Source organism: Bradyrhizobium sp. HKCCYLR20261, assembly GCF_051168435.1.
GTDB lineage: Bacteria > Pseudomonadota > Alphaproteobacteria > Rhizobiales > Xanthobacteraceae > Bradyrhizobium.
Map to the genome: position 1 here is coordinate 1 of NZ_JBNPUZ010000003.1, position 115,343 is coordinate 115,343.

The following is a 115,343-nucleotide window of genomic DNA, read 5'->3' on the forward strand; positions in this document are numbered from 1 at the left end:
TGGCAAAAGTGTCGGTGATGTCCCCGAACAGGTGTCGGCTATCTCCCCGGGCTAAACACTTGTCCCGGCCATCCACGTCGCTCGGCATGCTGAGAACGACGTGGATGCCCGGGACAAGCCCGGGCATGACGAAATTACTAACTGGCAGGATTGCTCTCGTCGACCGAGCCCCGGATCACGCTACCCATGGCCGGTCGTCATTCCGGGGCGGCTCGCAGAGCCGAACCCGGAATCTCGAGCTTGGCTTACGTTCTTTGCAGACCATCTCGGGATTCCGGGTTCGACGCTGACGCGTCGCTCCGGAATGACGGCGGTCGATAGCGCGGAGCCGTGGAGCTACTGCTGCTGCGAGGTCTTGCTCAGATCGCGGTTGTCGACATAGCGGATCGCGATCGGACGGCCGGCGAGCGCGCCGCCGAGGCCTGTCGTGAACTTCAGCGGCAGGCAGGAGTCCAGGGAGGCATTGATCGCCTTCAGATAGGTCTCGCGGGTGCCGGACGACGCGCCCGATGTCGCGAAGGTCATGCGCGGCGGCGCGATCATGTCGCCGGTTCGCTTGAAGCTGAACCGCACCGTCATCTGCATGCCGGCGCGGGCCTCGTTCTCTGCCGGCGGCGTCCAGCAGGAGCGCAGCGCCGCGAACAGATCGGCGATGGTGTCGAGATCGTGATCGGGCCTCTCGTACTTGGCCGCCTGGTCCTTCGCCGGACGGCTCTCGATCGTCAGCTGCAGGTTCTGGCCATAAGGGTAGTTCATCTCGGGAATGCATGGCCATGGGCCATAGACGCTGCAGAATGACGGCGTGCACGGCTGCTCGTCGAGCACGCTGCAGGGCGTGTGCGCGAACGGCACCGGATTAATCTGGCGCCGGCGCGCGTCGGCGGTGACCGGCGCAGCCAGCAGCAGCAGGAGAAGGATGACGGCACGCAGCATGAGTGACTCGATAGCGACGATGGAGAGCTGGGTCTCGCCTCGGGGATAAGCAAGCTCAATCCCGTTCACATCCGTGCGTTCCCGCATCGCGGACGGCTCTCGACCGTGCCTGCGGAACTCGGCTAGAACACGGCAGGACCCGACAGCAGACGGATGCAACGATGAGCCGCGCCAGCGAGACCGTGATCAACGTCATCAACCCCAACATGACGGCGACGATGACCGACCTGATCGCGAAGGCCGCGCAGGCCAGCGCCAGCCCGGGCACACGGATCGTTGGCCGCACCGCCCGGTTCGGCGCCGCCTCGATCGAGGGGCACTACGATGAGGCGATCGCGGCCGTCGGCATGCTCAAGGAGATCGAAGCCGGTGACGCCGAAGGCGCCCACGCGCATGTGATCGCCTGCTTCGGCGATCCCGGCCTGCTGGCCGCGCGCGAAATCTCGGCCGTGCCGGTGCTGGGCATTGCCGAGGCCGCGATGCATGCGGCGAGCTTCGTCGCGACGCATTTCAGCGTCGTCACCACACTGTCGCGCACCAAGGTGATCGCCGAGCATCTCGTGCGCAACTACGGCATGGAGCATCACTGCCGCAAGGTGCGCGCGGTCGACGTCGCCGTGCTCGATCTCGACAAGCCGGAGTCCAACGTGCGCAGCACCCTGCTCGGCGAATGCCGGGCGGCGCTGCGCGAGGACGGCATCGGCGCCATCGTGCTCGGCTGCGCCGGCATGGCCGATCTCGCCCATGATCTCTCGACCGAGCTCGGCATCCCCGTGATCGACGGCGTCGCCGCCGCGGTGCGCTTCGCCGAGGCGCTGGTCGGGCTGGGCTTGAAGACGTCGAAGCATGGCGATCTCGCGTTTCCGCTGCCGAAGGCGCGCACGACGATTTGAGATGACGCAGCCCGGATGAGCGCAAGCGACATCCGGGTTCATCGCAGACGTCGGAAGAGAACCCGGATGTCGCTGCGCTCATCCGGGCTAGAGCGCTTCATCCTGCCCACCCGGGGAGTTCCGAAACGCCGGCCGAGGCTCCACATTGGTTTCAACCATGGAGCCTTCGATGTCCGACCTCTCTGCCCTCTCCGCGCTGTCGTCAGCACTTTCTGCAACCGTCGCCGCTGCCGCGCCGTCGCTCGTGTCCGTTCATTCGCACCGCTCGCGTGCCTCCGGCTTTGTCTGGAAGTCCGGGTTGGTCGTCACCGCCGACGAGGCGCTCGCGGACGAAGGCGAGATTTCGCTGACCTTTTCCGACGGCACCGCGCGCGCCGCAACCATCGCCGGCCGCGATCATACCACCGACATCGCCCTGCTCCGCTTCGACGGCAAGGACGCGCCTGCCGCGCCGCTCGCCATCGATGTCCCGCCACTCGGCGCGCTCGCCGTCATCGTCGCCGCCGACCAGGGCACGCCGGTCGCGGCGCTCGCGCTGGTGTCGAAATCAGGCGGGCCCTGGCGCAGCCTGCGCGGCGGCGACATCGACGCGCGGATCGAGCTGGACACACGGCTGCGGCACAGCTCCGAAGGCGGGCTCGTGCTCGACGCGACTGGGCGCGCGATCGGCATGGCCGTGCGCGGACCGCGCCGCACGCTCGTCATTCCCGCCGCCACGATCACGCGCGTCGCAAGCAAGCTCGAGAGCCATGGCCGCATCGCGCGCGGCTATCTCGGCGCGGGGCTGCAGCCGGTCCGGCTCGATGACGGCCTCGGCGCGATGGTGATGAGCATCGACAAACATGGCCCCGCCGCTGCCGCCGGCCTGCGCCAGGGCGACGTCATCACCGCGCTCAACAAGGAGCCGTTCCGAGGCATGCGCGCCTTGATGCGCGAGCTCGGTCCGGACAGCGTCGGCGCCGTGGTCGAGATCGCGGCGCTGCGCGGCGGCGAGCCGTTGCAGCTGGCCCTGACCATCGGCGAGCGCCCCGCGTGAGCGCGGACGACAACGCGCCGATCACGATCGCCATCGCGATCGATGATGCCGAACTGGCCGACCGGCTGGCGGCGCTGCTCGGCGGCGTCGCCGGCCTGCGGCTCGTGGCGGCGGGCGAGAGTGCCGATGTCGCGGTCGTCGCGCCTCCCAGCGATACGCGTGACAACGGCGAGCGTCGCAGCGAAGCGAGCGACGCCTTCCAGCTCACCGCGCGCGAGCGCGACGTGCTGGCGCTGATGGCGGAAGGATGCTCCAACAAGGAGATCGCGCGCAGCCTCGGCATCTCCGTGCACACGGCAAAATTCCACGTCGGCTCGCTGCTCGACAAGCTCGACGCCACCGGCCGGACCGATGCGGTGGCGCATGCCGCGCGGCGCGGGATCATCGAGCTCTGAGATTGCCGGAGCGCGCCGCGTTTCGCGATTGGACAACGAACTACCTGCGCAGGCCGCCCATGACGCGCGGCAGCAAAGACGCGGCCAGCATGCGATATCCCTCGGGCGTCAGATGCACGCCGTCGACCTGGTGCGGCAGGCCGCGGAACATGCCGTTCTCGACCATCACCACCTTGATCCGGCGCTGCGAGGCCTTGGCCATGATGGCGCCGATGTTGCCCGCGCGCTGATCGCCTGCGCCTTTGCGAGCATCGTTGCCGCCGGGCTGCAGCACGAGGACGCGGGTTGAACCGTCGACCGCGCTGTCGAAACGGGAGAGCATGCCGGCGGTGGTGTCCCCATTGATGCCGGCGTTGGCGACGCTCGCCTGCACGCCCTTGGCGCGCAGCATGGCCTCGAGCTGCGCCGGAAAATCCTCGCCGCGATTGACGCCCTTGCCATAGCTGTTGCTGGCGCCGAGCGCGACGACCTCGGCGGCCTCCGTCGCTGCCGCAAAACAGCTCACGACAGCGAACAGCGTGGCGATCTGTCGGCGGACTGACATCGCTCGCCCTCCCCTTTGCTGACGACCACGCCGAGCGTAACCCAGGGATGATTTACCGAGAAGCGCGAAGCGGCAAGACCTGAGGAAATCCGCGCCGGAGCTTGCGTTCCGCAACGCGAAAGCCAGGCGGGGCCTGCACCGCGCCTGGCTCCAACGCCAGCAATATCGGCCGGACGTCCGAGCGCGTCCGGACCGGCGCTCAGAACGCGATCTTGATTCCGCCGTTCACGCCATAGTCGTTGCGGTCGGACCTGGCGAACGTGCTGATCACGCCGAGATTGATGCTGATCTTGTCGGTGATCGCCGCAGCCAGGCCGGCCGCGGCCTTCCCGTAGGTCGCCTTGCGTCCATCGATCGGCGTCAGGACCGGCAACAAGGGCGTCGTCACCTGGGTCGTGATCAGCGTCCGTGCGGAACCGATGAAATCGTGCTCAACGGTCAGGTTCAGATAGGGATTGTAGAACGCTCCGGCGGTCGTGAACGGCGCGCGAAACTGGACGCCCGCACTGCCGGTGAGGCTCTCCAGGCTCTGGCGGTTGACCACGTTGGTGAGCAGGATGTCGCCAGTCTCCGTATAGCCCGCGATCTGCGCATTGGTGTAGGACAGGCCGCCGATCGGCCCCATCCGCAAGGCGCCGAGATCCCAGAGATAGCCGCCGCGGGCGGCGACCGCGAACGTATCCGCATGGGTCGAGCCGCGGATCGTATCGATGACGCCCTGACGATCGGTGGCGATCGCCTGGCGGCCATAGGCGAGCAACGCATCGGCAAACCAGTTGGCGCGGCTATAGGCCGCGTAGCCGCCGATCTGATAGGCATCGATCTTCTGATGGGCGTTCTGCACGGACAGGTTCACGTTCGGCTGGGCGTAGCTGAACAGCCCGCCCACCATCAGGTCCGGCGACAATTGATAGTCGAGCCCGATCCGTCCGCCGAGTGATTGATAGGTGTAGCTCGACAGGAACTGCTGGGAGTCGCGGCTGCCTCCGGCATAGGCGACGTCGCCGTAGACGGACCAGGGGTTCTGCACGCCGGCTGAGGCCGCGCGGATCGCCTTGACCGGCATGTCCGCCGCCATCGCGTTCATGGCATTGGCGGTGCCGGCGACGTTGCGATAGGCGTCGATATGGCCGAACACCGAGCCGGCAAAGCCGTTGGCGATCGACATCGCCACGTCGCCCTGCGGCGCCACCGTCAACGGCGCATCGATCTGGTTGGTCTGATAGCGCCCGATCAGGGCGAAGCCTGCAGTCGTGAAATGCAGGCCGTCATAGGACAGAAACTGGTTCTGCGCCGCGACGCTGCCACCGACGCAGGACGGAACGGCCGTGCAGGCCTGGGTGACGTTGGTGAACCCATAGAGGGCGGGGTTTGCGACGACGTTCCGCGTCAGGGTGGCAAGATCGAAGAAGAAGATGCGAACGCCGGAGCGCGCCAGCGGCGCCAGGTTGGCCTGCTCCATCTGCGTCAACGTGGATTGGAAGTAGTGGATGTTTTGATTGCCGGGGGCGATCGGCAGATAGGACAGATCACCCACTGACATGATCGCGAGGTTGCGTGCGCCGACCTGAACCAGTTTCTGAACGCCCGACATGATGTTGGCCGTGGTCTGCGCAGCGGCCGCGTTCATCTGGGGTTGCGTGATCGCCGGGTTGAACAGGATCGGCACACCGTCATTGCCGCCTGCCGTGATGATGCTGACGAGGTCTTGCGGGCCGAAACGCCCGCCCGCCGCAACAAACGTGCTGATTTCCGTGCCGGTGCCCGGCAGCACCGGAACGGGCGGCCCCAACAGGTTTCCAACATTGGTGTCGCCGCTCATCGCGCCACCGGTCGCGTAGTTGGCGACTGCCGAAGTGGGAAGCCCGTAGTGAAGCTGGAGCGCGTCGGCCATCGACAGTCCCGCGCTGTAGCGGCCGCTCGGCGGGACCGCCGACCCGGCCCGCAGCGCATTTCCCCAGTCGGCGTAGCTGTCGCCGAACACCGTCAGTCGTGTGAACTGGCCCGTGACTGTCGGGCCGAACAGCCCTTGAACAGATGGATTTTGCTGGATGTAGGCATAGGCATCCGGGGTCGGAACGACGGCGATCGGCGTATAGGTCTGAGCTGATGAGCCGGTCGAACTGCCGATCATCCCCACAGCCGCAACCGCCGCAGCCATGGCCCAGCGGCTGCGCGATGATGCGCGCCCCGCTCTGCTCCGGCCCTGGCGATCGATGTGCTTGCTGCTGGCGGTCTTGGACCCGCGTCGCCCCACGACATTGCGCATTTGACTCTCCCCTGATGAGCGCCGTCGCGTTGATCGCGTTGTGGACATGCTTCCGAAGGGGTGAGCCCCCCGGCCTTGCTCAGGGGTATCGTCATCCCGACGTCAGCGCGTCATATGGTCGCTCTTGTGCACATAATGTTCATTGGATGATCTGTTCACGTCAAGAACAATTACACATTCAGTTTGAATCGACTGCGCGTTGAGGCAGTGTGTGGCCTCGATGCATCAGACATGAGGGGTCACTTGGCGGATCGGACTCAACTCGCCGTGGGGGGCGCACTCGCGCGTTCGAAACGGCGTTCTCTCGGCCCTGAGGCTGGCAGGGACCGGCCCGAGATCAGCGTGGTCGGCCTGACGGGGCTTGCGGGTTATCTGATCCGGCAGGCGCAGCTGTGGGTCTTCGAGGATTTCAACGCCACGCTCGCGCCGCTCGACATGCGTCCCGCCCAATACTCGATCCTGGTGATCGTCCGCGACAATCCCGGGCTGTCGCAAATGGCGCTGTCGGAGGTGTTGGGCATCAGCCGCTCCGGAATCATCCCGCCGCTCGACGAACTCCAGTCGCGGGGCCTGCTCGAGCGCCTGCCGACGTCGGACCGGCGGACCAATGCCTTGCATCTCACCGCAGCCGGCACCGCGCTGCTGGCGCGGGCCGACCGCCTGGTCCAGGAGCATGAGCAGCGGCTGATCGACAAGGTCGGTGCCGACGGACACCGGCAGCTGCTGCAGGTGCTCGAGGTCTTCGGCCGCAACCGTTAGTCCCGACGACGAGGACGCGAGCTCAGGCCTTCTTCTTCACGTCCTTGACGTTGGAGAACACGATGCCCTCGGCGCGCTCCTTGGTGTAGCCGAGATAGAACTCGTTCTTGGCCAGGAACACCGGATCGCCGTCGACGTCGTCGGCAACGCCGGAATTGTTGGAGGCGATGAAGGCTTCCAGCTTCTTCTTGTCGTCGCAGGAGATCCAGCGCGCCAGCGAGAACTCGGAGATCTCGAACTCGACCGGCAGCGAGTACTCCGCATCGAGCCGCGCCTTCAGCACGTCGAGCTGCAGCGGGCCGACGACACCGACCAGCGCGGGCGCACCGTCGCGCGGGCGGAACACCTGCACGACGCCCTCCTCCGACATCTGCTGCAGGGCTTCCTTGAGCTTCTTCGCCTTCATCGCATCGGTGAGGCGAACGCGGCGCACGATTTCCGGCGCGAAGCTCGGCACGCCGACGAAGGTCAGATCCTCGCCTTCGGTCAGCGTGTCGCCGATGCGCAAAGAGCCGTGATTGGGAATGCCGACGACGTCGCCGGCGAAGGCTTCGTCCGCGACTGAGCGGTCCTGGGCGAAGAAGAATTGCGGGCTCGACAGCGGCATGGTCTTGCCGGTGCGCACCAGCTTCGCCTTCATGCCGCGGTTCAGCTTGCCCGAGCAGAGACGCGCGAAGGCGATGCGGTCGCGGTGGTTCGGATCCATGTTCGCCTGGATCTTGAACACGAAGGCGCTCATGCGCGGCTCGGCCGCGTCGACCTTGCGCAAATTGGACTCCTGCGCGCGCGGCGACGGCGCGTAGCGGCCGAGACCTTCCAGGAGATCGCCGACGCCGAAATTGCGCAGCGCACTGCCGAAATAGACCGGCGTCAGATGGCCCTCGCGGAACGCATCGAGCTCGAACGGCTTGCAGGCTTCCTTGACCAGTTCGAGCTCGTCGGTGATCTGGCCCATGTCGAGATTGGCGTTGAGCTTGCCGAGCTCCGAGATTTCGATCTGCTGTGCCGCGCCGGTCTTGGCGCCACCGCCTTCGAGCAGGCGCACGCCGCCATCCCTGACGTCGTAGGTGCCGATGAAGTCGCGGCCGCGCCCCACAGGCCAGGTCATCGGCGTGGTGTCGAGCGCCAGCGTCTTCTCGATCTCATCCAGAAGGTCGAACGTATCCCGGCTCTCGCGATCCATCTTGTTGATGAAGGTGATGATCGGGATGTCGCGCAGGCGGCAGACCTCGAACAGCTTTCGCGTGCGGGCCTCGATGCCCTTGGCGGCGTCGATGACCATCACGGCGGAGTCGACCGCGGTCAGCGTGCGATAGGTGTCCTCGGAGAAGTCTTCGTGGCCCGGCGTGTCCAGGAGGTTATAGACCAGTCCCTCGAACTCGAAGGTCATCACCGAGGTGACGACCGAAATGCCGCGGTCGCGCTCGATCTTCATCCAGTCGGAGCGGGTGTTGCGCCGCTCACCCTTGGCCTTGACCTGGCCGGCGAGATTGATAGCGCCGCCGAACAGCAGCAGTTTTTCGGTCAAGGTGGTCTTGCCGGCGTCCGGATGCGAGATGATGGCGAAGGTGCGCCGGCGCGCCACCTCGTCGGAGAGCGGCGAACGGGACGGCTGTTCGGTGGTGACGGCGGTATCGGACATGGGGCGGCGGACGTCGGTTCGGGGCCAGAGAGCGGCGATGTCGTGGGAAAAGCGCGGGCTCACGGCCGCCGCGCGCCCTCCATATAGGCGTTTTGCACCGCAACTCCAACCGGGGAGTTAAACAGCTGCCCGCCGGGCACGCCCGGACTGGCTCCCCGCCCGCGGCCGTCCTTCGAGACGCGCGCAAAACGGCGCGCTCCTCAGGACGAGGTCCGAATGTGCAGCGAAATACCTAGACTCGGCAAAATCCCAACCCTCATGGTGAGGAGCGCCGCCTTTGCGGCGCGTCTCGAACCATGAGGCCCCGAACGCCTCCAGACGGCTGTCCCGCCGGATCAGTGCCGCAGCACCGAGACCAGCCAGAATGTCAGCGCGGAGACGATCGCCGAGGCCGGAATCGTGAAGATCCAGGCGTAGACGATGGATCCGGCCACGTTCCAGCGCACGGCAGAGGCCCGGCGGGCGGCGCCGACGCCGACGATGGCGCCGGTGATGGTGTGGGTGGTCGAGACGGGCACGCCGAGGAAGGTCGCCAGGAACAGCGTGATGGCGCCGCCGGTCTCGGCGCAGAAGCCCTGCATCGGGTTCAGCTTGGTGATGCGCAGGCCCATGGTGCGGACGATGCGCCAGCCGCCCATCAGGGTGCCCAAGGCCATCGCCGCCTGGCACGACAGCACGACCCAGAACGGCACCGTGAAGTGCTCGCCGAGATGGCCCTGCGAGTACAGCAGCACGGCGATGATGCCCATCGTCTTCTGCGCGTCGTTGCCGCCGTGCCCGAGCGAATACAGCGACGCCGAGGCGAATTGCAGGATGCGGAAGGCGCGGTCGACTGCGAACGGCGTCGAGCGCACCGAGGCCCAGGACACGATCGCGACCAGGATCATCGCCAGGATCAGCCCGACCAGCGGCGACAGCACGATCGCCAGAATCGTCTTCGACAAGCCGCTCCACACCGCAGCCGAGAGTCCCGCCTTGGCGATCCCCGCCCCGACCAGGCCGCCGATCAGTGCGTGCGAGCTCGACGAGGGAATGCCGGCCGCCCAGGTCACGAGGTTCCAGACGATCGCGCCGACGAGGGCGGCGAAGATCACTTGCGCATCGACGATGGCGGGATCGATGATCCCGGTGCCGATGGTCTGGGCGACGTGCAGGCCGAACACGCCGAAGGCGATGAAATTGAAGAACGCCGCCCAGAACACCGCGTATTGCGGCCGCAGCACGCGGGTCGAGACGATGGTCGCGATCGAATTGGCGGCATCGTGCAGGCCGTTCAGGAAGTCGAAGGCAAGCGCGACGGCGATGAGGCCGACCAGGATGGGAAGGCCGAGATGAGCGTCCACGGCGCGTCCCTACCCTAGACCTGTTCGATCATGATCGAATTGATCTCGTTGGCGACGTCGTCGAAGCGATCGGCGACCTTCTCCAGATGATCGTAGATCTCGGCGCCGACGATGAAGTCCATGGTGTTGGCGTTGCGGTGCTTGAGAAACAGTTCCTTCAGCCCGATGTCATGGAGATCGTCGACGCGGCCCTCGAGCTTGGTCATCTCCTCGGTGATCGCGGTGATCATCGGCACGTTCTGGCCGATGGCCTGCAACAGCGGCAGCGCGCGGCCGATCAGATTGGCGCAATCCACCAGCAGCGTGCCCATCTCGCGCATCGTCGGCTCGAACTCCTTGACCTCGAACAGCACCACCGCCTTGGCGGTCTGCTGCATCTGGTCGATGGCGTCGTCCATCGAGGTGATCAGGTTCTTGATGTCGCCCCGGTCGAATGGGGTGATGAAGGTGCGGCGGACGGCAGTCAGCACCTCCCGGGTGATGTTGTCGGCCTCGTTCTCGAACTGGCTGACGCGCTGGCAGTGTGTCAGCACATCGTCGCCGCCCTTGAGCATGTCCTGCAGCGCATGCGCGCCCTGGATCACCACCTTGTTGTGGCGGGCGAACAAATCGAAAAACCGCTCCTCCTTGGGGAGGACGGCGCGAAACCAGTTCAGCATGGGACGAGATCCATCCATTCCGAAACGGGCCAGGGCTGGCCTGTCACGGAAGTGTCATACTCCGGATCACGCCGCAGCAGAAGCGGTGGACGGATGATCCACCACTTTCTGCCCCGCACATAATCTTATTTCAGATCAATGGCTTACAGGGATCGCTTGAACAAATGGGCGATTTCCCCGACCACGCCGCGGCGGAAGGTGAGCACGCAGGCGACGAAGATGACGCCCTGGATGACGGTGACCCACTGCCCGAACCCGGCCAGATATTGCTGCATGGCGATGATCACGAAGGCTCCCACGACGGGGCCAAACACCGTTCCGAGGCCGCCGACGAGCGTCATCAGCACGATCTCGCCGGACATCGACCAGTGCACGTCGGTCAGCGAGGCGTTCTGGGCGACGAACACCTTCAGCGAGCCGGCGAAGCCCGCGATGGTCCCGGACAGGATGAAGGCCAAGAGCTTGTACTGGTCGGTTTTATAGCCGAGCGAGATCGCGCGCTGCTCGTTCTCGCGGATCGACTTCAGCACCTCGCCGAACGGCGAGTTGATGGTGCGGAAGATCAGGAGGAAGCCGGCGAGGAAGCCGACCAGCACGACGTAGTACAGCGTGACAGGCTTCGACAGGTCGATAAAGCCGAACAGCTTGCCCTGCGGAATGCCCTGGATGCCGTCCTCGCCATGGGTGAACGGCGTCTGCAGATAGACGAAGTAGAGCAGCTGCGACAGCGCCAAAGTGATCATCGAGAAGTAGATGCCCTGGCGGCGGATCGAGATGTAGCCGGTGACCAGCGACAGCACGAAGGCGCCGGCGACGCCGGTGAGGATGCCGAGCTCCGGCGGGAAACCCCAGACCTTCAGCGCATGCGCGCTGCAATAGCCCGCGGTGCCCAGGAACATCGCGTGGCCGAACGACAGCAGGCCGCCATAGCCGATCAGCAGGTTGAAGGCGCAGGCCAAGAGCGCGAAGCACAGCGCCTGCATCACGAAGAACGGATACAGCCCGGTGAACGGCACGATGGCGAGCAGCGCCGCCATGATGACGAACACGATCATCTCGTCGCGCATCGCGCGCGGGGTGATCGGCAGGGTCTCGTCGGTGATCGATGTCATGTCAGGCCGCCCGTCCGGTCAGACCCGTCGGCTTCACCAGCAGCACCAGGACCATCAGAACGAAGACCACGGTGTTGGAAGCCTCGGGATAAAAATACTTGGTCAGTCCCTCGATCACGCCGAGCGCGAAGCCGGTGATGATCGAGCCCATGATCGAGCCCATGCCGCCGATCACGACCACCGCGAACACGACGATGATCAGGTCGGCGCCCATCAGCGGCCGCACCTGGTTGATCGGCGCCGACAGCACGCCGGCGAGCGCCGCGAGGCCGACGCCGAGGCCGTAGGTCAGCGTGATCATGCGCGGCACATTGATGCCGAAGGCCCGCACCAGCGTGGGATTTTCAGTGGCGGCGCGCAGATAGGCGCCGAGCCGTGTGCGCTCGATCAGGAACCAGGTCGCCAGACACACCACCAGCGAGAAGATGACCACCCAGCCGCGATAGATCGGCAGGAACATGAAGCCGAGATTCATGCCGCCACGCAGCTGATCCGGGATCGCGTAAGGCAGGCCCGAGGAGCCGAAATAGTTCTGGAACAGGCCCTGCACAATCAGCGCGATGCCGAAGGTGAGCAGCAGGCCATAGAGATGGTCGAGCCCGGCGAGCCACTGCAGCAGCGTGCGCTCCAGGACCATGCCGAAGATGCCGACGATGATCGGCGCCAGCAGCAGCGCCCACCAATAGCCGATGCCGCCGAGGTTCAGCAGGAAATAGGCGCAGAACGCGCCCATCATGTAGAGCGCGCCGTGGGCGAAATTGATGATGTTGAGCATGCCGAAGATGACGGCAAGCCCAAGACTGAGCAGCGCGTAGAACGAGCCGTTGATCAGTCCGACCAGGAGCTGTGCGTAGAGAGCCTGCATCGTCTTGTTCTATTTTTCTCGGCGTTTCCCAAGGGTCAAACGACAGTCCCGGCGGCGAACCGCCGGGACCGCAGCGGCTTACTTCTTCAACAGCGCGCACGCGCTCTTGTCGAGCGGCGTGAAGGCCTGGTCGCCCGGCACCGAACCGACCATCTTGTAGAGATCCCACGGGCCCTTCGAGTCCGACGGCTTCTTGACCTCGAACAGATAGGCGGTGTGGATGGTGCGGCCGTTGGGCTGGATCTCGCCCTTGCCGAACAGCGCATCCTCGGTCGGGATCGACTTCATCTTGTCGACGATCTTGACGCCGTCATGCGGATTCTCGCCCAGTGCCTCCAGCGCCTTGAAGTAATGCAAGAGGCCTGCATAGACGCCCGCCTGCACCATGGTCGGCGGCGCGCCGTTCTTCATCCGCTTGGAGAAGCGCGCCGAGAACGCACGGGTCTGGTCGTTCATGTCCCAGTAGAAGGTCTCGGTGAAGTTCAGGCCCTGCGCGATGTCGAGCCCGATCGACTTCACGTCGGTCAGGAACAGCAGCAGCGCAGCGAGCTTCTGGCCGCCCTTGGTGAGGCCGAACTCGGCCGCCTGCTTGATCGAGTTGGTGGTGTCGCCGCCGGCATTGGCCAGCCCGATCACCTTAGCGCCCGACGACTGCGCCTGCAGCAGGAAGGACGAGAAGTCGGAGGTGTTGAGCGGATGCTTGACGGTCCCGACCACCTTGCCGCCATTCGCGGTCACCACCGCCGTGGTGTCGCGCTCCAGCGCCGCGCCGAAGGCGTAGTCCGCGGTCAGGAAGTACCAGGTGGTGCCGCCGGCCTTGACCAGCGCCTGACCGGTGGTGTGGGCCAGCATGTAGGTGTCGTAGGTCCAGTGCACGGTGTTCGGCGAGCACTGCGCATTGGTGAGGTCGGAGGTCGCCGCGCCCGAATTGATGTAGACGCCGTTCTTCTCCTTGACGACGTTGTTCACCGCCAGCGCCACGCCCGAATTGGGCACGTCGACGATGATGTCGACCTTGTCGACGTCGAACCACTGCCGCGCGATCGAGGTGCCGATGTCGGGCTTGTTCTGGTGATCGCCGGAGATCACGTCGATCTTCCAGCCCTTCCCTGTGAGGCCGGAATCCTCGATCGCCATCTGCGTCGCGAGCGTCGAGCCGGGGCCGCCGAGGTCGGAATAGAGACCGGACTGATCGGACAGCGCGCCGATCTTCACGACCTTGTCGCCGGCCGAGGCAAGGCTGCCGCTGACCAGAGTGAGCGCCGTTCCCAGCAGCAATGACGCGATGAATTTGTTCTTCATTTCCAACTTTCCAAATTCCAAGAAACAGTCCCGGCGCCGGTCAGACGCCGAGATAAGTATGCAGCTTGTCCATGTTGGCGGACAGATCGGCATTGGCGAAGCCGTCGATGACCTTGCCGTGCTCGACGACGTAGTAGCGGTCGGCCACCGTCGAGGCGAAACGGAAGTTCTGCTCGACGAGAAGGATCGTAAACCCCTCCTTCTTCAGCCGCGCGATGGTGTGGCCGATCTGCTGGATGATGACCGGCGCAAGACCCTCGGTCGGCTCGTCCAGCATCAGGAAGCTCGCGCCGGTGCGCAGGATGCGCGCGATCGCCAGCATCTGCTGTTCACCGCCGGAGAGCTTGGTGCCCTGGCTCTTCAGCCGCTCCTTCAGGTTCGGAAACAGCTCGAAGATCTGGTCAAGCGTCAGCCCACCCGGCCGGACCACCGGCGGCAGCAGCAAATTCTCGCGCACGTCGAGGCTGGCGAAGATGCCGCGCTCTTCCGGGCACAGCGCGATGCCGAGCCGCGCGATCCTGTCCGAGGTCATGCGGATCAGCTGCTGACCGTTGAAGGCGACCGAGCCGGTGCGCTTGCCGATGATCCCCATGATCGACTTCAGGGTCGTGGTCTTGCCGGCGCCGTTGCGCCCGAGCAAGGTGACGACCTCGCCGGCATTCACGTTGAAGTTCATGCCGTGGAGAATGTGGGACTCGCCGTACCAGCTCTCGAGATTCTTGACGTCGAGAATGGTGCTGGTGGCAGCCGCCTGCCCTGTTTTCGTCGCCGTCATCACCTCAGGCATGTCCGGCTCCCAGATAGGCTTCCTTGACGCGCTCATCCTTGGAGAGCTCGGAATAAGGTCCCTCGGTCAGCACCTGCCCGCGCGTCAGCACGGTGATGGTGTCGGAGAGATTGGCGACGACGCTCAGATTATGCTCCACCATGAGGATCGTGTACTTGGCCGAGATGCGCTTGATCAGGGCTGCGATCTTGTCGATGTCCTCGTGGCCCATGCCGGCCATCGGTTCGTCCAGCAGCATCATCTCCGGATCGAGCGCGAGTGTGGTCGCGATCTCCAGCGCGCGCTTGCGTCCATAGGGCATTTCGACGGCCGGAATATTGGCGAATTCGCTGAGGCCCACATCGTTGAGCAGCTCCAGCGCGCGGCCGTTGAAGCGGTTCAGCACGCTCTTGGAGCGCCAGAAGTCGAACGACGAACCATGCTGGCGCTGCAGGGCGACGCGGACGTTCTCCAGCGCGGTCAGATGCGGAAACACCGCCGAGATCTGGAACGAGCGGACCAGCCCGAGACGCGCCACATCGGCCGGCGCCACAGCCGTAATATCCTGCCCCTTATAGAGAATCTTGCCGGCCGAAGGCCGCAGAAACTTGGTCAGGAGATTGAAGCACGTCGTCTTGCCGGCCCCGTTGGGACCGATCAGCGCGTGAATGGTGCCCCGGCGGATCTTGAGCGAAACATCGCGAACGGCAAAAAACCCCGCGAATTCTTTCGTCAATCCGTGGGTTTCGAGAATGAACTCGTCAGCCAAACAGATTCCCCCCGAGCCGGCGCGGATGGCGCCCGGCCCTCGCTTCTTCCTGTACGGCGGCTCTACCGGAGGGCTTGAACGATTCCGCGCCGCCCTCCGCGACCGCTTCGGGCCGGAATATGCCGTCAATCGAGGGAGTTAAGCAAGGCGGAAAGCTGGGCAACGCGGTCGCGGGGCGCCTTCTGAACCTCGCGTTGATTCTGCTGTGTCCTACCCGCGGACATAGAGTAACGGACCACCGTCGTTCTGTCACATCCGCTCGCGTCCCCGAAACTCGCGAGCGCGAAGGTGGTGGCAGCCAGCTATTATTTGGCGGCCTTCACGTCCTTCGCGTAGAGGTCCGGCTTGAAGCCGACCACGCGCTTGGTTCCGAGATCGAGCACCGGGCGCTTGATCATCGACGGCTGCGCCAGCATCAGCGCGATCGCCTTGCTCTCGGTCAGCCCCTCCTTCTCCGCATCCGGCAGTTTCTTGAACGTCGTCCCGGCGCGATTGAGCAAAACCTCCCAGCCCACTTCGTCGCTCCACGCCTTCAACGTCGCCTTGTCGATTCCGGCGGTCTTGTAGTCGTGGAAGTCGTAAGCCACGCCGTGCTCGTCGAGCCAGGCGCGCGCCTTCTTCATCGTGTCGCAGTTCTTGATTCCGTAGATCGTGATGCTCATGCCACTCGTCCTCAACCCTTCGTGTGCGATGCCGAAGAATGTCTCATGTTGCGACAATCGGCCCCGCATTTTGCAGTGCGATTCACCCGCTTTTGATGCGCGAACGCCGTTCGTTCCACAGTCGGAATTCACTCCGAGCTTTGCCATGAAAGTGTCGGCTGAGCATTACATTTTCTTCGCATCCCCGGCGTATCTGGCGCGCGAACAGGAGACCGCGAATGGGCAAGATCATGGTGCGTTGTCCGCAGACCGGCCGCAGCATCGAGACGGGAATGGAAATGGATGCCGCGCGTTTTCGGCGCATGCCCGTGTTCTTCTCGCGCGCCTATTGCCCGCACTGCCGGACCTATCATGAATGGTTCGCCGCCCATGCCTGGGTCGAGGAGACCAGGGACCGCGAGGACATTGCGCTGGCGTGATCGGAACACGGCCGATCGCGTGCCACTGCCTCAAGACAGCAGCGCGGCAATATCGTCCTCGGTCAGCGCCTTGCCGATATTGCCTTCGTTGTCGAACAGCCGATCGGCGATCGCCTGCTTGCGCTGCTTCAGCTCGCCGATCTTCTCCTCGATCGTCCCGGCGGTGACCAATCGATAGACGAAGACCTTCTTGTCCTGGCCGATGCGGTGGGCGCGGTCGATCGCCTGGGCCTCGACGGCGGGATTCCACCAGGGATCGTAGATGATCACCGTGTCCGCGGCCGTCAGGTTCAGCCCGACGCCGCCGGCCTTCAGGCTGATCAGGAAGACCGGGCTCTTCCCTTTCTGGAACCCTTCGATCGCGCGCTTGCGATCACGCGTATCGCCCGTGAGAAGTTCGTAGCCGATCTCCAGCTCCTTGAAGCGCTGCTCGATCAGCGCCAGCATCGAGGTGAATTGCGAGAAGATGATGATCTTGCGTCCCTCGCTCAGCAACTCCTCGACCATCTCCATGAGGCGGTCGAGCTTCGCCGAGGGCCGCTCGGTCTTGTCGTCGAGCTTCAGCAGCCGCGGATCGCAGCAGACCTGGCGCAGCCGCAGCAGCGCCTCCAGCACGATGATGTGGCTACGGGCGAGCCCGCGCTCGTCGAGCGCCTTGCGCACCTTCTTGGCCATCGCCGCACGGATCGAATCATAGAGGTCGCGCTGCTTGCCCTCGATCGCCACCGTTTCCACGATGTCGACCTTGGCGGGTAGCTCGGAGGCCACCTCCTCCTTGGTCCGTCGCAACAGGAACGGCTTGACCCGGCGCGTCAGCGCCGCGGCCCGCACCTGGTCGCCCTCTTTCTCGATCGGCGAACGCCAGTTGCGGGTGAACGCGGTCTTGTCGCCGAGATAGCCGGGGTTGACGAAGCTCATGATCGACCAGAGTTCGCCGAGATGGTTCTCCATCGGTGTGCCCGTGAGGCAGAAGCGATGACTGGCCTTGATCGCGCTGAGCCAGCGCGTCGTCGCGGCGTTCGGGTTCTTGATCGTCTGCGCCTCGTCGAGAATGGCCATGTGCCAGTCGCGGCCGAGGATCAGCTCATGGTCACGCGCGATCAGCGGATAGGTCGTGAGCACCACGTCGTGCTGCGGGATCTGATCGACCAGCTCCTTGCGCGCGGCGCCGTGGAACACCAGGACCTTCAGATCAGGCACGAACTTGGCGGCCTCGTTGAACCAGTTCGTCATCAGGCTGGTCGGGGCGACGATGAGCACCGGCGCCGTGATCGCGCCGCGCGCCTTCTCCAGCGCGAGCAGCGCCAGCACCTGCACCGTCTTGCCGAGGCCCATGTCGTCGGCGAGCACGCCGCCGAGATTGGCCTGCCGCAAGAGATCGAGCCAGGCGACGCCGTGCTGCTGATACGGCCGCAGCTTGGCCTTGAAGCCAGCAGGCAGCTCGATGTCGTCAGGCTGACGCTGCCGCAGCAGATCGGCCAGCCGCCGCAGATCGTCAGGTCCCTTGAACGCCTCCGCGTCATGCGCCAGCAGCGGCACCAATTGCGCACGCGAGAGCCGGAGCTTGCCGGAGGCATCGAAGCTGCCGCCACTCAGCCCCATCGTCTGCAGCGCCAGCAGGACCGGCAGGAAACGACCGGCCGCGAGCGCCAGGTGCCGGCCGTCGGGCAGCGGCACATACATGTGCTTCGCGGTGGAGTCGGCCTCCGCCAGCGCGTCGACGATCCCAGGCTCCGCGAGCAGCCGCGCCAGCAGCTCGGCGAGATCATGCGGCTTGCCGTCGATGTCGATCTTGAAGCCGAACTCGAACCAGTCGATCCCGCTGCCTTCGATTTCCATGTCGACGATGCCGGAAGAGTCGGCCATCCGGAACGGGAAGGTGTCATCGATGCGGATCTCGAAGCCCTCCGCCCGCAACGGGTCGAGGTCGAGATGCATGAACTGCAGCCAGCGGCCCTCGTCGGCGAAAGTGAGATCACCGCCGAATCCGCCGAAGCTGTAGGTCTGGACTTTCCTGAGCGGAACGAGCCCGAGGTCGCTCAGCCGCTTCGACGTCTTGCGCTCGTCCGCCTTGGCGCGCGTCACGAGGTGCACGCGGCCGTCGTGAAAAAGCTCGATCTCGCTGCCGCCCTGGTCGGCCTCGATCTCGATCGGACCATAGCGGAAGACCTGGCGGACCACGCCGAGCGGAAGCCCGCTGGTGTGGACGCCCTGGAAGCCATAGCCCGGATAAGGTCCGCGTCGCAGGTGCAGGATCGGCACCGGCTTGGCCTCGACCCGGACGACCTCGGTCGGTGGCGACGGCAGCAGGGCGGGAGCAAGCGCGGGCAACCGCTCGCTGAGATGCCGCGAGACCTCGCCGATCACCGCCTTCGGCAGCGTCGGCGCACTCAGCAGGTGCTGCGCCATTTGCGGATCAATCCCGGGATCGACCTCGCCAACGATTCCGGTCTTTTCCTCGGCGTACACGGGTGGGTTGGCATGTAGCGCCGTCACGCCTTCGACGACGAGCCTTGCACCGACGCCTCGCAGGCCGACCGGCTGCCATTCAATCCGGCCATTGCGCTTGTCGCCCCAGCGCAGCAGCGGGCCGGCATGATCGCGCCAATAGGCCCGCCCCGTGTCGACGATCCGCTTCAACAGCGCGGGAGAGCCGATTCGGAAGGCCCACTGTCCGTCGAGAAAGACGTGGGGTCCAAGCCGCGTCGCGATATCGAGATCGCTGTCGCGGTAGTACGCCGCCGCATAATCGGCGCCTGCTGGCATCCTCTCGACCTTCGAGAACGCTCCGGAGAAGCTGTTGTCCTTGCCGACCCGGACCGACCACAGCCGGACGACTGGATAGGCTGGGCCTCCGGACTCGGAATGCGGCTGCACACCATAGATCAGCCTCTGCTTGACCGCGGGAGGATAGGCTTCCCCACGGCTGACCGCGCCAATCCTGTTCAGCCAGGTCGTAATCTCCGGCGGCAGCACCACCCGGCTCGCCTTCTCCGGCTTCGCGCGTGTCTTCAGGTCGTCGTCGTCATCCTCCGGCGGCTCGGTCGCTTCGAGCAGCACTGCCGCGACATGCTTGCAGTTGAATTGCATCGGGCACGTACACGTCCCGATGACGCCCACGCGCCCGTGCTTGTCCGGCTTCAGCTTGATCTCGACCTCATACGGCCAGGATTGCGAGCCCTTCACCGACGCGGCCAGTTCGAGGCCGTCGTCGCTGATCTCGAAATCGAAAACGCCGCCACTGCGCTGTAGGAGCTCCGCCTTCTGAAAGGCGGCATGGCTGAAGAGCGAACGGATGGCCCCGGGCTTTTTGAAGGGAAGCGGCATGATGATGAACCTGACGCATGCCAACGTGGCTGCGCAGCACCCATGTAGCACGATCAGCGCCGAAAGATGGGCGTGGACCTGCGGCCTGGGGATATCTCCGAGGAACGGCGCGCCTGTTGGCCCCAACCGCGCAACGCGAGGTCAGCTCTGCGCGGAAGGGCGCCGCACGCCACCGGCGTTCGCAGCCGGCATGAGCGGCTGCCCGATCCAGCCGCGGTTGAGCAGGCGCGTGAAGGACGGACAAGGCTCGCCGCGGAGGCGCGCCATGGCCTCCTGATAGGGACCGACGGTGCGCAATCTCGGCGGCAACGCCGCGTAGAGCCGCGGCAGCCAGATCCGCGCCCGCGCGGCGCTGCGATGCTCACGCGCACCATATGGCAGCTCGAACGCCAGCCGCAGCCGCTCCGGCAGCATCTCGGCCGTCAGCGCCGTGAACCAGCGCGGCGGCCCGATCCAGGTCGCCTCGCCCGAGAAGATGCGCTGGGCGATGTCGCGCGCGGCCGAGCTCACGGTCAGCGTCTCCGACTCCATCATCTCAGCCGTATAGGTCTTGAAGGACGCCCAGTCCGGCGGCAGCACTTCGCGGGGAATCCCGAACAGGCCGGCGAAGCGCATCGCCTCGCACCAATATTGCTCGCGCTCGTCCTCGCTCAGCGGCGGACACAGCAGGCCGTAGGACATCATCGCCGTCTCGACCAACGTCGCATGCACCCAGCGCAGCGCCTCGACATCGTTGGCGCGAAAGCGCGAGCCGGCCGCGAACGGCCCGGCCGTTTCCGTCATCACGCCATCGACAGCCGCATGCCGCCGGTACAGCCGCCGCGCCACGGCGGCCGCCTGGTCGCGCGTGCCGAACACCATCGTGTAGACGATGCTGAAGGTGCGGTGGAAGCGGCCGAGCGGATCGGCGAACACCTTCGACTGCTCGGCGATGCCGGCCGAGACCCAGGGATGGGCGAGCTGCAGCAGCAGTGCGCGGCCGGCGCCGAGAAACAGCGCGGCCTCGCGATGCACCCGCCACATCACGCTGTCGGGACCGAGCACGCCGTCGCCCGGGTCCGCAGGCGCCGACAACACCTCATCCAGGCAACGCTCGAAATCGGCCTCGCTGACGATCACGGCCGCTTCGGGATCTCCAGCCCGCGCTGCACGGCCGGCCGCGCCAGGCCGCGCTCCAGCCAGGCCGGCACGTGCTTCAGTTCGTCGAAGGCAGTGATTTCGCGCGCGCCGTAGAAGCCGATCAGGTTGCGCACCCAGCCGAGCGTGGCGATGTCGGCGATGGTGTAGTCGCCGTCCATGATCCACTCGCGCCCGTCGAGCCTGGCTTCGAGCACGCCGAGCAGCCGCTTGCTCTCGGCGACGTAGCGCTGCAGCGGCCGCTTGTCCTCGTACTCGCGGCCGGCGAATTTGTGGAAGAAGCCGAGCTGGCCGAACATCGGCCCGACACCGCCCATCTGGAAGTGCAGCCACTGGATGGTCTGCCAGCGCCGCGCCGGATCGGCCGGCAAAAACTTGCCGGTCTTCTCGGCGAGATACTGCAGGATCGCGCCGGACTCGAACAGGCCGAGCGGCTGGCCGCCGGGACCTGCGGGATCGATGATCGCCGGGATCTTGCCGTTCGGATTGAGCGAGAGGAATTCCGCCGTCTTCTGGTCGTCCTTGCCGAAATCGATCGTATGCGGCTCATAGGGCAAGCCGGTCTCCTCCAGCATGATCGAAACCTTCACGCCGTTCGGCGTCGGCAGCGAATACAGCTGGATGCGATCGGGATGCTGCGCCGGCCAGCGCTTGGTGATCGGGAAGCTGGAAAGGTCGGACATGATGGCTTGGCTCGCCTGTTGCGTTGAAGGCTCAATCTAAGCCCATGCGCTCGCGCCGCAAGGCATGGGCTGGGAACCGGTGCGGGAGCATGGTCTTATCGTGCAATAGACGTGCAGAGATGGCGCATGGCGAGTCCGACCTATGACCTGATCATGCAGGCGATGATGAAGCGCCGGCAGGTGCTGTGCCTCTATCGCGGCCACGCCCGTGCGGTCTGTCCGATCATCCTCGGCCACACCGCGGGCCGCGAGCGCGTGCTCGCCTTCCAGTTCGCGGGCGGCGCGAGCAGCGGCCTGCCACGGGGCGGTCAATGGAAGTGCTTCGATGTTGCCGGGATGAGCGAGGTCGAGCTGCGCGAGGGCCGCTGGCATTCGGGACGCAGCCACAGCCAGCCGCAATATTGCGTCGCCGAGGTCGATCTCGACGTCAACCCGGACAGTCCGTACGATCCGAAGCGCAAGCCCAGGCAGTGACGTCTACTGCGGCTCGCGCAGACGCACACGCAGCAGCGCCGGCAGCTTCGCCGTCGCCTCGTGCTGCGCCAGCTTCGCCGCGACGCGGCGCATCAGCTCCGACGCGCCCTGCTTGGCAAAAAGCTTGAGGCCGCGATAGCTGAAGTCCACCACTACCTCATGATGACGCATGCCCTTGCCGCCTTTGACCAGGCCAAGGTCGCGCACCAGGCAATAATGCCCGTCGCTCATGCGTGCCAATCGGGTGTTCTCGAACATGTCATGAAGCAATGCACCGAGTCGCGAATCCGTCAAGATTGACAGGAACGACTCATGAACCCACCACCGCATCGACAGGCCGGCGCGGCGAGAATGGCAGCGTGGGGCCGTAGCCGAAACGCAGCACGAGGTCCGGCCGCCGCGTCGTCCCGATCAGTCGCGCCAGCTCGGGCCGCAACGCCGCAACCTCCACCGGCTGGTTGATGAAGGCGAGCTTGAGCCCGACGCGCGTCGCTTCGAGCGCAAAGCGCTGGCACGCCTGCCCCGTCCTGATCCAGTGCGACGGATCGGCCTGCTCGGCGGCGAACACCGCAATGCCTGACGAGGACGCGATCTGTCGCGCATATTTGTCGTTCTCGGCCGCGGCATCGAACAGCAGATCAAAGGCAAGGCTGCCCAGCGTCGTCGGCAAGGACGGATTGCCGCTCGCTGCAGCAAACAACCCGTCGCCGCTCGCCATCGCACTGCGCGGATTGAACCGGATCCACTCCTTCAGCTCGCGCATGAACGCGGCGTCACGCATCTGCGCGCTGTTGCCGGCGATCACGAGGTCGCGGATGGCGGCGATATCAGCCGGCGCCGTGACGATGGCGAGATCGACGCCGGCCACCGCCGAGGCGACCTGCAGCGACGACAGATCGCGCGGCGGCACCTCGCGTCCGTCATAGTCGGCGCGCGTCGACTGCCTGCGGACGATGGCGGCCAGCAGCGGATCGACGTCATCGCGCCGGCCGCCGGTGAAGACGTAGCGCACCAGCGGACCATCGATGATCACCTCGCCCGGACGGCCGCTGGCGGCGGCCGCGATCGCAAGGTTGGTCGCCGCGCAGCCGAGGCTGACATACAGATGATGATCGTCGGGATCGACCACCGCCGTGCGTCGCGACAGATCGGGCGCGATCGTGATCGCCTCGGCCGAAACGGCGAAGCGCCACGGCTGGGTGTTGTGGCCGTTGGCCGCCAAGGTCGCGTAGCGGATCACGTCGGCGATCTCGCCCGACAACGGCGCACGCAGCCGCGCGCTGTAGCTCTCGTACGCGGACATCGCCCCGGTGGCCGAGCGCCAGGCGCCCGCGCCGAGCGCAGCCGCTGTCAGCGCGCTGCTCGCTCCTAACAGGATCTGCCGTCGGTTCATCACCACATGCCCGCCGAATTCATGACAACAATGATAGGCGCGCAACGCCGTCCTGTCTTGTTTCAAATCAACTTCGCCAGAAGTGAGCGAGAAAGTCCGCAACGCACTGTTGACAGCAACAACAAACGAGCGTATGTCCCGCGGCCTCGCGAGCGATTGCGTCCGCGACTAACAATGAGAACGACGATGTCCTTCGGTGACGAACACATGATTTGCACGTCCAGCGGCTTTGGGCCGTCGGATGACGCACGCCATGCTCGGAGGAGCGATCTTGCCTGACGCAAGATCCATTGTCCTGTTCACACGGACCCTCCCGAGCCAGCCGCTCCGGAGGGTTTTTTGTTGCCCTCGCGAGCCGGCTGCACGGCGAACTCACAATTGTCCCGGCCACCAGCCGGAACGGGAGACCCGGATCCCGGGGCTCGCGCCGGTCACGCGCGTGCCCAAGAGCGCGGGGCCTGTCGGAGGGAACGAGGCGTGACGCCGGACACCGATGACAGAGCGAGCTCCAAGGAGCTCGCAGCACGCGGCGCCAATGAGCGCCGCAGACAAGCTATTTGACTTCCCGGCCGTTCGCGGCCGGGAGCTGCTGGTGGTGAAGATCGCGGATCCTTCGCGCCAATGCGGCGATGAGCCGCCTTCGATCGATCGTACCGTGGAATCCGTCAAGCGAGATGGGTGAGTCGCGGGCTACGGTGAGGCTGATGCCGAGCCTGCGTTTCGATCGTCGTATCGCCGTGATCGCCCGTTCCCCAGCAGGCCAACAACACCGTCCGGCGACCGCCGGGCGGCCAGGCGGTGGTGAGGATGTCTGTTACTTCGTTGAAACCGAGCGCCCCCTTGGGGCAGCAACAGCATCACCCGTTCCCCGCCGACCAGTTTCACGAGCCGTGGTGAAGACGACTGTTACTTCGCTTGCCACGCCAGGTGTCGCGGGTTCGAGTCCCGCCCGGCGCAAATGCCGGTAGCTCAGGGGTAGAGCACTGTCCGGTCCACGCGAGTGGACCGGGTACAGTCGTCGCCCGTTCCCGGCTCGGGATCCATGTCACCGATCGTCGTCGAAAGGCGGCCATCTCAGAGACGGCGCAGATATCCTCTGCGGCCCGTTCTCCACGTGCCGTGGTGAAGAGTGCTGATACTTCGATTGCTAATCGAGAGGTCGTGGGTTCGACTCCCACCCGGCGTTCCATGCGCCGGTAGCTCAGCGGCAGAGCACTAGCCGCTCCACGCGAGTGGAGCGGACGTCAGCATTCGCCCGTTCCCGGCGCGTGGTTCCTATCGCATGCGATCTCAACCGACATCATGCGCACTGGCCGGTACTCCGGCGACTCCATCCATCATCAACCCAAGCCAAGAGGAGGCCATCATGGTCAGGCTCAACAAGTCCCTGCGCGCCTTCACCCATGAGGGTGCGCCGTCCCGGCAGCTCGCGCCCGTCCAGGCGCTGCAGCGCACGCTGATGAGCTGCCTGTTGTGGGAGGACCAGTTCTACGAGGACGGGGTCGCGATCGCCGATCGGATCACGTCGCTCGTAGCGCAGGTCGAGCCGCGCGAGGTCGCCCGGCTTGCGGTCCGCGCGCGCGAGGAGATGAAGCTGCGGCATGCGCCGCTGCTCGTCGCCCGCGAGATGGCGCGGCTGCCCCAGCACCGTGCGCTGGTCGCCGAGACGCTTGCGCGCATCATCCAGCGGCCGGACGAGATGACCGAGCTACTCGCGATCTACTGGGCAGACTCCCTCGGGCCGCAGCAGCAGCGCAAGCGGCAGCCGGTGTCGGCGCAGGTCAAGAAGGGGCTGGCGAAGGCGTTCGCGAAGTTCGACGCCTATCAGCTCGCGAAGTATGACCGCGACGGCCCGGTGCGGCTGCGCGACGTCCTGTTCCTGGTTCACGCCAGGCCCAAGGACGAGGCTCAGGAGGCGGTGTGGAAGCAGCTCGTCGATGGCGAGCTGCCCTCGCCCGACACCTGGGAGGTCGCGCTTTCGGCTGGCGCGGACAAGCGGGAGAGCTTCGAGCGGCTGCTCGCCGAGAAGCGCCTCGGCGCGCTGGCGCTGCTGCGCAACCTGCGTCTGATGCGTCAGGCCGGGGTGTCACGCGACGCCATCGCTGCCGCGATCGAGACGATGCGGACGGACCGTGTCCTGCCGTATCGGTTCATCACGGCGGCCCGGCACGCGCCTGATGTCGAGCCCGAGCTCGAGCAGGCGATGCTGCGCGCGATCAAGGGCTACGCGCGGCTGCGAGGCCGCACGCGGCTCCTGATCGACGTCTCCGGATCGATGTTCGCAAAACTGTCCGCGCAGTCGGAGATGACGCGCGCGGAGGCGGCGTGCGGGCTCGCGATCCTGGCCCGCGAGGTCTGCGACGAGGTGGAGATCTTCACGTTCAGCGACAAGGTCGTGAAGGTGCCGCCGCGGCGTGGCTTCGCGCTGCGCGATGCGATCCTCGGATCGCAGCCGCATTCCGGGACCTATCTCGGACGTGCGGTCGGCGAGGTCGACCGCAAGGGCGACCGCCTGATCGTCTTCACGGACGAGCAGAGCCACGATGCGGTGCCGCAGCCGAAGGCGCGCGGGACCATGGTCAACGTGGCGTCGTACCAGCACGGGGTCGGATACGGATCCTGGACGCGGGTCGACGGCTTCTCCGAGGCCGTGATCGCCTGGATCGCGGCGCAGGAGGAAAGCTCTCGCGGGAGCACGCTGCACTGACAACAACCGGCCCGGACGCGTCAAACACGCGCCCGGGCCTTTTTGCGTTCGGCATCCGCACGTGGCGCGGAGCTCATCGTATGAGCAGACCATCTCGTTGCAGTCGGGAGTCCCATGTGCCAGATTTCGTCCTTGGGGACGAAGGCATCGCCGGTCATGGAGAAACCGACACTCCGCCGGCGGCTTTTAAATGTGACGGGATCATGGGGTCGTTCATCACCAACCTGCATGTTCGCGACGCCGAGCCTGCGGCCGTCATTGACGCGCTCAGGTCGCTTGCAGTCGTCCCTGCCTATGTCCGTCGGGCGGAAGGGGATCGTTGGACCAGCATCTACCCCGAAGCCGCGTTTCAAGACGACGTCGGACTTTCCGAGATCGCCCATGCGCTCTCGACGGCTTTGCAGCGGCCGGTGATCGGCTTCATCGTGCATGACAGCGATATTCTGCTGTACGTCCTGGTCGATCATGGAAAGCTGCTCGACAGCTACAATTCGGCGCCGGGCTTTTTCACCGGAGAGAGTTTGGCGCCGACCGGAGGACAGGCCGAGGTCGTTGCGGCCTATTGCGAGGCGGATGATGCACATGATCGCCTGTCGCGCCTGCTGCATCCCGGGACATTGTCCCGGAATGACGCGCAACCCTCAGAGAACGACGTCCTCGAAGCGCAGCGCAAGAAAGTGATACAGTCCTATCCGAAAATGGCTGCCCAGGATCCAAATACGCCACCGCTCGAGCAGCTCCTGGCACAAATCGAGAGGCGCTTCGCAGCGCGGCCGGTCACTCAGGCGACCGAGCCATCCTCGGCCCCTCCCTTCCTTCTTGAAGAAGACAGGTTGACCGCCCTGGCCGAGTTGCTCGGCATTCCAGGCGGACCCGTCCTCGACAGCTTTCGCTATCTCGCCGACGGTGAAGGCGCGCCGGGGAGGCTGACGCTGATCGAGTCCGACGGCGAGAAGGACGTCGCCATTCCCTGACGGCGCGACACTGGCCATGTCGTCGAACCCGCCGCAGACGTGCGCGGCAGGCTGACCGAGTCCGCACCTGTCGCGTCCCCATCAACCGAGCGCGGCGCGGGCCTTCATGAGCGCGAAGCCCAGCAAATTGAGGCCGAGCCAGGTCAAGGGGTCGCGCGCCCGCGGGTCGTCGGCGGCCAGGCCGATGCCCCAGATGCGGTCGACCGGGCTCGCCTCGACCAGCACCGCCTCGGCGGTGGACCGCAGCCATTGGCCGAGCGGCGGGTTCTGGCCGAACTTCGCCACATTGCCGCGTACCGCGATGTCGAAGCGATGCGCGGTCCAGCGGGCGTCGTCGAACCCACGCACCTCTCGGCCGAGCTTCTTCGCCTGCGACGGGCCCGGCAGCGTCGCGCGTCGCGTCGTCGCCGAACAGCTCGGCCTTCTGCGCCATCATGTAGTGCTCTGCCGTCGGATAAGTCACGCCATCGAGCGAGAACGGCGCAGGCCACCACTGGCTCAGCACGTGCTTGCCGACACCACCGCTATCCTTTGCCGTGTGTCCCCAGAACAGCAGCAGCTCCGGGGTGCGGCCGGCCGCATATTCTCGCTTCAGCGCCTCAATGTCGTCGATCGGCATGTCGCAGTCCTCGAGGATGTGCGGATATGCCAGATTTTTGCCGATCGACCAACATGCTGCGGCCAATGCATGCCGAGAGGTCCGCGCTGCCGACGGGATCACTTCGCGCTGACGCTCCGCGCTCCCGCCTCCCTCATGATGCCCTCCACGTCTGCCGAGCCGGCAGCGCGGCCGCCGACCGACACCTCGATCTCGCCTTCGAGCTCCGGCGCCCCCTGCTTGTCGACGCCGGGATGGCCGCTCTCGACGTCGGCGCCGGCGGCCTTCGAGCCGGCGCTGTTGGCTTCGCCTGCGGCGCGCACCGACACGTCGGTGCGGGCGATGCCGTGGTCCTGCACCAGATGCTCGACGGCGAGCTCGGCGGCGCGGCGGGTGGCGAAATGGCCGATGATCGTGCGTTCCATGAAAAATCTCCTGGCGTGTCGCCGATCGTTGTCGGCTCATCTGCCGGTTCGAACGCATGGGCGGCGGATGCTGTTCCAGCACCGCCCCCGCGGCATCACGCCGTGTAGGACGACAGCCGCGCGTCGAGCGAGAGTTCGTGGGCGAGATGATCGATGATCGCGCGCACCTTGAGCGGCACGAACCGCCGCGAGGCATAGACCGCGTGCATCGGCAGGGGCCGCGGCGCGAAGTCCTGCAGCAGCACCTTGACGTCGCCACTCTCGATCTCCTGGGAGAAGGCGAAGGTCGGGATCACGGCGATGCCGAGCCCGCCGAGCACGCCGTCGCGCACGGCCTCCGAATTGTCGGCGCGATAGCGTCCGCTCACCTCGACGGCGACCGGTCCGTCAGCGCCCTCGAAAAGCCAGCGGTTTCCGGTGGCGAGCCTTGTGTAGACGATGCATTGGTGCTCGGCGAGATCGGCCGGCACCTTGGGCGCACGGTGGGCCTTGAGATAGGCCGGCGACGCCACGGTCACGCGCTGCACCGTGCCGATGCGCCGTGCGATCAGCCCGGGATCGGTGATCTCGCCGACGCGGATGGCGGCGTCGATGCCCTGCTCCACCAGGTCGGCAAAGCCGTCGCTCATGATCAGATCGATCGACACGTCCGGATAGCGCTTCAGGAACGCCGGCAGCCGCGGCACTACATGCAGCCGGCCGAACACGACCGGCGCGGCCAGCCGCAACAGCCCGGACGGCTTCTGCCGCCGGCGCCCAACCGCGCCCTCGGCCTCCGACACCGCCTCCAGCGCGCGCAGCGCGTGCTCGTAGAACACCCGGCCGTCGTCGGTCAGCGTGAGCGCCCGCGTCGTGCGGGTGAACAGCCGCGTCCGCAGGTGATCCTCCAGCGCGCCGATCTGGCGGCTGATGGTCGGCTGCGTCGTGTTCAGCTCGGTGGCGACGGCGGTGAAGCTGCCGGCCTCCACCACCCGCACGAAGGTCCGCATCGGTGCGAGAAGATCCATGTCACCAATCCATACGAAAAACGTATGAATGATATCCGAACGTCGCCAATTATCCAAGGCGATGGAATGGACGATGGTTCCCCCATCAGCAACGGCCGGCCCATCGCTGGCCATCGCACCGGAGAGAGCCATGACCCCGTCCTACTTCACTCGCTTCGCCCATCTGCGCCTGAGCCGCGACGCGGAGGGCGTGCTGCTGGTCGAGATGCACAGCGACGGCGGACCGATCCGCTTCGACGCGCGCGACCACACCGAATTCACCGACGCGTTCTATGAGATCGGCCGCGACCGCGACAACAAGATCGTCATCCTGACGGGTATCGGCGACTACATGGCCGAGATCGACTTCGGAAGCTTCGGCAATGTCGGCGACGCCAATGTCTGGTCGCGCGTTCACGACGAGGGCACGCAGATCCTGGAGAACATTGCCAATATCCGCGTGCCGCTGATCGCCGCGATCGAGGGCCGCGCCCACATCCACACCGAATACGCGCTGTTCGCCGACGTCATCATTGCCGGCCGCAGCGCCACCTTCAACGATCTGCCGCATTTCGCCGGCGGCATCGTGCCGGGCGACGGCATCTTCACCACCTGGTCGTATCGCGCCGGCGCCGGCCGCGCGCAGGCGTTCCTGCTCAACCCGCAGCCGCTGTCGGCGCAGGAGGCACTGAGCTGGGGCGTCGTCAACCTCATCACCGATGACGGCAAGACCGTCGCCTTCGCCCGCGAGCTCGCCGCGCTCTATCTGCGCCAGCCTGAAGTGACCCGCCGCAACAGCCGCATCCATTTCGTCCAGCCGCTCAAGGAGCGCATCGTCCGCGAAGTCGGCTACGGCCTCGCCCTCGAAGGCGCCAGCGCCAACGCCCTGGTGCAGCAGATGACGGCCGGGCAACGCTGAGAAAGTCGGAGAACTCCCAGCCCCTGCGTAGTTAGTCCGCTCGATGTGAGCCAATCCCTTGCCCCAGCGACGCTGCGCCCCCTCTCCCCGTCCTTCACGGGGAGAGGGTCGGGGTGAGGGGCAGCCGCACGGGAAATCTCCGCGGCGAGACCTGTACCCCCTCACCCGGATCGCATCTGGCGATGCGATCCGACCTCTCCCCGCAAGCGGGGAGAGGTGCAGACCGAGCAAGCCGCTCGCCGAATTCTCTCCAAAGGATCACCACCATGTCCCTGCAAACCGAACTCGACGCCTTCAAATCCGCCTGGACCTCGCGTGTCGGCGACGACATCGCCCGACTCGTCGAATCCGACAACGCCACGCTCGAAGACCTCGCGGCGCGTGCCCTCAAGCAGGGCGCGACGTTCCCTGCCCCCGCGCTGCCCAACCACAAAGGCGGGATCACCGACCTCGCGGCCCTGATGGCCGACAGCGCCCTCATCGTGACATTCTATCGCGGCGGCTGGTGCCCGTATTGCAATCTCGAACTCCGCGCCTATCAGGCTCGGCTCGCGGAGATCACCGCGCGCGGCGCACGGCTGGTCGCGGTCTCGCCGGAAACGCCCGACAACACGCTGACCACCGCGGAGAAGAACGCGCTCGCCTTCGACGTCCTGTCCGACACCGAGGGCCGGCTCGCCGACGCGCTCGGCATCCGCTACGAACTGTCAGCGCCGATCAAGGCGCTGTACCAGAAATTCGGCCACGACCTGCCCGTGCACAATGGCGACGGCCGCTGGTCGCTGCCGATGCCCGCGACCTACGTCATCGCCAAGGGCGGCCGCATCCTGCGTGCCCATGTCAGCCCGGATTATCGCACCCGGCTCGAGCCCGATGCGGCGCTCGCCGCGCTCGCCATGCCCGCTGCCGTTTGAACAAGGAGTTGATCCCATGACCTTGGACGGCAAGATCGCCCTCATCACCGGCGCCGGCAGCGGCATCGGCCGCGCCACCGCGCTCGCCCTCGCCGCCCGCGGCGTTCACCTCGTGCTGTTCTGCCGCACCGCGGCCAAGCTCGCGGAGACCGCCACGCTCGCGGCGAGCCACGGCGTCAGAATCGAGACGCTCACCGGCGACGTCGCCGACGAGACGGCCTGTGCTGCGGCGCTCGCCCTGGCGCGCGACCGCTTCGGCCGGCTCGACATCCTCGTCAACAATGCCGGCAACGTCCGCGCCGGGCGCCTCGAAGCAACCGAGATCGCCGATATCCGCGCCATGATCGAGGTCGACCTGCTCGCCCCGATCCTGTGGACCCGCGCGGCGCTGCCGCTGCTGCGCGCCAGCGGCGACGGCGCAATCGTCAACGTGTCCTCCGGCATCGCCCTGGTCGGCGCGCCGTTCTACGCGACCTATGCGGCGGCAAAAGCCGGCCTCGCACGGTTCGGCGAAGCCCTGCATCGCGAGCTGCTCGACGAAGGCGTGCGCGTGCTGACGGTCTATCCCGGCGCCACCGAAACCCCGATGATGGCGAGCAACAAGGCCGGTCCCGAGCTCGGCTTCGCGCGCGAGACACCCGAGATGGTCGCCGACGCGCTGGTCGACGGCCTCTTCTCCGGCGCCCGCGAGGTGATCCGCGCCAACGAGACCCGCCGCGCCATGATCACCCTCAACCGCGACCATCCCGAGGAGATCGACGCGCGCTTCCGCACCATGAAGCCGCGGCTCGAAGCGGCCGTCGCCGACCATCACGCGCCGTGAGCGGCCGTGCGTCTGCGCTTCACTCGCCCTCGATCGGCTGAGGCAGATCGAGGGCGGAGCGGAGACGGCCCTGACCACGCCGATACAGGGTCGCATAGCTCGCAGCCGCCAGCAGGTCCGGGAACGGTTCGAAGCCGTCGACGACCTTGTTGAAGGGAATCTTGCCGCATCCCGGCACGTCGCATTTCGGCTTGCCCTTGGGGCAGGTGTTATAGTTACAGAGGCGTCCGAGATACCGATCCGTCGCGGGTTCGATCAGGAAGACCTCGACCTGATGATTGGCCGTGCTCGGCCCTCGGCCGCGGCCAGCGCGTCGGTCACGATATCCGCGGCCCGCCGGAAGTCGTGCTGCTGACGCAGCAGATACTGGTCCTGTCTCTCGATTTCGGCGCGGCTGACCATGTGTTTCGTCAATCGAGGCTGGCACCAAAGACAGGGACTGCTGAGTCCCGCTCACTTGCCGTCGTCGAGATGCACCAGCACCGCGGCGTTGGCGATGATGATGGCGTCGCCGCCGGCTTCGGCCGGGATCTCGAGGCCGCCCTTGACCGCCGTCACCGTCACGGTGCCGTAAGGCAATTCCTTCGCGACAGCCGCCGTATCGACCGCCTCCGGGTTCGGCACGCCGATGGTGACGTCCACCAGCATGTCCTGCGGCGTCTTGCCGACCATGCGGAAGAAGCCGAGGCTGGAATGGCGGATCGCATCCGATACCGCGCGCCTGGCGGCTTTGGTGGCGTCGCGGCCATGGACGTCGACGCCCATGCCCATTTCGGTGATACAGCGGATACGCGCCATGGCGGAGTTCCCTCGGGTTGCGTTGTTCGGCGCGCGACCTTAGCCATGTGCGCAGCCGGCGCAACCCGGCAGACCAGAGACGACCCTGCAGCAAATTGGTCATCGGATGCGGGCATATATCGTGCATGATAAGCGGCATGGTGCGTTGCATGACATCCAGGAGGCCCTGACATGATCTCCCGTTCTGTTTTCCGGGCCCGGCCATGCAATGAATCGCTCCGGCCGTCCGGGTCACTCCAGCCCAATTTGTGAGGAGAGCCGCCATGGGTTTTTCACACACGCTAGGCGGCACGACCTACCGCTTCGACGATTTGAGAACGCTGCTCGCGAAGGCGACGCCGTTGCGCTCGGGCGATGTGCTCGCCGGGCTCGCCGCGCAGGATGCAGCGGAGCGCGTTGCCGCGCGGATGGCGCTTGCCGATCTGCCGCTGCGGCACTTCCTCACCGAGGCCGTCATTCCCTATGAGAGCGACGAGATCACGCGGCTGATCGTCGACCAGCACGACGGCAGCACATTCGCTCCGGTCGCAAGCCTCACTGTCGGCGGCTTGCGCGAATGGCTACTGTCGGATGCCACCGACGCGACGATGCTCTCCGCCGTCTCGCCGGGCTTGACTCCCGAAATGGTCGCGGCCGTCAGCAAGATCATGCGGCTGCAGGATCTCGTCACGGTCGCGGCGAAATGCAATGTGGTCACGCGCTTCCGCTGCACCATCGGCCTGCCCGGGACGATGGCGACGCGGCTGCAGCCCAATCATCCGCTCGACGATCCCAAGGGCGTCGCAGCCTCGATTCTCGACGGGCTGATGTATGGCGTCGGCGACGCCACCATCGGCATCAATCCCGCGAGCGACGACGTCGAGACCATGATGCGGCTGCTCGACATGATCGAGACGCTGCGGCTGGCCGCGAACGCGCCGATCCAGTCTTGCGTGCTCGCCCACGTGACGACCGCGTTGAAGGCGATCGAGCGCCGCGCGCCGGTCGACCTCGTGTTCCAGTCGCTCGCCGGCACCGAGGAGGCCAATCGCGGCTTCGGCATCACGCTCTCGCTGCTCGACGAGGCCTACGCCGCTGCGCAGAGCCTGCAGCGCTGCCCTGACGGCGGCAACGTGATGTATTTCGAGACCGGACAGGGCAGCGAGTTGTCATCATCGGGACATTGCGGCGTCGATCAGCAGACGCTGGAGGCGCGCTGCTACGCCGTGGCGCGGCGCTACCGGCCGCTGCTGGTCAACACCGTCGTCGGCTTCATCGGCCCGGAATATCTCTACGACGGCAAGCAGATCATGCGTGCCGGCCTGGAGGATCATTTCTGCGGCAAGCTGCTCGGACTGCCGATGGGCTGCGACGTCTGCTACACCAACCATGCCGAGGCCGACCAGGACGACATGGATGCCCTGCTCACACTGCTCGGCGTCGCCGGCTGCACCTACATCATGGGCGTTCCCGGCGCCGACGACATCATGCTGAACTATCAGAGCACGTCGTTCCATGATGCGCTCTATGTCCGCAAGGTGCTCGGCAAGCGCGCGGCGCCGGAGTTCGAGGCCTGGCTCGCGGCGACTGGTATCAGCGATCCCAAAGGTGAGCTGCGCTTCGAGCCGGCGCGGCTGATGCCCGCACTGCCGCTGCTGGAGGCCGAGTGATGAGCGGCTCGGATGACATCAAGGCGCCTGCGACGTCCTCTCCCGACGACTGGACCTCGCTGTCGCGCTACACCGAGGCGCGCATCGCGCTCGGACGATGCGGTCCGGGCGTGCCGACCTCGGCGCATCTTGCCTTCCAGGCCGCGCATGCCGAAGCCCGCGATGCCGTCCTGAAGCCGTTCGAGGCCGAGAGCTTCGCGGCCGAGTTGAGCGCCCATGGCTGGCCGGCGCTCGCCGTCCACAGCCGTGCCACCGACCGCAGCGTCTACCTGCAACGCCCCGACGCCGGCCGCCTGCTGTCGCCGGAGTCCGAGGCGCTGCTGTCGGAGGCGCGCGCGCCGGCCGACATCGTCGTGGTGGTCGCGGATGGATTGAGCAGCCGCGCGGTGCAGGTCAATGCAAAGCCCGTGCTCGACGCCTTGATGCCCCTGCTCGCCGCCACCGGCCGCAGCCTGTCGCCGGTGATCGTCGCGTCGCAAGGCCGCGTCGCGCTCGCTGACCACATCGGCGAAATGTTCGGCGCGTCCGCCTCGCTCATCCTGATCGGCGAGCGCCCCGGCCTTACCACCGCCGACTCGCTCGGCCTCTATCTGACCTGGATGCCGCGCCGCGGCCGCGTCGATTCCGAGCGCAACTGCATCTCCAACGTCCGCCAGGGCGGGCTCGCGCCGGCCGACGCCGCGCGCCAGGCCGCGGACCTGATCGCACGCATGTTCCAGCACCGCACGGCAGGCGTCGGCCTCGCCCGCGTGCCGCAATTGCCCGCGCCGGATTGAGCCGGACATTGACGCAACAGCTCGCATCTGAGCTGCGAGTGACGGACATGCGCGCCACACTCTCGCTGTCGTCCCGGGCAAGGCCGACAACGCGAAGCGTTGGCGGACGCTGACCCGGGACCCATACGCCGCGGCGGACGTGGCTTGGCGAGATGGCGTGGCCATCGTGCCTCACACATCTCCCTGGGAGTATGGGTCCCGGATCGGCGCGCGCTCAGCACAACGCTTGCGCGTTGCCTGAGCGCGCTTGTCCGGGACGACAGCGGGGGGGGGGTTGGCCGATGAAGGCGCAGCTCATCAGGCACGTCATCGCCCATGGCACACACGCGCGCCACACTCTCCCCGTCGTCCCGGGCAGGGCCAACAACGCGAAGCGTTGGCGGACGCTGACCCGGGACCCATACGCCGCGGCGGATGTGGCTTGGCGAGATGGAGCGGCCCGCGCTTCGGCAAATTATATTTATATTGCCATTTTTCCGAATTCATGATTATGTGTCGCCGTCCCGCCCCATGAGAGGGGCGCATCGCGATCGTCACGACACGCGGGGTGGGATGCGGTGGCCGCGGCCATGTCGCAGCGTGCTTTCAGTGCGCCGACGAACGGCTGGCTGCGGACGTGAAGACGCGTGGTCCTGGCGCCCCGATGCTGGCGTCAAGTCGCGGGCGATGATCCCGCTGACGACGGTGGCTAACAAGCCGGACACCGGGGAGATCGCGTAGTAAACGTGAAAACCATCGCGCGGGGAATGCCGGGTGATCTCGGCTGAACCTGTGGTGACTGCCGCCTGCTTTTTGTGTTGCAGGCGGGCCATGGGTGCGGCCAGCGCCCGGCATTCCCTGCGCCCTCTCTATCGAAAGGGCGGAACGAACTGGAGCCACTCGGGCGCATCGCGTCGCGGGAGCGCTTGACGATGTCTGGTTCGGACGATCGCTCTTGAATGCGCTGTTTGATTTCGTGAACGTCCCCATCAGGCTTGGCACTCGTCGAGCTGTGAGTTGTGGGGCAACAGCTGGGCCTCGCCCTTCGAGACGGCCGCCGAGGGCGGCCTCCTCAGGGTGAGGAGAGGAAGTCGTCCGCTCATCGTCAACGTGCAATTGGGCCTGCGGAGCTGAACCCGGACCGTGCACACGCTCTTGGCTTGTTCATGGCCCGGTGTGCGGCATCGCCCTCGACGCTCGCCCCTCATGGTGAGGAGCGCCGCGCCGAGAGCGCGAATGCGAGGTTAGATCGTGGTCCGCGGCGCGTCTCGAACCATGAGGCCCCGCACTCGGCGACTCGGCCATTGCCCCGCTATCGCGTCGCCGGCACGAAGTGATCGCGCGCGCTGACCGAGGTGCCCGTCGCCGGATCGGTGATCCTGATCTCGATGTCGACCGGTGCCGCCGGGAGATCGGCGCCCTTGGCCTCGATCGACATGCGGATCTCCCGGGTCTGATCCTGGCCGACATCGATCACCATCCGCCCATCGGCCGCCCGCGTCTCGCCGGCGACCGTGACCTTGGCGTTTGGCAGGCCGACCACGTCCAGCACGAAGTCGCGCGCGCCGCGCTTATTGAGCAGGCGCACCGTGTAGTCGTTGCGCACCCCGCCATCCGACAGCTGCACGAACAGCGGATTGCGCTCGTGCAGCACGTTGATGCCCATCGTGCCGCGCGTCGCCAGCGTATACAGCATGATGCCGCCGACGATCGCGATGAAACTCGCATAGATGATCGTGCGCGGCCGGATGATGCGATAGATCTCCGGCTTGCCTTCCTTGCGCCTGGCCACGTTGATGTCGGTGTCGTAGCCGATCAGCCCAGTCGGACGGCCGATCTGGGTCATCACGCTGTCGCAGGCGTCGATGCACAGGCTGCACTGGATGCAGCCGAGCTGGATGCCGTTGCGGATGTCGACGCCGGTCGGGCAGACATTGACGCATTGATGGCAGTCGACGCAGTCGCCGGCCGGCGCGCCCTGCAGCCGCGCCGCCTCCGCCTTCTTCACCGACATGCGCGGCTCGCCGCGGTCGCCCTTGTAGGTGACGTTGAGCGCCCATTCGTCGGTCAGCGCTGCCTGGATGCGCGGCCACGGGCACATGTAGATGCAGGTCTGCTCGCGGGCATGGCCGGCAAACAAATAGGTGGTCGCCGTCAGGATGCCGATCCACAGATAGGCCGTGAACGGCGCCTGGAACGTCGCGAGATCCTTCACCAGCGTCGGCGCGTCGTCGAAATACAGCACCCAGGCGCCGCCGGTCCACCAGCCGATCATGATCCACAGGAAGTGCTTGGTCACGACCTTGCGGATGTGGCTGAAGGTCCAGCCTTTCTTGTCGCGCATCATGCGCTCGCGGCGGTCGCCCTCGACCCAGCGCTCGACGGCATAGAACAGGTCGGTCCACACCGTCTGCGGGCACAGATAGCCGCACCACAGCCGTCCGGCAACCGCGTTCATCAGGAACAGCGTCACTGCAGCGAGGATCAGGAGGCCCGTGAAGTAGTAGACCTCCTGCGGCCACAGCTCGATGAAGAAGAAGTAGAAGCGGCGGTGCGGGAAGTCGACCAGCACCGCCTGGTTGGGCATGCCGGGCCCGCGATCCCAGCGGACGAACGGCAGCAGATAATAGATGCCGAGCGTGATGCAGAGGATCGTCCATTTGATCCGCCGGAAGCGGCCGTGCACGGCGGCCGGATAGACCTTGTCGCGCGCCTTGTAGAGCGGCCCGACAATATAGGTTTCGTCCGAGTCAGCCATGAGATCCTCGCTTCATCGTCATCTCGCCCCACCGCACCCCGGCTCAGGAGAACGCGTTGCCGCTGCGCAAACCCAGCTTCTTGAACACGATCGCCGCCGGGCAGAAGCCGGTGAACGACGCCTGGATCATGTTGAGGCCGGCGAAGGCCGTCAGCAGGAACCAGTACGGACTGACAGTCCAGCCGAGCGTGAGGCTGAGCAGGACGACGAACCCTGCGAAGGTGAGAACTGCTTTGTCGATATTCATGACATGGTCCCTCATGGTTGCATTTGAGCGTAATCAAGCCGGTCCCGCGGACTCATGGCCGCAGGCCGGACAAAGTCCAGGCAACGATTCGTTGCGAGTCCATCGCACCCGAGATCCGTGCCAGCTCCCGGCCCTTGTGCAGCAGCAGCAGGGTCGGAATTCCGGAGATGCCGAACTTCGCCGAGACCTCCGGCGCCTCGTCGGAGTTCAGCTTCAGAAGCTGCACGCGCGGCTCGAGCTCCTGGGCTGCGCGCGCGAACATCGGCGCCATCGCCCGACACGGCCCGCACCAGGGTGCCCAGACATCGACCAGCAAAGGCAGATCGCTGTTCGCCAAGTGCCGCGTGAACGCGGCCTGGTCGACCTCGATCGGATGACCGGAAAACAGCGGCGCGTGGCACTTGCCGCATTTGCCCTGGTGCGGCGCGCGGGCCACCGGCAAGCGGTTGATCTGCCCGCACTGGCCGCACACCAGTTGAAAGCTCTCGCTCATGTGCCCGTCCTCGTCTCCCGGCAGGATGGCCGCCGCCCTTGACTATATATATGTATATTCGTATCTACGCAATTATGAATTTTGAAATTGACATCATGGAAGTGGCCGCTGATCAGGCCAGCGATCTCCTGAAGGCGTTGTCGAACCGCCACCGGCTCCTGATCATCTGCCAGCTGGTCGACGGTGAGCGCTCGGTCGGCGGGTTGGCTGCGTTTCTCGGCCTGCGCGACTCGACCGTCTCGCAGCATCTCGCGCTGCTGCGCAAGGACGGCTTGGTCATCGCCCGGCGCGACGGACAGACGATCTACTATTCGATCAGCAGCGAGCCGGCCCGCGAGGTTCTGAAGACGCTCTATGAAGTCTATTGCGCGACGCCGCCGCCGAAACCCGGAGCGAGACTATGACCATCCACCGCCCAGGAGTTGAGCAGCATCAAGTGGGAACCCGCAGTGCGGTGAGATGTCTGGACCGCCCGATTGGCTCGGCCGCCCATTTGATTCAAATGAAAACAGGAGGAAGCCAATGCGCAGATTATCGCTCCTGAGCTTGTTGGCCGTGATGAGCTGGCAGTTGCTCCCAGCCAAGGCCGAAACGCTCACGGTGGCTCCGCGCCAGGTGGCCGCCGAGAAGGCGGTGTTCGCGACCGTGGAAAGCGTCAGCGTCGTCCCGGCGCGCGGCCGCATCGGCGGCACGGTTGCGCAGCTCTCCGTGCGCGAGGGCGATCCCGTCAAGCGCGGCCAGCCGATCGCCCTGATCGGCGACGAGAAACTTGCGCTTCAGCTCAAGTCGCTCGACGCGCAGATCGAAGCGCTACAGGCGCAGGCCAACCAGGCGCAGATCGACTTCACCCGCACCGAGGGCCTCGTCGAGCGCGGCACCCTGCCCCGGGTCAAGCTCGACGAGACCCGCACCGCGCTGAACGTCGCCGAGAACGGGCTGCGGGCCAAGACCGCCGAGCGCGCCGTGGTCAACCAGCAGATGAGCGAAGGCCAGGTGCTGGCGCCCGATGACGGCCGCGTGCTGAAGAGGCTCGTCGTCGTCGGATCCGTGGTGCTGCCTGGCGACCCCGTGGTCACGGTGGCGCAACAGAACTTCAAGCTGCGGCTGCGCGTGCCCGAGCGCCATGCGCTGTTTCTGAAGACCGGCGACAAAATCCGCATCGACGGCGCCGAGTTTGGTGATAGCGGCGACAAATGGGGCATGATCGACCTCGTCTATCCGCAGATCGAGGAGGGCCGTGTCGTTGCGGACGCGACCGTCGCCGGGCTCGGCCAGTACTTCGTCGGCGACCGGCTGCGGGTGTGGATCTCGGGCGGCCAGCGTGACGCCTATGTCATCCCCATCAGCTACATCACCACCCGCTTCGGCATCGACTACGTGCAGCTTCAGCAAGGATCGCAAACGATCAGCGTTCCCGTGCAGCGCGGCCGCGCACTGCCGAGCGCCGATGTTCCCGACGGGCTTGAAATCCTGTCCGGCCTGCGGGCCGGCGACCAGTTGGTGCAGCCGTGAAACTCGGATTCTCAGGCAAGCTGACCCAGGCGACCATCGCCTCGCCGCTGACGCCGCTGTTCCTGCTTGCCTCGCTCGTGGTCGGCCTCATCGCGGTCGTCGTGATCCCGCGCGAGGAGGAGCCGCAGATCAGCGTTCCCATGGTCGACATCCGCGTCAATGCCGACGGCCTGCGCGCCCCCGATGGCGTCGAGCTGGTGACCAAGCCGCTGGAGACGATCGTCAAGGCCATCGACGGCGTCGAGCACGTCTACAGCCAGACTGAGGATGACCGCGTCATGGTCACCGCGCGGTTCCTGGTCGGCACCAAGTTCGAGGACGCGATCCTGCGCGTCCACGAGAAGATCCGCGCCAACCTCGACCGCATCCCGGTCGGTATTCCCGAGCCGCTGATCGTCGGGCGTGGGATCAACGACGTCGCCGTCTCCGTACTGACCTTGTCGCCCAAGCCGGAGGCCGCGGAGCGTTGGTCCGACAAGGACCTCTATGAGCTGGCCGACAAGCTGCGCGCCGAGCTGACCAAGGTCGACAATATCGGCCTGACCTACATCTCCGGCGGTGGCGCCCAGCAGATCCGCGTCGAACCTGATCCGGAGAAGCTGTCGCTGTTCGGCGTCACCTTGCAGCAGCTCGTCGCCAAGGTGAAGGACGCCAACCGCTCCTTTCTCGCCGGCGACGTCCGCGATGGCGGCATCGTGCGCAACGTCACCGCCGGGCAGACGCTGACGGGAATTCCCGATATCGGCCTCCTGCTGATCTCGACGCGCGACGGCCGCCCGGTCTATGTGCGCGATGTCGCCACCGTCGTCATCGGCCCCAATCTCGCCGAGCATCGCGTCTGGGACGACGTGCGCAACGACAAGGGCGACTGGCACCGCGTGCCCGCCGTGAGCCTCGCGCTCGCCAAGCGCGCCGGCGCCAACGCCGTCGTCGTGTCGCACGACATCGCGCAGCGTCTCGAAGGACTGAAGACGACGCTCATCCCCAGCGACGTGGCGGTCACGGTCACCCGCGACTATGGCGAAACCGCCAACGAGAAGGCCAACGAGCTGCTGTTTCATCTCGGCCTCGCCACCCTCTCGATCGTCGTGCTGATCGCCATCGCAATCGGTTGGCGCGAGGCGCTGGTGACCTTCGTCGTCATCCCGACCACGATCCTGCTGACGATGTTCGCCGCCAACCTGATGGGCTACACCATCAACCGCGTCAGCCTGTTCGCGCTGATCTTTTCGATCGGCATCCTGGTCGATGACGCCATCGTCGTGGTCGAGAACATTGCCCGCCACTGGGGCATGCGCGACGGGAGACCCCGGCTGCAGGCGACCATTGAAGCGGTGGCGGAGGTCGGCAACCCGACCATCGTCGCCACCCTGACCGTGGTCGCCGCCCTGCTCCCGATGCTGTTCGTGTCGGGCCTGATGGGCCCCTACATGGCGCCGATCCCGGCCAACGCGTCGGCCGCGATGCTGTTCTCGTTTGTCGTCGCGATGGTCGTGGCGCCCTGGCTGATGCTGCGGCTGGCGCCGAAGCAGACCGCCGCTCCGATCGGCGCGCACGATGCCCATGGCGAGGGCCGGCTCGGCCGGATCTATCGCAGCGTTGCGCGGCCGATCGTGGCGAGCAAGCGCTCCGCTTGGATCTTCCTGCTCCTCGTCGGCATCGCCACCTTGCTGTCGATGACGCTGTTCGCGACCAAATCGGTGACCGTCAAGCTGCTGCCGTTCGACAACAAGTCGGAGATCGCGGTGATGGTCGACCTGCCGGAAGGCGCGAGCCTTGAGGATACCGAGCGGACGCTGTTCGCGGCGGCCGACATCGCGCATCAGCTGCCGGAGATCGCCAATCTGCAGAGCTATGCCGGCACCGCGGCACCGTTCAACTTCAACGGCCTCGTCCGGCACTATTACCTGCGCGAGCGCCCTGAGCTCGGCGAGCTCCAGGTCAATCTCGCCGCCCGCGGCGACCGCAAGCGCTCCAGCCATGACATCGCGCTCGACCTGCGGCAGCGCCTGAGGAATGTCTCGGTTCCCTCAGGCACCAGCATCAAGGTCGTCGAGGTGCCGCCGGGACCGCCGGTGCTGGCGACCTTGCTCGCCGAGATCTATGGTCCCGATGCTGCAACAAGGCGCGCGGTCACCACCGAGCTGAAGAAGGTGTTCGCCGACGTTCCCTTCATCGTCGATATCGACGACTCGATCGGGCAGCGCCGCCCCCGGCTGCGGCTGTCGATCGATCAGGACAGTCTGGAATTCTTCGGCGTCGAGCAGCGCGACGTCTATGACACGATCCAGACGCTGTTCGGCGGCGTCTCCGTCGGCTACTCGCATCGCGGCGAGGATCGCAATCCGATCGAGATCGCGGTCAAGCTGCCGAAGCGCGCCAAGAGCTGGAGCGAGGCGCTGGCCTCGACGCCGGTGCCGGCCAACACCGTGCCCGGCAGCAAGACCGTGGTCGAGCTCGGCCAGGTCGTCAAGGCGACGGTGGAAGAGGGATCGCCGGTGATCTTCCGCCGCGACGGCCGCTTCGCCGACATGGTGATGGCCGAGCTCGCCGGCCGCTTCGAGGCCCCGCGCTACGGCATGCTCGCGGTCGCCGACCGCATCGACGCGCATGACTGGGGCAAGCTGCCGAAGCCTTCGATCGGCTTCCACGGCCAGCCGAAGGACGAGTCACGTCCGACCCTGCTGTGGGACGGCGAGTGGGAGATCACCTACGTGACCTTCCGCGACATGGGCGCGGCGTTCGGTGCTGCCATTCTCGGCATCTACGTGCTGGTGGTGGCACAGTTCAGGAGCTTCAAGCTTCCGCTCGTCATCCTGACGCCGATCCCGCTGACCTTGATCGGCATCCTGCTCGGCCACTGGCTGCTCGGCGCACCGTTCACGGCCACGTCGATGATCGGCTTCATCGCGCTTGCCGGCATCATCGTGCGCAACTCCATCCTGCTGGTCGACTTCATCCGGCACAGCGGCGGCGAGGGCAAGACGCTGCGCGACGTGGTGCTGGAGGCCGGCGCCGTGCGCTTCAAGCCGATCCTGCTGACCGCGCTCGCAGCGATGATCGGCGCGGCGACCATCCTGCTCGACCCGATCTTCCAGGGGCTGGCGATCTCGCTGCTGTTCGGCCTGGCCTCCTCCACCCTGCTCACCGTGCTCGTCATCCCCGCGATCTACATCGCGCTACGCGAGCCTGGCAAACCCACCACGAAGATGTCTTAGGAGACGATCATGGACAAGAACTTCCCCGACCTCTGCAAGAGCATTTCCGGCAATCTGCGGACGCTGCGCAAGGACATCCCCGATGTGATGCAGGGTTTTTCCGCGCTGGCGCGGGCGGCCGGCGCTGACGGCGCGCTCGACAAGAAGACCAAGGAACTGATTGCGCTGGCGATCGGCGTCGCCGTCCGCTGCGACGGCTGCATCGGCTTCCATGCCGAGGCCCTGGTCCGCCTCGGCGCGACCAAGCAGGAGGTCGAGGAGACGCTCGGCATGGCGATCTACATGGGCGGCGGCCCGTCGCTGATGTACGCCGCCGACGCGATCGCGGCGTTCGAGCAGTTCCAGCAGCAGGCGGCCGCCGCTTGAGCCGTACTCAGCCGCAGATGTCGAGAATGGCGAGCATGTAGATGCGGATCATGTCGAGATAGTCGGGAATGTCGACGCGCTCGTCCGGCATCGTGTTGTACCGGCCACCGGGCCCGCAGACGATGCCCTCCATGCCGCCTGAGGCATAGAGATGGCCGGCATCGGTGCCATAGAAGCAGCTTGGCGCGACCGGCCCGGTCGGCTGTGCCTCGCCGCGCACGGCGCGGTAGGCGTCGTTGATGGCGCGGACGATCGGACTGTCCGGGGCGACCTCGAAGGGCGGCATCGTCGGGACGCCGGCACGGTCCTCCGACATCAGATGCGCCTTGAGGCCGGGAAACCGCGCCTCCAATGCATCGAGCTCGCGCCGCATGTCGGCGAGTGCGCCCTGCTCGGTCTGGCCCGGCGCGTAGCGGCCGGAGCCCTTGATGCGGACGAAGTCCGCCACCTGCGGCGTCCGCCACTCGTGCAACTCTCGGCCGAGCGCGCCATGGACGACGCCGACATGGACGCGATTGATCGCCGCGTGCGCAGGCGAGCGGGCGCCGGAGAACGTCATCGCGTTGAGGCGCGGAATGAGGTCGCAGGCGGCGCTGATGGCATCGACCGCCTCCTCACGCTTCGACAGATGGCGCGTGTTGCCGACGAGCTCGATGATGAACATGAACGCGGCCGCGTGCATGGTCATCGCCTTGAGATCGGTCGGCTCGGAGTTGATGAAGTAGTCCGCGCGCAGCCCCTGCTCGATCAGCGAATAGGTGCCGACGCCGCCCTGCAGCTCGCCGACCACATAGGTCAGGATCACGTCGCCTCTGAGCTTGACGCCAGCCTCGATCAGTGTCTTGACGGCGCAGAAATAGGCCGCGTCGCCCGCCTTCATGTTGGAGACGCCGATGCCGTAGATGAATCTGTCGTCGACCTTTCCTCCCCATGGATCGACCGTCCAGCCCTCGGTCACCGGGTTGGTGTCGACGTGACCGTTGAACAGCAGGCTCTTGCCGCCACCGGTTCCTTTCCAGCGCCCGACGGCGTTGACACGTCCCTCGTTGCCGAACGGCGCAACGGCGGCGTCGAGACCGATCTTGCGCATCTGGTCGGCCATGAAACTGGCGAGCTGCTTCTCGCCCTCGGTCTTCGAATAGCTCTTGTGCTGCACCATGCGCGACAGCAGCGCGAGCGCAGCCGGGACATCGATGCGGGCGAGCAGATCGTTGCGGTCCATGTGATGTATTCCTTGCGGTCAGCCGACTGGGACGGGCGAAGCCGCCATCAGCTCGCGTGTATAGGGGTGAACATCCTCGGCGCCGAAGGCATCGACGGCGCGGTTGTCGACAAGCTGACCGTGACGCATCACGACGATGCGGTGGGCGATCTGCCGGATGAGATTCAGATCGTGGGTGATGAACAGATAGGCCGTGCCGGTTTCGGCACGGAGTGCCAGCAAAAGCTCGATGATCTGGGCCTGCACGGAGACGTCGAGCGGCGCGGTGATCTCGTCGCAGATCACCAGTCGCGGGCGCGCCGCGAAGGCGCGGGCGATCGCGACGCGCTGCTTCTCGCCGCCCGAAAGCTGATGCGGCCAGCGTTCCGCATAGGATGCCGGGAGCCGTACCTGCTCGAGAAGCCGCCGCACCGACGACAGATCGCCACCATAGAGCTTCAGCGGCCGCGACAGGATCTCGCCGACACGGTGGCGTGGGTTGAGCGAGGAATCCGGATGCTGGAAGACGATCTGGACATCGCGGCGATAGCCTCGCTTCATGTCGCCGGCTCCATGCAGCGTCCGGCCATCGAAGCTGATCGCGCCGGAGAATCGCGCGAGCCCGGTCAGCGCCCGCGCCATCGACGATTTGCCAGAACCGGATTCACCGACAAGACCGACGATTTCGCCAACGCGGATGTCGACATTGACGGCCTGGGTCGCGGGCGGCGGCGCCGCACGGAACAGGCCGCGCCTGCCATAGTGAACCTCGATGCCCCTGGCCTCGAGCAGCACGGCCGAGCCCGGCGTATCGTGCACGAGCCGCAGTTCCGGACGCGGCACCGCCGCGATCAGCGATTTGGTGTAGTCGTGCTGCGGCTTGCGGAAGATCTCCGACGCCTTCGCCTGCTCGACCACCCGGCCATGCCTGATGACCGCGACGCGATCGGCGACGCGGGTCATCATCGCCAGGTCATGCGAGATGTACAGCGCGGCAACGCCGGTCTCGGCGCGCAGCCGGCCGAACAGGTCGATGATGCGCGCACCGGTGATGACATCCAGCGCGGTGGTCGGCTCGTCGAACACGATCACGTCGGGCCGGCAACCGAACGCGGTGGCAATGATCACGCGCTGCTTCTCGCCACCGGAGATCTCGTGCGGGTAGCGGCGCAGCATGGCAGAGGGATCACGCAGCTCGACATGGCCGAGCAGCTCGATTGCGAGATTTCTGGCGTCCCGCCCGTCCAGAGCCCGATGACGCATCAGCGCCTCGGTCACCTGACGGCCGATGGTCAGCGTCGGGTTGAGCGCCGTGGAGGGATCCTGGAACACCATGCCGATCCGGCGTCCGCGCACCTCCGTCAACTGTCTTGGTCCGAGCGCCTGCAAATCGATGTCGCCGAGCCGAAGCGAGCCCGAGACCTCGCGCGCATTGGCCGGCAGATGCCGCATCATAGCCCAGGCGAGCGAACTCTTGCCGGAGCCGGATTCACCGACGAGGCCGAGCACCTCGCCGGGCGCGATGGCCAGCGTAACGGCGCGCAACACGGGGATCGCGCCCAAGGGCGTCTCGTAGTCGAGGCCGTAGTCGGTGATCGAGAGCGCTGCTGTCATCGATCGTCTCGCGGGTTGAGCGCATCGCGCAGCGCGTCGCCGACGAGATTGAAAGCAATCGCCGACAGCGCGATCGCCGCCGACGGCGCGATCAGGATCCACGGCGCGCGGTGCATGTACTGCCGTGCATCGGCAACCATCAGGCCCCATTCCGACGCCGGCGGCTGCGCACCCAGGCCGAGGAAGCTGAGCGTCGCGAACAACATCACCGCAAACGACACCCGGATGGTCGCCTCGATGATGATGGGCCCCATCACATTGGGCAGCATCTCGCGGAAGATGACGTGCGGGGCGCCCTCGCCGCGCGCGACCGCGGCCTTGACAAAGTCCTGGTTGCGCACAGCGAGCGCCACCGAGCGCGTCACCCGGGCCATGCCCGGCGCAAAGGCGATCGCGATCGCAGTTACGGCATTGCCGGCACCATTGCCGAGCGTGCTGACCAGCAGCAGCGCCATCAGCAGGCCAGGGATCGCCATCACCGCGTCATTGGTACGCATGATGAACTCATCGGCCTTGCCGCCAAGATATGCCGAGGCGATACCGATGACCGCGCCGATCGCGGTGCCGGCCAAGGTCGCCGCGAGTGCCATCGGAACGGTCGCGCGCGCGCCAGACAGCAGGCGGCTCAGCACGTCGCGGCCGAACTGGTCGGCGCCGAACAGGTTCTGCCAGCCCGGCGCCCGGAAGCGGCCGAGAAAATCCATCTTCTCCGGACCGGACGGCGCAAGCCACGGACCAAGGAGGCAGACCGCGACGAGCACGGCCAGCAGGACGATGCCGATCGCGCCCTGCGGCTTGCGGATCATCCGTCGGAGCAGCTCAGTCATAGCGGATCCGCCGGTCGAGCAGAGCATAGACCACGTCCGCCAGCGTGTTGGTGATCGCGTAGGTCACCGCCATGATCATCGCCCCGGCCTGGATCGACGGCAGATCGCGCGTGGTGATGGCGATCATCAGGGCACGGCCGATCCCGGGGATGGCAAAGATCTCCTCGATCACGATGATGCCGCCGAGCAGATAGCCGACGTCGAGCGCAACGATGGTGATGACCGGCAGCAGCGCGTTGCGCATGACATGGCGTACCAGCACCGTGCGCTCCGGCAAGCCCTTCAATCGGGCGGCCCGAACATAGTCGGATTGCAGCACGTCGAGAGTTTCAGAACGCATCATGCGCATGACATGCGCGACGAGGATCACCGACACGGTCAGGACCGGCAGTGCCAGATGACGCAGCGCCAGCGAGGGGTTTTCGAGCGGCGACACATAGCCGGTCGCCGGCAGCCACGGCAGGATGTCCGTCAGCAGCAGAGCGAGGACGGTCGCGGTCACGAATTCCGGCAGGGAAACGCCGAGATAGGCAATCACACTGGCTGCGGTGTCGGCCATCCGGCCCTGGCGGAGCGCGGCGAACATCCCGAGCGGCACCGCAATCAGAAGTGTGAGCGCAAGCGAGCCGGCGGCAAGCAACAGCGACCGCGACAGCGCGGTCAGCATCTCCGGCGCCACCGGCAGACCTGTCCGCATGGAGACGCCGAAATTGCCGCTGACCGCGTGCTCTACCCAATGGACGAATTGCAGCCAGACAGGATCATTCAGCCCCAGCCGTGCGCGGACCGCCGCGAGCGCCTCCGGCGACGCGTTCTCGCCCAGCAACGTCTGCGCGGCATCGGCCGGCAGCGCCTGCGTGATGGCGAACACCAGCACGCAGACGACGGCGACCGTATAGATCATGAGCAGCAGCCGCCGCAGCAGCCAGGCAAGCGACACCGGTGGACCTCGTCCTCAGGCGCGCTTCGGCGCACCGGCGCCGAGCGAGACCAGATCGAACCGGAACACCGATCCGCGCGGATGCAACTGATAGCCTTCGACGTAAGACCGCTGCGCCGCGAGAATATCGAAGAAGACCGGAATGACCGACGGTACCTCCTCGCTCATCATCGTCTGGGCCCGCCCATAGAGCGCCGCGCGATTGGCGTCATCGGTCTCGCTCCGCGCCGCATTGACGATCTCATCGAAGCGCGCATTGTTCCAGCGCGTTTCGTTCCAGGCCGCGTCCGACGTATAGAGCAGCTTGAAGATGGCATCCGCGGTCGACTGCATGTTGTAGAAGCCGACGTAGAAATTTCCCTTCTTCCAGACCTGGTCGAGATAGGTCGCGTGCGGCATGGTCTGAACGCTGATGCGGAAACCGGCCGGCGCCGCCATCTCGCGGATCGCAACACCGAGCTGCGTGCGCGTGTCCGGCTTGTCGGAGGCGACCATCGTCAAGTCGATGCCGGAGGGGTAGCCGGCCTCGGTGAGCAGCCGCTTGGCCTTGGCGATATCAGGCGTCTTCAGCTTGCTTTCCTTGTAAAAGCGATAGGCGGGGCTCAGCGGCGTGTCGTTGCCGGGGGTGCCATAGCCGCCAGCCACGAAGCCAGCCATCGCTTCGCGATCGATCGTCAGCGCAAGCGCCTGGCGCACGCGAACGTCGTTGAACGGCTTCTGGTCGCAGCCCATGTTGACGTTGAGAAACTGTCCCGAGGGAATCCGCAACGCCTTGATGCCGGAGGCCTTGCCGAGCCGCTCATACTCGCCGGGCGTGGTCGAGAGCATCAGATCGATGTCGCCCGAGATAAGGGCCGACGCCTCGGCCGTGCGGTCGGGATAGACGAGGATCTCGATGCGATCGAGTGCGGGCCGCGCCGGATCGTAGTAGGCCGGGTTGCGCTCGACCACGATCTTGCGGTCCGGCTCATAGGACACGAGCTTGAAGGGTCCTGAACCATTCGGCTTGGTCGCGAGGCTGGCGAGATCCGCGGCGACAACTTTCGCCGGGATGATGCGCGCATTGTTGTAGGCGAGCGCGACGGGGAAGTCGGCGAAGGAGACGGACAACATGAACTTGACAGTGGCGGCGTCGATCGCAACCACGTCCTGGATAGGTCCGACATTGGTGCGCGCGGGAGAGGCGGTCTTCGGATCGAGGATCGCCTTGAAGGTCGCGACGACGTCATCGGCCGTGAGTGGCGATCCATCGTGGAAGCTGAGGTTGGGCCGCAGCTTGAACGTCCATTCGGTCAAGCCTGCCGCATGCTCCCAGGACAGGGCCAGATTCGGCTCGACCGCCATGTTCGGCTTCAGCCGGGTCAGGTTGGAATAGAGTAGCTCAGTGACGAGATAGTCCGGATTGACGCGCGCCAATAGCGGATGGATCACCGCAGCGCCCTGATCGACGGAAATGCGCAGCACGCCTCCGCGCTTCGGCGCCTCTGTAGCGAGAGAGATCTGCGGCAGAGCGCCCAGCGCGAGCGCGGTACCAGCAAGGAAATGGCGGCGGGTGACGGACGACATCTAGGCGGAATCCTCTTAGGGCGTCGTGTGTTCGGGAGAGAGTTCGGGACAGAACTCGGCTGAAAGATACGCGAGGACCGATTTCGCCAATGCGACGATATCGGTCAGCGTGGTCGCCTCGCCGGGCGCATGAATGCGGCTGTCGGGCTTGCCAAGACCGGTGAGAAGGACCTCCTGCATGCCGGTGGCCTGCTGGACCCAGCCAAAATCGGAGCAGCCGGACGCGCCCCAGCGCGCGAAGTCCTCAGGTGCGTAGCCAAACCCGGCCGAAAGCGCGCGTTGCCAGCGCGGCCAATGCGGACCGCCAGGATCGGCGGTCGGCATCAAATGACCGGTCAAGATGATATCGAGGTCGAGGCCAGCTGCGGCCTGTCTGATCGCGATCTCGATTTCGCTGCGCGCGGCGGCAAAGTCCTCTTCGGGGGCATAGCGGCGGCACAACAGGATCTCGAGCTGCGACGGAATTTGGCCGCCACATTGCCCGCCATGAACGGCTGAGATGTCGAGGCTTGCGGCCAGCGGTCCGGTCGCCTGCGGTGGTGGCGGCAGGCGCGACGTCCGCTGCGCGATGATCGGCTTCAAGCCAGCAATCGCGTTGAGGATCGGCAACGACGCCTCGATCGCGTTGGCGCCAGCGCTGCGCTGTTCACCCGCATGGGCCGCTTTGCCGCGCACGCGCACCGTCAGCGTGAACAGGCCGAAGCAGCCGGCCCAGATTCGGGGCATGGCGCTGCCGTTGAAGTTCAGAATGTGCCCTTCGAGGCGTCCCTGCTCTGCCAGATAGCGGACGCCTGGATAGAGCCCCGCCTCCTCGTCGGTGCACAACAGCAGCATCGGATCATAGGCGAGCACGAGGCCGGTCTGCCGCGCGGCGCGCAGCGCGAGCAGCGTGGCTGCGATCGAACCCTTCATGTCCGCGGCGCCGAGGCCGATGAGGCGATCGCCTTCGCGAGCGAGCTGCAGCGGATCACTGATCCAGCCCGGCGCAGCGGGCACCGTGTCGACATGGAAATACAGCCCGAGCACCGGCCTGCCCGAGCTTCGCCGCGCAATCACGTTGGTGCGCGGTCCATAGGCGCCGGGAGCCCGCCAGAGTTCCTCGGGCACGACGACGCGTTCGCAATCCAGCGCCAACGGTGCCGCGAATTGCTCCATCAGATCGGCGAACTGCTCATAGCCGGCGCCGGGCGGAAAACTCGTATCCACCGCCACCATGCGACGGAGATCATCGACCGCCGTGTCCGACAGCCGCTCGATCGCAGCGAAGGCACCGGCCAAATTGGCCGCGCTCTGATCCGGGATCTCCTGAGGCTTCATGTCGCGCGCTTAATCCTATATTCTATATAGAAATAAAAATCACAATGTGGCACTTGTCAATTCCATGAAAAAGGCAGGCGTGGCCAGCAAAGCGGCAGAGAGCGTGGGCGCGGGTCCCGGAGCCCTGCCCGTGCCGCTGTACGAGCATGTGAAGCGGCAGATCGCGGATGCGATCCTGATCGGTGATCTCGCGCCGGGCACGGTGCTGCCCGGCGAGGTCGCGCTCGCCAATCAATATGGCGTCGCCGTCGGCACGATCAGGCGTGCCCTGGCTGATCTGACGGCCGGCGGCATGCTGATGCGGCGGCGGAAGACGGGGACGGTGGTGACCGGCCGGGCGTCACGACACGGCCTCAGCTTCTTCTTTCAGTATTTCCGGCTGCTCGGCGAGGACGGCAGCCTGCTGCACTCGGATGCCGAGGTACTGTCGGTGACGACCCGACCTGCCGGACCGGACGAGGCCGCGCTGTTTGCGGTCGACGACGGCGAACCGCTGCTGCACCTGCAGCGCATCCGTCGGGTGGCGGGCGCGCCGGTGCTGTACTCTCGTATCGCGATGGTCGCGAGCCGAATGCCGGACTTTCCGCGCGAGCCTAAGAATGTCCCCGCTTTGATCTATCGGCACCTGCTCGAGGCCTATGGCATCCGAGTCGCGGCGGTGCGCGAGAAGGTGACGGCCGAGGTCGCCACCAAGGAAGATCGCAAACTGCTGGGCCTGCCCTCTCCGAGCGCCGTGCTGGTCATCGACGAAGAGGCCTACGACCAGACCGGCGCGCTGGCGATCCTCAGCCAGCACCGCGCCACGACGGCGCATCACTATTATTCGAACGAGATCCGCTGAACTCGCGCTCAGCAGCCCCAGCGCAATGCCGCGGTGTGTACCGGCGCGTCCCACAGCGCCAGCGTCGTATCGTCGAGCGCGGTGACGGTCAGCGAGCAGCCGGCCATGTCGAGCGAGGTGACGTAGGAGCCGACCAATCCGCGCGCAATCGCAAGACCGCGTGCTTCCAGAATGCGGCGCGCGGCATTGGCCATCACATAGAGCTCCATCGCAGGCGTGCCGCCGAAGCCGTTGACCAGCAGCAGGCAGGGCGTCCCGGGCTTGGGCGCGAGATCGGCGAGGATCGCGCCCATCATCTCCTCGGCGATCGCATCGGCGGAGGCGAGCTTGACGCGGCGCCGGCCGGGCTCGCCATGGATGCCGACGCCCATCTCCATTTCGTCCTCATCCAGCGTAAAGGTCGGCTTGCCCGCCGCCGGCACCGTGCACGAGGTCAGCGCCACGCCCATCGAACGCGTCCGTTTGTTGACCTCGTCACCCAGCGCCTTGAGCGCATCCAGATCGCGCCCCTGCTCGGCCGCCGCGCCGAGCATCTTCTCCACGACCAGCGTGCCGGCGACGCCGCGGCGTCCGGTCGAATAGGTCGACGTCTCCACTGCAACGTCATCATCGGTGATGACGGTGGCGACCTTGGTCTCCATCATCTCCGCGGCCATCGCAAAATTCATCACGTCGCCTTCGTAGTTCTTGACGATGAACAGCGAGCCGCCGCCCGTCTCCACCGCCTGCGCGGCCGCCAGCATCTGGTCGGGCGTCGGCGAGGTGAACACCTGGCCGGGACAGGCGGCATCCAGCATGCCCTGGCCGACGAAGCCGGCGTGCAGCGGCTCATGGCCGGAACCGCCGCCGGAGATCAGCGCGACCTTCCCCGGCTTCAGGGTCTTGCGGCGGACGAACTTGTTGTCCTCGCCGAGCGCGACGATGTCGCCATGCACGGCAGCGAAACCGTGCAGGCTCTCGGTCAGCAAGTCGTCCACGGCGTTGATCAGCTTCTTCATGGCTTCCCTCCCGGATCAGTTTCGTCCTTGTTTTCATTGGCCGAGATCAGCGCGGTGATGCCGCGCGCGACGCCGCTGATGATGCGGTCGGCATGGGCGTTCAGCGCGTCGTCACCGAAATCCGGCAACTCCACGACGAGGCGCCGCATCGGCCGCTGTGTCTCGGCCTCTTCCAGCCGGCCCGGATGCGCGGCGCGGTAGGCAGTGAGGAACGCCTGCTGCTCATGCGGCGAGAAATGGCAGATGTGGAAGATGGTTTCGAGATGCTGCAGCGGGATCGGCGTCGGATAGGCCGGATTGATGATCTGCGAGATGAAGCTGCGGTTCTTGCCGATCGCCTCCGCCAGCCGCTGCCGCGTGCCGGACGGGCGGCTCTCGACCACCGCGCGCAGGATGGCCTTGTAGTCGGCGAGCGGGCTGGACGCTCCCGATGAATCCTGCTCGCTCATGCGCTCTCCGCAAGCGTGGCCAGATCGAGCTCGCGGATCGCGGCTTTCACCTGCGGCAACAATCCGGGGGACACGGAGAGCGCGCGCACACCCGCCTCCAGCAACGCCGGAATCGTCCTGACGTCACCGGCGGCATCGCCGCAGATCGAGACATCGATGCCACTGACCCGGCCGGCGCGCACGACATGCGCGATCATTGCGAGCACACCGGGATGCAGCACGTCGGCATAGTCGGCAACCTCGGTGCCGTCCCGCGACGCCGCTGTCGCATATTGCGTCAGATCATTGGTGCCAATCGAGAAGAAGTCGGCCGTGAAGTGCTGTGCGGCGAGGGCTGCAGCGGGCACTTCCACCATGATCCCGAAAGCCGGCTCAGCGAAAGCGATGTTGCTGTCGCCGAGTTCGGCCAGCACCGCACGCAGATGCGCGCGCGCCGTCTCAAGCTCGGCCGCATTCGTCACCATCGGCAGCATCACCTTCAGCGGCCCCAGCGCGGCCGCGCGCGCCAGCGCCCGCAGCTGAACGCGGAAGATATCAGGATGGCGCAGCGACAGGCGGATGCCGCGCAGACCCAGGAACGGATTGCTCTCGCCATCGACCGTATAGCCCGGGATCGGCTTGTCGCCGCCGGCATCGAGCGTGCGGATCGTCACGGGACGGCCGTCGGCCCAGCGCATAAGCTCGGCATAGGCCCGATATTGCGCCTCTTCGTCTCGCAGCAGATTGCCCGTCAGAAATTCCGTGCGCGCCAATCCCACGCCATCGCAGGCCGCCGCGGGCAGCGCCGTCATGTCGGATGGACCGGAGATGTTGACGAGCACCGAGATCGCCGTGCCGTCACGCGTCACAGCGGGCTCGAGCTGATGTGCCGTCGCATCGGCGCGCCGCTGCAGGAGAGCCGCGCCGAGCGAGCGCGCCCGCTCGACCCGCTCAACGCTCGGATCGACCTCGACAAGGCCAGCGCCACCATCGACGAGCAGCGAGCCGGAGAGGCTCTCCCACACGTGGCCGAGCCCCACGACCATCGGAACACCACGGCCGCGCGCGAGCATGGCGACATGACTCGTCGGGCTGCCCTCGCCAAGCGCGATGCCGCCGCCCTTCGACCAGTCGATCCCGAGAAAGGCCGACGGTGCGAGATCGCGGGCGACGATGATCGCCCCGTTCGGCATCGCGCCGTTGTCCTCGAGGCCGAGCAGATGGCGGAGCACGCGATCCCTGATGTCGGCGAGATCGCTGGCGCGGGCGCGAAAATATTCGTCATCGGCGGCTACATAGCCCGCGATCTCCGCGGCCATCGCTGCGCGCCAGGCATCGTCAGCCGCGATGCCGGTCTCGATCCCGGCATAGGCGGCTTCGGTCAGCGCATCGTCTTCGAGCAGCGCGAGCTGAAAACCGATCAGCTCGGCGGCGTCGCCATCGAGGCGCGTGATGAGATCGGCCACCGCCAGTCGCGCGCCCGCCACCGCCGCCGCCAGCGCGGCGTGCTCCTCGGCGATCGAGCCCTTGACCCGGCTGGCGCCTTCGAGCGCGCGCAGGATCACCGCCGGCCCCACGGCCAGGCCTTCCGACGCCGCGCGACCTCGGATGCAGCGTTCCACCATCTACTCCTCGTCGAACTTCCGATTGACGAGATCCGCCAGCGCGCGCACCGCCTCCTCGGCATCAGAGCCGTTCGCGCGCATGTACAGCGTCTCGCCCTTGGCCGCCTTGACGCGCATGATCTTCACCGGGCTCTTGGCGTCGGTCCACGGACCATCGGCCGCGACTGCGATCTCGACCGTCGCAGCGAAGCGCTTGGCGAGCTGCGTGAGCTTGACCGAGGGGCGCGCGTGCAGCCCGACCTCGTTGGTCAACAGCGCATGCGCCCTGACGTCCTGCATGCCGATCTCTCCACCGTCAGCCATCATCATTCCCACTCATCCAGCCATCAGCTCTTCGGCGGTGGCGCGGACCGCATCCAGCGAGGAGCCGCCGGAGGCCTCCGTCGCCGCCATGACGGCGCCTTCGACCAGCGGCGCATTGCAGATCACGATGCGCTCGCGCCGTTCCTCCGGCATCATCTCGACGGCCATCTCGCTGTTGGTCTCGGCGCCGCCGAGATCGACCAGAATGGCAACACCGGACTCCGACCAGGCCTTGTCGATCGCGCCCATGATGGCGCCCACATCAGTGCCCAGTCCGCCATCGGCATTGCCGCCGACGGCTGCGAGCGGCACGCTGTCGCCGACCATCTGCCTGACCATGTCGGCGGCGCCCTCCGCCACCTTGGCGGAATGCGACACGATGACGATGCCGACGTTCTTCTGCTCACCCATGTTCAGGCCTCGTTGAAAACACTGCAGATCGCCTGCACCAGCAGGCTGGACGAGCGGGCGCCGGGATCCATGTGCCCGATCGAGCGCTCGCCGAGAAAGGACGCACGGCCGCGGATCGCCTTCATCGGCACCGTCGCGTCAGCGGCCTCGGCGGCGATCGCGGGCAGCCGCGTCGCGAGATCGTCGCCGCCGGCGGCAAAGGCCGCCTGCATGGGAATCAAGACATCGAGCATCGTCTTCTGCCCGGCCTCGGATTTGCCCCGCGCTTTCACGTCTTCGATGGCCCGGCCGAGCGCGGCCGCGGCATCGGCCGCAGATGGTTCCGACGGCAGCGCCTTGCCCAACCCCATCGCCAGCGTGCCATACAGCGGACCGGAGGCGCCGCCGACCTTCATCACCAGGGCCATGCCGACGGCCTTCAGCGCATCGGGCAATGGCTTGGCCGTGATGTTGTCCGCGTCGGCGAGCACCGCCTCGAAGCCGCGCTTCATGTTGAGGCCATGATCGCCGTCGCCGATCGCGGAATCGAGCGCCGTAAGCTCCTCGGCATGCGCAATGATGGCATCGGCCATCGCCACGATCAGTCTGCGCTTGAATGCCTGGTCCATCTCTATCTCACCCGCTGACCCGCCCGGTCGAACAGCAGCGGCCGGGTAAACTCGATAGCGACGGAGTCGCCGACTTTCAATTCCGTGTCCGGCTCGACCAGGCTGACGATTGTCTGATCGTTCAGCGTGATGTGCAGGTGGTTCTGGTCGCCGAGATGCTCGATCCATTTCACCCGCGCCGGCGCGCCTCCGTTTGCGCGACGCACGGTCATGTGCTCGGTCCGCGCGCCGATGGTCGCGACGTCGCCGGGAACCGCAAGGTCCGGAAACAGCCCGCGCGGCAAAAGATTGATGCCCGGGCTGCCGAGCCGGGTCGCGACATAGGTATTGGCCGGATCCTCATAGACCTCGCGCGGGGTTCCCACCTGCACCAGCCGGCCCTGGTCGATGACGCCGATGCGGTTGGCCAGCGTCATCGCCTCGATCTGGTCGTGGGTGACATAGAGCATGGTGGCGCCGAGATCCTGCTGGATGCGCTTGAGCTCGATGCGCAGATCGGCGCGCAGCTTGGCATCGAGCGAGGACAGCGGCTCGTCGAGCAGCGCGATCGCCGGCCGGCGCACCAGCGCGCGCCCGATCGCGACCCGCTGCATCTGGCCGCCCGACAATTGCGTGGCACGGTTGCCGAGCTTGTCCTCGATCCGCAGCATCGCCGCGACATCGCCGATGATGCGCTTGATCTCGGATTCCGGCGTCTTGCGCACCGGCGAACGCAGCGGAAAAGCGAGATTGTCGTAGACTGACAGATGCGGGTACAGCGAGTATTGCTGGAACACGAAGGTCACGTCGCGCGCCGCCGGCGTCGCGCTGGTCTGGTCGACACCGCCGATGATCACCGAGCCACGGTCCGGCGTCTCGAGCCCGGCGACCAAGCGCAGCGTGGTCGTCTTGCCGGCGCCGGTCGGCCCGAGCAGCACGACGAGCTCGCCGTCGCGGATGGTCAACGACAGATCACGCACCGCAGGCTTGGTGCCGAAGGATTTGCTGACAGCGTTGAGGCGCGTCTCAGCCATGACGGCCTCCCCTTGCCGGCTGCTCATACAGCGCCGTGCGGATCGCGCGGCCGGTCGCGGCATTGAACAGCGAGAGACGGTCAGCCCGGAAACTCAGTCCGACCGGCTCCGCGCGCTCGACTCGAACCGCAGCCGGGATGCGCGCCTTCACGATGCCGCGCGCGGTGGTGATGGTGACGATCTGGGTGGTGCCAAGATATTCGGCGCCGAACACCTCGCCGCGCAGGCCGCCCTCGGTCGTCAGAGTCACCTGCTCCGGACGGACGCCGAGCACCAGCGCGCCGGCGCCGGCATCCTCGCGCAGCACGGGCACGCTGATGTCAGCACCATCGATCCGGACTGTCTCGGTGCCCGCGGCAAGCTTTGCGTCGAAGCGGATGAAGTTCATGGCGGGCGAGCCGATGAAGTCGGCGACGAACATCGAGGCCGGCCGGTCATAGATCTCCTGCGGCGTGCCCAACTGCTCGACCACGCCGCGGTTCATCACCGCGATCTTGTCGGCCATCGACATCGCCTCGAGCTGGTCGTGCGTGACGAACACCGTGGTCGCCTTGAGGCGATCATGCAGCGCGCGCAGCTCGCCGCACATGATGTGACGGAACTCGGCGTCGAGCGCACCGAGCGGCTCGTCCATCAGGAACGCCTTGGGCTCCCGCACGATGGCGCGGCCGAGCGCGACGCGCTGGCGGTCGCCGCTGGACAATCCGCTGACGGGACGATCGATCAGGTGATCGATGCGCAGGATACGCGCCGCTTCCTCGACCCTGCGCTTGATCTCGGCCCGCGGCACGCCCATCGACACCAGCGGAAAGGCGATGTTCTTGCGGACGTTCATGTGCGGGTACAGCGCGAACAGCTGGAACACCATCGCGATGTCGCGCTCCCTGGCGCGGCGGAACGTGACGTCCTCGCCGCCGAGGCTGATCGTGCCGGAGGTCGGCAACTCCAGCCCCGCGATCATGCGCAAGGTCGTGGTCTTGCCGCAGCCGGAGGGACCGAGCAGGCAGAAGAACTCGCCATCGGCGATGGTGAAGCTGGTGCCGCGCACGGCCGCGAAGCCGCCGAACTGCTTCTCGAGGTTTTCGATACGGATCTCGGCCATGGCGTCAATCCGGAAACTTGGAGACGATGGTGAACATCACGACGCCCGCGAGCGTCGTGACAAAGGAATAGGTGTAGAGCACCAGCGCGAACGGCTGCAGCAGCATCAGCACGCCGGCCGCGATCAGGAGCGTCGCCACCGTCTCCATCGGTCCGCGGCGCAGCGCGCGTGGCCAACGCGGAGCGCCGGTTTCGGCAGGAAGGTTCTGCGTGGCTTCGCTCATTTGCGCACCGCTCCGAAGGTGATGCCGCGCAACAGATGCTTTCGCAGCACCACCGTGAACACGACGATCGGGATCAGGAACAGCGTCGTGCCTGCCGCGACCGCCGGCCAGTCCTGGCCGCCTTCGCCGATGATGATCGGGATGAAGGGCGGCGCGGTCTGCGCCGTGCCGGAGGTCAGAAGCACGGCGAAGGCGTATTCGTTCCAGGCGAAGATCAGGCAGAAGATCGCGGTGGCGACGATGCCGGTGGTGGCCTGCGGCAGCACCACCTTGAAGAAGGCCTGCAGCCGCGTGTAGCCGTCGACCATCGCCGCCTCTTCATACTCGCGCGGGATCTCGTCCATGAAGCCCTTGAGCAGCCAGACTGCGAGCGAGATGTTGACCGACGTATAGAGCAGGATCATGCCGAGCTTGGTGTCGGACAGTCCGAGCTCGCGATACATCAGGTAAATCGGGATCGCGACCGCGATCGGCGGCATCATACGGGTCGACAGGATGAAGAACAGCAGATCGTCCTTCAGCGGCACCTTGAAGCGTGAGAACGCGTAGGCCGCGAGCGTTCCGAGCACGACCGACAGGGCCGTGGAGCCGAACGCGATCACCAATGAGTTCACGTAGCGCGGAATGTAGTTCGACGGTCCCGCGACCACCATGTTACGTTCGCGCGAGATGCGGTCGCACAGGCCGGTGGCCGGCGGCAGCTTGGCCATATACTCCGGCGCCTGCCGCGTCCGCGTCGTGAACAGGTTGCAATAGCCCTCGAGCGTCGGCTCGGCGATGATCTTTGGCGGATAGGCGATCGCGTCCGACGGCGACTTGAAGCCGGTCATCACGATCCACAGCAGTGGCACCAGGGTGATCAGCGCGTAGCCGACCACAGCCATCGCCGCGATCCGCTTCACGAGCGGCGACGGATCGACCACGGAATGCGCGGAGACGAGACCGGTCATCGGCTTTTCACCCGGTTGAGCGCCTTGACGTAGATGTTGGCGAGGCCGAACACGGTGACGAACAGGATGATCGCGAACGCTGAGGAATAGCCGGTGCGCCACTTCTCGAACGCCTCGCGTTTCAGCGTGATCGAGGCGACCTCCGTCGTCGAGCCGGGTCCGCCGCCGGTCAAGAGGTTGACCATGTCGAACATCTTGAAGTTCTCGATGCCGCGGAACAGCACCGCGAGCATGATGAAGGGCAGCGCCATCGGCAGCGTGATCGACCAGAACTGCCGCCAGGGCGAGGCGCGGTCGACCTCGGCCGCCTCGTAGATGTAGTCCGGGATCGAGCGCAGGCCGGCGAGGCAGATCAGCATCACGTAAGGCGTCCACATCCAGGTGTCGACGATCACGATCGCCCAGGGGGCCAGCGGCACCTGCGCCAGCATCTGGAACGAGGATGCCGGCGTGCCGGTGACCGCCGAAACGACGTAGTTGAACAGCCCGGTCTGCGGCTGGTAGAGGAAGGTCCAGAAATTGCCGACGACCGCCGGCGACAGCATCATCGGCAGCAAGATCAAGGTGGTCCACAGGCCGTGACCGCGGAATTTCTTGTCGATCAGCCAGGCCAGGGCGAAGCCGAGCACGGTCTGGATCAGGATGCTCCAGAACACGAAGCGGGCCGTCACCGTCATCGCCGCCCAGACATCCGGATCGGTCAGGATCGACTGGTAGTTGGCGAGCCCGACATCGAGCACCGTCGCGTTGGGCCGATTGGCGCGGTAGTTCGTGAACGACAGCCGGATGGTCCAGATCAGCGGAAAGATGTTGATCGCCAGCAGCAGCAGCATCGTCGGCGTGATGAACAGCCAGGCGATGGCGCGCTCGGACAGACCGCGCGCGCGACGCGCCAAGACAGGCGGCGTCACCAGGGCGGCGCGGTCAACGAGGCCGCTCAATCCGGTTTGGTCGGTCATGCGAGGGGCTGCTTCACGGTGGCTGTTTGGGGGAGCTGCTTCATCTTCTCGTCATTCCGGGTCGCGCGAAGCGCGAGCCCGGAATCCATAGCCACAGGACGTTCTTTGGGGCGAGATCCAACGGACATCTGTGCCTCACGCGGCTTCCTGGGGGTATGGGTTCCGGGCTCGCGCTTCGCGCGCCCCGGAACGACACGTGGAGACATCGGTACTGAGAAGCGCAATCGTCAGAGCTTGCCGTCCTCCTTGAACACCTTGGTCCAGTCGGCGATCAGCCCGTCGAGCGCGCCCTTGGCCGTGCCCTGGTCGGCGACGACGTAGTCGTGAACGCGCTTCTGCATGGCGAGCAGGAGCTGCGCGTAGGACGGCTCGGCCCAGAAATCAACCACTTGGTCCATCGCCACCAGGAAGTCGGCGGCGAACGGCGCGGTGGTCTTGAAGTTGGGGTCGTTGAGCACGCCCTTGTGGCAGCTGTAGCCGCCGAGCGCCCACCACTTCTTCTGGGTGTCGAGCGAGGCGAACCATTTGATGTAGGCCAGCGCCTCGGCACGGTTCGGCGAATAGGCCACCACCGAGATGCCCTGCCCGCCGAGTTGCGAGCCCTTTTCCTTCTGGGCCGGGTTGACGAAGAAGCCGATTTTGTCGCCGCCGACATTCGGGTCCTTGTAGAGGCCGGGGAAGAACGCGAACCAGTTCATCTGCAGCGCGACCTGGCCGGACTTGAAGGCGTCGAGGCCCTCCTGCATGTAGCCGTTGGAATAGCCCGGCGGCGTGCAGCACTTGTACAGCGCCTTGTAGAATTCGAGCCCCTTCACGGCGTCGTCGGAGTTGACGAAGCCCTGCATGTCATATGGCTTCTTCGGGTTCTGGTACTTGAAGCCGAACGGATAGAGCGCGTTGGTGACGCCCATGGTGATGCCTTCCGAGCCGCGCTCGGTGAAGATCGCCGCGCCATAGACGGTCTTGCCGTCGATCACCCGCTTCTGGAAGAACTCGGCGATGTCCTTCAGCTCTTCTTGCGTCTTCGGCACCTCGAGTTCGCGGCCGAACTTCTTCTTGAACTCCTCGCGGATCTCCGGCCGCGCGAACCAGTCCTTGCGGTAGGTCCAGCCGTTGGCGTCGCCCATCGCCGGCAGCGCCCAGTAGTTCGGCGTGCCCTTCGGCCACTCGGCGTAGCCGGCGACGGTCGCCGGCATGAAGTCGGAGATCTTGATGCCTTCCTTGTCGAAGAACTCGTTGAGCTTGACGTATTGGCCGTTCTCCGCGGCGCCGCCGATCCACTGGGAGTCGCCGATCATCAGGTCGCACAGCTTGCCCTTGGAATTGAGCTCGTTGAGCATGCGGTCGGCGAAGTTCGGCCACGGCACGAATTCGAACTTCATGTTGACGCCGGTCTTGGCGGTGAAGTCCTTCGACAACTCGACGAGCGCGTTGGCCGGGTCCCACGCCGCCCAGCACAGCGTGATGGTTTTTCCTTCGGCCCGTGCCGGCGCGGATGCGCCGAGCACTGTCGCGGCGGCGACGGTCGCCGTCAGTGCAAATGTCTGCAGCAACTTCATCTGGCACTCCCTCCCTGTTGGCGCCGCCCCGCTTGTGCACGGATGCCGGCGATGTGTGGCCCGCAGCAAGATGCGCCGTCACAACGACAGCGGGAGCCGCAAGCGTTTCCTCATGACACCTCGGATCACCGTCCGAGTTAAGTATTTTGTTTAGTAGATTTACTTCGACTAAACATGTCAAGCGCTAATCGGGCGAAATCCGAGCGCCATTTGTTTAGCGACTGCAGCAAGTGGCTCAGGGACTATCGGTTCTGCACGGCTTGAGACGCGGCGTCGCATGCCGCGCGATCGGGACGAGCCAACCTGGAGCTGCAGCGCTAGGCGCCAGCCTGTGGCAACTCCAACCCGCAATGAACCCGCCCATCCGCGACGACGAAACGTCCGCCGAGACGCGCGACGGCGTCCGGCCATCCCGCCCTGACGACGCGCGCTTCAAACGTCCCTGCCCCCGGATCGATCGCGAGCTCGACGTCCTGAAAATCCAGAAAGCCGCGCGTGATCGGATATTGGCACTTGTAGTAGGCTTCCTTGGCGCTGAAGAGCGTGATCGGCAGCATCGGCCGCACGTCTTCAGGCTGCGCCTGCAGCCAGCGCCGCTCGGTGGGCGTGAGCACGAGCTCCAGCAGAGAGGGATCAAGCTGGCGCAGATCCTCGACGTCCAGCCCGAGCGATCGGACCTCGCGGCTGCGCGCGACCGCTACGGCGCAGAAGTCGGCACAATGAGACATGCTGCCCGTGTAGCCCTGCGGCCAGACCGGCGCGCGATCCGGGCCAGGAACCAACGGCACAGGCGCGGCCCCGAGCTCCGCCAGCGCCTTGCGCGCCAGCATGCGCGCCGTTCCGAACTCGGCCCGCCGCTTGGCGACGGCGTTCTCGACATGCGCGCGCTCTTCGGGAAAGAGGCCGTCATCGGCAAGCGACAGAGACGACGCAGCCACCACGACCGGGCTTTGAAAGAGATTTTCGATCGCCCTCATCGGCAGGTCTGCACGCTACTTCTTCACTCGGGATCGGCGGACGGTCAGTCTACACCATGGCGCGACGGCACGGCACGAATTTGCGACGCCCGGCCGGAGGTCAACCGCTTCACGAGTCAAACAGCCCAATCAACAAGAGCAAACATGACGTCGCGTTCTCGCGGCGTCTTGCGCCCGAGTCTTGCATCCGTTCGTCCTCTTCGGAGACGAAGAGGCGCAGGGAAGGCCGGGAGCCTGCCGCCCCCATGGCCCCCGTGCAGTGAAAATTGCACGGGGTAGGAACCACAGGTTTGGCGCGGACATCCCGGCCTTCCCTGCGCGATGGTTTTGCGGGTTATAGGCGCTCTCCTCGGGGACCGGCTGTCTTGCCCCCGTCGCCGACGGATCATCACCGCCGACTTGACGCCAGCATCGGGGCGCCAGGACCACACCATTTCGCCGTCGCATCGTTCCGTTCGTCCGCGCAAGCAAGTCACGCTGCGGACCGACACGCCCACCGCATCTCCAGCTCGACGTTCGTGACGATCGCGAAACGTCCCTCTTCAGCGAGCCGGGATGCGCGAGAATGTGACGGTGATTTGCCCGACGACACAAGCGAGGTGCCCGCGACAAACTGGCACGACGGGCAATCCGCACATGCGAGCCATGCGGTCTTTGCCCGTCGGGCGTCACCGCCGATCGCCTTTGCAGAGATGGCCTTTGAAACGACCGAGCGCCTGGCCTCAGGCCGGCCGCCGGCCACCACCGAGCAGGAACAGCGCGGGCAGCACCAGCACCGGACTGAAAATCGCCGACAGGAAGACGCAGCCCCAGAAGCCCATGCGCGAGTCGCGGCCGAAATAGCCGCTGAGGAGGCACAGCAGCACGTAGCAGATGATGACGAAGGCGGACATCAAGACATGCTCCTCATGCTGACGACGATGCGTGGTGACCACCAGCTACTGGGCATTCTGCACCGGAGCGGCGGGAATTGGCGATCCCTGGCGTGTCGGCGCCGGCGGCACGCCCAGCGGAGTCATGCGGGCTCGCCCAGGCAGACCGGGCCCGATCGGATTTTCGAGCGGATCGCGCGCGGGGTTTTCGACCTTCGGGAAGGTCAGCTTGGTGCTGTCGAGCCCCATGATCCCCGGGTTCGGCGCGGTCGCGCTGCCGGAGGAGACTTCGGACCCCAGAATGAGCGGCATCTGATTGGTGCCGCCGCCGACCACGACGACCTTGCTGTTGTTGGAACGCGCGAGATCGAGCGTCGCCTGGATGCCGGTCCAGGTCAGCACGTCCTTCGACAGCGCCCGCGCCACGGTGGCATAGTAGTTCTCGAGGCCGATGGCCTCGATGCGCTGGCGCTCGGCCTCGGAGCGGGCGCGCGCCAGGATAAACTCGTAGGACGCGGCGTATTGCTCCTGGGTCAGCTTGTCCTCGATCGCCTTGCGCATGCCGTCGGGCAGGATGACCCTGGTCACGACCATGTCGTCATACATCAGGATCGAGCTCTTCGGTTCGCCGCGCAGCGCCTCCAGCATCTGGCCAGTCAGAAGCTCGCTGTCGATGGTGTAGAGCCGGTGGCTGTCGAACTTGCCGATGACGCGGCGGACGACGCCTTGCGTCACCGGCATGATCAGCCGATTGACGTAGTCGGTGCCCACTTCCTTCAGCAGCCGTGGTGCCGCATTGCCGTCGATGTGGAAGATCAGATTGGCCTTCACGTCGACGCGCAGGCCTTCGAGACTGAGCGCCTCGACGTCGAGCGGCAGCGACTGCACGCGCGTCTCGAACAGATACATCTTGTTCCAGGGCAGCTTGAGCGCCAGGCCTTCGCGGAAGACGTCGTCGATGACGGTGCCGCCTCCCAGCAGGCTGTAGAGCACGCCGACATGGCCGGCGGGGACGACGACGATCACCAGCCGCCACAGTAGCAATACCAGGATGCCGGCCAGCGCGATGGTGCCGACCACATAGGCCTCGATGCGGTCGCGAAGCCGGCCGCGCGTCGGCCTGAGCGGCGACGGCGAGTTGCGGGAGCTGCGATCGGGATAGGCCACGCTCATGTCGCGATGCTCATGTCAAAGCCTCGGCTTGCTCGAGCCGGCCGTCCCGCATCGTGAGAACGCGATCGCCCATCGAGAAGTAGCGATCATCGTGGCTGATGACGATAACGGCCTTGCCGCGAGCTCGCAAGTCGGGAAGGATTTCGGTGTAGAAGCGATGACGGAAGGACGGGTCCTGATCGGCGCCGACCTCGTCGAGCAGATAGATCGGCCGGTCCTCGAGCAGCGCAACGATCAGCGCCAGCCGCTTGCGCTGTCCGGTCGACAGGTCGAGCTGGGTGAAGCCGCCGTCGCGGAACGTGGTCTTCTCGGCGAGGCCGAAGTCGGCCACCATGGCGTTGACCTTGGCCGGATCGATCGTGCGCGCGCCGTAGAAGCGGTCGAACAGATGGAAATCGGCGAACACGCAGGAGAACAGCTGACGATATTTGCCGCGCCGAGCATGGTCCACCGGCTGACCATCCCACAGGATGACGCCGGAGGCCGGCTCATAAAGGCCGGTCAGCAGCCGCATCAGGGTCGACTTGCCGCTGCCATTGCCGCCGATCAGGTAGGTGATCTGCCCGGGCGCGACGACGAGGTCGCACGGACCGAGGGTGAAGTTGGCCTTGCCGTCGCGGCCGGTGTGCGAATAGGTGATCGCCCGCAGCTCGACCTGGGTGAACACCTGATGCGAGGCATCCGGCGACGGCTCGGGCTCGCGCGCGGCGGCCAGCAGCTTCTTCTCCATGTCCAGGAGATGCTCCATCGACAGGTTGGCGCGCGCCAGCACGGCCGCCGAGCGCAGCACGTTGTCGAGGGATGAGAGCATGAAGAGGACGGTATAGAGCACCTGGAGCACCGTGCGGTGCTCCTTGATGTAGCCGGGCAGGATGAACACGACGGCGGCGAGCAGGCTGTAGAAGCCGATATAGGAGATGCTCATGCCGGAGGCGATGTGGTCCATCGCAACCGTGTTCTTGGTGTCGATCTCCTCCGATGCCGGCAGCAGATGGTCCTGCTCCAGGTCGTGGCCGCGCGCGGCGTTCTGACGCACCTCTTTGAACCCGTGCAGCAGATGGCCCATCAGGTCGAGAAAGCGCGTCTCCTGCGCGCTCGCCGCCACCAGCGCCGCGCGGGAACCGCGCTGGCTGTAGCGGTAGAAATAGACGGTCACCACGAAGGCGAACACCAGCAGCACGATGGCAAATAAAGAGAGATAGGCGATGTAGACGCCGAGCAGCACGAAGGTCAGCGCCGAGATCATGCCGGTGACGATCTGCGGCGCGGCATCCGAGATCAGGATCGTCTCGCGCGCGACGACGTCGTAGATCCGGTCGACGCCGGTGCGCTCCAGCGCCTCCAGCTCGATGCGGCGGACCAGGAGCACGTAATTGTCGCGGATCTGGCGCAGGATGGCTTCGCTGAGCGCCGTCACCATCCGCATCGAGTACCGATGCGAGCCGATCACCAGCGCCGCCAGCACGACGAACAGCAGCACCATCTCCAACGCCGGCCCGTCGCTCGACTCCGGCGCGGTCGCGGTGTTGGTCACGACCATCAGCGCGCCCATCGCGAAGCTGGTCAGCACCATGCCGGCGATGAGGCGGAAGCGGATCGGACCCGCGGAGGCGAGGACGAAGCGTATCAGGTCCAAGGTTCAAACCGCCTTCTGTCCACGCTGAAACACCCCAGGACCGCGCCGTCAGCCAAGGACGGAGGCGCGGCTCCCCATAAAATGAGCCCCCGCGCCGGCATGCCGGCGCGTTCGAACCGCATGGCGCAATCGAATCCATCGGCAATGTGTTTGATCACAACGGTCGTTGACGGCAAAGGGCACACTGCGGGAGGCTTGCAAATAAACAAACGAACTCATGGCCGATGACGATCCCGCCGGCATCGGCTCAGGATGGCTCGGCGACGAACGACGCCGACAGCACTTCAGCCAGCACCGCTTCGGGACGATCGGACAGATAGAAGTGCCCGCCAGGAAAGTCGCGGCGGCGCACCGGCCGGACGGACACCCTGCCCCAGCCCGCGATCCGCTCATCGGCCGTCTGCGGATCGTCGCGGCCGCGCATGACGGTGACCTCGATGTCGAGCGGGTCGGCCGCTCGGTCCCGGTAGCCGATCACGGCGGCGAAATCGGCGCGCAACACCGGCGCGATCAGCTCGCGCAGTTCGGCGATCTCCATCACCGCCGGCGGAATGCCGCCGTAGCGGCGATCGATGGCGGCCAGGAACGCATCATCGTCGAGCGCCATGAAGCCGCTGTCCTGCATGGCAAGATCGGGAGACTCGCGCCCCGACACGACCAGGCCGAGATCGCACGCAAAGTGCGCCTGCCGCAGCCCGCGGGCGGTTTCCAGCGCCAGCAGCGCTCCCATGCTATGGCCGAACAGCACGGTCGGCAGCGTCTTGCGCGTCATCAACGATCGGCCGACGGCCAACGCCGGGCCGACGATGTCGTGCTCCGGCGGCTCGGCCAAGCGCGTCTCGCGGCCCGGGAGCTGCACCGCGAGCACCTCGACGTCCGGCGGCACCAGATCCGGCCACCGGCGAAAGAACGAGGCACCGCCCCCCGCGGGCCCGAAGCAGACCAGTCGCCGGCGGGCCGCCGCCCTTGGCTTGAAACACAGGAGCCAGTCATCAGCAAACGAATGCCGCACGTCATCAGGCATGGATCGACCCACATCGAATGATTGGCATAGTATCATGACAACGTCGTGCCGGCTCAGCTCAGATCGCGTCGTTCCCGTGATGCTCACAGGACAATCGGCACCACGGACACCAAACCGCACCTTATTGTGCATTGCCCAGACGTCGACGGGCAGCCGCATCTCGATCACTCAGTGTCGCATCACCGGTCGCACCGCCGGCTACCGGCGTAGTAACGACTCATTATCTGGTGATAGTTCACGACAAGCAGGTCGACAGCCCTTCCAAGGCTGGTGGAACGATGGTACCTTACAACTAATAATTGGGAATCAATCATCATGACGAATTTGGCTTCCAGCGACCAAACTGTTTCCCCGCCCGTCACTCCCGCAGTCAGTCCCGAACGCCACAAGCAGGCGCTGGCGATCGTCAAGCGCAATGCCGGGTTCGGAGCCATCACCGGGCTCATCCCCTTGCCATTGCTCGATGTTTTTGCGTTGACGGGCATTCAGGTCAAGATGATCAGCGAGCTCGCTGAGAACTACGAGATCCCGTTCAACGAGAACGCCGTGAAGTCCTATGTCGCGGCCTTGATCGGCGGCATCGTACCGGTCAGCCCGCTCTCCGGAGCTGCGATCCGCGCCGTTCGCTATGTCCCCTTCGTCGGCCCGCTGCTCGGGCTCGCCGTCGTGCCGGCATTCGCCTCGGCCCTGACCTGGGCCATCGGCCGAGTCTTCGTCAATCACTTCGAGAAGGGCGGCGATCTGTTGTCGGTCGATCTCGAGTCGATGAAGGATCAGGTCAAGCGCGGCTTGTCGCGCAAGAGCGCCACCACTGAGGCGGCCGCCACCGCCTAACCTTCACCTGCCCCGCTGCCGTTAGTAGCTGCGGATCTGAGTGACCCTGTACCTCGCGGTACAGGGAACGATGTCTTACGTCCTTGGTGCCGACATGGTGAATGTATTCGACGACGAGAGCGCAATCTTCGTCGTGCTCGTCAACGATGAGGAGCAATATTCGCTCTGGCCTCAATTCAAGGACATCCCGGCCGGCTGGCGGCAGACCGGGCCCGTTGGCAACAAGGCGGACTGCCTCGCCTTCATCGAGAGCGCCTGGACCGACATGAGACCGCTCAGTCTTCGCCGCCAGCGAGATGCCGCCGGCTCATCTGCAGCGTGATGCATCGTGAACGACCGATGGGACCCCTCACGCGCAGAATCGGAGCGCCTGCCCCCTGAGGACAACCCGATCGGGTCTGCCGTCGCCGTCGATACCGACGAGCTCCAGCGCAAGCGCAAGCTCGCGGCCGAGCTGTTGCGGCGGCGCGGCGCCGAGGCGGCCCATCATCCCCTGTCCTTCGGCCAGCAGGCGCTGTGGTTTCTGCACCAGCTCGATCCGTCGAGCACGGCCTATCACGTCGCATTTCCGGTCCGGCTGCGCGGACCGGTCGACGTCGCGGCATTGCGGCTGGCGTTGCAGGACGTCGCCGCCCGCCACCCCGCTTTGCGCACCACATTCGCCTGGCGCGCGGGAACACCGATGCAGGCCGTGTCGTCGCGGGCCGTCGAGCTCCGCCACGTCCAGGTCGCAGACGAGTCGGCGCTCCGCCAGACGGTGCAGGCCGCCTATGACGAGCCGTTCGGCTTCGAGCACGGCCCACTGTTCCGGGCTGTGCTGATCAGCCGCGGCAGCGACGACCACGTTTTGCTGCCGCTCGCCCATCACATCGTCATCGACGGCCAGTCGATCGTCATCCTGCTCGACGAGATCGGACGGAGCTATCAGGCCAGGGCCGCGGGGACCATCGCCGAGCTCCCTTCCGTCGAACGCAGCTACACGGACTTCGTCCGCTGGCAGCGTGCGTTGCTGGCCGGGGCGCGCGGCGAGCAGCTCTGGTCGTATTGGCACTGGCTGCTGTCCGGCGAGCTGCCGGTGCTCGACCTGCCGCTGGATCATCCGCGGCCGGCGCAGCGCCGGGAGCGCGGCGAACAGATCGACCTCACCGTCGCGCCGGAGCTGTTGTCCCAGCTCAAGGCGCTGGCACGGCGTCACGAGACCACGCTGTCCGTCGTGCTGCTTGCCGCCTACAGCCTGCTGCTGCATCGGCTGAGCGGACAGGACGACATCCTGCTCGGCTCGGTGGTCTCCGGCCGCACGCAAGCCTCCTTCGAGGCGACCGTCGGCTATTTCGTCAACACCGTCGTGCATCGCACGCGGCTGACGGACGGCCAGAGCCTCGCGGCCTTTCTCGACGCCACACGGCGCGCCACAGCGGAAGCAGCCGAACACCAGGACTATCCGTTCTCGCTGCTTGCGCAGCGGCTGCAGACCCGGCGCGATCCGGCGCGAACGCCGATCTATCAGGCGTGCTTCAACTTCCTGCAACTCCGCGGTCAGCAGGCGGTCGAGGGATTGATCGCGCCGCTGCCGAATGACGGCTGGAGCATTTGGGGCGGACTGGCTGCGCGCAGCGACCCGTTTCCGCAGCAGCTCGGCCAGTTCGATTTCGTTCTCGAACTGTACGAAGCCAACGCGGCGCTGTTCGGCAATTTCAAGTTCAATCCTGACCTGTTCGCGCCGGCGACGGTTCGGCATTGGGCCCGGGCGTTCGAGACGCTGCTGCGCGCCTTCGCCGCGGATCCGGTGGGTCCGGCGGCCCGGCTGGCGCTGGTGCCTTCGGATCTGGCGCAAGCCGAGCAGCCCGGCGCGCCCGCCTGCGTGACCGAGATCGCATCGCAGGAAACCCTCGCCGGACGTTTCGCCGCACAGGCCAACCGAACGCCCGACGTGATCGCCATCCGCGCCGGTCACCGGACGCTCACCTATCGTGATCTCGACCGACGCGCCAATGCGCTCGCCCACGAGCTGATGGCCGCCGGAGTCCGGCCGCGGGATCGCGTCGCCCTGCTGTTCGCCTGCTCGCCGGAGTTCGTGATCGCGGTCCTGGCCGCGCTCAAGGCCGGGGCGACCTACGTGCCGCTGGAGCCGGGACAGCCGCGCGACCGGCGCGACTTCATCCTCTTCGACACTGGCGCGCGCTTTGCGGTGGCCGCGCCGGCGCTGGCGGCGGAGCTTGCCGGTCAGGCCGGCGTGAGCGTTCTGTTGCCGCGCCCCGATGCAGTCGACGATCGCGCTCCGGAGATTGCCGGCGCGGCCGACGATCTCGCCTACATCATGTTCACCTCGGGTTCGACCGGCCGCCCCAAGGGCGTCGGCATCACCCATCGCAACATCATCTCACTGGCAGACGATCCGATCTGGCACAGCGGCCAAGCGCAGACGATCCTGCTGCATTCCAACCCGGCCTTCGATGCCAGCACCTTCGAGCTGTTCGCACCTCTGCTGCACGGCCACAGCGTTGCCATCGGGCCGACCGGCGCGTTCGATGCGGGCCGGCTGGCGGCGGCGATCCGCCATCACGGCGTGACGCGCCTGTTCCTGACCTATCAGCTGTTTGCGGCAGTCGCGGAGGAACAGCCCGGCTGCTTCGACGGAGTCGATGAGGTGCTGACCGGCGGCGAGACGGTATCGCCCGAGGTCGTGCGCCGCGTGCTCGACCACAGCCGCACCGTTGTCGGCCACATGTACGGTCCGACGGAGACGACGACCTTCGTCACCCGTCATCCGCTGCCGGACGTCGCCGCGATCACGACACCGCTGCCGCTCGGTCGCTCGGTTGCCAATCGCGCGGTCGTCATTCTCGACGATGCGCTGAACCTGCTGCCCATCGGCGTCGTTGGCGAGGTCTATGTCGCAGGCGCCGGGCTGGCGCGCGGCTACATCAACCGTCCCGGACTGACGGCGGAGCGCTTCATCGCCGATCCGTTCGGGCCGACGGGAACGCGGCTCTACCGCACCGGCGACCGCGCGCGCTGGCGCGCCGACGGCACGCTCGAGTTTCACGGCCGCGCCGACCACCAGGTCAAGATCCGCGGCTTCCGCATCGAGCCCGGCGAGATCGAGAGCGCGTTGCGGAGGCATGAGGCCGTGGCGGCGACGGCGGTCGTGCCGCAGGAGCATGCGCAAGGACGGCGTCTCGTCGCCTATGTCGTCGGACGCGACGGCGCGGCGCCATCGGCGGCCGAGCTGCGCGGTCATCTCGGCAGCCTGCTGCCGGACTACATGGTGCCGGCGCTGTTCGTGGCGCTGGAGGCGCTGCCGGTCACGCCGAACGGCAAGCTCGACCGCAAGGCCCTGCCCGAGCCCGATCTCGCCGCTGCTTCCGAGGCGAGCTATCGCGCGCCGCGCTCCGCGACCGAGCAGGCACTGGCTGCGATCTGGGCCGAACTGCTGGGCCATGCCCGGATCGGCATCGACGACAATTTCTTCGAGCTCGGCGGCCACTCGCTGCTCGCCACCCGGCTCGTCTCCCGGCTGCGCACCCAGTTCGGCCGCGAGCTGCCGCTGCGCCGGCTGTTCGAGCAGCCGACCATCGCCCGGCTCGCAGCCTCCCTCGACGACAAGACCGATGATCAGGCCACCGCCTTCGTCGCGCTGCCGCGCCCGGCCGATCTGCCGCTGTCGGCGGCGCAGACCCGGCTGTGGTTCCTCGATCAGCTCGAAGGCGGCTCGGCCGCCTACCTCATTCCATTCGCGCTCGATCTCGACGGCGCACTCGACGCCCAGGCGCTCGATCGTGCGCTGACCGCGCTGGTTGCGCGCCATGAGAGCCTGCGCAGCACCGTCGAGCTCAAGGCCGATGCGCCGATCCAGATCATCCGGCCAGCGAGCGCCTTCCGCCTGCTGCACGACGATCTCTCCGATCTCGGCCCCGCCAATCGCGACGCCGCGCTCGCTGCCCGGCTCGATGGTCTGGTGCAGCACCGCTTCGACCTGTCGCGCGACCTGCCGCTGCATGCCGTGCTGGTCCGGCTGGCCGCCGAGCGTCACGTGCTCGCCGTCGTCATCCATCACATCGCCTTCGACGGCTGGTCATCCGGCGTGTTCTTCGGCGAGTTGGCGCGGCTCTATGAGGCCGCTCGCAGCGGCGCGGTTGCGAAGCTGCCGGAGCTTGCCGTTCAGTACGCCGACTACGCGCTGTGGCACCGGCAGCTGCTCGCCGATCCCAATGGACCGATCCCGCGCGAGCTCGCTTTTTGGCGTGCGGCGCTCACTGAGGCGCCGGCGCGGCTGGAGCTGCCGCTCGACCTGCCGCGTCCGACGACGCCGCGCCATCCCGCCGGCTTCGTGCATCTGCGTCATGATGCGAGCGAGGTCGCGGCCTGGGAGGCGCTGGCCCGCCGCCACGGCGTCACGCTGTTCATGGTCCTGCATGCGGCCTTCGCCACCGTCTTGGCGCGCTGGAGCGGCAGCGACGACATCAGCATCGGCACGCCGATCGCCAACCGCACCCGCCGCGAGTTCGAGGGGCTGATCGGCTTCTTCGTCAACACGCTGGTGCTAAGGCTGCGGCTCTCGGACGATCCCACTCTGGGCGAGTTGCTGGCCCGTGTGCGCGAGACCGATCTCGCCGCCTTCGCGCATCAGACCCTGCCGTTCGAACAACTGGTCGAGGAGCTGCAGCCGGCCCGCCAGCTCGGTGTCAGCCCGCTGTTCCAGGCGATGCTCGCCCTGCAGAACGCCGCCGCCTTCCGCGCGCCGGAGATCGCCGGCCTCACCACGCGGATGCATCCGCCGGAGCCGGGTGTCGCAAAATTCGCGCTGACCCTGTCGCTGCAGCCGACCGGCGACGGCGGGCTCGAGGGCATTTTGGAATACGACGCCGAGATGTTCGCGCCCGCCAGTATGGAGCGGCTGGCCGGGCATGTCGCGACCCTACTTGGCGCGATGGCAAAGGCCGAAGGCACCGCAAGGCTCAGCAGCCTCTCGATGCTCGGCGCCGCCGAGCGGCGCCAGCTCCAGGCCTGGAATGCGACGTCGGCGCCGCGCGACGCGGACGAGACCATTCTCGATCTGCTCGATGCCGCCGCGCGTGACCATGCCGAGCAGCCGGCGATCGTCCATGACGGCGGCGAGATCAGCTATGCCGAGCTGCATCGCCGCGCCGATCACCTCGCCGGACATCTCGCAGCGCACGTCCCCACGCTCAACGCGCTGATCGGCATCGCGCTCGGCCGCGGGCCGGAACTGATCGTCGCGATCCTTGCCGTGCTCAAGGCCGGCCACGCCTATGTGCCGCTCGATCCGGCCTACCCGGCCGAGCGGCTGCGTGTGATGGCGGAGGATGCGAGGCTGCAACTGGTGCTGACCGACGGCAGCACCGCCGCATTGCCCGGCGATCTCACGCAGCTCAGGATCGACGATCCCACACTGCTGCAACAGCCGCCCGCCTTGCCGCAGCGGCGTCCGCGGCCTGACGATCTCGCCTACGTCATCTTCACCTCCGGCTCGACCGGCCGCCCCAAGGGCGTCGCCATCCCGCAGCGCGGGCTCGTCAATCTCGTGCGCTGGAGCTTTGCCGCTGTCGGCACCGATGTGCTGGCTTCGACCTTCGCCTCGTCCTCGATCAATTTCGACATGTCGGTGCTGGAGATGTTCTCGCCGCTGAGCTGCGGCGGCTGCATCGAGGTCGCGCCCGACCTGCTCGCCATCGCCCATCGCGGCCGCTCGGGCATGCGGCTGTTGAGCGGCGTGCCGTCGGTGCTGCGCACGCTGCTCGACACCACGGCGCTGCCGACCGATGCGCGCGCGCTGATCCTCGCCGGCGAGGCGCTGCCCGAGGAGCTGGTGCACCGGACACGGCAGGTGCTGCCGAACTGCCGGATCTGGAATCTGTACGGGCCGACGGAAGCGAGCGTCTACTCCACCGCCTGGTTCTCGGACGGTCCCGACGACGCACCGCCGACCATCGGCCGCCCCGTGCACAACATGCAAGTGCACCTGCTCGACGAGCGGCTGGCGCTGGTACCCATCGGCGTCGTCGGCGAAGTGTATGTGGCGGGCGCGGGCCTCGCGCGAGGCTACATCAACCGTCCAGGACTGACGGCGGAGCGCTTCATTGCCGATCCGTTCGGGCCGCCGGGCACGCGGCTCTACCGCACCGGCGACCGCGCGCGCTGGCGCGCCGACGGCACGCTCGAGTTTCTCGGCCGCGCCGACCACCAGGTCAAGATCCGCGGCTTCCGCATCGAGCCCGGCGAGATCGAGAGCGCGCTGCGCCGCCATGAGGCCATAGCCGCAGCGGCCGTGGTGCCGCAGGAGCATGCGCAGGGACGGCGCCTCGTTGCTTATGTGGTCGGGCGCGACGGCGTAGCGCCATCGACGGCAGAGCTGCGCGGTCATCTCGGCAGCCTGCTGCCCGACTACATGGTGCCGGCGCTGTTCGTCGCGATGGACGCACTGCCGGTCACGCCGAATGGCAAGCTCGACCGCAAGGCGCTGCCCGAGCCCGATCTCGCCGCCGCCTCAGAGGCCAGCTATCGCGCGCCGCGCTCGGCGACCGAGCAGGCGCTCGCCGCGATCTGGTCCGAGCTGCTGGGTCATGCCCGGATCGGCATCGACGACAATTTCTTCGAGCTCGGCGGCCACTCGCTGCTCGCCACCCGGCTCGTCTCCCGCCTGCGCACCCAGTTCGGCCGCGAGCTGCCGCTGCGCCGGCTGTTCGAGCAGCCGACCATCGCCCGGCTTGCGGCCTCGCTCGACGACAAGACCGCTGATCAGGCCACAGCCTTCGTCGCGCTGCCCCGCCCGGCCGATCTGCCGCTGTCGGCAGCGCAGACCCGGCTGTGGTTCCTCGATCAGCTCGAAGGCGGCTCGGCCGCCTACCTCATTCCGTTCGCCCTCGATCTCGACGGCGCACTCGACCCCCAGGCGCTCGATCGTGCGCTGACCGCGCTGGTCGCCCGTCACGAGAGCCTGCGCAGCACGGTCGAACTCAAGGCTGATGCGCCGATCCAGATCATCCGGCCGGCGAGCGCCTTCCGCCTGCTGCACGACGATCTCTCCGATCTCGCCCCTGCCGATCGCGACGCCGCGCTGGCTACGCGGCTCGATGGCCTCGTGCAGCACCGCTTCGACCTTTCGCGCGACCTGCCGCTGCATGCGGTTCTGGTGCGGCTCGGCCCCGAGCGTCATGTGCTCGCGGTCGTCATCCATCACATCGCCTTCGACGGCTGGTCGTCCGGTGTGTTCTTCGGCGAGCTGGCGCGGCTCTATGAGGCCGCGCGCAGCGGCGCGGTTGCGCAGCTGCCGGAGCTGTCGGTGCAATACGCCGACTACGCGCTGTGGCACCGGCAGCTTTTGGCCGATCCCAAAGGACCGATCCCGCGCGAGCTCGCTTTTTGGCGTGCGGCGCTCACTGAGGCGCCGGCGCGGCTGGAGCTGCCGCTCGACCTGCCGCGTCCGACGACGCCACGCCATCCCGCCGGCTTCGTCCATCTGCGTCATGACGCGAGCGAGGTCGCAGCCTGGGAAGGCTTGGCCCGCCGCCACGGCGTCACGCTGTTCATGGTCCTGCATGCCGCCTTCGCCACCGTCTTGGCGCGCTGGAGCGGCAGCGACGACATCAGCATCGGCACGCCGATCGCCAACCGCACCCGCCGCGAGTTCGAGGGGCTGATCGGCTTCTTCGTCAACACGCTGGTGCTGCGGCTGAGGTTGTCAGACGATCCCACACTGGCCGAGTTGCTCGCCCGCGTGCGCGAGACCGATCTCGCCGCCTTTGCGCATCAGAGCCTGCCGTTCGAACAACTGGTCGAGGAGCTGCAGCCGGCCCGCCAGCTCGGCGTCAGCCCGCTGTTCCAGGCGATGCTGGCGCTGCAGAACGCCGCCGCGTTCCGCGCGCCGGAGATCGCCGGCCTCACCACGCGGATGCATCCGCCGGAGCCGGGTGTCGCCAAGTTCGCTCTGACCCTGTCGCTACAGCCGACCGGCGATGGCGGGCTCGAGGGCATTTTGGAATACGACGCCGAGATGTTCGCCCACGCGAGCATGCAGCGGCTGGCCGGTCATGTCGCCGCCTTGCTCGGCGCGATGGCAAAGGCCGAAGGCACCGCAAGGCTCAGCAGCCTCTCGATGCTCGGCGCCGCGGAGCAACGCCAGCTCCAGGCCTGGAATGCGACGTCGGCGCAGCGCGCGCCGGACGAGACCATTCTCGACCTGCTCGATGCGGCCGCGCGCGACCATGCGCATCGGCCGGCGATCGTCCACGCCGGCGGCGAGATCTCCTACACCGAGCTGCATCGCCGCGCCGATCACCTTGCCGGACATCTCGCCGCGCGCATCACGTCAGCCAACGCGCTGATCGGCATCGCGCTCGGCCGCGGGCCCGAGCTGATCGTGGCGATCCTCGCCGTGCTCAAGGCCGGCCACGCCTATGTGCCGCTCGATCCGGCCTATCCGGCCGAGCGGCTGCGTGTGATGGCGGAGGATGCGAGGCTGCAACTGGTGCTGACCGACGGCAGCACCGCCGCATTGCCCGGCGATCTCACGCAGCTCAGGATCGACGATCCCGCGCTGCTGCAACAGCCACACGAATTGCCGCAGCAGCGTCCACGGCCCGACGATCTCGCCTACGTCATCTTCACCTCCGGCTCGACCGGCCGCCCCAAGGGCGTCGCCATCCCGCAGCGCGGGCTCGTCAATCTCGTCCACGCGCAGACCGCCGCGTTCGACATCAAGGCCGGCGACCGTGTGCTGCAATTTGCCTCGCCGAGCTTCGATGCATCGGTATCGGAGATCGCGACGGCGCTCGCCAAGGGCGCGGCGATCGTGACCGGCGATGCCGACACGCTCCGCCCGGGCGCATCGCTCTCAGCGCTCGTGAGATCATGCGGCGTCACCCATGCAACGCTGCCGCCGACCGCGCTGCGCGTGATGGAGCCGGCCGATCTCGCCAGCTGCCGCGTACTCGTCGTCGCCGGCGAAGCTTGCCCGGGCGAACTCGTCGCGCTGTGGTCACCCGGCCGACGCATGCTCAACGCCTACGGCCCGACCGAGGTCTCAGTCTGCGCCACGATCAGCGCTCCCCTGTCGGGCGACGCAGCGCCGCCGATGGGCGCACCGATCGACAATGCACGCATCCATCTGCTCGATCCACAGCTCAACGAAGTCGCGATCGGCGTGGAGGGCGAGGTGTATGTCGCGGGCGCAGGCGTTGCGCGCGGCTATCTCAACCGGCCCGGCCTGACGGCGGAGCGCTTCATCGCCGATCCGTTCGGACCGCCGGGCACGCGCCTCTATCGCACCGGCGATCGCGCGCGGCGGCACGCCGACGGCACGCTCGAATTCCTCGGTCGGGCCGACCACCAGGTCAAGATTCGCGGCTTCCGCATCGAGCCTGGCGAGATCGAGAGCGCGCTGCGCCGTCATGACGGTGTGTCTGCCGTCGCGGTCGTTGCGCAGGAGCATGGGCAAGGACAGCGTCTGGTCGCTTACGTCGTGGGCCGCGACGGAGTTGCGCCGGCGACGGCCGAGCTGCGCAGTCATCTCGCAGCGCTGCTGCCGGACTACATGGTGCCGGCGCTGTTCGTCGCGCTGGACGCGCTGCCGCTCACGCCGAACGGCAAGCTCGACCGCAAGGCCCTGCCCGAGCCCGATCTCGCCGCCGCCGCGGAGGCGAGCTATCGCGCGCCGCGCTCGGCGACCGAGCAGGCGCTCGCCGCGATCTGGGCCGAGCTGCTCGGCACGGACAAGATCGGGATCGACGACAACTTCTTCGAGCTCGGCGGCGACAGCATCACCAGCATCCAGATGGTGACGCGCGCACGGCGAGCCGGCCTCGTGCTCACACCGCGCGACGTGTTCCAGCAGGGCACGATCGCGAAGCTCGCGACCATCACCGCCCCGAAGCAGGTCGACACTGATGATGAGGCGGATGGCGGCACCGTTCCGCTGACGCCAATCATGCGCTGGCTGCTCGACCGCGGCACCGATCTCGCCCGCTTCAGCCAGAGCATGACGGTGCGGCTGCCGCGCGGCCTCACCTCGCCGCAACTGATCAAACTGATTGACGCCGCGATCGCGCGTCATGCCATGCTTCGCTCCAGACTCGCCTTCGACCCGATCGACGGCGCGGCGTCGCTGCAGATCGCGCCGGTTGACCCGGCGCTGACGCGCCGCTGCCTGCGCCAGATCGATATCAGCACGCTGACCGCGGAGCAGCGCGCACAGCGCATCAGCCAGGAGATCGGCGCGGCCGAGGCGCGCCTCGAGCCGACCGCAGGCGTAATGCTGCAGGCGGTGCATTTCACGGCGGCCGGAACCGACCATGATGCGCTATTGCTCGTATTGCATCACCTCGCGGTCGATGGCGTGTCCTGGCGCATCCTGATCGAGGAACTCGCTGCGTCATGGAAGGCAGCGGCCGCCGGTCAGCCGGCTCAGCTGCCCGCCCTTGGGACCAGTTTCGGACAATGGTCGCGGTGGCTTCACGCGCGATCACGGCATCCCTCGGTGCTGGCCGAACTGCCGCACTGGCAGCGGACGCTGGCCGCCAGCGCAGCTCCGCCGCAGCTGACGCCGCCGGCACAGCCGGTCTCCGGCGGCATGCAGCATCTGACCTTGACCTTGCCGGCATCGGTGACCGCACGCATCATGAGCGACGCGCCGCGCCGGCTTGGCGCGCGCGTGCTGGATATCCTGCTCGCAGCCTTCGTGCTGGCGTTGTCCGACCACGATGCGATGAGACCGCAGACCGTCGTGATCGACCTCGAAGGGCACGGCCGCAACGAGTTCGACCCGGCGATCGATCTGTCGCGCACCGTCGGCTGGTTCACGAGCCTCTATCCCGTCCGCTTCGATCTCCCCGCAGCTGACGCCGACGGCGAAGGTCTGCTCGGCGCGCTGCGCGCGGTCCAGGCGGGCCTCGCCGATGTGCCCGATGACGGACTCGGCTTCGGCCTGCTGCGCTATTTGAACGAGGACAGCGCGCCGGCTCTCGCCTGCCTGCCCGCGCCGAAGGTCGGCTTCAACTATCTCGGCCGTTTCGCGACCGACCATGTCGCGGATTGGAGCATCATTCCGACCGCCCTGCCCGCCGATCTCGTCGAACAGTCGGACCTGCGTCCCGCGCATGCGGTCGAATTGAACACGGTCGCGATCGGCCAGGGCGCCGACGCGCGGCTCAGCGCCACCTGGTCGAGCGACCGAAGCGTGGTCGACGACGGGTTCGCCCGCCGTCTCGCGACGCGCTGGTTCGCCCTGCTCGAACGCTTCGCCGAGCTCACGCCGGCGACACCGCTGCCGCGCAGCGATGCGGCAAGGACTGTGCCGATCCGGCAGGTCCGGCTAGCGCCGCTGCAGCGCGGGCTGCTGTATGAGCACCTCGCTGATCCCGGCCGGACGGATGTCTATGTCGTCCAGCTCGAGGTCGCATTCAAAGGCGAACTTGATCGTGATCGGCTGCGCGGCGCCGTCGCCGCGCTGCTCGCCCGGCATGACAACCTGCGTGCGGCCTTCCATGCCGATGGCTCGCACGGCTTCGTGCAACGCATCGCGCCTTCCGTCGAGCTGCCCTGGCGTGAGCGGATGGTCGATGCGGGTGAGGATGTCGCCGCCGTCGTCGACCGGGTTCGCCAGGACGATCTGGCCCAGCGGTTCGATCTCGCGGCGCCGCCGCTGCTGCGCGTCAGCCTGATCAGCGCCGTAACGAACCATGTGCTGATCCTGACGTTGCATCACATCCTCATCGACGGCTGGTCGATGCCGATCGTGCTGCGCGATCTGATGCAACTCTATCACGGCAACACCGCGCTGCCGCCGGCGGTGCCGTACAGCCGCTATCTCGATTGGCTCGACCGGCAGGACCGCGGCGCGGCGCTCACCGCCTGGCGCGATGCGTTCGAGGATTGGAGCGGCCCATTGCTGGTCGCGCCGCAGCTCACCGGCCATGTGGACGCAACGCAGACCGACGTCACGCTCGGGGGTGACGAAACGCGGCGCCTGGTGGCCACGGCGCGCGCGCTCGGGGTCACGCTCGCAACCCTCGTCCAGGGCGCCTGGGCGCTCTGGCTCGGGGCGCGCACGCGGCGCGACGATGTCGTGTTCGGCATCACCGTGGCCGGCCGCGACGCCGCGCTCGACGGCTCCGACCAGATCGTCGGCCTGCTCGCCAACACGCTGCCGCTGCGGGTGAAACTCTCGCCGGCGATAACGATCAGGACGTTCCTCGCCGATCTGCAGAACCGTCAGGCCTCACTGCTCGCCCACCAGCATCTCAGCCTCGGCGAGATCCAGCAGCAGCTCGGCACCGATACGCTGTTCGACACGCTGCTCGCCTTCGAGAACTATCCGGTCTCGGCCGCGGCCATCGGTGACAGCGGCGCGCTGCGCATCGCGCGGGTGCAGGGCCGCGACGCCAACCATTATCCGCTCAGCCTGGCCGTGCTGCCCGGCGCAAAGCTGACGCTGCGGCTGCACGCCCGCCCCGATTTGTTCGGCGGCACGCCGGCGGCTGCGTTGATCGCGGAGCTGCGCGGCCTGCTCAACGCCATGGCCGACGACGGCGATGCACGGCTCGGCCGCGTTGTGACGGCGCATCTGCGCCCCGATCCGCGCCTGACGGCGTGGAACGCCACGGCGACGCCCGAGCCGGCCGGCCATCTGCTCGAGAGCTTCTTGCGCTACGCTCAGGCGACGCCGACCGCGCCTGCGCTGATCTGGCGAGGCGAAACGATCGACTATGCCAGGCTGGAGGCGATGTCCGGCGCGCTCGCCGCGCAACTGGCCGCGCGCGGCGTCGGCACCGACGATCTCGTCGCGCTCTACCTGCCCCGCTCGCCCGAGCTGCTGGTCGCGATCCTTGCCGTGCTGCGAGCCGGGGCGGCCTATCTGCCGATCGATCCGTCCTTGCCGCGCGAGCGCGTGAGCTACATGCTGGACGATGCCCGTCCCGCGCTTGCAATCGTTGCTGACACGTCCGTGGCTCTGCCCACCTCCGTGCCGGTCCTCACGATCGATCCCGGCACGACCGATGCGGCGCCGCCCTTGCGGCAGCCGCACCCGCTGCAGGCGGCGTATCTGCTCTACACCTCCGGCACCACCGGCCGGCCGAAGGGCGTCACCGTCACCTATCGCGGCCTGACAAATCTGCTGGCGGCCGTTCAATCCGAACTGCAGCTGCAGCCCAGCGACCGCTTCGCCGCCACCACGACGGCGTCTTTCGACATCTCGATCGTCGAGCTGCTGCTGCCGCTCGTCACCGGTGGCTGCGTCGTGCTGGCCGCCGAGGATGAGGCGACGGCGCCGGACCGGCTTGCGGCGCTCATCGGCGCGGCTGGCGTCACGGCCCTGCAGGCGACGCCGACCGTCCTCAACCTGCTGACGGCGTCCGTGCCCGGCGCCTTCGCCGGCCTCAAGATCCTCAGTGCGGGCGAAGCCCTGACCGACCCGACCTTGCAGCGCCTGACCGCCTGCGGCGTCGCCAGCGTCCACAACTACTACGGCCCGACCGAGACCACGATCTATTCGACCATGATGCGGTTCTCGGGCGCGGACAGCGGACGCCCGCCGATCGGCAGGCCGATCGCCAACACCGTCATCCGCGTGCTCGACGACTGGCTCGCCGAGGTGCCGGTCGGCGTCGAAGGCGAGATCTATATCGGCGGCGTCGGGCTGGCGCGCGGCTATTGCAACCGCGCCGGCCTGACGGCCGAACGCTTCATCGCCGATCCCCTGGGCGCGCCGGGCGCGCGGCTGTACCGCACCGGCGACCGCGGCCGCTGGCGCGAGGACGGCGTGCTCGAATGCTTCGGCCGTGTCGACCACCAGATCAAGCTCCGCGGCCTGCGCATCGAGCCCGGCGAGATCGAGCACGCGCTGCAGCGCCATCAGGACATCGCCGATGCCTGCGTCATGGTGCGTGAGACGCGCGGCCACGCCCAGCTCGTCGCCTATGTCGTGCCGCGACAAGACGATCGCCGTCCGACGCTGGATGAGATGCGCAGTCATCTCATCAAGTTCCTGCCGGACTACATGGTGCCCTCGCGCATCATCGATCTCCCCGCGCTGCCGCGCAGCCGCAGCGGCAAGATCGATCGCGCGGCCCTGCCTTGGACCGACGCCGACGTGACCGACGTCGCGCGCCGGTCGCCCGGCACGGTCGTCGAGCGGCTGCTGGCGGACATCTGGGCGTCGGTCCTCGATCAGGACCCGCTCGGGATCGACGATGACTTCTTCGCGCTCGGCGGCGATTCCATCCTGGCGATCCAGGTGGTGATGCGCGCGCGCCAGGCCGGCCTCGTGTTCAGCGCCCGCGACATCTTCCGGCAGCCGACGGTCGCGCGCCTCGCCGCCTTCTTGCAGCAGCAACCTGCGCTCGCGACGACAAACTCGGCGAGCGGCACGCGGCGGCAGCCTGCAGGGGACGAGGTCGAGCTCACGCCGCTGCAACTCGGCCTGCTGCGTCACAGTCTCGATGACGACGCGCCCGATGCCTATCGGATGCAAACCGTGCTGATCATCGAGGGCCACCTCGATGCAACGGTCCTGCACGACGCCTGGAGATCCGTCGTCGACCGACACGAGGTTCTGCGCACTGTTATCAGCGAGCGTCACGGTCGTTACGTGATGCTGATCCGGAATCAGGTCGATGCTCCCTGGGAGACGCGTGATCTCAGCGCACATGACGAGCCCGAGCAGGCGCTGCGTCATGTGCTCGCCGATGATCTGCAGACACCGTTCCGGTTCGACGGAGGCAATCTGCTGCGCGTGATGCTGCTCCGGCTGGCGCCGGACCGTCACGCTTTGGTGCTGAGCAATCATCACGTGCTGCTCGACGGCTGGTCGCTGTCGCTGGTCTTGGAAGACCTGTTCGCCGCGCGCGCGGCGCTCACGGCGGGCCGCACCGACATCCTGCCGCCCCGCGCGCCGTTCAGCGACTTCGTTCGTTGGCTCGCCCAACAGGACCGCGAGCAGAGCGCGCGGTTCTGGCACCAGCATCTGGCGGACACAGCGCCGATGGCGCGCCTGTCGCTGCCGACGCCGCCGCAGGGCCGTGGCCAGCGCACGCTGAAGCGAACGATCGACCGGGACCGGACAGCGGCGCTGCGACGCGCGGCGCGTCAGGACCGGGTCAGCGCCAACACGCTGCTGCAGGCCGCCTGGGCCGTCATGCTCTCGCGCCTGACCTCATCCGCCGACGTCGTGTTCGGCACGACCATTGCGCTGCGGCCACCGGAGATCGAGGGCATCGCGCGCATGGCGGGGCTGCTGATCAATACCGTGCCTGCACGGATCAGACTGGCGGCGGAGGCCCGTACGGCCGAGTGGCTGGCGCAGATCCAGGCCGGACACGCCGAGCGCATGGGCCATGCGGATGCGGGCCTTGCCGACATCATCCGCTGGACCGGACGGCCGGATCGCGAGCTGTTCGAAACCTTGATGGTGTTCGAGAACCTGCCCGCCGCCGCGATCGACGGGACGGTCGACGATCTCTCCATCCACGTGCTGCCGGTGGACCAGCATACGCATTATCCGCTGGCCGTGGCGGTCATGCCGGGAGACGTCTACGAACTCGCCTTCAGCTACGATGCCGGGCGGTTCGCCGCTGACGATATGGCGCGGCTGGCCGACGGCCTTGTGGACATCATCGATCGCCTCGTGACAGCCGACCGCGACGCGCCGCTGCAGCGCCTGCTCGGCGCCGACGCGAAGGACCTGCAGCAGATCGCCACCTGGAACGCGACCGCGGCGCCGACTGCGGTTGCCGACGAGACGCTGGCGGACCTGCTGGAGCAGACGGCGCGCGAGCACGCCGACGCGCCCGCTTTGATCGGCGATTTCGGCCGCGTGACTTATCGGCAGCTGCACGAGGCGGCCGACCGTCTGGCCGGCCGGATGCACGATGACGGGGCGCGCTCCGGCGAGTTCGTCGGCATCGCCTGCACCGACCGCGCCCGCTTCGTCATCGCGGCGCTGGCGGCGCTGAAGGCCGGGCTCGCCTATGTGCCGCTCGATCCCGCCTACCCGCGCGACCGCCTGGCGTTCATCGTTGCTGACAGCAAGCTGCAGCGTGTGCTGACCGACAGCGCGGCAGCATGGCTGCCTCCCTCGGTCCGGCGCATCGGCATGGACGATCTTGCGGCGGGGCCCGGCGGCGCGCCGCGCCATCCGCGGCCGGCGATCAGGCCCGACGACCTCGCTTATGTGATCTACACGTCCGGCTCGACCGGACGGCCGAAGGGCGTGATGATCGCGCATCGCGGCGCCGCGAACCTGGTTCGTGCGCAGCGCGCCGTGTTCGGCGCGGGACCGGACGATCGCGTGCTGCAATTCGCCTCGCCGAATTTTGACGCCTCGGTGTGGGAGATCTGCATGGCGCTCGGCAGCGGCGCCGCCCTCGTCGTCGGTTCATCCGAGGATCTGCTGCCCGGAGATGCGCTCGCAAGCCTCGTCCGGCGTCATGCCGTCAGCCACGCCACGCTGCCGCACAGTGCGCTCAGCGTGATGGCTCCAAGCGATCTCGACGGCTGCCGCGTGCTGGTCGTTGCCGGCGAAGCCTGCCCGGCTGAGACCGCCCGGCTGTGGGCGCCCGGCCGGACCTTCATCAACGGCTATGGTCCGACAGAAACCACAGTGTGCGCCTCGATCAGCGCGCCGCTGAGTGGCGACCGTCCGCCGCCGATCGGCCGTCCCATCCTCGAGCTGCGCTGCCACGTTCTCGATGACAGGCTCGATCCCGTGCCGATCGGTGTGGCCGGCGAACTCTATGTGGCCGGTCGCGGCCTGGCGCGCGGCTATCTCGACCGTCCAGGCCTGACGGCGGAGCGCTTCATCGCCGATCCCTGGGGCACGCCCGGCGAGCGGCTGTATCGCACCGGTGATCGAGTCCGCTGGCTGCCTGACGGCAACCTCGACTTCCTCGGCCGCGCCGACGCCCAGATCAAGCTGCGCGGCTTCCGCATCGAGCCGGGCGAGATCGAGGAGGTTCTGCGCCGGCACGAGGCGGTCGACGCCGCCGCCATCGGCCTCGACAACACCAGCGGCGACCAGCGCCTGGTGTGCTGGTGGTCGGCCAAGAACGGCGCCGACGCAACGCCGACCGAACTGCGCCGCCACCTCGCCGAACATCTGCCGGCTTACATGGTGCCGGCCCAGTTCATCCGGCTCGACCGCCTGCCGCTCAACCCGGCCGGAAAGATCGACCGGCAGGCGCTGGCTGCCATCGGGGGATCAGAGACCGACACCCGGATCATCGCGCCGCGTGACGCCATCGAATTCACGCTGCAGTCGATCTGGCAGGAGCTGCTGCGCACGGCGCCGATCGGCGTGACCACCAGCCTGTTCGAGATCGGCGGGGACTCGCTGATCCTCATTCAACTGATCGCGCGTTGCCGCAGCGAGTTCGGCCTCAAGCTTCGCGCCGCGGACATCGCGGCGGATCCGACCATCGAGGGCATGGCGCGGCTGCTGCGCAGCACCGCGCCAGCGCAGCCCGCGAAGGCCCTGGTGACGCTGCGCGCAGCGGGCGAAGCGCCGCCGCTGTTCTGCATCCACCCGGCCACGGGCACGGTGTTCTGCTATCTCGAGATCGTCTCGCGCCTGTCGATCGCACGGCCGGTCTATGGCCTGCAGGATGTCACAGGGCGAGACGGCGCTGCACCGGCGAGCCTGGTCGATCAATCTCGCAGCTATCTCCAGGAGATCCGCCGGGTTCAGCCGCACGGCCCGTATCATCTGCTCGGCTGGTCCTATGGCGGTGTGGTCGCGTTCGAGATCGCCCGCCAGCTGTTCGCGGCGGGAGAGACCGTGGCATCGCTTCTGCTGCTCGACGCGCCGGTCGAGCCCGAAGGCGGATGGGAGGTGAGCACGGCCGAGATCATCGCCGACCTCGCAGGCCAGAACAGCGACGGGACGGCGCTCGACTACGCCAAGGCGGCCGACGTGCTGAGCCGCAGCGGCGAGTTTCCACCTGACGTCACAGCCGCCCAGGTCGAGGAGATCGTGCAGTCCTATGTCCGCTGCGGCCGGCTGCTCGCCGGCTATCAGCTCGCGCCGTACATCGGCGATGCCACGTTCTTCCACGCCCGTCAGCGCGGCAATCCGGCTGCGCCACCCGGATGGCGTGCACTGATCGCCGGCGCGTTCGAGCTGATCGAACTCGAATGCGATCATGACGGGCTGATGCGCGGACCGTTTGCGGCGCGCGTCGCGCAAAGCGTGGATCAGTCATGACCGTCCAGCTTTCGCCCTCCCCGTCGCATGTCACGCTGGAGGCGGCGCTCATCCGGCGTCTGCAGCGCGCCGTGACCGAGCAGCGCATTCCGGCACCATTGCAGACCAGCGACGGCGTGCCGATCTGGTTTGCCGTCGACACCGGCGACGATCAGGCCGAAATCCTGGTTCGCGCCGCCCTCCCAACCGATCTGGAAGGTCTCGCCGCGCTGGACTCGGTCTGTTGGCCCGCGCCGCTGCGCAGCCCGCCCGAGCGGCTGCTGAGCCGCATCCAGAATGCGCCTGACGATCAGATCGTGGTGCTACGCGGGGAGCGGATCATTGGCGCGATCTACGGACAGCGCATCACGGGCGCGCAGGCGCTGCGCAGCCTGCCGGCTCATCAGTTCGAAACGCTGCACGCGCCGGATGGGATGGTGGCGCAACTGCTCGGCGTCTGCGTCGATCCCGCCCACGCCCAGACGGGCATCGGCGAAGCCCTGGTGCAATTGGCGTTGCGGCTGGCCCGCGCCGCCGGCATCACGACCATCGTCGGCGTGACGCTCTGCCGCGATTTCTCAGCATCGGGCGAGAACGACGTCGCCGCCTATGTCGCCCGCCGCGATGCCAATGGCCTGCCGGTCGATACCATCCTGCGCTTCCATGCCGCGCGCGGCGCCCGCATCCTCGATGTGCTGCCAGGAGCATTCCCCGGCTACATGGCAGGTGGCGAGGCCGGCGTGCTGATCGCCTATGACGCCGGCCGACTGGATGCGATCACCGGCGACGGCGCCGTCAAGCTTGATATCAACGCGCGCGACGTGCCGGAGATCGTCGCGGCCACGCTGCGCGATGTGCTCGGACCATCTCGCGCCGCGGGCTTTGCGCCAGGACGCACGCTGCATGCGATGGGGCTGGACTCGCTGGACCTCCACAGCCTACGAGCCGGGCTGAACCGGGCGCTCGGCACCTCGATCGACGCTACCTTCTTCTTCCGTCATCCCACGCCGGAGAAGATCGTCGAAGGCTTGATCGCGCCGCCTTCATCATCGCCAAAGCCGAAGGCGGCGCCGCCTCGCACCGTGGCGACATCAGCCGTCCATCCCGGGCAGACGACGTCGACACCGGTTGCCATCATCGGCATGGCCTGCCGCTTTCCCGGCAACGTCACCACGCCCGACGAATTCTGGACGCTGCTCAGTGAAGGACGCGACGGGATCACCGACGTGCCGGAGTCGCGCTGGAATGCCGATGCGCTGTACGATCCCGCCGGCGGTCCCGGACGCATCACGACGCGGCGCGGCGGCTTCGTCGCGGATGTCGACCAGTTCGATCCCGGCTTCTTCGGCCTGTCGCCACGCGAGGCGGCGGCGATGGATCCGCAGCAGCGCCTGCTGCTCGAATGCAGCTGGGAGGCGCTCGAACGCGCCGGCATCGATCCGGCCGGTCTCGCCGGCTCCGACACCCAGGTCGTCGTCGGCCTGTTCGGCCACGACTATGAGCGGATCGCCGGCGGCGCCGGGCGGCTCGACGGTCACTATGGCACGGGCAATTCCGGATCGATCGCATCGGGCCGGATCGCCTACACGCTCGGCCTGCAGGGCGCGGCGCTCTCGGTGGACACCGCCTGCTCGGCCGGCCTCGTCGCCGTGCATCTCGCCGCCAAGGCGCTGCGCGCCGGCGACTGCCGGATGGCGTTGGCCGGCGCCGTCAACCTGATCCTCAGCCCCGAGCTCAGCATCGCCTTCTCGCAAGCCGGCATGCTGGCGCCTGACGGGCACTGCAAGCCGTTCTCGGCCGAGGCCAATGGCTACGTTCGCAGCGAAGGCTGCGCGGTGATCGCACTCAAGCGGCTGGATGACGCGCTTGCCGATGGCGATCCGGTGCTGGCCGTGATCGAAGGCAGCGCGGTCAACAATGACGGTCCGAGCAACGGCCTCACCGCGCCGAACGGGCTGGCGCAACAGGCCGTCATCCGCCGCGCGCTCGATGATGCCGGCGTTGCCGCCGGGGACGTCGACTATGTCGAGGCGCACGGCACGGGCACGCCGCTCGGCGATCCCATCGAGTTCAACGCCCTGGCCGCCGTGCATGGCGGCCGCGCGCGGCCGCTGCTGATCGGCTCGGTGAAGAGCAATATCGGACACGCCGAAGCGGCGGCCGGCCTCGCCGGCTTGATGAAGACCGTGCTTGCGCTCCGCAACAGTGCGATCCCGCCGCAGCTGCATCTCGGCGCCATCAACCCGCTGCTCGATCTCGCGGCGATCCCGGCGCGGATTCCGACGCAGTTGCAGCCCTGGGAGCGGCGCGACGGACAGCGCCGCCGCGCCGGCATCAGCTCGTTCGGCTTCTCCGGCACCAATGCGCACGTCGTGCTCGCGGAAGCGCCGGACCTGGACGAGCGCCCCGACGATCCGCGGCAGCAGCATCTGCTGGTGCTCTCGGCGCGCTCGCCTGCGGCGCTTCGGGCGCTCGGGCAGCGCTATCTCGATTACTTCGCAACGAGCGGCGACACGCAGGCTCCCGACGACATCGCGGCCACAGCCGCGACGGGCCGCACCGCGCAGCCGCACCGCCTTGCCATCGTCGGCGCGGGGCCGGCCGACTGGCAGCGCGAGCTGAGCAGTCATCTCGCCGGCGAGCCCTACGCGGACGTGATCAGCGGCAACGCCACCACGCCGCCTGTCGTCGCCTTCCTGTTCACGGGACAAGGCTCGCAATATCCGGGCATGGCCGAGGAGCTCGCCAGCATCCACCCCGGCTTTGCAGCCGCGTTGGACGAATGCGCCGAGCTGTTCGCGCCGCTCCTCGACAGGCCGCTGCTGGAGATCATGAACCCGGCGGCTGGCCAGCCGGTCGTCATCGAGCAGATGAGCTATGCCCAGCCGGCGCTGTTTTCGTTCCAATACGCGCTGGCGCGGCTGTGGATCGATGCCGGCATCACGCCGTCGGTGGTGATGGGTCACAGCCTCGGCGAGGTCACCGCGGCCTGCATCGCCGGCGTGCTCGATCTCCGCGAGGCCGTCGAACTCGTCGCAATGCGCGGACGGCTGATGCAGGCGACGCCAGACGGCGCGATGGCCGTCGTGTTCGCCGACGCCGCCTTTGTCGAGCGCCGCATCGCCGGGCGGACCATCGTGATCGCCGCCTATAACAGCCCGCAGAACTGCGTCATCTCGGGCGCTCCCGATGCGGTCGATGCCGCGCTCGCCGATTTCGCGCGCGAGGGCATCGAGGTTCACCGGCTGCATGTCTCGCGCGCGGGTCATTCGCCGCTGATGGAGAGCATGCTGGCGCCGTTCGGCGAGACCTGCCGCAAGCTCCATCCGCGGCCGCCCCGCATCCGCGTCGTCTCCAACGTCACCGGAGAACTGATCGACGACGAACTGACCGACCCCTTCTATTGGGTGCGCCATGTGCGCCAGCCCGTCCGCTTCCGTCAGGGCATCGCGACGGCCGCCGCGCTCGGCGCCAATGTCTTCCTCGAGATCGGACCACGCCCGGTGCTCACCGGCGTCGCTCGCGACTGCCTGACCGATAGCACCGTCGCGCTGCTGCCGAGCCTGGTGCCGACGGAGCCCGCATGGCAGACCTTGTCGCGCGCAGCCGGCGACTTGTTCGTGCGCGGTGCCGGCATCAATTGGCGCACGCTCGAATGTCGTCCGTCGCGACGCATCGCACTGCCGACCACGCCGTTCGAACGCAAGCGCTACTGGATCGACGCGGCTCCGGCCGCGGAGGCGCAGGTGGCGGTGACTTTGGGCGCACCGCCGGCCGCGCCGTCGAGCCTGATCGGGCCAATGATGCCGCTGGCGCTGGACGGAACGGTGCACGCCACCACGCTCGGCGGCGGCCGCTGGCCGGCGCTGGAGACGCATCGTCTCGGCGAGACACCGACGTTATCAGCGGCGGCGATGCTGGCGATGATGATCGAGACGCATGGCAGCGGTCCCGGCGGGACCTGCCCGATCAGCCTCGCGCCGCTGCGACTGTCGTCGATCGCATTCCGCCAGCCGCTGCCGCTCCCTGATCATGCCGTCGACGTGCAGACGCTGCTGCTTCCGTATGAGCAGGGAACGCGCCGTGCGCGGATCGCAAGCCGCGGCGCCGACGCGAGTTGGACGGTTCATGCCGAAGCCGAACTGAGTGATCTCGTGGCTGAGAGAGATGACGCCGCGATCACCGAGCCAAACGCGCTTCAGCATGCGCTGACGGCAGGCATGACCATCGATCAACTCATCGCACGCTTGCAGGCCGAGGGATGCGAACCTGGTGTCGGGATCACGTGTCTCACGTCCCTCCGCGGCGGCCCCGGTGAAGCCATTGGGCACATCGGTGCAGGCGAAGTTCCGTCAGCGCTTGCGAACGCCATCCGGCTGGACGGGGCGCTGCTGGTGGCACAAGCCGCGCTGCCCGAGACCATCCCTTGCGGTATCCCGGCCGGCTGCGAACGCATCGATCTGCTCGGCGACATCGCGGGGCTCGCGTGGTCGCACGCGAAGCTGCGCAACGTCGCACCCGGCGGACGTGCCGCGGTGTTGGATCTGATGTGTTACGCCGCCGACGGCGCAACCATTGCCCGCATCAGCGGCATGACCTTCGTCCGCGCCGCGGCCGCGCCTCGGCCAGAGGCGCGAACCATTCACGTGATCGACTGGATCGACGCGCCGCACCGCAAGCTCCCGCTCCGCGCGGCTGCTTCGACCGCACGTCCTTGGCTGCTACTCGCTGACCAGGGCGAACAGGCGCAATCGCTCGCCGCGCTGCTCGGCAGCCGCGGCATTGTCAGCCATATCGTTGCCGATGATGCCGACGGGATCAGCCAGCTCGATGAAGGCATCGACGCGGTGGTCGATTTGCGTGCGTTGTCCACTTCATCCGATGCGAGCACGGCGCCGACAGAGAGACTGGCAACTTTGGCGCCGCGCGTGCTCGCCTCGTTACAGCAACTGACGCAGCTCGCACATCCGCCCAGGCGGCTGTTCGCACTCAGCCGCGGCGCGATGGCGACGCGCGCGGATGAGCCGACCGACGCGGCGATCGCCGCGCTGCAGGGACTTCCCTTGGTGCTCGGCCGCGAGCAGACCTGGCTCGGCGCCCGACTGATCGATATCGACACGTCAGCCCTGCGCGATGCCGCCTTCGCCGACTGGCTGATCGCCGATCTCTCGGACAGCGTGTCCGCCGAATGGCGCATGGCCTGGCGCGACGGCTCCGCCCGCGTGCCGAGGCTGCGGCTGTTTCAGCCGGCGGCAGCGACGCGGCCGCACCGGTTCGCCGGCAAGACCCAGCTCATCGCGGGCGGCGGCGCGCTCGGCGCCGCGTTGGGGCGCTGGCTCGCCGCCCACGGCGCCACCCATGTCGTCATCGCGAGCCGCTCGGCCGAGACAGCGGCACGCGCCCTTGCCGATGAGCTGCGCGGGCGAAACGTCACGGTGATGCTGCGCTCGACGGATCTTGGCCAGCGCAGCGACGTCGCCGCGCTGCTCGAGGGATGCCGCGGCGTGATGCCGCCGCTTGGCGGTGTCTTCCACACCGCCGGAAGCCATGATGACGGTCTGATCGAGACACAGACCTGGGATCGGATCAAAGACGTGCTAGCGGCCAAGCTCGACGGCGCCTGGCATCTGCACGAGGCCACCCGCCATCTGCCGCTCGATCATTTCGTGCTGTTCTCGTCGGCCTTCGGGCTGTTCGGCGCACCGGGTCTCGCGGGCTATGTCGCCGCCAATGCCGGGCTGGATGCACTCGCGCATGTCAGGCGCGCGGCGGGACTGCCGGCGCTCAGCATCAATTGGGGCCCTTGGTCCGGCGCCGGCATGGTGGGCGCCGGCGAGCGGGCGACACAGCGGGAATGGACCCGACAAGGCCTGCGCGAGATGCCGGCCGAGGCCTGTCTCGCTGTGCTCGGTCAGCTCATCCGAACGGACCTTCCTCAAGCCGCCGTGCTGGACGCCGACTGGACGCAGTTCACCCGGGCCTGCGCCAGCACTCCGCCGGCCCTGATCGATGCGCTCGTCGCGCCAAAGGCAACGACAGCCGCGGGAGCTGTGCCGCTGCGCGTGGTCCGCTCGGAGCCTGCAACGGACAATCAGTTGCGCAGCGAGCTTGCGCGCCTGCCGGCCCGCCGCCGTCGCGCGGCGCTGGCTGATCATCTCGCCGGCCTGGTCGCCGCCGTGCTCGGCTTTGCCGGCGCTGCCGACATCGACCGCACCCGCGGCTTCTTCGCCCTCGGCATGGACTCGCTCGCCACGCTCGACCTGCGCAACCGCATCCGTGCGTCGCTCGGACATCGCATCGAGCAGACCACCTTGTTCAGGCACGGCTCGGTCGAACAGCTCGCGACCTTCCTCGACGCCGCGCTGTTCGAACAGCCGTCAGGACGCACCGGGGCGCGCGCATGACGAGACGACGCGCGCCCATCGCCATCATCGGCGCCGGCTGCCGCCTGCCGGGCGGCATCGCCGATATCGATGCCTATTGGGACCTGCTCAGCACCGGCCGCGATGCGATCGGCGAGTTGCCTCCGGGCCGCTGGGACAATGAAGCCCTCTTCGACACTGACCGCCGCGCGGCTGGCCGCACCTATGTCCGGCGCGGCGCCTTTCTCGACGATGTCGACGGCTTCGATCCGGAGTTCTTCAACATCAACCCGCGGGAGGCCGCGTCGCTCGATCCGCAGCAACGCCTGCTGCTGGAGGTCGCGTGGGAGGCCGTCGAGAATGCCGGTGTTCCCGTCGGCTCGCTGCGCGGCAGCCGCACCGGCGTGTTCGTCGGCATCGGCCAGCCGCAATACGCGCCGCGCGAACTGTATGGCGCAGACCCTGCGCGCATCGGTCCCTATTCCGGCACGGGCGCCCTGCTCTGCTTCGCGTCGGGACGGCTCTCACACGAGCTCGGACTGAACGGACCGAGCCTGTCGCTCGACACCGCCTGCTCCTCGTCGCTGGTGGCGCTGCATCTCGCCTGCCAAAGCCTGGAGAACCGCGAATGCGACCTCGCGCTGGTCGCCGGCGTGCATCTGCATCTCACGCCGCAGGTCACGTTGTTCCTGTCGCGCACCGGCGTGCTCGCGCCGGACGGACGCAGCAAGGTGTTTTCAGCCGATGCCGACGGCTTCGGCCGCGGCGAAGGCTGCGTCGTGCTGGTCCTGCGCCGGCTGGAGGATGCGGGCGACGATGACGTGCTCGGGCTGGTGCGCGGCACGGCCGTCAATCACGACGGACCGGCGAGCGGCCTCACCGTGCCCAATGCGATCGCGCAGGAACAGGTCATTCGCGACGCGCTCGCCGCGGCCGACGTCCCGTCCGAGGCGGTCGGCTATGTCGAAGCCCACGGCACCGGCACGCGGCTCGGCGATCCGATCGAGCTGGAGTCTCTGGCCGCCGTCTTCGACACGCCGCGGCGCACGGCGCATCTTCCGCTTGGATCGGTCAAGAGCAGCATCGGCCATCTCGAAGCCGCGGCCGGCCTCGCCGGCGTGCTGAAGACGCTGCTGATCCTGGACCATCAACAGGTGCCGCCGCAGCCGGGCGTCGGCACGCCAAACCCCGATATTCCCTGGGGCGCGCTGCCGTTCACGCTGGCGTCGCGTCTCGATCACCCGCAGCAGGAGCTGCGCTTCGCGGGCATCAGTTCGTTCGGCATGAGCGGCACCAATGCGCATGTGATCGTCGAGCGCGCCGATCGCAAGCCGCCGGCCGACAACAGGTCGTCGGCGCATCCCTCCACGCTGCTGCTGTCGGCGCAGAGCCCGCACGCCCTGACGGCACTCGCCCACGCGATGCGCGAGCGGCTCCAGCACACCAGCGACACCGAGTTTGCCGCGATCTGTTCGAGCGCCCTTCGGCAAAGGACGCCGCTGCGACATCGCCTCGCCGTCATCGCGGATCGAGCCGACGAGGCACGCGCTGCGCTTGCGGCGATCGCGTCCGGCGCCACGCATCCCGCGGTGCTTCGGGGAGAGTCGACACGCCGGCGCGATGGCGCCGTGGCCTTCCTCTTCACCGGCCAGGGCGCGCAGCGTCCGGCAATGGCGCGCGCGCTGCACGGCTCCGAGCCGGTGTTCCGCGACAGCATCGAACGCTCGATCACGCTGGCCGCGCGCGAGTTCGACGTGCCGCTTCGGGATCTTCTGCTCGGCGACATCGATCCCGCACAGCTCCGCCGCACCGGCTGGGCGCAGCCGGCGCTGTTCGCCTTCGGCCTTGCCTTGGCCGAGCAATGGCGCGCCTGGGGCGTGGTGCCGGACATCGTGCTCGGCCACAGCCTCGGCGAATACACCGCAGCCTGTGTCGCCGGCGCCTTCAGCCCCGATGACGGGCTGCGGCTGGTCTGCCGTCGCGCAGCGCTGATGCAGTCGCTGCCCGAGGGCGGCGCAATGGCAGCGGTGCGAACGGATGCGGCGCGGATCGCGCCGCTCGTGCAACGCTATGGCGGCGAGGTCGAGATCACCGCGACGAACGCGCCGCGCAGCGTCACCATCGCGGGGCCGTCACGGGCGATCGACGATGTCGTCGCGCGCTGCGGACGCGATGGCATCGCCGCACAGCGTCTCGACGTCTCCCACGCCTTCCATTCCCAGGCGATGGAGCCGATCCTGCCCGCGCTGCGAGACGCCGTATCGAACGTCCGCTTCGCGCCGCCGAGCATCGAGCTGATCGGCAATCTGACTGGCCGTGTCGTCAGTGCCGACGAGATCTCCAATCCCGATCGCTGGTGCCGGCATACGCGCGAGCAGGTGCGCTTCGAGGAGAGCATCCGGCAGCTCACTGAGCGCGACGTCACCGCCGTCATCGAGATCGGCCCGCAACCGGTCCTGATCGGACTGGGACATCAGACCCTGCCCGATGCTGACATTCTGTGGCTGCCGAGCGTGGCGCCGGGGATCGCCGATACCAGGCAGATGCGCCACGCGCTGGCCGCGCTCACCGTCGATGGATTGCCGACTGATCTCGCCGCCAGCCAACCCGCGGCACCACGCGTCCGGCTGCCCACCACGCCGTTCAACCGCCGCCCGATCCGCCTGCCGTCATCCGCCGAAGCGGCAGCGCCGGCACCAAGCCGCAGTCACGTGATCGGCCGCAGGCTCGCGTTGCCGCAGGCGCAGGGCGAGCTGCGGTTCGAAACCGAGATCGCCGGGCGCGATCCGTTCCTCGTCGAGCACCGCGTGTTCGGCGAGATCATCGTCCCCGCCGCGTGGCATCTCGCGATGATCTTCACGGCCTTGCGAACGCTCTCCACTGCCGGTCCTCTGACGCTGCGCGACGTGACGCTGGTTCAGGCGGCGCATCTGCCGCCGCAGGGCATCGTGATGCAGCTCGTGCTGACGCCCGCCGGCCCCGGCATGCACCGCATCCGCCTGATGAGCCGTCGCGCCGATTCCGATCCGTTCGATGATGATGGCTGGACGACCCACGTCACCGGCCGCGCCGAGCAGCACGCCGCCGCCGCAAGCCTTCCGGTCGAGCATGGCCGCTCGGCATTGAACGCCGAGGCGCTCGATGGAAGCGAGTTCTATGACGATCTCATCGCGCAGGGCTTCGATCTCGGGCCGTCGTTTCAATGGGCCGATGCGATCCGCTGCGATGGTCGCGAGCTGACCGCCGAGCTTCGGCGTCCGGCTCCCCTGGTCGATGTTGCCGATGCCGCTATTCACCCCGGGCTGCTCGACAGCGCGTTCCAGCTGCTCAGCCGGTTCTGGGACCGGCGCGACGCCGACCTGGCTCATCTGCCCTTCCGCATCGATCAGCTTCGGCTCTGGCCGCAGCCCATCGAAGGACAATTTTCGTGCACCGCCTGGCGAGACGACGGCACGACCGCGACGGGAAACTCTCCAGCGGCCAGCGTGCAACTGACCGTCGGCCAGGCGCCGCTCCTCGTCGCAACCGGCTTCGTCTTCCGCACCGCGAGCCGCCGCATGCTGACCGGCGAGACCACGCCCGTATCCATCAGAGCGCCTGCCAGGACACCATATCCGGCCGCGGCGACGGCTGCAGCCGCGCCGCCAACCGATCGGAGCCGTGCTGCGATCGAACGCCACCTGCGCGAGCTGCTCGGACAGGTTCTCGGTCTTGCCGACGTCGACACGATCACGCCGCGGACGCGATTGTTCGATCTCGGCCTGGATTCATTGGCGGCGCTCGAGCTGCGCGAAGATCTTGGCGAGCGGCTTGGTCATCAGCTGCACGCGACCCTGTTGTTCGACTACCCGACCATCGAGGCCCTGCTCGATCATCTCACCGGCCTGTTTGCTGATCCCGCTACGCCGCCCGCCACTGGCATCACTCAGATCGTCAGCACGACCGAGATCGACGACCTCTCGGAGGAAGAGGCCGAACGGCTGCTGCGTCAGGAATTGGAGCGACTGCAATGACATCACCTCATCCCGACCAGCCGGTCATCGCCACCTATGATGCCGCGGATCTTCCGGCGCGCCGCGACGAGCTGCTGGCGCGCCGCCAGCCAGCGGTCATCACCGGGCTGTTCAAGGGACGTCTGCTCGGCGAGCTGACCGATGCCCAGAAGGTGCGCGACGCCCTGGGCGATCTTCAGGTCATGATCGGCGTCAACTACATCGATGCCCACCTGTCCAACATCCGCAACTTCGTGCAGGGCAGCAGCGCGCCGATCGCCATCAACAAGAAGCCGGGCCTGCTGCGCGACTATCTCGATTTGATCGCGCGCGAGCCCACGACGCGCGCGCTCACCAGCGAGCAGCCGACGCCGCAACGAATCCTGGAGAGCTGTGATCTCAGCGCGATCGGCATCGAGAAAGTGCATGGCGGCTACGGCAATCCGCTGGCGCAGCGCGGTGCGAGCGAGGCGCATTCCCTGATGTTCGTCGCGAATGCCGGCAATGCGTCGGATCTCCACACCGACTGGGACGGCCGTGACGTCCTGCTGCACCAGGTGTTCGGCCGCAAGCGCATCGTGCTGTTTCCCCCGGAGTCCGGCTTCAAGCTGTTTCCCATCGACATCTTCTCGACTATTGCGGTGAACGCGATGAACGATGCCGAGCGCGCGGCGCTGATCGCCTATGCCGGCGGCGTCGAAATCGTGGTCGAGACGGGACAGACGATCCTGATGCCGGCGTTCTGGTGGCATCATGTCGGCTATGTCGATGCCGCGATGTCGGTGAGCTTCCGCTTCGGCGGCGTGACTGATCCCGACGCAGTCGCTCTGATCGGCAGCGTGCACCGCGATTGCCACATCCAGAACATCGTGGCCGGCACGCTGGACCCGCGCCGCGCGGATGCCTGCAAGGCGGCGGCGCGACGGCTGCGGGCTGCAGCCAACGAACCGGCAGCGAGCGCGCGCGAGAAGTACCGGCAGATGCGCGTTCTCGCCGGCGAATGCTATCGCAGCACGCTGCTGCCCGGCGAGCACCCGCCGGCGGAGCCGGTGATCACCGCCGAGGATTTTCTCGATGGTGCGCTATGCGCGTTCTATCGCCGCCCGCCCGCCGGCCCCGCCTGGCGGCAGCGCATCTGGCAGAAGCGCGAGGCGTTCAACGAGGCCGTGCGCCGCTTCGGCCGACGCCTGGCCTATCAGGCCTGACACAGCAAGCGCCATGAGCACTCCCGAGCCCAAAGACCCGTCCTTGATCAAGCAGGCGCTGCTGACGATCCGCCGCCTGGAGGCGGAGATCGCGCGGCTCAAGACACCGGCGCCGGTCGCGATCGTCGGCATGGCCTGCCGCCTGCCCGGCGCCGAGACGCCGGCAGAATTGTGGGACAGTCTCGCGCGCGGGCACGACGCCGTGACGGAGACGCCTCGGGATCGCTGGGACAATGATCGTCTCGTCGACCCGGATCCCGCCGCGCCGAGGCACATGACCGCGCGCCACGGCGCGTTCTGCGACGGCATCGATCGCTTCGATGCCGACTTCTTCAACATCGCGCCGCGCGAAGCCCATGCGATGGATCCGCAGCAGCGCATGCTGCTCGAAGTCAGCTGGGAGGCGCTGGAGCGCGCCAACCAGGATCCGACCGCGCTCTATGGCAGCCCGGCGGGCGTGTTCATGGGCCTCGGCACGTTCGACTACGCGACACTGCAGGCCGAGGACCGCGATCGCGTCGGTCCTTATCATGTCAGCGGCACGGTGCTCAGCGTCGCCGCCGGTAGATTGTCCTACGTGCTCGGCCTCACCGGTCCGAGCATGACCATCGATACCGCGTGCTCCTCGTCGCTGGTCGCGATCCACCAGGCCTGCCGCAGTCTGCAGCAGAACGAGTGCAACCTCGCTCTGGCGGGCGGCGTCGGACTGATCCTCAGTCCGATCCCGAGCATCGCCTTCTCCAAGGCGCAGATGCTGTCGCCGCGCGGCCGCTGCCGCACATTCGATGCCGGTGCCGACGGCTATGTGCGCGGCGAGGGCTGCGGCGTCGTGGTGCTGAAGCGTCTTGCCGACGCCGAAGCCGACGGCGACACCATCCTCGGGATCATCAGGGGCAGCGCCGTCAATCAGGACGGCGCCAGCGGCGGCCTGACCGTGCCGAGCGGCGCGGCGCAGGAAGCCGTCATGCGCGAGGCGCTCGGCCGCGCCGGCCTCGCCGCTTCCGATGTCGCCTATGTCGAGGCGCACGGCACCGGCACGCCGCTCGGCGATCCGATCGAGCTGCGCGCCATCGGCCGCGTCTATGCCACCGAACGCGCCACCCCGTTGCTGGTCGGCTCGCTGAAAACCAACTTCGGACACCTCGAAGCCGCAGCTGGCGTCGCCGGCCTGATCAAGACCCTGCTCAGTCTGCAGCATGGCGTGGTGCCACCGCATCTGCATTTCGAGGTGCCCAACCCGAACATCGATTGGCACCATTATCAGCTCGCCGTTCCGCGCGAGCCGGCACCGCTGCCGGCCGGCCGGCGCGTCGCCGCCGTCAGCGCGTTCGGCTTCTCCGGCACCAATGCGCATCTCGTGATCGAGACGCCCGTGCCGGCTGATGCGCCGGAGGCAAGTGCGCCGCGCAACGAAGAGCTGCTGGTGATCTCCGCCAAATCTGCCGCGGCGTTGCGCGCTCAGGCGGACCGTCACGCCGATCTGATCGAGGCGCTGCCAGCGGGCGAACTCAACAACTATTGTGCGACAGCCGCGACCTGCCGCGGTGCATTCGCGCATCGCCTCGCGGTGACGGCTGCCACGCCACGCGAATTTGCGTCGCGTCTGCGCGCGTTCGCGCGGGATGAAGCCGCTCCGGAGCTCAGATCTGCCGTCGTTCGGCATGCCAGCGGCGATCCCGAGCAGACCTGCGACCGTCGCGCCGCGGCTGCCGCGTATCTTGCCGGCCGCCCCGTCGATTGGACGCTGCTCTGGCCTGCGAAGAGCTGGCGCAAGCGTGAGGTCGCGACGACGGCGTTCCAGCGACAGCGCTATTGGTTCGATCTCGCAAGCGGCACGCCGCGTTCTCTGTTCGGCGCGCCCATGCGCTCGGCGGCGCTCGATGCGACGCTGTTTCAGTTCCGGCTCGGTGCGCCGCTGCGGCCGCTGCTCGCCGATCACGAGGTGCAGGGCACGCTCGTCGTCGCCGGCGCCGTCTGGATCGCAGCCGCCTGCGATGCGGCCGAACGCTGTAACGCCGGTGGCCTGCGCGATGTCAGGTTGCCGCAGCCGCTCACGCTCGGGCGCGGCGCCGAAGTAGAAGGCGAGATCGCCATCCACGACGGCGACCAGGATCGCGGTCAGCTGACACTGATGAGCCGCGCCATGGGCTCGTCCACATGGCGCCGCTGCCTGACGGCCGAACTCGATCGACCGGAGACAGCGCTGCCGACGAGCGCGCTCGCGGCGCTCCGCGGCTCGTGTCGTGAGGTCGTCGACGTCACCGCGCTTTATGAACACGCGCGACGGTTCGGGATCGCGCTTGGTCCTCGCTTCCGGTGGCTGCAGCAGGTCTGGCGCGGTCCTGACGAGGCCCTGGCGCACTGCGCGCCGCCCGAAGGCGTCATCGCAGACGAAGCCGGACCGCTGCATCCCGGGCTGATCGATGCCGGCTTCCAACTGCTGCTCGCGGCGCTCGGCGACGCCTATCGCGCGCCGATCGTGCCGGTGCGCTGCGCCAGCGTGCGCTGGACTGAACGTCCGGAGTTGGCGAGCGGCTGGTGGCACATGCGGCTGACACACCGTGACGCCGAGAGCGTGACAACGGATCTGCGCCTGCTGTCGGACGACGGCACCACGCGGCTCGCAATCGAAGGCTTCGAAGCGCGCGCGATGTTGCCCGACTGGCTCACGTCCGCCGATGCCGCGCCCGATGCCTGGTTCATCGCCGAGCAATGGCGCGAACGACGGCTGCATCGGCCCGGCATTCGCGAACTCGCGGCAAGGACCGGAGAAGAAGGCGCGCGGCTCTCCGCGGCGCAGCCCTATGCCGCCTATCGCGAAGGCCAGCGCGTGCTCGATGACGTCAGCCTGTGTTACGCGGCCCATGCGCTGCATGCCCTCGGCTGGCGCCGTCATCTCGGACTCGACGGCTCCCTCGAGACGATCGCGTCGCGTTTCGGCATTGCGCAGCACCAGCGAGCCCTGTTCGCGCGCATGCTCTCGATGCTGGCGCAAGCCGGCCTCGTGACCGCGACATCGACCGGCTACGCCGACCGGCTCGAGCGGCCGCTGCCGCCGGTTCCACCCGCCGATCTGCCCGACCATTCGATCGCCGCCGAGTGGCGCCTGTTGTCGCGCTGCGGCCCTCGGCTGCCCGAGGTGCTCACCGGCAAGCTCAATCCGCTCGAACTGCTCTCGCCCGCCGGCGATCCGCGCCTGCTCGCCGAACTGTATTCGGAGCCGTTGCCAACACGTTGCTTGAACACGCTGGTGAAGCAGGCGCTGACGGACTGGGTGGAGCGAGCCGGCCCCGGCCCGATCCACGCGATCGAGATCGGCGCTGGCACAGGCGCGACCACGGCCGCCGTGCTCGACGCCCTGCCGGGTGACACGACGCGCTACGTCTTCACTGACGTCGGCACAACATTTCTCACCAACGCGCGCGAGCGCTTCGGCGACCGCATCGAGACACAGCGGCTCGACATCGAGGCCGATCCGGCCAGCCAGGGCGTGACTCTGGGAAGCTTTGATATCGTCATCGCTGCCAACGTCCTGCATGCGACGCGTGACCTCTCGGCGACGCTCGCCCACGCACGTCAGTTGCTGGCACCGGGCGGATTGCTGGTGCTGGTCGAGGCGGTGACGCCGCAACGCTGGCTCGATCTGACCTTCGGCATGACCGAGGGCTGGTGGCGCTTCGACGACGACCGGCGCAAGACGGGGCACGCCCTGCTCGACATCCCCGGCTGGACGCGGATGCTCGCGCGGCATGGCTTCGGCGAAATCTCGCCGCTGCTTGGCGCAGAGCCGTTCGGCCAGACTGCCATCCTCGCGCGTGCTGGCCGCAACATCGACAGTGAATGGCTGCTCATCGCCGATGAGGGCGGAGAGGCCGCGCGGCTGGCGCAGTTGCTGTCTGACACCGGTGCGCCGTGCAGCCTGACGCGCCGATCCGAGCTTTCCCGCCGCGTAAACGCAGCGAAGGGCCGCCTTCACATCGTCGATTGCACGGCACTGGATGCGGCCGGCACAACCGGCGTCGCCGTCGAGGCGATGCGCACGGCGGTTCTCAACACCACCGCTCGCGGCCTCGCGACACTGCAGGTCGCAGCATCGCTGTCCTCGCCGGCGCGCGTGAGCATCCTGACGCAAGGCGCAATCGCCACGACGCCGGGCGATCCCGTCGACGGCCTCGCCGCATCGGCTCTGCCGGGCCTGATGAAAGTGGCCGCACTCGAGCTACCAAATCTCTCCGCCCGCCTGATCGATATCGACGCCGGCACGACTACTGCCGATCTCCTCGCGGTGCTCGAGAGCAGCGAGGCTGAAACGCTGCAGGCTGTCCGCAACGGCCGCCGTCTGGTGGCACGGATCGCACCGGCCGCGCCGGAGCGGGCCGACGATCCGCCGCCTGCTCTCGCCCTCGACGGCATCCAGCTGATCACCGGCGGCTATGGTGGTCTTGGATTGGCGCTCGCCGAGGCGCTCGTCGCCAAAGGCGCGCGCAAGCTCGCGCTGGTCGGGCGGCGTGGGCCCGACGAAACCATCCGCAAGCGTCTCGCGCAATGGAGTGTCGCGGGCGTGGAGATCCACGCGCTGTCCGCTGATGTCGCCAACGAAGCGGACATGCGCGCCGCCCTCTCGAAGCTGCCCCGCGACGTCCCCATCCACAGCGTCTTTCATGCCGCCGGCGTGCTCGACGATGCCTTGCTGAGCGAGCAGTCCGCGGAGCGGCTGGCCCGCGCGTTCGATCCAAAGGTGACGGGCGCGCTGGTGCTGCATCGTCTGTTTCCACAGACCGATCTCGCCTGCTTCGTGCTGTTCTCGTCGGCCGCGTCGCTGCTCGGCTCGGCGGGACAGGCTAGCCATGCCGCGGCCAATGCCTGGCTCGATGCGTTGGCTGCGCATCGCCGCGCGCGCGGACTGGCAGCGATCAGCATCAATTGGGGAGCCTGGTCCGAGACGGGTGTCGTGGCCGGTCTGGACCACCAAGCCAATCTGCAGCGCCTCGGCATCGGCGCGATCCGGACGGCACAGGGGCTCGACGCGCTGTTTCGCATCCTCGAGGCCAATCCCGCGCAAGTCGGCGTCGTGCCGCTCGATCTCGACCGCTTCCTGGAGCGGCGCGGAACAGCTCCCGCGTTCGACGAGCTGCGCGGCAGCCGCGATCGACGGCAGTCCCGGATCGATGCCGCTGAGCCCAGCCATGCGGACGAGACGCTGCTCGCGGGGGTGTTGGCCGATCTCGCCAGATCGCTTGGACGTGACTCCGGCGACGGCATCGATCCCGACCGGCGGCTCGCCGAACTGGGTCTGGATTCGCTGAGCGGCCTCGACCTGCGCAACCGCCTGCAGGCCCGAACGGGCATCCGTCTGCCGGCCACCGTCATTTTCGATCATCCGACACCACGGCTGATCGCGGCCCATCTCGAAACATTGCGGGCCGACGCGCCATCGGCCGAGCCTCCCGCGACCGCTGACATGCCGGCGCCGTCCGAGGATGCCCTCGACGGTCTGTCCGAAGACGAACTCGACGCGCTGATCGACATGCTCGCTCCGGAGGGCACCGGCCGTGACTGACAACAACGCCATCAGACTGAGCCTGTCGCGAATTGCGGCGGGCGCTCCGGACCGGCCCTGCGAAACGCCGCTCCATCTGACCACCCGCGTCGTGCAGGCAACCAGCGAACGGCAGACGCCGCAGCCCGCCATCCAGCCCGCCTCGACGGTGTTCTTCGACAATGTCGAGAGCCTGCACGAGGCCGAGGCCAATCCGTTCGACGTGTTCTTCTATGGCGGCATGGGCACCCCCGCGGTCAGCCGGATCGAAACGGCGGTGGCCCAGCTCGAGCTCGGCGAGCGCGCCATCCTGGTTTCCAGCGGCAGCGCCGCGGTCACGACCGCCCTGCTCGCCTTTGCCCGGTCCGGCCAGCATCTCCTGGTCGTCGACACCGTCGCCTCGAGCACCCGCCGGTTCTGCGAGACCGTGCTGCGCGGCCTCGGCGTCGAGATCGAATTCTACGATCCGGCGATCGGGGCCGATATCGCCCGGCTGCTCCGCCCGGACAGCTGCGCGGTCTACATGGAGTCGCCGGGCTCGCTGTCGCTGGAGATGCAGGACGTCCCGGCCATCGCGGCTGCGGCGCGGGCGCGGGGCGTCGTCACCATCCTCGACAACAGCTGGGGCGCGTTCGGCGCCTTCCGGCCGTTCGATCATGGCGTCGACGTCGTCGTGGTGTCGCTCGGCAAGCAGGCGGCGGGCCATGCCGACCTGATGCTCGGCGCGCTCGTCACGTCGCATCGCCATGCCGCGCGGCTTAAGGATATCGCGGTGCAGCTCGGCCACGTGCCCGGCGCGCTGGAATCGTATCTCGCGCTGCGCGGGCTCCGCAGCCTGCCGCTGCGCGGCGAGCGGCAGCTGCGAACCACGATCGAGCTCGGCCGCTGGTTTTCGGGCCGCGCCGACGTGCGCCGCGTGCTATGCCCGGCGCTGCCGGGTGCGCCCGGCCACGAGCTATGGCGCCGCGACTGCAGAGGCGCCGCCGGGCTGTTGACCGTCGCCTTCACGACCGAGGCCCGCGACGACGTGATCGCCGCCATCAACCGCCTCGTGCTCAGCCGGCTCGGCTTCGGCTGGGGCGGCGCCGAGAGCCTGGTCTTGCCGATCCTCGAGCCGCCGCCGCGGCTGTTCGCGCGGCAGCCGGCGGACGAGTTCTGGGTCCGTATCTCGACCGGCCTCGAAGAGGCCGCCGACCTCATCGCCGACTGGTCGCGCGCGCTCGACCGGAGCGCATAGCGCTCACGCGGCGAGATCGACAAGGCTGCCGCCCTGCTCGAAATGATCGAGAAAGATGCCGCCGAGCACGCGCGTGGTCGTCATCGCCGTCAATGAGAACACAGCGACGCCGTAGAGGTTGGCGCCGGGCACCACGCGGCTGAGCGCCGCCGTGGTCAGCCCTCCAGCGACCACCGGCGTGGCCGCGGCCATCAGGCTGGCCACGATCGGCCGGGCCTGGTCGTATTGGAACGGCACGCCATACTCCTCGGCGAGCTTCTTCAGCATGTGGAGCACGATCAGCCCGACGCCGACAGGTCCCGCGAACGGGATCGGGATCAGGCCGCCGGCGGCCGCATAGGCGGCGTAGCGCTCCACGATCAGCTGCGCGCGGTCGCGATGCGGCGGCACGGCGGCCATCGACGCGGGCGCCAGCGCCGGCGCGACCACCTCATCGACCGGATCGGACTCCGCCTCGCGCGACGCAGCCTTGTCCTTTGCGGCCTTGCCGTCCGCGATCTTGTCGCCGAGCTTGTCACCGATCTTGGCATCGCCGGCGCCGGGCGCACCCGTGCCGCGCATCTCTCCCATCGTCCGGCCGACCGCCTTCGGCAGCTTGCGGCTCATGCCGCGGCCTCATGCAGGAACAGGCGATCGATCTCGTTCGCGATCGCGGCGATGTCCTGCGCGGCGCGGCCGCCCTCGTCGACGAGATCGGGCGTTGCTCCATACAAGGCCGCTTCCGGATAGGCGACGCGGTTCTGCATCTCGCTGTCGAGCAGCGGGAAGCCCGCCTTCATGATCTCCGCGCGGATGTGCTTGGCGATGACCGACTCGCGCGTGGTCTGGGTCAGCAGGCAGCGGAACAGCGGCCGCCAGCCCTTGATGCCGTTGACCAGGATCGCCAGCGTATCGAGCATGGCATCGACATCCAGCGGCGACGGCTTCACCGGCACGATCACGAGATCGGCGGCGGCGAGCGCGCCGAGCGTCGACGGCGTGCGGAACCCCGGCGTGTCGATGATCACCAGCGCCGATTTGGCGAGCTCCTTGGCGGTGCGCCAGACGCCTTCCGTGGCGTCCTCCACGATCCGCAAGCCCGCCAATCCGCGCTGCCGCTGGGCGATCCGCACCACCGAGCGCTGCGGATCGGCGTCGACGAGGACGACCCTGCGCCCGCTGAGGTGCCAATGCACCGCGAGACAGGTCGCGACCGTGCTCTTGCCGCTCCCACCTTTCAGCGTGGCCAGCGTGATGATCCGGTTGGTCATGTCAGCCCACCCCGAGCCCATGCTCGTATCGAGATAGGAGCATAATGCGATGCACGCCGATTCTGCCACAATTCGTCGGCTTGTCCAACGCGCGGCTGTTTCCCGCCGAAATCAACCGCCGCGGGCAGCTTTCGCTTGACGTCGGCGGGCTGCGACGGGACTTATCCAGTCCCATCGTCCGCCGAAGAAGTGCGTTGTCATGACTGCCGATCCGCTCTCGATCCTCAAGACCGTGTTCGGCTATGACAGTTTTCGCGGGCGGCAGCGCGACATCGTCGACCACGTGATCGCCGGCCACAACGCCTTCGTGCTGATGCCGACCGGCGGCGGCAAGTCGCTGTGCTACCAGATCCCGGCGCTGGCGCGTCCCGGCCTCGGCCTCGTGATCTCGCCCTTGATTGCGCTGATGGAGGACCAGGTCACGGCGCTGCGCCAGGCCGGCATCAAGGCCGCCGCGCTGAACTCGCGGCTGTGGGGCGCCGAGAAGGACCTGCTGTGGCAGGACATCGATCGCGGCGAGCTCGACCTCCTCTACATGGCGCCCGAAACCCTGCTCAAGCCGGAAAACATCGAGCGCCTCAAATCCGCGCAGCTGTCGCTGATCGCGATCGACGAGGCGCATTGCGTCTCGCAATGGGGCCACGACTTCCGGCCGGAATACCGCGCGCTCGACTGCCTCGCCGAGTTGTTCCCCAAGATCCCGCGCATGGCGCTGACGGCGACGGCGGATGCCCCGACGCGAGCCGAGATCGTCGAGCATCTGCACATCGGCGAGAACAACAGCTTCATCGCCGGCTTCGACCGGCCGAACATCCGCTACGGCGCGGCGGAGAAGGTCAACAGCATGCAGCAGATGCTGGCCTTCCTGAAATCGCGCGAGGGCGAGAGCGGCATCGTCTATTGCCTGTCGAAGCGCAAGACCGAGGAGGTCGCGGCCTCGCTCAGCGAACACGGCTTTCCGGCGCTGCCCTACCACGCCGGCATGGAGATGAAGGCGCGCGAGAAGAACCAGCGCCGCTTCCAGCTCGAACAGGGCCTGATCATGGTCGCCACCATCGCCTTCGGCATGGGCATCGACAAGCCCGACGTGCGCTTCGTCGTCCATGCCGACCTGCCCTCCAGCATCGAGGCCTACTATCAGGAGACCGGCCGCGCCGGACGCGACGGCCTGCCGTCGGAGACCCTGATGCTGTACGGCGCCGAGGACATCGCGCTGCGCCGCCGCTTCATCGACGAATCCGACGCGCCCGATGCGCGCAAGCGCACCGAGCGCCGCAAGCTCGACGCCCTGCTCGGCTTCGCCGAGACCTGCCAGTGCCGCCGCCAGGTGTTGCTGCGTTATTTCGGCGACGACTGCGAGCCGTGCGGCAATTGCGACATCTGCATCGATCCGCCGCAGACCTTCGACGGCACCATCGCCGCGCAGAAGCTGCTGTCCTGCATCCACCGCACCGGTGAGCGCTTCGGCCAGATGCATGTGATCGCGGTGCTGCTCGGCGAGCGCGACGAGCGCATCGAGCGGCTCGGCCATGACAAGCTCTCGACCTTCGGCATCGGCACCGAGCATGATCGCAACGCCTGGCGCTCGATCGTCCGCCAGCTCGTCGCGCACGGGCTGATCAGCGTCGACATCGCCGGCCATGGCGGCCTGTCGATCTCGCCCGAGGGCCGCCAGTTCCTGCGCGACAAGCCCCAGCTCAGCCTGCGCGTGCTGAAGAAGACCCGGCGCGACCGCAAGGCCAGGGAGCGCGAGACCGCGGCGGCGTTTCCCGACATCGACCGCGAGCTTTTCGACAAGCTGCGCACCAAGCGCATGGAGCTTGCGAGAGAACAGAACGTGCCGCCCTACGTCATCTTCCACGACAAGACCCTGGCCGAGATGGCCGCGCGCCATCCGCGCACCACGGCCGAGCTCGCGGCGATTCCGGGCGCCGGCACCGTCAAGCTCGCGCGCTATGGCGACGCCTTCGTCGCCGTCATCAACGCGCATGATGCCGGTCGCTAGCGCGGCGGGCACGGGCGTCTTTCCACTTATCGAACAACACATGTGAGATCGCGATCCCGCGGCGCGTCGCGCCCGAGTTTTGCATCAGTCGACCTCTTCGTTGAAGAAGAGGCGCAGGGAAGACCGGGTATCGACTGACACCCGCGGTCCGCGTGCAGCAAATAAGCACGCGGCAGAACCACAGGTTCAGCCCAATATCCGGCCTTCCCCGCGCGACGGTTTTGCGGGTTATAGGCGCTCTCCCCGGGGACCGGCTGTCTTGCCCCCGTCGCCAGCGGATCATCATCACCACCGGCTTGGTCTCAGCGTCGGGAGACCAGGACCACACCATTTCGCCGTCGCATCGCTCCGTTCGTCGGCGCAAACCAGGTTCACGCTGCGGACCAATGCGCCCATCGCATCTCCGGCTCGACGCTTCATGACGATCGCGAAACGTCCCTCTTCAGCGAGCCGGGATGCGCGGAAATGTGCAGCTGATTTGCCCGACGACACAAGGGATGAGTCCGCGACAAACTGGCTCGACGGGCAGTTAGCGCAGGGGTGACATGCGGAAGTTGCCCGTCGTGCAGACGGGATCACATCAGCTTGGCCGAAAGCTCATGACCCCTCGCGAGCAAGAATTGACTTAGATCGCTCAAGAGTACAACACCGAAGAGCGGACATGCTGTGCTCCGCGACCAGGGGGATATCGAGCGCGCCCCATCGGGATCAGGGCTCGTCGAGCCTCCTCATCATGCCACCGTTGATTTCCACTCTGACCGGGCGAATGCCGCGGCGAGCCATCTCCTCCCGTTCGGAGGCGAAGGTGCCCTTAGGGTTACATTCCGAACTCAAAGATGCGTAGTGACTGCTTCTATGAGTGATGGAATCGATAGGTTTAGCATCGAGGTCAATGTCCCAAAAGAACGACCTGCAGTCCTCATCCTCTGTTGCGGCCGCCGGACGGCATTTTGGCAATTCCGATATGCGTGACTCACAATGTATGGTGTCTCGGTAAAAATGCTGCGGCACGCCCACGCATTCCGCCCTCCATCTCCAAGGGCTGATCTTGTCGATCGAGCATGCATCGCGGTGGAGTGAATACACGATGGCAAGTTCCGGCCTGTTCAATGCAGTGAGAGAGCGCTGCATTGCCTCTTCGGTTGACGGCGCGTTGAGCACCCTGATCGCCGTCCACGCCACAAATGCGCTGCATGCAATGACCGTAAGCCCTCCCCAATTGAGCAGCTTCATATCCAGTTGCCTTTCAGCGAGACGAGAAGCCGTCTCTACCAACCTGCCGCTTTGCAGCAACCGCCGATCTTGACAAAAGTCAGTATATATCCGCCAGAGTGAAGGCGGATTTGTCCGGAGCTGTGGGGCTTTCGGGTTCGCTGCCCGACGACGAGCGCTCTAAGCCACAAGCCGTCTATCGCTTTCGCCGCAGGTCACTTCCGGTTGTGTCCCGCGAGCCGACGTCGCCTTTGCCGGTCGGAAGCTCCGAGATGGGCCAATTTCGGAAGTTGCGATTCAACCAAGCCAGTTCCGATCTATCACCAACAGCGAACACTCGGCGGCGCGGGCGGCGGACGGAGCCTCAGTCCCGAGCGGTCTTGCGGTTCTGAGATTGATCGCCAGCCATTACTTGCTCGCCTGTTCGATAGGCAGGTCGCCATGGTCCCGACTCAGGCAAGCAGATTTGGGTGCTGATCGACCTTGCCTAGCCTCGTCAGGCGAAAGCCGGGTTTGATCAAAGCCCCCGGAGCAATGACGGCGTTCGCGCCAATGCGGGCGTTATCTCCAATCAGCGCGCCGAACTTGTCGACACCGGTGTCGATAACGCTTCCCTGCCAGACGATCCTGATGCGCTTGTCGTCCATCTCGTTACGATAATTCGCAACGATGGCGCCCGCCTCGATGTTGACGCCGGCGCCGATGATGGAATCGCCGACAAAACTTAGATGCGCCACCTTGGAGGCGCAAAACATGATGGTCGTCTTGAGCTCGCATGCCGGCCCGACAATGCATTCCTCTCCGAGGAATATGCCGCCGCGCAGATATGCGCTTGCCGCCACGAACGATCCGGGACCGATGATTGCGGGGCCCTTGATGATCGCACCGGGCTCGATCGTCGAGGATTCATGGATCGCCTTATCGCCTTCGAATGCGTAGCCGGCACCGAGACCGCATATCATTGAGCGAATGAGCTCGGAGGCCTGGGTGGTGATCTGCCACGGCTCCAATCCGTGCCGTGCGAAGCTGCTCGAATGCCATGAGGCGACGAAAGCGCTTGGATCGATCATGGAATGGAGTCTCGTGTGACGGCTGAAATCCTCGGCAAACGCGAAGTCGGAAAACAGCTTATGCAGGTTTACCGGTCTCGTCCACGTCGTCAAGATCAGCCAGCGCGCGGGTGACGAAAGCTTTCCTACATCGCAAAGAGGCTGGTTCGAGTCCGGTTTGGGTCAAAAGCCGCCGTCTGGTCGGCCAGCACCCTACGTCCGGTCGCACTCCAACTGCAAGCGTCCCAGGCGCCGACTGGAACGTCCGGCGAAACTCGGAGAAGAGTTCCGGTGACCTTCAGCTATCGACGACGTTCACGAGGTTGCCCGCCGGATCACGAAAGAAGAACCGACGAAGTCCCCAGCTTTCCGTAACGGGACCATAAACCACTTCCGCACCGGCTGCTCGAACCGCGCGCTCGGTCGCGGCGAGATCGGTGACTCCAATGGAAATAACAGGTAGCTCTGTGCCAGCGCCGCCCTCGGACGCAGTGTGCAGCTCGATCTTCTGGCTCGTGCCTTTGCCTAGAAAAGTGATCCAACCCATGTCGAGGGGAAGATCGAGTTCGAACACCTGCTGATAGAATGTTGCCAACGCCGTGGGGGCACGGGCGGAGAGATTAGCGACAATTCTTGTCACGGCCATCTTCAGACCACTCCTTGCAATGCTGACTTCAGGATAGTCATTTATCGATCACAGCGGCCGGTTCTCACCTGTACGTTTTGAAGGCGAGAACGATTTCCTGAAGGATGGCGCTAGTCGGTTTCGATGGCAGAGGCGGACTTCGCTGACCTTGCAGCTTCAGTTGTCTCCCCAAGCGGCACAGACAACTCCCGCAATGGCTCCGGGTAAACTCGCGAGCAAAGCACCCGGGTGATCAAGACTGAGCGGGAGTGGAACGAATTCAATCAGAACGAATGAGAGAATGCCACCCGAGAGCAGACATCCGAGGCTCCTCAACCAGAGCGGCATTGACCGATCTATCAACTCGCGATCAATGCAATAGACGAGGACCCCAAGGGGAAGCCCAAATAGATAGATGAAGGGCCATCCGACCAATGTACCGATGATGAGCAACGCTGGCTTTCCGAGCACGGCGCACAGAACAATCCAGCCGATCACCGGCCCAGCCAAGGCGAAGATGTATTGGCGGTGAACTTGTCCGGCATCGATCATCAGGCGACGGTACTCTCGTTGCACCAAACGTGCTCTTTTCTCAACCACTGGGAAACGACCAGTTCCGTCCGAAAATTGGCAACTACATACAACCCGCGTCAAGTCAAAAGGGCGACCTGACTTCCGCAATGCACCAATGGCCGGCCTGGCCGGTCATGCGCGGAACCGACGCGGATATGCCAGACCGAGCCAAGGCCTACGGCCTGAAAAATAGCGATGCGGCATGCATTGTGGTCGCCTGGCGGAATTGTCTGACATGAACCAATAGCAGATAACGACAGCCAGTTGTCGGACCGGCTCTCCCGGAGGTCAGTCGACGACTATGCTCTTCGCCACCGCTTCCGCGATCTTGATGCCGTCGATGCCGGCGGAGAGAATTCCGCCGGCATAGCCAGCGCCCTCGCCGGCGGGAAACAGCCCTTTGGTGTTGAGGCTCTGGAACGTGTCGTCGCGCGTGATGCGAATGGGGGAAGACGTGCGTGTCTCCACGCCGGTAAGAACCGCATCCCCCATATCGAAACCGCGGATCCTGCGGCCGAACACAACGAGCGCCTCGCGGATCGCCGCGATCGCATAGTCGGGCAAGCACGCAGAAAGGTCAGTCGGTGTGACGCCTGGCTTGTAGGACGGGATAACGCTGCCGAGCGACGTTGAAGGTACGCCGGCAAGGAAGTCGCCGACACGCTGCCCCGGCGCCGCGTAAGTGCCGCCCCCCGCAACAAACGCCGCCGACTCCCAGCGCCGTTGGAAATCGACCCCCGCCAGCGCCCCGCCCGGAAAATCGCGCGGGGTAATCCCGACCACGATACCCGCGTTGGCGTTGCGCTCGGCGCGTGAATACTGGCTCATGCCATTGGTGACCACGCGTCCAGGCTCGGACGTTGCTGCGACCACTGTGCCGCCCGGACACATACAGAAACTGTAAACGGCGCGATCATTGGAGGCATGATGGACAAGCTTGTAATCCGCGGCGCCCAGAACAGGATGCCCCGCGCGAGCGCCGAACCGCGCCGCATCGATAACAGATTGCGGATGCTCGATCCGGAAGCCGATTGAGAACGGCTTCGCCTCCACGTGGACCCCGCGATCCGCCAGAACCTGGAAAGTATCGCGCGACGAGTGGCCGATCGCGAGCACGACATGGCTTGCTGCGATGCGCTCACCGTCGGACAGTATGACGCCACGGATGCGCCGCTCACCGTTGCTGGACGTCTCGATATCGAAATCCGCAACGCGGCTCTTGAAACGGTATTCTCCACCAAGCCCTTCGATCGTGGCCCGCATGTTCTCCACCATCTTCACGAGGCGGAAAGTCCCGATATGGGGGTGAGCTTCGGTGAGAATTTCAGATGGCGCGTCCGCCTTGACAAACTCGGTCAGCACCTTGCGGCCGAGGTGGCGCGGATCCTTGACCTGGCTGTAGAGCTTGCCATCGGAAAACGTTCCCGCGCCACCCTCGCCGTATTGCACGTTCGATTCTGGATCAAGCACAGAGCGGCGCCATAGCGCCCAAGTGTCCTTGGTGCGCTCCCGCACCACTTTGCCGCGCTCCAGAATGAGCGGCCGAAAGCCCATCTGGGCAAGCACAAGCGCCGCGAACAGTCCACAAGGCCCGGCACCGATCACGAGCGGCCGCACGCGCAGGCTTTCGGGCGCGCGAGCGACAAACCGGTAAGTCATATCTGGAGCGGGAACAACATCCTTGTCCTTTGCGAAGCGCTTCAGCACGGCCGCTTCGTCCCTCACCTCGACATCGAGCGAATAGACCAGCGCGATGTCGGACTTTTTACGTGCGTCATGGGCGCGCCGGAATATCGCGCACGAGAGCAGATGCTCCACCGGTATGCGCAACCGAGCGGCGGCCGCCTTCTTGATTGCTTCAGCCGGATGATCCAGCGGTAACTTGATTTCGGTCAGGCGAATCACTTGCACCGCGACGAGTAGGTTGGAATTGCCATCTTGTAGCACAACAAAGGCGCGGCGTATGACGCCATCCGTATCCGCAAGGCGACATGTTCGCTCTGGGTCAAAAGCTGCCCTCCGGCCGTCCGACGGCTTACTCCGGGTTACATCTCGGGAGCGGACGTCGCCGGGCGCAGACCGGCGGTACGAGTTGGCCCAGAAGCGAGATCGAATAAAACCGGCTGTCCATCACTCCTGATCTTGCTCTGACTCAACGAGCCAGCCGATGCGCGCCAAATGCTCAACCACTGGGCGCAGGCGAGATTCATCGTGAATGCCCCCAAGCATGCCGATCGTTAAAGCATTCGCGACAAGGGCGGCAGGACTTCCGAAAAAGCCCGCCGAGCGGCCTGATAAGGTCGTCACGAAGCAATGCTCGCGCGGTGCTCGCCGTGTTGAGCAAGGGCACCAGCGAACTTGGGCGCGGTCTTCCGCATCGCCGACAGGCCTTCGCGCATCGTGATCTGCGGCGTATAGCCCAACTCGGCTTGAGCCTTGCGGATGCTGATGGTGAACGGCTGGCCGATAAGGCGTAACATCTGCCGCGTAATCGGCGGTTCACCCTTGAGGCGCAGCCTACGCCACGCGACGCCCATCATCCCGGCCATCATCCAGGCAATCCTGAACGGGACCGCCTTGTCCGGTGCAGTCACCTCGCGCGTGGCAAGCAACGACGAAATGAAGCTTTTCAACGTGCTCTGCTCGGCATCCGCGACGAAATAGGCGTGGCCGCCGCGACCCGCGTCTGCGGCGAGAAGCAGCGCATGACACAGATTATCGACATGACAGCTCGACATGGCCTGTTCGCCACCGGACACCCACTGCCATCGTCCGGCCTTCACCGTCTCCACCATGTGATCAAGAGTCGGCATCTCGCCGCCCCAAATGAATGGTGGCCGCAGTGCGACCGTCTCCAGACCTGGCCTCACGCCGTTGGCTGCGAGCAAAGCGCACTCACCTTCGGCCTTCGATGATCCATAAGGCGAGAAGGCCCGCGTGTGCAGAGGGAAGCTCTCGTCGACATCGAACATTGGTTCGGGATCGCCCATGACAACGGCCGCGGCACTCACGGCGACCACGCGGCGCACGCTGCTCGTCGCAACTGCAGCTTTGACGACCGAGCGCGTACCCTCGACGTTGACCGTGTCGAAGACTTTCTGCTTTCCCCAAAGCTTGAAGTGCGCGGCCACGTGGAAAACGACCTCGCATCCGTCCATCGCTCGTCGCAGCGATTGTTCGTCGTTGAGTTCGCCGGGGACGACGCTTGCTCCGAGACCCTTCACCTTTGCCTCGCTGTCCGCGCTGCGGGCGAGCGCACGCACTTGCCAACCCTCCCTGAGAAGACGCGCGATCAGGTGACGTCCGACGAAGCCTGAGCCACCCGTCACAAGAGCGAGGCGCGGAGGGCGGGACGATGAAGCGGTAGCAATCATGACGGACCTCTTCTGCTGATGGTCCGATCCTGATGATCACTCGTTCAAAAGTCAACGAACATATTTCATATTTTCGTTTGCGTATTCGGAGACCCACCGTTATTGTGATGGGACCATGAAATCGAAGGATTCCACCTCCGCACCCCCCTCTCCCGACGACGAAAATTCGTTTCGGGCGCAGATTCTGGATGCGGCGCGTGAT

Annotated in this window: 85 protein-coding genes, 2 tRNA genes and 1 pseudogene (1 of these 88 running past the window's edge); 31 read left to right on the forward strand and 57 right to left on the reverse strand. The window is 66.8% G+C overall.

What is annotated here, in order from left to right:
- Positions 1-336: 336 nt before the first annotated feature.
- A complete protein-coding gene (locus ACQR1L_RS07215; protein WP_434857265.1) occupies positions 337-933 on the reverse strand; it encodes a hypothetical protein in 597 nt (198 codons plus the stop codon).
- A 161-nt stretch (positions 934-1,094) separates the two neighbouring features.
- Here ACQR1L_RS07215 and ACQR1L_RS07220 point away from each other — a divergent pair, with 161 nt between their 5' ends.
- The 3 genes from ACQR1L_RS07220 (at position 1,095) to ACQR1L_RS07230 (ending at position 3,257) form a co-directional block, all read left to right on the forward strand.
- The gene (locus ACQR1L_RS07220; RefSeq protein ID WP_434857266.1) at positions 1,095-1,826 is read left to right on the forward strand and encodes an aspartate/glutamate racemase family protein; all 732 of its coding nucleotides are present in this window, start codon (positions 1,095-1,097) and stop codon (positions 1,824-1,826) included.
- A gap of 169 nt (positions 1,827-1,995) precedes the next feature.
- The gene (locus tag ACQR1L_RS07225; RefSeq protein WP_434857267.1) at positions 1,996-2,862 is read left to right on the forward strand and encodes a S1C family serine protease; all 867 of its coding nucleotides are present in this window, start codon (positions 1,996-1,998) and stop codon (positions 2,860-2,862) included.
- Positions 2,859-3,257: a response regulator transcription factor gene (locus ACQR1L_RS07230; protein ID WP_434857268.1), complete on the forward strand. Its 399-nt coding sequence runs from the start codon at positions 2,859-2,861 to the stop codon at positions 3,255-3,257. Before ACQR1L_RS07225 ends, ACQR1L_RS07230 begins: the two co-directional genes overlap by 4 nt.
- 40 nt (positions 3,258-3,297) lie before the next feature.
- On the opposite strand, the gene ACQR1L_RS07235 is transcribed toward ACQR1L_RS07230, so the two are convergent.
- Complete coding sequence (locus ACQR1L_RS07235) at positions 3,298-3,801, reverse strand: GDSL-type esterase/lipase family protein (RefSeq protein WP_434857269.1); 504 nt, start codon at positions 3,799-3,801, stop codon at positions 3,298-3,300.
- Between the two features lie 199 nt (positions 3,802-4,000).
- On the reverse strand, positions 4,001-5,962 hold the full coding sequence (locus tag ACQR1L_RS07240; protein WP_434857270.1) for an autotransporter domain-containing protein: 1,962 nt from the start codon (positions 5,960-5,962) through the stop codon (positions 4,001-4,003).
- Between the two features lie 450 nt (positions 5,963-6,412).
- On the opposite strand from ACQR1L_RS07240, the gene ACQR1L_RS07245 reads away from it, so the two are divergent.
- On the forward strand, positions 6,413-6,829 hold the full coding sequence (locus ACQR1L_RS07245) for a MarR family winged helix-turn-helix transcriptional regulator (RefSeq protein WP_434857271.1): 417 nt from the start codon (positions 6,413-6,415) through the stop codon (positions 6,827-6,829).
- A 22-nt stretch (positions 6,830-6,851) separates the two neighbouring features.
- Here the strand turns inward: ACQR1L_RS07245 and ACQR1L_RS07250 are convergent, their stop codons facing one another.
- From ACQR1L_RS07250 to ACQR1L_RS07290, 9 genes are all read right to left on the reverse strand, one after another.
- A complete protein-coding gene (locus tag ACQR1L_RS07250; RefSeq protein ID WP_434857272.1) occupies positions 6,852-8,471 on the reverse strand; it encodes a peptide chain release factor 3 in 1,620 nt (539 codons plus the stop codon).
- 335 nt (positions 8,472-8,806) lie between these two features.
- On the reverse strand, positions 8,807-9,814 hold the full coding sequence (locus tag ACQR1L_RS07255; protein WP_434857273.1) for an anion permease: 1,008 nt from the start codon (positions 9,812-9,814) through the stop codon (positions 8,807-8,809).
- 14 nt (positions 9,815-9,828) lie between these two features.
- The gene (locus tag ACQR1L_RS07260) at positions 9,829-10,473 is read right to left on the reverse strand and encodes a DUF47 domain-containing protein (RefSeq protein ID WP_035648421.1); all 645 of its coding nucleotides are present in this window, start codon (positions 10,471-10,473) and stop codon (positions 9,829-9,831) included.
- Positions 10,474-10,616: 143 nt separating this feature from the next.
- Positions 10,617-11,585: a branched-chain amino acid ABC transporter permease gene (locus tag ACQR1L_RS07265; RefSeq protein WP_434857274.1), complete on the reverse strand. Its 969-nt coding sequence runs from the start codon at positions 11,583-11,585 to the stop codon at positions 10,617-10,619.
- Position 11,586: 1 nt separating this feature from the next.
- Positions 11,587-12,450, reverse strand: coding sequence for a branched-chain amino acid ABC transporter permease (locus ACQR1L_RS07270; RefSeq protein ID WP_434857275.1), 864 nt, complete (start codon positions 12,448-12,450; stop codon positions 11,587-11,589).
- 78 nt (positions 12,451-12,528) lie between these two features.
- Positions 12,529-13,752: an ABC transporter substrate-binding protein gene (locus ACQR1L_RS07275; RefSeq protein WP_434857276.1), complete on the reverse strand. Its 1,224-nt coding sequence runs from the start codon at positions 13,750-13,752 to the stop codon at positions 12,529-12,531.
- A gap of 40 nt (positions 13,753-13,792) precedes the next feature.
- Positions 13,793-14,539: an ABC transporter ATP-binding protein gene (locus ACQR1L_RS07280; protein ID WP_434857277.1), complete on the reverse strand. Its 747-nt coding sequence runs from the start codon at positions 14,537-14,539 to the stop codon at positions 13,793-13,795.
- Positions 14,532-15,287 carry an ABC transporter ATP-binding protein gene (locus ACQR1L_RS07285; RefSeq protein WP_035648423.1) on the reverse strand — a complete coding sequence of 252 codons (756 nt, stop codon included), beginning with the start codon at positions 15,285-15,287 and terminating at the stop codon, positions 14,532-14,534. The genes ACQR1L_RS07280 and ACQR1L_RS07285 overlap by 8 nt, the downstream gene beginning before the upstream one ends.
- A gap of 305 nt (positions 15,288-15,592) precedes the next feature.
- Positions 15,593-15,949, reverse strand: coding sequence for an ArsC family reductase (locus ACQR1L_RS07290; protein ID WP_434857278.1), 357 nt, complete (start codon positions 15,947-15,949; stop codon positions 15,593-15,595).
- 218 nt (positions 15,950-16,167) lie between these two features.
- On the opposite strand from ACQR1L_RS07290, the gene ACQR1L_RS07295 reads away from it, so the two are divergent.
- A complete protein-coding gene (locus ACQR1L_RS07295; RefSeq protein ID WP_434857279.1) occupies positions 16,168-16,368 on the forward strand; it encodes a hypothetical protein in 201 nt (66 codons plus the stop codon).
- A 30-nt stretch (positions 16,369-16,398) separates the two neighbouring features.
- Here the strand turns inward: ACQR1L_RS07295 and ACQR1L_RS07300 are convergent, their stop codons facing one another.
- The 3 genes from ACQR1L_RS07300 to ACQR1L_RS07310 form a co-directional block, all read right to left on the reverse strand.
- On the reverse strand, positions 16,399-19,695 hold the full coding sequence (locus tag ACQR1L_RS07300) for an SNF2-related protein (RefSeq protein ID WP_434857280.1): 3,297 nt from the start codon (positions 19,693-19,695) through the stop codon (positions 16,399-16,401).
- Positions 19,696-19,836: 141 nt separating this feature from the next.
- On the reverse strand, positions 19,837-20,814 hold the full coding sequence (locus ACQR1L_RS07305) for an oxygenase MpaB family protein (RefSeq protein WP_434857281.1): 978 nt from the start codon (positions 20,812-20,814) through the stop codon (positions 19,837-19,839).
- Positions 20,811-21,515 carry a glutathione S-transferase N-terminal domain-containing protein gene (locus tag ACQR1L_RS07310; protein WP_434857282.1) on the reverse strand — a complete coding sequence of 235 codons (705 nt, stop codon included), beginning with the start codon at positions 21,513-21,515 and terminating at the stop codon, positions 20,811-20,813. The genes ACQR1L_RS07305 and ACQR1L_RS07310 overlap by 4 nt, the downstream gene beginning before the upstream one ends.
- A gap of 126 nt (positions 21,516-21,641) precedes the next feature.
- On the opposite strand from ACQR1L_RS07310, the gene ACQR1L_RS07315 reads away from it, so the two are divergent.
- Entirely contained in the window at positions 21,642-21,989 is a 348-nt protein-coding gene (locus ACQR1L_RS07315) for a hypothetical protein (protein ID WP_434857283.1), read from the forward strand.
- A gap of 3 nt (positions 21,990-21,992) precedes the next feature.
- On the opposite strand, the gene ACQR1L_RS07320 is transcribed toward ACQR1L_RS07315, so the two are convergent.
- Both ACQR1L_RS07320 and ACQR1L_RS07325 read right to left on the reverse strand, forming a co-directional pair.
- Positions 21,993-22,220, reverse strand: a complete 228-nt coding sequence (locus tag ACQR1L_RS07320) for a hypothetical protein (protein ID WP_434857796.1) — start codon at positions 22,218-22,220, stop codon at positions 21,993-21,995.
- A gap of 79 nt (positions 22,221-22,299) precedes the next feature.
- A complete protein-coding gene (locus tag ACQR1L_RS07325) occupies positions 22,300-23,382 on the reverse strand; it encodes an Acg family FMN-binding oxidoreductase (RefSeq protein ID WP_434857284.1) in 1,083 nt (360 codons plus the stop codon).
- 535 nt (positions 23,383-23,917) lie between these two features.
- Between ACQR1L_RS07325 and ACQR1L_RS07330 the strand changes: the two genes are divergently transcribed.
- From ACQR1L_RS07330 to ACQR1L_RS07350, 5 genes are all read left to right on the forward strand, one after another.
- Positions 23,918-24,064: a hypothetical protein gene (locus ACQR1L_RS07330; protein WP_434857285.1), complete on the forward strand. Its 147-nt coding sequence runs from the start codon at positions 23,918-23,920 to the stop codon at positions 24,062-24,064.
- Positions 24,065-24,494: 430 nt separating this feature from the next.
- Positions 24,495-24,571: transfer RNA gene (locus ACQR1L_RS07335), tRNA-Ser, on the forward strand.
- 1 nt (position 24,572) lies between these two features.
- A tRNA-Glu gene (locus ACQR1L_RS07340) sits at positions 24,573-24,651 on the forward strand.
- A gap of 97 nt (positions 24,652-24,748) precedes the next feature.
- On the forward strand, positions 24,749-26,089 hold the full coding sequence (locus ACQR1L_RS07345) for a TROVE domain-containing protein (protein WP_434857286.1): 1,341 nt from the start codon (positions 24,749-24,751) through the stop codon (positions 26,087-26,089).
- A 116-nt stretch (positions 26,090-26,205) separates the two neighbouring features.
- Positions 26,206-27,063 (forward strand): hypothetical protein, encoded by an 858-nt coding sequence (locus ACQR1L_RS07350; RefSeq protein ID WP_434857287.1) that lies wholly within the window; start codon positions 26,206-26,208, stop codon positions 27,061-27,063.
- 81 nt (positions 27,064-27,144) lie between these two features.
- Here ACQR1L_RS07350 and ACQR1L_RS07355 read toward each other — a convergent pair whose 3' ends face one another.
- From ACQR1L_RS07355 to ACQR1L_RS07370, 4 genes and pseudogenes are all read right to left on the reverse strand, one after another.
- On the reverse strand, positions 27,145-27,450 hold the full coding sequence (locus ACQR1L_RS07355; protein ID WP_434857797.1) for an NADAR family protein: 306 nt from the start codon (positions 27,448-27,450) through the stop codon (positions 27,145-27,147).
- Between the two features lie 16 nt (positions 27,451-27,466).
- Positions 27,467-27,682: pseudogene (locus ACQR1L_RS07360) on the reverse strand (NADAR domain-containing protein); the annotation flags it as partial.
- A gap of 98 nt (positions 27,683-27,780) precedes the next feature.
- Complete coding sequence (locus ACQR1L_RS07365) at positions 27,781-28,086, reverse strand: hypothetical protein (RefSeq protein WP_434857288.1); 306 nt, start codon at positions 28,084-28,086, stop codon at positions 27,781-27,783.
- Positions 28,087-28,181: 95 nt separating this feature from the next.
- Positions 28,182-29,093 (reverse strand): LysR family transcriptional regulator, encoded by a 912-nt coding sequence (locus ACQR1L_RS07370; protein WP_434857289.1) that lies wholly within the window; start codon positions 29,091-29,093, stop codon positions 28,182-28,184.
- A 130-nt stretch (positions 29,094-29,223) separates the two neighbouring features.
- Between ACQR1L_RS07370 and ACQR1L_RS07375 the strand changes: the two genes are divergently transcribed.
- The 3 genes from ACQR1L_RS07375 (at position 29,224) to ACQR1L_RS07385 (ending at position 31,728) form a co-directional block, all read left to right on the forward strand.
- Positions 29,224-29,991, forward strand: coding sequence for an enoyl-CoA hydratase/isomerase family protein (locus ACQR1L_RS07375; protein WP_434857290.1), 768 nt, complete (start codon positions 29,224-29,226; stop codon positions 29,989-29,991).
- A gap of 266 nt (positions 29,992-30,257) precedes the next feature.
- Positions 30,258-30,905 carry a peroxiredoxin-like family protein gene (locus tag ACQR1L_RS07380; RefSeq protein WP_434857291.1) on the forward strand — a complete coding sequence of 216 codons (648 nt, stop codon included), beginning with the start codon at positions 30,258-30,260 and terminating at the stop codon, positions 30,903-30,905.
- A gap of 16 nt (positions 30,906-30,921) precedes the next feature.
- Entirely contained in the window at positions 30,922-31,728 is an 807-nt protein-coding gene (locus ACQR1L_RS07385) for an SDR family NAD(P)-dependent oxidoreductase (protein WP_434857292.1), read from the forward strand.
- A gap of 19 nt (positions 31,729-31,747) precedes the next feature.
- Here ACQR1L_RS07385 and ACQR1L_RS07390 read toward each other — a convergent pair whose 3' ends face one another.
- Together ACQR1L_RS07390 and ACQR1L_RS07395 are read right to left on the reverse strand one after the other, a co-directional pair.
- The gene (locus ACQR1L_RS07390; protein WP_434857293.1) at positions 31,748-31,906 is read right to left on the reverse strand and encodes a hypothetical protein; all 159 of its coding nucleotides are present in this window, start codon (positions 31,904-31,906) and stop codon (positions 31,748-31,750) included.
- 275 nt (positions 31,907-32,181) lie between these two features.
- On the reverse strand, positions 32,182-32,526 hold the full coding sequence (locus ACQR1L_RS07395; RefSeq protein WP_434857294.1) for a Lin0512 family protein: 345 nt from the start codon (positions 32,524-32,526) through the stop codon (positions 32,182-32,184).
- A 263-nt stretch (positions 32,527-32,789) separates the two neighbouring features.
- Here ACQR1L_RS07395 and ACQR1L_RS07400 point away from each other — a divergent pair, with 263 nt between their 5' ends.
- Together ACQR1L_RS07400 and eutC are read left to right on the forward strand one after the other, a co-directional pair.
- Positions 32,790-34,175, forward strand: coding sequence for an ethanolamine ammonia-lyase subunit EutB (locus ACQR1L_RS07400; protein WP_434857295.1), 1,386 nt, complete (start codon positions 32,790-32,792; stop codon positions 34,173-34,175).
- Positions 34,175-34,951 (forward strand): ethanolamine ammonia-lyase subunit EutC, encoded by a 777-nt coding sequence (gene eutC, locus ACQR1L_RS07405; RefSeq protein ID WP_434857296.1) that lies wholly within the window; start codon positions 34,175-34,177, stop codon positions 34,949-34,951. Before ACQR1L_RS07400 ends, eutC begins: the two co-directional genes overlap by 1 nt.
- Before the next feature lie 1,291 nt (positions 34,952-36,242).
- On the opposite strand, the gene ccoG is transcribed toward eutC, so the two are convergent.
- From ccoG to trxC, 3 genes are read right to left on the reverse strand one after another with little or no spacing between them, the layout of a single operon-like run.
- Positions 36,243-37,688, reverse strand: coding sequence for a cytochrome c oxidase accessory protein CcoG (ccoG, locus tag ACQR1L_RS07410; RefSeq protein WP_434857297.1), 1,446 nt, complete (start codon positions 37,686-37,688; stop codon positions 36,243-36,245).
- 43 nt (positions 37,689-37,731) lie between these two features.
- Positions 37,732-37,935, reverse strand: a complete 204-nt coding sequence (locus tag ACQR1L_RS07415) for a YgaP family membrane protein (RefSeq protein WP_434857298.1) — start codon at positions 37,933-37,935, stop codon at positions 37,732-37,734.
- Positions 37,936-37,987: 52 nt separating this feature from the next.
- Positions 37,988-38,428: a thioredoxin TrxC gene (gene trxC, locus ACQR1L_RS07420; protein WP_434857299.1), complete on the reverse strand. Its 441-nt coding sequence runs from the start codon at positions 38,426-38,428 to the stop codon at positions 37,988-37,990.
- A gap of 95 nt (positions 38,429-38,523) precedes the next feature.
- Between trxC and ACQR1L_RS07425 the strand changes: the two genes are divergently transcribed.
- The 4 genes from ACQR1L_RS07425 to ACQR1L_RS07440 all read left to right on the forward strand — a co-directional run bounded on the left by ACQR1L_RS07425 (position 38,524) and on the right by ACQR1L_RS07440 (position 43,524).
- Positions 38,524-38,832 carry an ArsR/SmtB family transcription factor gene (locus tag ACQR1L_RS07425; RefSeq protein WP_434857300.1) on the forward strand — a complete coding sequence of 103 codons (309 nt, stop codon included), beginning with the start codon at positions 38,524-38,526 and terminating at the stop codon, positions 38,830-38,832.
- 118 nt (positions 38,833-38,950) lie between these two features.
- Positions 38,951-39,940, forward strand: coding sequence for an efflux RND transporter periplasmic adaptor subunit (locus ACQR1L_RS07430; protein ID WP_434857301.1), 990 nt, complete (start codon positions 38,951-38,953; stop codon positions 39,938-39,940).
- Positions 39,937-43,158, forward strand: a complete 3,222-nt coding sequence (locus ACQR1L_RS07435; RefSeq protein ID WP_434857302.1) for an efflux RND transporter permease subunit — start codon at positions 39,937-39,939, stop codon at positions 43,156-43,158. The genes ACQR1L_RS07430 and ACQR1L_RS07435 overlap by 4 nt, the downstream gene beginning before the upstream one ends.
- Before the next feature lie 9 nt (positions 43,159-43,167).
- The gene (locus tag ACQR1L_RS07440) at positions 43,168-43,524 is read left to right on the forward strand and encodes a carboxymuconolactone decarboxylase family protein (RefSeq protein WP_434857303.1); all 357 of its coding nucleotides are present in this window, start codon (positions 43,168-43,170) and stop codon (positions 43,522-43,524) included.
- Between the two features lie 7 nt (positions 43,525-43,531).
- Here ACQR1L_RS07440 and ACQR1L_RS07445 read toward each other — a convergent pair whose 3' ends face one another.
- The 6 genes from ACQR1L_RS07445 to ACQR1L_RS07470 are packed head-to-tail and all read right to left on the reverse strand — an operon-like array spanning position 43,532 to position 50,989.
- Positions 43,532-44,746: a M20 family metallopeptidase gene (locus ACQR1L_RS07445; RefSeq protein WP_434857304.1), complete on the reverse strand. Its 1,215-nt coding sequence runs from the start codon at positions 44,744-44,746 to the stop codon at positions 43,532-43,534.
- An 18-nt stretch (positions 44,747-44,764) separates the two neighbouring features.
- Entirely contained in the window at positions 44,765-46,339 is a 1,575-nt protein-coding gene (gene nikE, locus ACQR1L_RS07450) for a nickel ABC transporter ATP-binding protein NikE (protein ID WP_434857305.1), read from the reverse strand.
- Positions 46,336-47,166: an ABC transporter permease gene (locus ACQR1L_RS07455; protein ID WP_434857306.1), complete on the reverse strand. Its 831-nt coding sequence runs from the start codon at positions 47,164-47,166 to the stop codon at positions 46,336-46,338. Before ACQR1L_RS07455 ends, nikE begins: the two co-directional genes overlap by 4 nt.
- Positions 47,159-48,106 (reverse strand): ABC transporter permease, encoded by a 948-nt coding sequence (locus tag ACQR1L_RS07460; RefSeq protein ID WP_434857307.1) that lies wholly within the window; start codon positions 48,104-48,106, stop codon positions 47,159-47,161. Before ACQR1L_RS07460 ends, ACQR1L_RS07455 begins: the two co-directional genes overlap by 8 nt.
- Positions 48,107-48,121: 15 nt before the next feature.
- Positions 48,122-49,672, reverse strand: coding sequence for an ABC transporter substrate-binding protein (locus tag ACQR1L_RS07465; protein ID WP_434857308.1), 1,551 nt, complete (start codon positions 49,670-49,672; stop codon positions 48,122-48,124).
- A gap of 15 nt (positions 49,673-49,687) precedes the next feature.
- Entirely contained in the window at positions 49,688-50,989 is a 1,302-nt protein-coding gene (locus tag ACQR1L_RS07470) for a M20 family metallopeptidase (RefSeq protein ID WP_434857309.1), read from the reverse strand.
- A 79-nt stretch (positions 50,990-51,068) separates the two neighbouring features.
- Here ACQR1L_RS07470 and ACQR1L_RS07475 point away from each other — a divergent pair, with 79 nt between their 5' ends.
- A complete protein-coding gene (locus ACQR1L_RS07475; RefSeq protein ID WP_434857310.1) occupies positions 51,069-51,830 on the forward strand; it encodes a GntR family transcriptional regulator in 762 nt (253 codons plus the stop codon).
- 8 nt (positions 51,831-51,838) lie between these two features.
- On the opposite strand, the gene dhaK is transcribed toward ACQR1L_RS07475, so the two are convergent.
- From dhaK to ACQR1L_RS07560, 17 genes are all read right to left on the reverse strand, one after another.
- Positions 51,839-52,828, reverse strand: coding sequence for a dihydroxyacetone kinase subunit DhaK (gene dhaK / locus ACQR1L_RS07480; RefSeq protein WP_434857311.1), 990 nt, complete (start codon positions 52,826-52,828; stop codon positions 51,839-51,841).
- On the reverse strand, positions 52,825-53,277 hold the full coding sequence (locus ACQR1L_RS07485) for a hypothetical protein (protein WP_434857312.1): 453 nt from the start codon (positions 53,275-53,277) through the stop codon (positions 52,825-52,827). Before ACQR1L_RS07485 ends, dhaK begins: the two co-directional genes overlap by 4 nt.
- On the reverse strand, positions 53,274-54,881 hold the full coding sequence (gene ptsP, locus ACQR1L_RS07490; protein ID WP_434857313.1) for a phosphoenolpyruvate--protein phosphotransferase: 1,608 nt from the start codon (positions 54,879-54,881) through the stop codon (positions 53,274-53,276). Before ptsP ends, ACQR1L_RS07485 begins: the two co-directional genes overlap by 4 nt.
- Positions 54,882-55,184 carry an HPr family phosphocarrier protein gene (locus tag ACQR1L_RS07495; RefSeq protein WP_434857314.1) on the reverse strand — a complete coding sequence of 101 codons (303 nt, stop codon included), beginning with the start codon at positions 55,182-55,184 and terminating at the stop codon, positions 54,882-54,884.
- 12 nt (positions 55,185-55,196) lie between these two features.
- Complete coding sequence (dhaM, locus tag ACQR1L_RS07500) at positions 55,197-55,595, reverse strand: dihydroxyacetone kinase phosphoryl donor subunit DhaM (RefSeq protein ID WP_434857315.1); 399 nt, start codon at positions 55,593-55,595, stop codon at positions 55,197-55,199.
- Positions 55,596-55,597: 2 nt separating this feature from the next.
- Positions 55,598-56,203 (reverse strand): dihydroxyacetone kinase subunit DhaL, encoded by a 606-nt coding sequence (gene dhaL, locus ACQR1L_RS07505; protein ID WP_434857316.1) that lies wholly within the window; start codon positions 56,201-56,203, stop codon positions 55,598-55,600.
- A 2-nt stretch (positions 56,204-56,205) separates the two neighbouring features.
- On the reverse strand, positions 56,206-57,216 hold the full coding sequence (locus ACQR1L_RS07510) for an ABC transporter ATP-binding protein (protein ID WP_434857317.1): 1,011 nt from the start codon (positions 57,214-57,216) through the stop codon (positions 56,206-56,208).
- Complete coding sequence (locus ACQR1L_RS07515) at positions 57,209-58,318, reverse strand: ABC transporter ATP-binding protein (protein ID WP_434857318.1); 1,110 nt, start codon at positions 58,316-58,318, stop codon at positions 57,209-57,211. The genes ACQR1L_RS07510 and ACQR1L_RS07515 overlap by 8 nt, the downstream gene beginning before the upstream one ends.
- Before the next feature lie 4 nt (positions 58,319-58,322).
- Positions 58,323-58,541 (reverse strand): hypothetical protein, encoded by a 219-nt coding sequence (locus tag ACQR1L_RS07520; RefSeq protein ID WP_434857319.1) that lies wholly within the window; start codon positions 58,539-58,541, stop codon positions 58,323-58,325.
- Positions 58,538-59,491: a carbohydrate ABC transporter permease gene (locus ACQR1L_RS07525; protein WP_434857320.1), complete on the reverse strand. Its 954-nt coding sequence runs from the start codon at positions 59,489-59,491 to the stop codon at positions 58,538-58,540. Before ACQR1L_RS07525 ends, ACQR1L_RS07520 begins: the two co-directional genes overlap by 4 nt.
- Entirely contained in the window at positions 59,488-60,450 is a 963-nt protein-coding gene (locus ACQR1L_RS07530; RefSeq protein WP_434857321.1) for a carbohydrate ABC transporter permease, read from the reverse strand. Before ACQR1L_RS07530 ends, ACQR1L_RS07525 begins: the two co-directional genes overlap by 4 nt.
- A gap of 227 nt (positions 60,451-60,677) precedes the next feature.
- A complete protein-coding gene (locus ACQR1L_RS07535; RefSeq protein WP_434857322.1) occupies positions 60,678-62,009 on the reverse strand; it encodes an ABC transporter substrate-binding protein in 1,332 nt (443 codons plus the stop codon).
- A 317-nt stretch (positions 62,010-62,326) separates the two neighbouring features.
- On the reverse strand, positions 62,327-62,986 hold the full coding sequence (locus tag ACQR1L_RS07540; RefSeq protein WP_434857323.1) for a 4'-phosphopantetheinyl transferase family protein: 660 nt from the start codon (positions 62,984-62,986) through the stop codon (positions 62,327-62,329).
- A 722-nt stretch (positions 62,987-63,708) separates the two neighbouring features.
- Complete coding sequence (locus ACQR1L_RS07545) at positions 63,709-63,879, reverse strand: hypothetical protein (RefSeq protein WP_434857324.1); 171 nt, start codon at positions 63,877-63,879, stop codon at positions 63,709-63,711.
- Positions 63,880-63,924: 45 nt separating this feature from the next.
- Complete coding sequence (locus ACQR1L_RS07550; protein WP_434857325.1) at positions 63,925-65,031, reverse strand: prohibitin family protein; 1,107 nt, start codon at positions 65,029-65,031, stop codon at positions 63,925-63,927.
- A gap of 10 nt (positions 65,032-65,041) precedes the next feature.
- Complete coding sequence (locus tag ACQR1L_RS07555) at positions 65,042-66,667, reverse strand: cyclic peptide export ABC transporter (protein ID WP_434857326.1); 1,626 nt, start codon at positions 66,665-66,667, stop codon at positions 65,042-65,044.
- 247 nt (positions 66,668-66,914) lie between these two features.
- Positions 66,915-67,850 carry a thioesterase II family protein gene (locus tag ACQR1L_RS07560; protein WP_434857327.1) on the reverse strand — a complete coding sequence of 312 codons (936 nt, stop codon included), beginning with the start codon at positions 67,848-67,850 and terminating at the stop codon, positions 66,915-66,917.
- 156 nt (positions 67,851-68,006) lie between these two features.
- Between ACQR1L_RS07560 and ACQR1L_RS07565 the strand changes: the two genes are divergently transcribed.
- The 8 genes from ACQR1L_RS07565 to ACQR1L_RS07600 are packed head-to-tail and all read left to right on the forward strand — an operon-like array spanning position 68,007 to position 105,053.
- Entirely contained in the window at positions 68,007-68,525 is a 519-nt protein-coding gene (locus ACQR1L_RS07565) for a YcjF family protein (protein ID WP_434857328.1), read from the forward strand.
- Positions 68,526-68,565: 40 nt separating this feature from the next.
- Positions 68,566-68,847 carry an MbtH family protein gene (locus tag ACQR1L_RS07570; protein WP_434857329.1) on the forward strand — a complete coding sequence of 94 codons (282 nt, stop codon included), beginning with the start codon at positions 68,566-68,568 and terminating at the stop codon, positions 68,845-68,847.
- A gap of 6 nt (positions 68,848-68,853) precedes the next feature.
- On the forward strand, positions 68,854-86,739 hold the full coding sequence (locus tag ACQR1L_RS07575) for an amino acid adenylation domain-containing protein (protein WP_434857330.1): 17,886 nt from the start codon (positions 68,854-68,856) through the stop codon (positions 86,737-86,739).
- Entirely contained in the window at positions 86,736-93,122 is a 6,387-nt protein-coding gene (locus ACQR1L_RS07580) for an SDR family NAD(P)-dependent oxidoreductase (protein ID WP_434857331.1), read from the forward strand. Before ACQR1L_RS07575 ends, ACQR1L_RS07580 begins: the two co-directional genes overlap by 4 nt.
- A complete protein-coding gene (locus tag ACQR1L_RS07585; protein WP_434857332.1) occupies positions 93,119-97,093 on the forward strand; it encodes a type I polyketide synthase in 3,975 nt (1,324 codons plus the stop codon). The genes ACQR1L_RS07580 and ACQR1L_RS07585 overlap by 4 nt, the downstream gene beginning before the upstream one ends.
- Positions 97,090-98,277 carry a cupin-like domain-containing protein gene (locus tag ACQR1L_RS07590; RefSeq protein WP_434857333.1) on the forward strand — a complete coding sequence of 396 codons (1,188 nt, stop codon included), beginning with the start codon at positions 97,090-97,092 and terminating at the stop codon, positions 98,275-98,277. The genes ACQR1L_RS07585 and ACQR1L_RS07590 overlap by 4 nt, the downstream gene beginning before the upstream one ends.
- A 13-nt stretch (positions 98,278-98,290) precedes the next feature.
- Entirely contained in the window at positions 98,291-103,837 is a 5,547-nt protein-coding gene (locus ACQR1L_RS07595; RefSeq protein WP_434857334.1) for a type I polyketide synthase, read from the forward strand.
- Entirely contained in the window at positions 103,830-105,053 is a 1,224-nt protein-coding gene (locus ACQR1L_RS07600; protein WP_434857335.1) for a trans-sulfuration enzyme family protein, read from the forward strand. The genes ACQR1L_RS07595 and ACQR1L_RS07600 overlap by 8 nt, the downstream gene beginning before the upstream one ends.
- A 3-nt stretch (positions 105,054-105,056) precedes the next feature.
- On the opposite strand, the gene ACQR1L_RS07605 is transcribed toward ACQR1L_RS07600, so the two are convergent.
- Both ACQR1L_RS07605 and ACQR1L_RS07610 read right to left on the reverse strand, forming a co-directional pair.
- Positions 105,057-105,659 carry a DUF697 domain-containing protein gene (locus ACQR1L_RS07605; RefSeq protein WP_434857336.1) on the reverse strand — a complete coding sequence of 201 codons (603 nt, stop codon included), beginning with the start codon at positions 105,657-105,659 and terminating at the stop codon, positions 105,057-105,059.
- A complete protein-coding gene (locus ACQR1L_RS07610) occupies positions 105,656-106,303 on the reverse strand; it encodes an AAA family ATPase (protein ID WP_434857337.1) in 648 nt (215 codons plus the stop codon). Before ACQR1L_RS07610 ends, ACQR1L_RS07605 begins: the two co-directional genes overlap by 4 nt.
- Positions 106,304-106,502: 199 nt before the next feature.
- Between ACQR1L_RS07610 and recQ the strand changes: the two genes are divergently transcribed.
- The gene (gene recQ / locus ACQR1L_RS07615) at positions 106,503-108,308 is read left to right on the forward strand and encodes a DNA helicase RecQ (protein ID WP_434857338.1); all 1,806 of its coding nucleotides are present in this window, start codon (positions 106,503-106,505) and stop codon (positions 108,306-108,308) included.
- 708 nt (positions 108,309-109,016) lie between these two features.
- Here the strand turns inward: recQ and ACQR1L_RS07620 are convergent.
- The 6 genes from ACQR1L_RS07620 to ACQR1L_RS07645 form a co-directional block, all read right to left on the reverse strand.
- Complete coding sequence (locus ACQR1L_RS07620) at positions 109,017-109,541, reverse strand: hypothetical protein (RefSeq protein WP_434857339.1); 525 nt, start codon at positions 109,539-109,541, stop codon at positions 109,017-109,019.
- Between the two features lie 431 nt (positions 109,542-109,972).
- Entirely contained in the window at positions 109,973-110,590 is a 618-nt protein-coding gene (locus ACQR1L_RS07625) for an LpxA family transferase (RefSeq protein WP_434857340.1), read from the reverse strand.
- Positions 110,591-110,867: 277 nt separating this feature from the next.
- A complete protein-coding gene (locus tag ACQR1L_RS07630; protein ID WP_434857341.1) occupies positions 110,868-111,215 on the reverse strand; it encodes a VOC family protein in 348 nt (115 codons plus the stop codon).
- 156 nt (positions 111,216-111,371) lie between these two features.
- Positions 111,372-111,746, reverse strand: coding sequence for a hypothetical protein (locus tag ACQR1L_RS07635; RefSeq protein WP_434857342.1), 375 nt, complete (start codon positions 111,744-111,746; stop codon positions 111,372-111,374).
- Positions 111,747-112,055: 309 nt separating this feature from the next.
- A complete protein-coding gene (locus tag ACQR1L_RS07640; protein WP_434857343.1) occupies positions 112,056-113,672 on the reverse strand; it encodes an NAD(P)/FAD-dependent oxidoreductase in 1,617 nt (538 codons plus the stop codon).
- A 398-nt stretch (positions 113,673-114,070) separates the two neighbouring features.
- Complete coding sequence (locus tag ACQR1L_RS07645) at positions 114,071-115,141, reverse strand: NAD-dependent epimerase/dehydratase family protein (protein ID WP_434857344.1); 1,071 nt, start codon at positions 115,139-115,141, stop codon at positions 114,071-114,073.
- A gap of 115 nt (positions 115,142-115,256) precedes the next feature.
- Here ACQR1L_RS07645 and ACQR1L_RS07650 point away from each other — a divergent pair, with 115 nt between their 5' ends.
- Positions 115,257-115,343 carry the beginning of a TetR/AcrR family transcriptional regulator gene (locus tag ACQR1L_RS07650; protein WP_434857345.1) on the forward strand. It continues 546 nt past the right edge of the window, so the window shows 87 of its 633 coding nt (coding positions 1-87); the start codon lies at positions 115,257-115,259; the stop codon falls past the right edge of the window.

What these genes read in the sequence shown, in the direction of transcription:
- ACQR1L_RS07330 (WP_434857285.1), top strand. Translation starts at nt 23,918, where the DNA reads ATGAGCGCCGCAGACAAGCTATTTGACTTCCCGGCCGTTCGCGGCCGG.
- ACQR1L_RS07375 (WP_434857290.1), top strand. Translation starts at nt 29,224, where the DNA reads ATGACCCCGTCCTACTTCACTCGCTTCGCCCATCTGCGCCTGAGCCGC.
- ACQR1L_RS07300 (WP_434857280.1), bottom strand. Translation starts at nt 19,695, where the DNA reads ATGCCGCTTCCCTTCAAAAAGCCCGGGGCCATCCGTTCGCTCTTCAGC.
- ACQR1L_RS07530 (WP_434857321.1), bottom strand. Translation starts at nt 60,450, where the DNA reads ATGACCGACCAAACCGGATTGAGCGGCCTCGTTGACCGCGCCGCCCTG.
- ACQR1L_RS07520 (WP_434857319.1), bottom strand. Translation starts at nt 58,541, where the DNA reads ATGAGCGAAGCCACGCAGAACCTTCCTGCCGAAACCGGCGCTCCGCGT.
- ACQR1L_RS07295 (WP_434857279.1), top strand. Translation starts at nt 16,168, where the DNA reads ATGGGCAAGATCATGGTGCGTTGTCCGCAGACCGGCCGCAGCATCGAG.
- ACQR1L_RS07225 (WP_434857267.1), top strand. Translation starts at nt 1,996, where the DNA reads ATGTCCGACCTCTCTGCCCTCTCCGCGCTGTCGTCAGCACTTTCTGCA.
- dhaK (WP_434857311.1), bottom strand. Translation starts at nt 52,828, where the DNA reads ATGAAGAAGCTGATCAACGCCGTGGACGACTTGCTGACCGAGAGCCTG.
- ACQR1L_RS07290 (WP_434857278.1), bottom strand. Translation starts at nt 15,949, where the DNA reads ATGAGCATCACGATCTACGGAATCAAGAACTGCGACACGATGAAGAAG.
- ACQR1L_RS07510 (WP_434857317.1), bottom strand. Translation starts at nt 57,216, where the DNA reads ATGGCTGAGACGCGCCTCAACGCTGTCAGCAAATCCTTCGGCACCAAG.
- ACQR1L_RS07595 (WP_434857334.1), top strand. Translation starts at nt 98,291, where the DNA reads ATGAGCACTCCCGAGCCCAAAGACCCGTCCTTGATCAAGCAGGCGCTG.
- ACQR1L_RS07400 (WP_434857295.1), top strand. Translation starts at nt 32,790, where the DNA reads ATGGGTTTTTCACACACGCTAGGCGGCACGACCTACCGCTTCGACGAT.
- ACQR1L_RS07485 (WP_434857312.1), bottom strand. Translation starts at nt 53,277, where the DNA reads ATGAGCGAGCAGGATTCATCGGGAGCGTCCAGCCCGCTCGCCGACTAC.
- ACQR1L_RS07445 (WP_434857304.1), bottom strand. Translation starts at nt 44,746, where the DNA reads ATGGACCGCAACGATCTGCTCGCCCGCATCGATGTCCCGGCTGCGCTC.
- dhaM (WP_434857315.1), bottom strand. Translation starts at nt 55,595, where the DNA reads ATGGGTGAGCAGAAGAACGTCGGCATCGTCATCGTGTCGCATTCCGCC.
- ACQR1L_RS07270 (WP_434857275.1), bottom strand. Translation starts at nt 12,450, where the DNA reads ATGCAGGCTCTCTACGCACAGCTCCTGGTCGGACTGATCAACGGCTCG.
- ACQR1L_RS07585 (WP_434857332.1), top strand. Translation starts at nt 93,119, where the DNA reads ATGACGAGACGACGCGCGCCCATCGCCATCATCGGCGCCGGCTGCCGC.
- ccoG (WP_434857297.1), bottom strand. Translation starts at nt 37,688, where the DNA reads ATGGCTGACTCGGACGAAACCTATATTGTCGGGCCGCTCTACAAGGCG.
- ACQR1L_RS07425 (WP_434857300.1), top strand. Translation starts at nt 38,524, where the DNA reads ATGGAAGTGGCCGCTGATCAGGCCAGCGATCTCCTGAAGGCGTTGTCG.
- ACQR1L_RS07610 (WP_434857337.1), bottom strand. Translation starts at nt 106,303, where the DNA reads ATGACCAACCGGATCATCACGCTGGCCACGCTGAAAGGTGGGAGCGGC.
- ACQR1L_RS07625 (WP_434857340.1), bottom strand. Translation starts at nt 110,590, where the DNA reads ATGATCGATCCAAGCGCTTTCGTCGCCTCATGGCATTCGAGCAGCTTC.
- ACQR1L_RS07395 (WP_434857294.1), bottom strand. Translation starts at nt 32,526, where the DNA reads ATGGCGCGTATCCGCTGTATCACCGAAATGGGCATGGGCGTCGACGTC.
- ACQR1L_RS07220 (WP_434857266.1), top strand. Translation starts at nt 1,095, where the DNA reads ATGAGCCGCGCCAGCGAGACCGTGATCAACGTCATCAACCCCAACATG.
- ACQR1L_RS07240 (WP_434857270.1), bottom strand. Translation starts at nt 5,962, where the DNA reads ATGGCTGCGGCGGTTGCGGCTGTGGGGATGATCGGCAGTTCGACCGGC.
- ACQR1L_RS07540 (WP_434857323.1), bottom strand. Translation starts at nt 62,986, where the DNA reads ATGAGGGCGATCGAAAATCTCTTTCAAAGCCCGGTCGTGGTGGCTGCG.
- ACQR1L_RS07515 (WP_434857318.1), bottom strand. Translation starts at nt 58,318, where the DNA reads ATGGCCGAGATCCGTATCGAAAACCTCGAGAAGCAGTTCGGCGGCTTC.
- ACQR1L_RS07550 (WP_434857325.1), bottom strand. Translation starts at nt 65,031, where the DNA reads ATGAGCGTGGCCTATCCCGATCGCAGCTCCCGCAACTCGCCGTCGCCG.
- nikE (WP_434857305.1), bottom strand. Translation starts at nt 46,339, where the DNA reads ATGACAGCAGCGCTCTCGATCACCGACTACGGCCTCGACTACGAGACG.
- ptsP (WP_434857313.1), bottom strand. Translation starts at nt 54,881, where the DNA reads ATGGTGGAACGCTGCATCCGAGGTCGCGCGGCGTCGGAAGGCCTGGCC.
- ACQR1L_RS07320 (WP_434857796.1), bottom strand. Translation starts at nt 22,220, where the DNA reads ATGAGCGACGGGCATTATTGCCTGGTGCGCGACCTTGGCCTGGTCAAA.
- ACQR1L_RS07605 (WP_434857336.1), bottom strand. Translation starts at nt 105,659, where the DNA reads ATGAGCCGCAAGCTGCCGAAGGCGGTCGGCCGGACGATGGGAGAGATG.
- ACQR1L_RS07565 (WP_434857328.1), top strand. Translation starts at nt 68,007, where the DNA reads ATGACGAATTTGGCTTCCAGCGACCAAACTGTTTCCCCGCCCGTCACT.
- ACQR1L_RS07630 (WP_434857341.1), bottom strand. Translation starts at nt 111,215, where the DNA reads ATGGCCGTGACAAGAATTGTCGCTAATCTCTCCGCCCGTGCCCCCACG.
- ACQR1L_RS07265 (WP_434857274.1), bottom strand. Translation starts at nt 11,585, where the DNA reads ATGACATCGATCACCGACGAGACCCTGCCGATCACCCCGCGCGCGATG.
- ACQR1L_RS07345 (WP_434857286.1), top strand. Translation starts at nt 24,749, where the DNA reads ATGGTCAGGCTCAACAAGTCCCTGCGCGCCTTCACCCATGAGGGTGCG.
- ACQR1L_RS07470 (WP_434857309.1), bottom strand. Translation starts at nt 50,989, where the DNA reads ATGAAGCCTCAGGAGATCCCGGATCAGAGCGCGGCCAATTTGGCCGGT.
- recQ (WP_434857338.1), top strand. Translation starts at nt 106,503, where the DNA reads ATGACTGCCGATCCGCTCTCGATCCTCAAGACCGTGTTCGGCTATGAC.
- dhaL (WP_434857316.1), bottom strand. Translation starts at nt 56,203, where the DNA reads ATGGACCAGGCATTCAAGCGCAGACTGATCGTGGCGATGGCCGATGCC.
- ACQR1L_RS07235 (WP_434857269.1), bottom strand. Translation starts at nt 3,801, where the DNA reads ATGTCAGTCCGCCGACAGATCGCCACGCTGTTCGCTGTCGTGAGCTGT.
- trxC (WP_434857299.1), bottom strand. Translation starts at nt 38,428, where the DNA reads ATGAGCGAGAGCTTTCAACTGGTGTGCGGCCAGTGCGGGCAGATCAAC.
- ACQR1L_RS07380 (WP_434857291.1), top strand. Translation starts at nt 30,258, where the DNA reads ATGTCCCTGCAAACCGAACTCGACGCCTTCAAATCCGCCTGGACCTCG.
- ACQR1L_RS07635 (WP_434857342.1), bottom strand. Translation starts at nt 111,746, where the DNA reads ATGATCGATGCCGGACAAGTTCACCGCCAATACATCTTCGCCTTGGCT.
- ACQR1L_RS07280 (WP_434857277.1), bottom strand. Translation starts at nt 14,539, where the DNA reads ATGCCTGAGGTGATGACGGCGACGAAAACAGGGCAGGCGGCTGCCACC.
- ACQR1L_RS07495 (WP_434857314.1), bottom strand. Translation starts at nt 55,184, where the DNA reads ATGGCTGACGGTGGAGAGATCGGCATGCAGGACGTCAGGGCGCATGCG.
- ACQR1L_RS07315 (WP_434857283.1), top strand. Translation starts at nt 21,642, where the DNA reads ATGGCGAGTCCGACCTATGACCTGATCATGCAGGCGATGATGAAGCGC.
- ACQR1L_RS07645 (WP_434857344.1), bottom strand. Translation starts at nt 115,141, where the DNA reads ATGATTGCTACCGCTTCATCGTCCCGCCCTCCGCGCCTCGCTCTTGTG.
- ACQR1L_RS07525 (WP_434857320.1), bottom strand. Translation starts at nt 59,491, where the DNA reads ATGACCGGTCTCGTCTCCGCGCATTCCGTGGTCGATCCGTCGCCGCTC.
- ACQR1L_RS07275 (WP_434857276.1), bottom strand. Translation starts at nt 13,752, where the DNA reads ATGAAGAACAAATTCATCGCGTCATTGCTGCTGGGAACGGCGCTCACT.
- ACQR1L_RS07325 (WP_434857284.1), bottom strand. Translation starts at nt 23,382, where the DNA reads ATGAACCGACGGCAGATCCTGTTAGGAGCGAGCAGCGCGCTGACAGCG.
- ACQR1L_RS07560 (WP_434857327.1), bottom strand. Translation starts at nt 67,850, where the DNA reads ATGCGGCTGCCCGTCGACGTCTGGGCAATGCACAATAAGGTGCGGTTT.
- ACQR1L_RS07215 (WP_434857265.1), bottom strand. Translation starts at nt 933, where the DNA reads ATGCTGCGTGCCGTCATCCTTCTCCTGCTGCTGCTGGCTGCGCCGGTC.
- ACQR1L_RS07465 (WP_434857308.1), bottom strand. Translation starts at nt 49,672, where the DNA reads ATGTCGTCCGTCACCCGCCGCCATTTCCTTGCTGGTACCGCGCTCGCG.
- eutC (WP_434857296.1), top strand. Translation starts at nt 34,175, where the DNA reads ATGAGCGGCTCGGATGACATCAAGGCGCCTGCGACGTCCTCTCCCGAC.
- ACQR1L_RS07580 (WP_434857331.1), top strand. Translation starts at nt 86,736, where the DNA reads ATGACCGTCCAGCTTTCGCCCTCCCCGTCGCATGTCACGCTGGAGGCG.
- ACQR1L_RS07535 (WP_434857322.1), bottom strand. Translation starts at nt 62,009, where the DNA reads ATGAAGTTGCTGCAGACATTTGCACTGACGGCGACCGTCGCCGCCGCG.
- ACQR1L_RS07430 (WP_434857301.1), top strand. Translation starts at nt 38,951, where the DNA reads ATGCGCAGATTATCGCTCCTGAGCTTGTTGGCCGTGATGAGCTGGCAG.
- ACQR1L_RS07385 (WP_434857292.1), top strand. Translation starts at nt 30,922, where the DNA reads ATGACCTTGGACGGCAAGATCGCCCTCATCACCGGCGCCGGCAGCGGC.
- ACQR1L_RS07455 (WP_434857306.1), bottom strand. Translation starts at nt 47,166, where the DNA reads ATGACTGAGCTGCTCCGACGGATGATCCGCAAGCCGCAGGGCGCGATC.
- ACQR1L_RS07415 (WP_434857298.1), bottom strand. Translation starts at nt 37,935, where the DNA reads ATGAATATCGACAAAGCAGTTCTCACCTTCGCAGGGTTCGTCGTCCTG.
- ACQR1L_RS07310 (WP_434857282.1), bottom strand. Translation starts at nt 21,515, where the DNA reads ATGTCCGACCTTTCCAGCTTCCCGATCACCAAGCGCTGGCCGGCGCAG.
- ACQR1L_RS07440 (WP_434857303.1), top strand. Translation starts at nt 43,168, where the DNA reads ATGGACAAGAACTTCCCCGACCTCTGCAAGAGCATTTCCGGCAATCTG.
- ACQR1L_RS07620 (WP_434857339.1), bottom strand. Translation starts at nt 109,541, where the DNA reads ATGAAGCTGCTCAATTGGGGAGGGCTTACGGTCATTGCATGCAGCGCA.
- ACQR1L_RS07365 (WP_434857288.1), bottom strand. Translation starts at nt 28,086, where the DNA reads ATGGAACGCACGATCATCGGCCATTTCGCCACCCGCCGCGCCGCCGAG.
- ACQR1L_RS07250 (WP_434857272.1), bottom strand. Translation starts at nt 8,471, where the DNA reads ATGTCCGATACCGCCGTCACCACCGAACAGCCGTCCCGTTCGCCGCTC.
- ACQR1L_RS07590 (WP_434857333.1), top strand. Translation starts at nt 97,090, where the DNA reads ATGACATCACCTCATCCCGACCAGCCGGTCATCGCCACCTATGATGCC.
- ACQR1L_RS07260 (WP_035648421.1), bottom strand. Translation starts at nt 10,473, where the DNA reads ATGCTGAACTGGTTTCGCGCCGTCCTCCCCAAGGAGGAGCGGTTTTTC.
- ACQR1L_RS07545 (WP_434857324.1), bottom strand. Translation starts at nt 63,879, where the DNA reads ATGTCCGCCTTCGTCATCATCTGCTACGTGCTGCTGTGCCTCCTCAGC.
- ACQR1L_RS07370 (WP_434857289.1), bottom strand. Translation starts at nt 29,093, where the DNA reads ATGGATCTTCTCGCACCGATGCGGACCTTCGTGCGGGTGGTGGAGGCC.